The sequence below is a fragment of the Acinetobacter sp. DSM 11652 genome (genome assembly GCF_900109815.1).
GTDB lineage: Bacteria > Pseudomonadota > Gammaproteobacteria > Pseudomonadales > Moraxellaceae > Acinetobacter.
This window is the reverse complement of sequence record NZ_FOBK01000008.1, coordinates 57,672-168,809: the sequence shown is the minus strand read 5'-3', so window position 1 is coordinate 168,809 and position 111,138 is coordinate 57,672. Positions and strand designations below refer to the sequence as shown.

General features: G+C 39.4%; 95 protein-coding genes, 1 tRNA gene, 1 rRNA gene, 4 pseudogenes and 1 riboswitch (1 of these 102 cut by a window edge). Of the genes and pseudogenes, 55 read left to right on the top strand and 46 right to left on the bottom strand.

What is annotated here, in order from left to right:
* Positions 1 to 169 precede the first annotated feature (169 nt).
* The 5 genes from rrf (at position 170) to BMW42_RS09575 (ending at position 4,529) form a co-directional block, all read left to right on the top strand.
* A 5S ribosomal RNA gene (gene rrf / locus BMW42_RS09600) occupies positions 170 to 284 on the top strand.
* 232 nt (positions 285 to 516) lie between these two features.
* On the top strand, positions 517 to 1,767 hold the full coding sequence (locus BMW42_RS09595; RefSeq protein WP_092767407.1) for an esterase-like activity of phytase family protein: 1,251 nt from the start codon (positions 517 to 519) through the stop codon (positions 1,765 to 1,767).
* 372 nt (positions 1,768 to 2,139) lie between these two features.
* The gene (locus BMW42_RS09585) at positions 2,140 to 3,489 is read left to right on the top strand and encodes an aromatic acid/H+ symport family MFS transporter (protein ID WP_092767403.1); all 1,350 of its coding nucleotides are present in this window, start codon (positions 2,140 to 2,142) and stop codon (positions 3,487 to 3,489) included.
* A 65-nt stretch (positions 3,490 to 3,554) separates the two neighbouring features.
* On the top strand, positions 3,555 to 4,187 hold the full coding sequence (locus BMW42_RS09580; protein WP_213032612.1) for a hypothetical protein: 633 nt from the start codon (positions 3,555 to 3,557) through the stop codon (positions 4,185 to 4,187).
* Between the two features lie 30 nt (positions 4,188 to 4,217).
* Positions 4,218 to 4,529 (top strand): ankyrin repeat domain-containing protein, encoded by a 312-nt coding sequence (locus BMW42_RS09575; protein WP_092767432.1) that lies wholly within the window; start codon positions 4,218 to 4,220, stop codon positions 4,527 to 4,529.
* A 41-nt stretch (positions 4,530 to 4,570) separates the two neighbouring features.
* On the opposite strand, the gene BMW42_RS09570 is transcribed toward BMW42_RS09575, so the two are convergent.
* The 3 genes from BMW42_RS09570 to BMW42_RS09565 all read right to left on the bottom strand — a co-directional run bounded on the left by BMW42_RS09570 (position 4,571) and on the right by BMW42_RS09565 (position 6,628).
* Positions 4,571 to 5,113, bottom strand: coding sequence for a type 1 glutamine amidotransferase domain-containing protein (locus BMW42_RS09570; protein ID WP_092767401.1), 543 nt, complete (start codon positions 5,111 to 5,113; stop codon positions 4,571 to 4,573).
* 334 nt (positions 5,114 to 5,447) lie between these two features.
* The gene (locus tag BMW42_RS14935) at positions 5,448 to 5,582 is read right to left on the bottom strand and encodes a hypothetical protein (RefSeq protein ID WP_265734072.1); all 135 of its coding nucleotides are present in this window, start codon (positions 5,580 to 5,582) and stop codon (positions 5,448 to 5,450) included.
* A 20-nt stretch (positions 5,583 to 5,602) separates the two neighbouring features.
* Positions 5,603 to 6,628, bottom strand: coding sequence for an alpha/beta hydrolase (locus tag BMW42_RS09565; RefSeq protein ID WP_228143114.1), 1,026 nt, complete (start codon positions 6,626 to 6,628; stop codon positions 5,603 to 5,605).
* 326 nt (positions 6,629 to 6,954) lie between these two features.
* On the opposite strand from BMW42_RS09565, the gene BMW42_RS09560 reads away from it, so the two are divergent.
* Both BMW42_RS09560 and BMW42_RS09555 read left to right on the top strand, forming a co-directional pair.
* Positions 6,955 to 9,351 carry a YgiQ family radical SAM protein gene (locus BMW42_RS09560; RefSeq protein ID WP_035268131.1) on the top strand — a complete coding sequence of 799 codons (2,397 nt, stop codon included), beginning with the start codon at positions 6,955 to 6,957 and terminating at the stop codon, positions 9,349 to 9,351.
* 428 nt (positions 9,352 to 9,779) lie between these two features.
* Positions 9,780 to 10,325, top strand: coding sequence for a DUF2726 domain-containing protein (locus BMW42_RS09555; RefSeq protein WP_092767397.1), 546 nt, complete (start codon positions 9,780 to 9,782; stop codon positions 10,323 to 10,325).
* Positions 10,326 to 10,368: 43 nt separating this feature from the next.
* On the opposite strand, the gene BMW42_RS09550 is transcribed toward BMW42_RS09555, so the two are convergent.
* The 5 genes from BMW42_RS09550 to mdtD all read right to left on the bottom strand — a co-directional run bounded on the left by BMW42_RS09550 (position 10,369) and on the right by mdtD (position 15,545).
* Positions 10,369 to 10,722, bottom strand: coding sequence for a RidA family protein (locus BMW42_RS09550; RefSeq protein ID WP_092767395.1), 354 nt, complete (start codon positions 10,720 to 10,722; stop codon positions 10,369 to 10,371).
* A 364-nt stretch (positions 10,723 to 11,086) separates the two neighbouring features.
* Positions 11,087 to 12,148: a DNA polymerase IV gene (gene dinB / locus BMW42_RS09545; protein ID WP_092767393.1), complete on the bottom strand. Its 1,062-nt coding sequence runs from the start codon at positions 12,146 to 12,148 to the stop codon at positions 11,087 to 11,089.
* A 42-nt stretch (positions 12,149 to 12,190) separates the two neighbouring features.
* Positions 12,191 to 13,201, bottom strand: a complete 1,011-nt coding sequence (locus tag BMW42_RS09540; protein WP_092767391.1) for an MBL fold metallo-hydrolase — start codon at positions 13,199 to 13,201, stop codon at positions 12,191 to 12,193.
* Between the two features lie 99 nt (positions 13,202 to 13,300).
* Positions 13,301 to 14,065 carry a glycoside hydrolase family 25 protein gene (locus tag BMW42_RS09535; protein ID WP_092767389.1) on the bottom strand — a complete coding sequence of 255 codons (765 nt, stop codon included), beginning with the start codon at positions 14,063 to 14,065 and terminating at the stop codon, positions 13,301 to 13,303.
* An 88-nt stretch (positions 14,066 to 14,153) separates the two neighbouring features.
* Positions 14,154 to 15,545 carry a multidrug transporter subunit MdtD gene (gene mdtD / locus BMW42_RS09530; RefSeq protein ID WP_092767387.1) on the bottom strand — a complete coding sequence of 464 codons (1,392 nt, stop codon included), beginning with the start codon at positions 15,543 to 15,545 and terminating at the stop codon, positions 14,154 to 14,156.
* Positions 15,546 to 15,710: 165 nt separating this feature from the next.
* Here mdtD and BMW42_RS09525 point away from each other — a divergent pair, with 165 nt between their 5' ends.
* A complete protein-coding gene (locus tag BMW42_RS09525) occupies positions 15,711 to 17,552 on the top strand; it encodes a choice-of-anchor I family protein (protein ID WP_092767384.1) in 1,842 nt (613 codons plus the stop codon).
* An 89-nt stretch (positions 17,553 to 17,641) separates the two neighbouring features.
* On the opposite strand, the gene BMW42_RS09520 is transcribed toward BMW42_RS09525, so the two are convergent.
* Positions 17,642 to 18,268: an LOG family protein gene (locus tag BMW42_RS09520; RefSeq protein WP_092767382.1), complete on the bottom strand. Its 627-nt coding sequence runs from the start codon at positions 18,266 to 18,268 to the stop codon at positions 17,642 to 17,644.
* Positions 18,269 to 18,617: 349 nt separating this feature from the next.
* On the opposite strand from BMW42_RS09520, the gene BMW42_RS09515 reads away from it, so the two are divergent.
* The 4 genes from BMW42_RS09515 to BMW42_RS09500 all read left to right on the top strand — a co-directional run bounded on the left by BMW42_RS09515 (position 18,618) and on the right by BMW42_RS09500 (position 22,895).
* Positions 18,618 to 20,204: a TerC family protein gene (locus BMW42_RS09515; protein WP_092767379.1), complete on the top strand. Its 1,587-nt coding sequence runs from the start codon at positions 18,618 to 18,620 to the stop codon at positions 20,202 to 20,204.
* Positions 20,205 to 20,258: 54 nt separating this feature from the next.
* Positions 20,259 to 20,726 (top strand): YchJ family protein, encoded by a 468-nt coding sequence (locus tag BMW42_RS09510; RefSeq protein ID WP_092767377.1) that lies wholly within the window; start codon positions 20,259 to 20,261, stop codon positions 20,724 to 20,726.
* A 61-nt stretch (positions 20,727 to 20,787) separates the two neighbouring features.
* Positions 20,788 to 21,432: a trimeric intracellular cation channel family protein gene (locus tag BMW42_RS09505; protein WP_035268119.1), complete on the top strand. Its 645-nt coding sequence runs from the start codon at positions 20,788 to 20,790 to the stop codon at positions 21,430 to 21,432.
* A gap of 143 nt (positions 21,433 to 21,575) precedes the next feature.
* A complete protein-coding gene (locus BMW42_RS09500) occupies positions 21,576 to 22,895 on the top strand; it encodes a niacin transporter NiaP (protein WP_092767375.1) in 1,320 nt (439 codons plus the stop codon).
* A gap of 34 nt (positions 22,896 to 22,929) precedes the next feature.
* Here BMW42_RS09500 and BMW42_RS09495 read toward each other — a convergent pair whose 3' ends face one another.
* The gene (locus BMW42_RS09495; protein ID WP_092767373.1) at positions 22,930 to 24,660 is read right to left on the bottom strand and encodes a hypothetical protein; all 1,731 of its coding nucleotides are present in this window, start codon (positions 24,658 to 24,660) and stop codon (positions 22,930 to 22,932) included.
* 244 nt (positions 24,661 to 24,904) lie between these two features.
* On the opposite strand from BMW42_RS09495, the gene parC reads away from it, so the two are divergent.
* Complete coding sequence (gene parC, locus BMW42_RS09490) at positions 24,905 to 27,121, top strand: DNA topoisomerase IV subunit A (RefSeq protein WP_092767371.1); 2,217 nt, start codon at positions 24,905 to 24,907, stop codon at positions 27,119 to 27,121.
* Positions 27,122 to 27,271: 150 nt separating this feature from the next.
* Positions 27,272 to 28,945: a long-chain-fatty-acid--CoA ligase gene (locus BMW42_RS09485; protein ID WP_092767369.1), complete on the top strand. Its 1,674-nt coding sequence runs from the start codon at positions 27,272 to 27,274 to the stop codon at positions 28,943 to 28,945.
* 39 nt (positions 28,946 to 28,984) lie between these two features.
* On the opposite strand, the gene BMW42_RS09480 is transcribed toward BMW42_RS09485, so the two are convergent.
* Entirely contained in the window at positions 28,985 to 29,368 is a 384-nt protein-coding gene (locus tag BMW42_RS09480) for a hypothetical protein (protein WP_035268065.1), read from the bottom strand.
* Between the two features lie 100 nt (positions 29,369 to 29,468).
* Between BMW42_RS09480 and BMW42_RS09475 the strand changes: the two genes are divergently transcribed.
* Positions 29,469 to 29,867, top strand: coding sequence for an MAPEG family protein (locus tag BMW42_RS09475; protein WP_035268067.1), 399 nt, complete (start codon positions 29,469 to 29,471; stop codon positions 29,865 to 29,867).
* Positions 29,868 to 29,988: 121 nt separating this feature from the next.
* The gene (ppa, locus tag BMW42_RS09470) at positions 29,989 to 30,525 is read left to right on the top strand and encodes an inorganic diphosphatase (protein WP_005233448.1); all 537 of its coding nucleotides are present in this window, start codon (positions 29,989 to 29,991) and stop codon (positions 30,523 to 30,525) included.
* A gap of 101 nt (positions 30,526 to 30,626) precedes the next feature.
* On the opposite strand, the gene BMW42_RS09465 is transcribed toward ppa, so the two are convergent.
* Positions 30,627 to 31,949 (bottom strand): OprD family outer membrane porin, encoded by a 1,323-nt coding sequence (locus tag BMW42_RS09465; protein ID WP_092767367.1) that lies wholly within the window; start codon positions 31,947 to 31,949, stop codon positions 30,627 to 30,629.
* A 688-nt stretch (positions 31,950 to 32,637) separates the two neighbouring features.
* Between BMW42_RS09465 and BMW42_RS09460 the strand changes: the two genes are divergently transcribed.
* A complete protein-coding gene (locus BMW42_RS09460; RefSeq protein WP_092767365.1) occupies positions 32,638 to 33,378 on the top strand; it encodes a TorF family putative porin in 741 nt (246 codons plus the stop codon).
* Between the two features lie 43 nt (positions 33,379 to 33,421).
* On the opposite strand, the gene BMW42_RS09455 is transcribed toward BMW42_RS09460, so the two are convergent.
* Positions 33,422 to 34,906, bottom strand: a complete 1,485-nt coding sequence (locus BMW42_RS09455; protein WP_092767363.1) for a YifB family Mg chelatase-like AAA ATPase — start codon at positions 34,904 to 34,906, stop codon at positions 33,422 to 33,424.
* A gap of 89 nt (positions 34,907 to 34,995) precedes the next feature.
* Entirely contained in the window at positions 34,996 to 35,223 is a 228-nt protein-coding gene (locus BMW42_RS09450; RefSeq protein WP_092767430.1) for an accessory factor UbiK family protein, read from the bottom strand.
* A 272-nt stretch (positions 35,224 to 35,495) separates the two neighbouring features.
* On the opposite strand from BMW42_RS09450, the gene glnK reads away from it, so the two are divergent.
* The 7 genes from glnK to BMW42_RS09415 all read left to right on the top strand — a co-directional run bounded on the left by glnK (position 35,496) and on the right by BMW42_RS09415 (position 41,657).
* Positions 35,496 to 35,834 (top strand): P-II family nitrogen regulator, encoded by a 339-nt coding sequence (gene glnK / locus BMW42_RS09445; protein WP_004650081.1) that lies wholly within the window; start codon positions 35,496 to 35,498, stop codon positions 35,832 to 35,834.
* 59 nt (positions 35,835 to 35,893) lie between these two features.
* A complete protein-coding gene (locus tag BMW42_RS09440; protein ID WP_092767361.1) occupies positions 35,894 to 37,288 on the top strand; it encodes an ammonium transporter in 1,395 nt (464 codons plus the stop codon).
* A gap of 138 nt (positions 37,289 to 37,426) precedes the next feature.
* On the top strand, positions 37,427 to 37,891 hold the full coding sequence (nrdR, locus tag BMW42_RS09435) for a transcriptional regulator NrdR (protein ID WP_092767359.1): 465 nt from the start codon (positions 37,427 to 37,429) through the stop codon (positions 37,889 to 37,891).
* 31 nt (positions 37,892 to 37,922) lie between these two features.
* Entirely contained in the window at positions 37,923 to 39,020 is a 1,098-nt protein-coding gene (ribD, locus tag BMW42_RS09430) for a bifunctional diaminohydroxyphosphoribosylaminopyrimidine deaminase/5-amino-6-(5-phosphoribosylamino)uracil reductase RibD (protein WP_092767357.1), read from the top strand.
* Positions 39,017 to 40,309 carry a DNA adenine methylase gene (locus BMW42_RS09425; protein ID WP_092767355.1) on the top strand — a complete coding sequence of 431 codons (1,293 nt, stop codon included), beginning with the start codon at positions 39,017 to 39,019 and terminating at the stop codon, positions 40,307 to 40,309. Before ribD ends, BMW42_RS09425 begins: the two co-directional genes overlap by 4 nt.
* A 28-nt stretch (positions 40,310 to 40,337) precedes the next feature.
* Positions 40,338 to 40,997, top strand: a complete 660-nt coding sequence (locus tag BMW42_RS09420; RefSeq protein ID WP_092767353.1) for a riboflavin synthase — start codon at positions 40,338 to 40,340, stop codon at positions 40,995 to 40,997.
* A 111-nt stretch (positions 40,998 to 41,108) separates the two neighbouring features.
* Positions 41,109 to 41,657 carry a VTT domain-containing protein gene (locus BMW42_RS09415; RefSeq protein WP_092767351.1) on the top strand — a complete coding sequence of 183 codons (549 nt, stop codon included), beginning with the start codon at positions 41,109 to 41,111 and terminating at the stop codon, positions 41,655 to 41,657.
* A gap of 43 nt (positions 41,658 to 41,700) precedes the next feature.
* On the opposite strand, the gene BMW42_RS09410 is transcribed toward BMW42_RS09415, so the two are convergent.
* From BMW42_RS09410 to BMW42_RS09395, 4 genes are all read right to left on the bottom strand, one after another.
* Positions 41,701 to 41,919, bottom strand: a complete 219-nt coding sequence (locus tag BMW42_RS09410) for a hypothetical protein (protein ID WP_035263886.1) — start codon at positions 41,917 to 41,919, stop codon at positions 41,701 to 41,703.
* A 109-nt stretch (positions 41,920 to 42,028) separates the two neighbouring features.
* The gene (locus tag BMW42_RS09405; RefSeq protein WP_092767349.1) at positions 42,029 to 42,637 is read right to left on the bottom strand and encodes a cell division protein BlhA; all 609 of its coding nucleotides are present in this window, start codon (positions 42,635 to 42,637) and stop codon (positions 42,029 to 42,031) included.
* Between the two features lie 30 nt (positions 42,638 to 42,667).
* Positions 42,668 to 43,075: a DNA polymerase III subunit chi gene (locus BMW42_RS09400; RefSeq protein ID WP_092767347.1), complete on the bottom strand. Its 408-nt coding sequence runs from the start codon at positions 43,073 to 43,075 to the stop codon at positions 42,668 to 42,670.
* The gene (locus BMW42_RS09395) at positions 43,075 to 44,514 is read right to left on the bottom strand and encodes a leucyl aminopeptidase (protein WP_092767344.1); all 1,440 of its coding nucleotides are present in this window, start codon (positions 44,512 to 44,514) and stop codon (positions 43,075 to 43,077) included. The genes BMW42_RS09400 and BMW42_RS09395 overlap by 1 nt, the downstream gene beginning before the upstream one ends.
* Before the next feature lie 143 nt (positions 44,515 to 44,657).
* Between BMW42_RS09395 and lptF the strand changes: the two genes are divergently transcribed.
* The 4 genes from lptF (at position 44,658) to BMW42_RS09375 (ending at position 49,691) form a co-directional block, all read left to right on the top strand.
* Positions 44,658 to 45,758, top strand: a complete 1,101-nt coding sequence (gene lptF / locus BMW42_RS09390; protein WP_092767342.1) for an LPS export ABC transporter permease LptF — start codon at positions 44,658 to 44,660, stop codon at positions 45,756 to 45,758.
* A complete protein-coding gene (gene lptG / locus BMW42_RS09385; protein ID WP_035263894.1) occupies positions 45,758 to 46,828 on the top strand; it encodes an LPS export ABC transporter permease LptG in 1,071 nt (356 codons plus the stop codon). The genes lptF and lptG overlap by 1 nt, the downstream gene beginning before the upstream one ends.
* A gap of 123 nt (positions 46,829 to 46,951) precedes the next feature.
* A complete protein-coding gene (gene gpmI, locus BMW42_RS09380; protein ID WP_092767340.1) occupies positions 46,952 to 48,496 on the top strand; it encodes a 2,3-bisphosphoglycerate-independent phosphoglycerate mutase in 1,545 nt (514 codons plus the stop codon).
* 19 nt (positions 48,497 to 48,515) lie between these two features.
* Entirely contained in the window at positions 48,516 to 49,691 is a 1,176-nt protein-coding gene (locus BMW42_RS09375; RefSeq protein ID WP_228143113.1) for a S41 family peptidase, read from the top strand.
* A gap of 28 nt (positions 49,692 to 49,719) precedes the next feature.
* Here the strand turns inward: BMW42_RS09375 and BMW42_RS14970 are convergent.
* From BMW42_RS14970 to BMW42_RS09360, 4 genes and pseudogenes are all read right to left on the bottom strand, one after another.
* A pseudogene (locus BMW42_RS14970) lies at positions 49,720 to 49,899 on the bottom strand (helix-turn-helix domain-containing protein); the annotation flags it as partial.
* A 107-nt stretch (positions 49,900 to 50,006) separates the two neighbouring features.
* Positions 50,007 to 51,135, bottom strand: a pseudogene (locus BMW42_RS09370) (sigma-54-dependent transcriptional regulator); the annotation flags it as partial.
* A gap of 17 nt (positions 51,136 to 51,152) precedes the next feature.
* Positions 51,153 to 52,724 (bottom strand): sensor histidine kinase, encoded by a 1,572-nt coding sequence (locus tag BMW42_RS09365; protein ID WP_092767336.1) that lies wholly within the window; start codon positions 52,722 to 52,724, stop codon positions 51,153 to 51,155.
* A gap of 18 nt (positions 52,725 to 52,742) precedes the next feature.
* Positions 52,743 to 53,378 carry a response regulator transcription factor GacA gene (locus BMW42_RS09360; RefSeq protein ID WP_092767334.1) on the bottom strand — a complete coding sequence of 212 codons (636 nt, stop codon included), beginning with the start codon at positions 53,376 to 53,378 and terminating at the stop codon, positions 52,743 to 52,745.
* Between the two features lie 217 nt (positions 53,379 to 53,595).
* On the opposite strand from BMW42_RS09360, the gene BMW42_RS09355 reads away from it, so the two are divergent.
* Complete coding sequence (locus BMW42_RS09355) at positions 53,596 to 54,657, top strand: serine hydrolase (protein ID WP_143047408.1); 1,062 nt, start codon at positions 53,596 to 53,598, stop codon at positions 54,655 to 54,657.
* A 48-nt stretch (positions 54,658 to 54,705) separates the two neighbouring features.
* On the opposite strand, the gene thrC is transcribed toward BMW42_RS09355, so the two are convergent.
* The 4 genes from thrC to xerD form a co-directional block, all read right to left on the bottom strand.
* Positions 54,706 to 55,845 (bottom strand): threonine synthase, encoded by a 1,140-nt coding sequence (thrC, locus tag BMW42_RS09350; RefSeq protein ID WP_092767330.1) that lies wholly within the window; start codon positions 55,843 to 55,845, stop codon positions 54,706 to 54,708.
* A gap of 60 nt (positions 55,846 to 55,905) precedes the next feature.
* Complete coding sequence (locus tag BMW42_RS09345; protein WP_092767329.1) at positions 55,906 to 57,210, bottom strand: homoserine dehydrogenase; 1,305 nt, start codon at positions 57,208 to 57,210, stop codon at positions 55,906 to 55,908.
* 124 nt (positions 57,211 to 57,334) lie between these two features.
* Positions 57,335 to 58,150 carry a DsbC family protein gene (locus BMW42_RS09340; RefSeq protein WP_092767426.1) on the bottom strand — a complete coding sequence of 272 codons (816 nt, stop codon included), beginning with the start codon at positions 58,148 to 58,150 and terminating at the stop codon, positions 57,335 to 57,337.
* A 109-nt stretch (positions 58,151 to 58,259) separates the two neighbouring features.
* Entirely contained in the window at positions 58,260 to 59,177 is a 918-nt protein-coding gene (gene xerD / locus BMW42_RS09335) for a site-specific tyrosine recombinase XerD (RefSeq protein WP_092767326.1), read from the bottom strand.
* Positions 59,178 to 59,347: 170 nt separating this feature from the next.
* Between xerD and BMW42_RS09330 the strand changes: the two genes are divergently transcribed.
* From BMW42_RS09330 to ftsW, 5 genes are all read left to right on the top strand, one after another.
* The gene (locus BMW42_RS09330) at positions 59,348 to 59,599 is read left to right on the top strand and encodes a FeoA family protein (RefSeq protein ID WP_092767423.1); all 252 of its coding nucleotides are present in this window, start codon (positions 59,348 to 59,350) and stop codon (positions 59,597 to 59,599) included.
* Positions 59,596 to 61,452: a ferrous iron transport protein B gene (gene feoB, locus BMW42_RS09325; protein ID WP_092767324.1), complete on the top strand. Its 1,857-nt coding sequence runs from the start codon at positions 59,596 to 59,598 to the stop codon at positions 61,450 to 61,452. The genes BMW42_RS09330 and feoB overlap by 4 nt, the downstream gene beginning before the upstream one ends.
* A 24-nt stretch (positions 61,453 to 61,476) precedes the next feature.
* Positions 61,477 to 61,725, top strand: a complete 249-nt coding sequence (locus BMW42_RS09320; protein ID WP_035263913.1) for a DUF6587 family protein — start codon at positions 61,477 to 61,479, stop codon at positions 61,723 to 61,725.
* A gap of 150 nt (positions 61,726 to 61,875) precedes the next feature.
* Complete coding sequence (murD, locus tag BMW42_RS09315; RefSeq protein WP_092767322.1) at positions 61,876 to 63,231, top strand: UDP-N-acetylmuramoyl-L-alanine--D-glutamate ligase; 1,356 nt, start codon at positions 61,876 to 61,878, stop codon at positions 63,229 to 63,231.
* 10 nt (positions 63,232 to 63,241) lie between these two features.
* Positions 63,242 to 64,438, top strand: a complete 1,197-nt coding sequence (gene ftsW, locus BMW42_RS09310; protein WP_035263915.1) for a putative lipid II flippase FtsW — start codon at positions 63,242 to 63,244, stop codon at positions 64,436 to 64,438.
* A 16-nt stretch (positions 64,439 to 64,454) separates the two neighbouring features.
* On the opposite strand, the gene BMW42_RS09305 is transcribed toward ftsW, so the two are convergent.
* From BMW42_RS09305 to BMW42_RS09275, 7 genes are all read right to left on the bottom strand, one after another.
* Positions 64,455 to 64,709, bottom strand: coding sequence for a zinc-ribbon domain-containing protein (locus tag BMW42_RS09305; RefSeq protein WP_092767320.1), 255 nt, complete (start codon positions 64,707 to 64,709; stop codon positions 64,455 to 64,457).
* Positions 64,710 to 64,788: 79 nt separating this feature from the next.
* Complete coding sequence (gene gluQRS, locus BMW42_RS09300) at positions 64,789 to 65,652, bottom strand: tRNA glutamyl-Q(34) synthetase GluQRS (RefSeq protein WP_265734071.1); 864 nt, start codon at positions 65,650 to 65,652, stop codon at positions 64,789 to 64,791.
* Positions 65,653 to 65,711: 59 nt separating this feature from the next.
* Positions 65,712 to 66,233, bottom strand: coding sequence for an RNA polymerase-binding protein DksA (gene dksA, locus BMW42_RS09295; protein ID WP_035263919.1), 522 nt, complete (start codon positions 66,231 to 66,233; stop codon positions 65,712 to 65,714).
* Positions 66,234 to 66,439: 206 nt separating this feature from the next.
* Positions 66,440 to 67,246 carry a 3',5'-cyclic-AMP phosphodiesterase gene (gene cpdA / locus BMW42_RS09290; protein ID WP_092767316.1) on the bottom strand — a complete coding sequence of 269 codons (807 nt, stop codon included), beginning with the start codon at positions 67,244 to 67,246 and terminating at the stop codon, positions 66,440 to 66,442.
* Between the two features lie 3 nt (positions 67,247 to 67,249).
* Positions 67,250 to 67,876: an NUDIX domain-containing protein gene (locus BMW42_RS09285; RefSeq protein ID WP_035263922.1), complete on the bottom strand. Its 627-nt coding sequence runs from the start codon at positions 67,874 to 67,876 to the stop codon at positions 67,250 to 67,252.
* 73 nt (positions 67,877 to 67,949) lie between these two features.
* A complete protein-coding gene (gene thiC, locus BMW42_RS09280) occupies positions 67,950 to 69,845 on the bottom strand; it encodes a phosphomethylpyrimidine synthase ThiC (RefSeq protein ID WP_092767314.1) in 1,896 nt (631 codons plus the stop codon).
* 87 nt (positions 69,846 to 69,932) lie between these two features.
* A riboswitch (TPP riboswitch) is annotated at positions 69,933 to 70,052 on the bottom strand.
* Positions 70,053 to 70,092: 40 nt separating this feature from the next.
* Positions 70,093 to 71,145, bottom strand: a complete 1,053-nt coding sequence (locus BMW42_RS09275; protein ID WP_213032611.1) for a hypothetical protein — start codon at positions 71,143 to 71,145, stop codon at positions 70,093 to 70,095.
* Between the two features lie 279 nt (positions 71,146 to 71,424).
* Here BMW42_RS09275 and BMW42_RS09270 point away from each other — a divergent pair, with 279 nt between their 5' ends.
* Together BMW42_RS09270 and phoU are read left to right on the top strand one after the other, a co-directional pair.
* A complete protein-coding gene (locus BMW42_RS09270; RefSeq protein WP_092767312.1) occupies positions 71,425 to 72,765 on the top strand; it encodes a multidrug efflux outer membrane protein AbuO in 1,341 nt (446 codons plus the stop codon).
* Between the two features lie 96 nt (positions 72,766 to 72,861).
* Positions 72,862 to 73,587, top strand: a complete 726-nt coding sequence (gene phoU / locus BMW42_RS09265; protein WP_035263928.1) for a phosphate signaling complex protein PhoU — start codon at positions 72,862 to 72,864, stop codon at positions 73,585 to 73,587.
* A gap of 396 nt (positions 73,588 to 73,983) precedes the next feature.
* Here phoU and BMW42_RS09260 read toward each other — a convergent pair whose 3' ends face one another.
* The 3 genes from BMW42_RS09260 to ompR form a co-directional block, all read right to left on the bottom strand.
* Positions 73,984 to 75,501: an acetyl-CoA hydrolase/transferase family protein gene (locus tag BMW42_RS09260; RefSeq protein WP_092767310.1), complete on the bottom strand. Its 1,518-nt coding sequence runs from the start codon at positions 75,499 to 75,501 to the stop codon at positions 73,984 to 73,986.
* Positions 75,502 to 75,709: 208 nt separating this feature from the next.
* Complete coding sequence (locus tag BMW42_RS09255) at positions 75,710 to 77,170, bottom strand: ATP-binding protein (RefSeq protein ID WP_092767308.1); 1,461 nt, start codon at positions 77,168 to 77,170, stop codon at positions 75,710 to 75,712.
* Positions 77,171 to 77,277: 107 nt separating this feature from the next.
* A complete protein-coding gene (gene ompR, locus BMW42_RS09250; RefSeq protein ID WP_092767306.1) occupies positions 77,278 to 78,042 on the bottom strand; it encodes an osmolarity response regulator transcription factor OmpR in 765 nt (254 codons plus the stop codon).
* A 482-nt stretch (positions 78,043 to 78,524) separates the two neighbouring features.
* Between ompR and BMW42_RS09245 the strand changes: the two genes are divergently transcribed.
* Together BMW42_RS09245 and BMW42_RS09240 are read left to right on the top strand one after the other, a co-directional pair.
* Positions 78,525 to 80,891, top strand: a complete 2,367-nt coding sequence (locus BMW42_RS09245) for a Tex family protein (protein ID WP_092767304.1) — start codon at positions 78,525 to 78,527, stop codon at positions 80,889 to 80,891.
* 198 nt (positions 80,892 to 81,089) lie between these two features.
* Positions 81,090 to 83,285 carry a bifunctional SulP family inorganic anion transporter/carbonic anhydrase gene (locus BMW42_RS09240; RefSeq protein ID WP_092767302.1) on the top strand — a complete coding sequence of 732 codons (2,196 nt, stop codon included), beginning with the start codon at positions 81,090 to 81,092 and terminating at the stop codon, positions 83,283 to 83,285.
* Between the two features lie 58 nt (positions 83,286 to 83,343).
* Here the strand turns inward: BMW42_RS09240 and BMW42_RS09235 are convergent, their stop codons facing one another.
* The 4 genes from BMW42_RS09235 to BMW42_RS09220 form a co-directional block, all read right to left on the bottom strand.
* The gene (locus BMW42_RS09235; RefSeq protein ID WP_092767300.1) at positions 83,344 to 83,661 is read right to left on the bottom strand and encodes a hypothetical protein; all 318 of its coding nucleotides are present in this window, start codon (positions 83,659 to 83,661) and stop codon (positions 83,344 to 83,346) included.
* A 113-nt stretch (positions 83,662 to 83,774) separates the two neighbouring features.
* A complete protein-coding gene (locus BMW42_RS09230) occupies positions 83,775 to 84,074 on the bottom strand; it encodes a hypothetical protein (protein WP_035263939.1) in 300 nt (99 codons plus the stop codon).
* A 116-nt stretch (positions 84,075 to 84,190) separates the two neighbouring features.
* The gene (locus BMW42_RS09225; RefSeq protein WP_092767298.1) at positions 84,191 to 85,078 is read right to left on the bottom strand and encodes an SDR family NAD(P)-dependent oxidoreductase; all 888 of its coding nucleotides are present in this window, start codon (positions 85,076 to 85,078) and stop codon (positions 84,191 to 84,193) included.
* Between the two features lie 241 nt (positions 85,079 to 85,319).
* Positions 85,320 to 86,597 carry an O-acetylhomoserine aminocarboxypropyltransferase/cysteine synthase family protein gene (locus tag BMW42_RS09220; RefSeq protein WP_092767295.1) on the bottom strand — a complete coding sequence of 426 codons (1,278 nt, stop codon included), beginning with the start codon at positions 86,595 to 86,597 and terminating at the stop codon, positions 85,320 to 85,322.
* 298 nt (positions 86,598 to 86,895) lie between these two features.
* Here BMW42_RS09220 and ettA point away from each other — a divergent pair, with 298 nt between their 5' ends.
* The gene (ettA, locus tag BMW42_RS09215; RefSeq protein WP_035263944.1) at positions 86,896 to 88,557 is read left to right on the top strand and encodes an energy-dependent translational throttle protein EttA; all 1,662 of its coding nucleotides are present in this window, start codon (positions 86,896 to 86,898) and stop codon (positions 88,555 to 88,557) included.
* Positions 88,558 to 88,608: 51 nt separating this feature from the next.
* Here the strand turns inward: ettA and BMW42_RS09210 are convergent, their stop codons facing one another.
* The 5 genes from BMW42_RS09210 to BMW42_RS09190 all read right to left on the bottom strand — a co-directional run bounded on the left by BMW42_RS09210 (position 88,609) and on the right by BMW42_RS09190 (position 91,662).
* Positions 88,609 to 88,914 carry an SEL1-like repeat protein gene (locus BMW42_RS09210; protein WP_051586493.1) on the bottom strand — a complete coding sequence of 102 codons (306 nt, stop codon included), beginning with the start codon at positions 88,912 to 88,914 and terminating at the stop codon, positions 88,609 to 88,611.
* 160 nt (positions 88,915 to 89,074) lie between these two features.
* A complete protein-coding gene (locus BMW42_RS09205; protein ID WP_035263946.1) occupies positions 89,075 to 89,416 on the bottom strand; it encodes a membrane protein in 342 nt (113 codons plus the stop codon).
* 105 nt (positions 89,417 to 89,521) lie between these two features.
* Positions 89,522 to 89,597, bottom strand: a tRNA-Glu gene (locus BMW42_RS09200).
* 114 nt (positions 89,598 to 89,711) lie between these two features.
* The gene (gene gltX / locus BMW42_RS09195) at positions 89,712 to 91,220 is read right to left on the bottom strand and encodes a glutamate--tRNA ligase (protein WP_092767293.1); all 1,509 of its coding nucleotides are present in this window, start codon (positions 91,218 to 91,220) and stop codon (positions 89,712 to 89,714) included.
* A 127-nt stretch (positions 91,221 to 91,347) separates the two neighbouring features.
* The gene (locus tag BMW42_RS09190; protein WP_092767291.1) at positions 91,348 to 91,662 is read right to left on the bottom strand and encodes a hypothetical protein; all 315 of its coding nucleotides are present in this window, start codon (positions 91,660 to 91,662) and stop codon (positions 91,348 to 91,350) included.
* A gap of 405 nt (positions 91,663 to 92,067) precedes the next feature.
* On the opposite strand from BMW42_RS09190, the gene BMW42_RS09185 reads away from it, so the two are divergent.
* The 9 genes from BMW42_RS09185 (at position 92,068) to BMW42_RS09145 (ending at position 102,503) form a co-directional block, all read left to right on the top strand.
* Positions 92,068 to 93,042 (top strand): sulfate ABC transporter substrate-binding protein, encoded by a 975-nt coding sequence (locus BMW42_RS09185; RefSeq protein ID WP_092767419.1) that lies wholly within the window; start codon positions 92,068 to 92,070, stop codon positions 93,040 to 93,042.
* A gap of 239 nt (positions 93,043 to 93,281) precedes the next feature.
* Positions 93,282 to 94,298, top strand: coding sequence for a sulfate ABC transporter substrate-binding protein (locus BMW42_RS09180; protein WP_092767289.1), 1,017 nt, complete (start codon positions 93,282 to 93,284; stop codon positions 94,296 to 94,298).
* A 184-nt stretch (positions 94,299 to 94,482) separates the two neighbouring features.
* A complete protein-coding gene (rsmH, locus tag BMW42_RS09175; RefSeq protein WP_092767287.1) occupies positions 94,483 to 95,406 on the top strand; it encodes a 16S rRNA (cytosine(1402)-N(4))-methyltransferase RsmH in 924 nt (307 codons plus the stop codon).
* Entirely contained in the window at positions 95,406 to 95,750 is a 345-nt protein-coding gene (gene ftsL / locus BMW42_RS09170; protein ID WP_092767285.1) for a cell division protein FtsL, read from the top strand. The genes rsmH and ftsL overlap by 1 nt, the downstream gene beginning before the upstream one ends.
* Positions 95,751 to 95,759: 9 nt before the next feature.
* Complete coding sequence (gene ftsI, locus BMW42_RS09165; protein WP_035263956.1) at positions 95,760 to 97,589, top strand: penicillin-binding protein PBP3; 1,830 nt, start codon at positions 95,760 to 95,762, stop codon at positions 97,587 to 97,589.
* A gap of 7 nt (positions 97,590 to 97,596) precedes the next feature.
* Entirely contained in the window at positions 97,597 to 99,093 is a 1,497-nt protein-coding gene (locus tag BMW42_RS09160; RefSeq protein WP_092767283.1) for a UDP-N-acetylmuramoyl-L-alanyl-D-glutamate--2,6-diaminopimelate ligase, read from the top strand.
* A 9-nt stretch (positions 99,094 to 99,102) separates the two neighbouring features.
* Entirely contained in the window at positions 99,103 to 100,506 is a 1,404-nt protein-coding gene (locus BMW42_RS09155; protein WP_092767281.1) for a UDP-N-acetylmuramoyl-tripeptide--D-alanyl-D-alanine ligase, read from the top strand.
* Positions 100,507 to 101,625 carry a phospho-N-acetylmuramoyl-pentapeptide-transferase gene (gene mraY, locus BMW42_RS09150; protein ID WP_092767279.1) on the top strand — a complete coding sequence of 373 codons (1,119 nt, stop codon included), beginning with the start codon at positions 100,507 to 100,509 and terminating at the stop codon, positions 101,623 to 101,625.
* A 71-nt stretch (positions 101,626 to 101,696) separates the two neighbouring features.
* On the top strand, positions 101,697 to 102,503 hold the full coding sequence (locus BMW42_RS09145) for a putative RNA methyltransferase (protein ID WP_092767417.1): 807 nt from the start codon (positions 101,697 to 101,699) through the stop codon (positions 102,501 to 102,503).
* 33 nt (positions 102,504 to 102,536) lie between these two features.
* Here the strand turns inward: BMW42_RS09145 and ponA are convergent, their stop codons facing one another.
* A complete protein-coding gene (ponA, locus tag BMW42_RS09140) occupies positions 102,537 to 105,062 on the bottom strand; it encodes a penicillin-binding protein PBP1a (RefSeq protein WP_092767277.1) in 2,526 nt (841 codons plus the stop codon).
* Between the two features lie 168 nt (positions 105,063 to 105,230).
* On the opposite strand from ponA, the gene BMW42_RS09135 reads away from it, so the two are divergent.
* From BMW42_RS09135 to aroK, 7 genes and pseudogenes are all read left to right on the top strand, one after another.
* Positions 105,231 to 106,289: a pilus assembly protein PilM gene (locus BMW42_RS09135; protein WP_035263966.1), complete on the top strand. Its 1,059-nt coding sequence runs from the start codon at positions 105,231 to 105,233 to the stop codon at positions 106,287 to 106,289.
* Positions 106,289 to 106,915 carry a PilN domain-containing protein gene (locus BMW42_RS09130; RefSeq protein ID WP_092767275.1) on the top strand — a complete coding sequence of 209 codons (627 nt, stop codon included), beginning with the start codon at positions 106,289 to 106,291 and terminating at the stop codon, positions 106,913 to 106,915. Before BMW42_RS09135 ends, BMW42_RS09130 begins: the two co-directional genes overlap by 1 nt.
* The gene (locus BMW42_RS09125; RefSeq protein ID WP_092767273.1) at positions 106,912 to 107,640 is read left to right on the top strand and encodes a type 4a pilus biogenesis protein PilO; all 729 of its coding nucleotides are present in this window, start codon (positions 106,912 to 106,914) and stop codon (positions 107,638 to 107,640) included. Before BMW42_RS09130 ends, BMW42_RS09125 begins: the two co-directional genes overlap by 4 nt.
* Entirely contained in the window at positions 107,640 to 108,167 is a 528-nt protein-coding gene (locus BMW42_RS09120) for a pilus assembly protein PilP (protein ID WP_092767272.1), read from the top strand. Before BMW42_RS09125 ends, BMW42_RS09120 begins: the two co-directional genes overlap by 1 nt.
* A 19-nt stretch (positions 108,168 to 108,186) precedes the next feature.
* Positions 108,187 to 108,585, top strand: a pseudogene (locus BMW42_RS14965) (AMIN domain-containing protein); the annotation flags it as partial.
* A 375-nt stretch (positions 108,586 to 108,960) separates the two neighbouring features.
* Positions 108,961 to 110,691, top strand: a pseudogene (locus tag BMW42_RS09115) (type IV pilus secretin PilQ); the annotation flags it as partial.
* Between the two features lie 36 nt (positions 110,692 to 110,727).
* Positions 110,728 to 111,138, top strand: the 5' portion of a protein-coding gene (gene aroK, locus BMW42_RS09110; RefSeq protein ID WP_035263975.1) for a shikimate kinase AroK. 132 nt of this gene lie beyond the right edge of the window; the window shows 411 of its 543 coding nt (coding positions 1-411); it begins with the start codon at positions 110,728 to 110,730; its stop codon lies beyond the right edge, outside the window.

Sequence of the window (111,138 nt, the reverse complement as noted above, 5' to 3'; positions counted from 1 at the left end):
ACAGTTGGTGTTGTGGTTCAAATCATGACAAATAACTTGATTTAGTTAGATAAAACGCTAAACTGCACAAACTAAAGCAACTCAAATAGCTGTTAATAACTTCTTTGACCAAGCAAAGGCACGCAAACAATACATGCGAATAAGACCCAAGCAAAGTCACAACAGTTGTGCTGGCGACAATAGCAAGAGTGAACCACCTGATCCCTTCCCGAACTCAGAAGTGAAACCTCTTAGCGCTGATGGTAGTGTGGGGTTACCCATGTGAGAGTAAGTCATCGCCAGCTCATTATTCTAAACACCCCCTTCAATACAAGGGGGTGTTTTTTTATATAGTAAAGAATGAAATAAAGATATAAAAATAAAGGGAAATGTATTTTAGAACTCACTGATAAAGATTTTTATATAGTGAGGAACTAATAATAAAAGCCTTCATCAAATCTTCATTGATCTGTCAGAGGAATGACACCATCATGCCGTTTAATCATGAGTCCTTAATTAAGTGATACATATGGATTTATGAACAAGACACTTTTAAGCACAGTACTATTGTCATTTTTAGCCCTTAGCGGTTGTAATGATTCTGATGATAAGATCACCTCAGATCAACAAAATCAGATAAAGGAACCCACACTTGCTTCATTTGCAAAGCTTGATGTGGCTACCTATGCCGATGGACCAGATTCAGGACTTTATGTGAAAGGTGCAAACGGTATTTATCCGCCATTTAAAGGTCAGCCAGTTCAAGGATTTTCTGGGGCATTAAAAAATGCTGATGAAACGTATCTTGTAATGTCTGATAATGGATTTGGGGCACAAGATAACTCAGCAGACTATCTATTGCGCCTTTATAATATTTCAGTAGATTTTAGAACTGCTAAGACCAACTCAAATAACGTTAAAGTACTGTCTCATATACAGCTTCGTGATCCGAATAAGTTAGTACCATTCAAAATTGTCAATGAGAGTACGCCAGAACGACTTTTAACAGGTGCTGATTTTGATCCGGAATCTATACAGCGTGATAAAAATGGCGATATTTGGATCGGAGATGAATTCGGTCCATTTTTACTGCATTTTAGTGCTGATGGTGTTTTAAAGAGTGCTCCGATTGCATTGCCTCATCCTGAAAAAGAAGGAGAAGAGCTTCGATCTCCACAAAATCAACTTCATCAAAGTGCGGCTGAAATAGAAAATGCGCTCGTGCAAAGAAGTGGTGGATTTGAAGGCATGGCTATTTCTCCAGATGGTCAATATTTATATCCAATGCTGGAAAAACCATTAAGCAAGAATGCGCAAAGACATTTATTAATTTCAAAATTTGATATTGCTAAAAAAGCATATACAAATGACCATTACTATTTTGAGCTCGACCCTAAAGCAACAGCAATTGGTGATTTCCAGTTATTTAGTCAAAATGAAGGTGTTGTGATTGAGCGTGATGATACTGAAAATAATATTGGTGGTTTTAAGAAATTAGTTCGAATACAACTGAATGAACCGAAGCAGTTGGTTAATAAGACGGACTTGGTCAATTTAATGGATATTGCGAATCCAAATTTATTATATGGTACGCCACGTGAGGGTGATATTATGACGGGTGAGCGTTTCGGTTTTCCATTCTTTACCATTGAAGATATTGTGATTGAAGGACCTGATTTAATCACAGTGTTGAATGACAATAATTTTCCAGGTTCAAGTGGGCGTAATGCAAAACTTGCTGATGATAATGAAATTATTCAGATTAAATTAGACAAAAAGTTATATTAATTGTTCGAGACCTCATGGATTTTGATCTATGAGGTTTTTTATTAAATTAAGTGAAAAATATCATAATGAAATAAGTAATTTAATAAATTCGTATTTGAGCGAGATATCATCATTACTTACCAATAAAATGATGAAAACACTGATTTTCGTAAGTCAAACAAACTTTGGTCTAATGCGATATTTAGATAAAAAGCCTAATTTTGATTGGATTTTAGACTAACGTTCAATTTTTATTAACACAGAATTATGTGAAATTTACCTCACAGACTTTAAGCACACAATTTTGATGCGTGGCTCACAACAATTAAATTCAAAGTTGGTTGGATCGTGCTTAAAGATTATTGAAATACGATCTCTCACAGGAGGTGAGGAATGTCACAGCAAGCAATGAACGTCAATAAAATTATTGACCATGCTAAATTCACACCATTTCACTTCAATGTTGTCGCTTGGTGTTTACTCATTATCCTGTTTGATGGTTATGACTTAGCAATTAATGGCGTAGTTTTACCATTATTGATGGATGAATGGGGTTTAAGTGCTGTTCAAGCAGGCATGCTCGCAAGTACTGCACTTGCAGGGATGATGTTTGGCGCAATGATTTTTGGTTCTTTAGCAGATAAGATTGGCCGTAAAAAAGTCATTATGATCTGTATTATTTTATTCAGTGGATTAACCTTTGCGGGTGGTTTTGCATCCAATCCAACTGAGTTCGGTATTTTGCGTTTCTTGGCAGGTTTAGGGATTGGTGGTGTTATGCCAAACCTTGTGGCTTTGACCTCAGAATATGCACCTCAAAAAATGCGTAGCACCTTGGTAACTACTATGTTTAGTGGTTATGCGGTAGGTGGTGTGATGGCTGCATTATTAGGTTCATGGTTTACACCAAGTTTTGGTTGGGAAATCATGTTCTTTATCGCAGGTATTCCATTACTTTTACTTCCAATTATTTGGAAATTCTTACCTGAGTCTTTAACTTTCATCGTAAAAGAAAATCGTCAGGAAGAAGCTCGTCAAATTGTGGCGAAGATTGAACCTAAAGTAAAAGTTGAGAAAGATACAACTTTCGAGCTTGATCAAGTAGATGAGCCTGAATCGGCAACTGTTGTCAGCTTGTTCCGTCGCGGTCGCGCTGTAAATACATTGTTGTTCTGGGTTGCATTCTTTACATGCTTATTAACCATGTACGCACTCAGCAGCTGGTTACCGAAATTGATGATGGCTGCGGGCTACTCAATGGATAATAGCTTAATGTTCATGATGGTCATGAATGTTGGTGCGGTAGTGGGGATCGTTGGCGGTGGTATCTTGGCAGACCGTTACCATTTAAAACCTGTATTGATGTTCTTGGGTTTAATGGGTGCGATTGTGATGAGCTTAATGGGCTTCCAGTCGAATATGCTGTTACTTTACATCTTGGTGTTCTTGGCAGGTGCTGCATCGATTGGTTCACAGATGTTGTTATACAGCTACGTAGCTCAGTACTATCCATTGGCAGTTCGTTCAACAGGGATTGGCTGGTCATCTGCGATTGGTCGTATGGGAGCAATTGTTGGTCCAATCTTGATTGGTGGCTTATTAGGGATGAACTTACCAGCGCATTTTAACTTTATGGCAGTAGGTTTACCTGTGTTGATTACCGCAATTGCAGTGGCTCTGATTATGAATGAAAGTGAATCTGAAAAGATTGGTTCAAGTCAGCCAAGTATTGCCAAAGCTTAAATAATTGAATGATTTAAAAGCCTCCGTAAGGGGGCTTTTTTATTAAAGTAGCAGGAGCTAATATAATGATAATATTTAAAATTATTATCATTGATATGGAAAAAGATTGGATAGATTATGTTGTGGCTTTAAGTAATACATTAACACCTTTGCTAGTTTTAGCATTAACTGGCGTTGGATGGCATATAAAAAATAATGTCGAAAAAAATACAGATTTAGAATTAAAAAATTTAGAACGCATTAAAGAGTTAGAAGATAAATTACATGTAGATAGAATTGAAACATATAATTTATTATTAGAGCCGTTCATCATTATGTTCACAAGTGATGCTATCTTTAATTCAGATCCAAAATATAAGGGAAAGACTAAGGATCAATTAAGTATCGGAAGAATGCTGAGTGTAGACTATCGTAAAATTGCTTTTAAGCTTTCATTAGTTGCTGATGATTCGGTAATTCGTGCTTACAATGCCTTGATGCAGCATGCTTATTCTTATAACAAGATGAAAGATAATTCCCCTGAGCATGTGTTAGTCCAAACATCAGTCTGGATTTCTTTGTTATCTGAAATGTTATTGGCAATTAGAAAAAGCATGGGTAATGCTTCGACTGAATTAGATAATTGGGAAATGATAGAATGGTTTATGTCTGATTCAGCAGAAATGAAAGACTTATATTTATCTACTCAAACTAAATGAAAAAACGAATTTTTCATTATGGAACAAGACATGAAACTTAACTCATTCTCCCCAATCCCTGACGATGATAGCGAACTTCATCTTCCTGAACTCATCTATTGGGCTTCATTAGGCGAAATCACAGAAGTTGAAACAGCTTTAAATAACGGAGCTGATGTAAACCAAATTGATGATGAAGGTTATAGCGCACTTCAAGCAGCTGCAGAGAACGGGTACTTAGATGTAGTACAACTGCTAGTCGCAAAAGGTGCAAATGTAGCTTACAAAGGTCAATTTACAGCTTTAGAACTTGCTGAAATGGCAGGCGAGCAAGAAATTGTAGATTACTTAAAAAGTCTGTAAAACATGCAAAATAAAACCCCAAAAAAAGGGGTTTTAATCGTTTAAGACTGCGTCAATTCTTTATAAATGGCTTCATTAAATGCAGGAATATCATCAGGACAACGAGATGTAATGAGCGGCCAGCCGCCAGTATTACAACGATGCACCTCTTCATCGACCCATTTACCGCCTGCATTTTCTAAATCAATTTTTACTGACTTATAAGACGTCAGATTTTTATCTTTGATACGTTGCGCATCAATTAATGTCCAAGGCGCATGACAAATAGCTGCGATTGGTTTTTGATAGTCAGCAAAACTTTGAATCAATTTTTGAACCTGTGGATGAATTCGCAAGTTATCCGCATTGACCGTTCCCCCAGGAATAATCAGGATGTCATAGTCGTTTGCATTGACTTCATCAAAGCTTATGTCAGGTTGAACTTGATCTGAAGGCTCTTGATCCCCAACCACAGTCTGAACAGATTTCTTTTCTTCAGCAGCATGATAGGTTTCAATCCCTTTTGATTTTAAAAATGCTAAGGGTTTGATTAATTCATCTTTTTCAACACCAAAATTTGCAGTAATAAATAAAGCTTTTGCCATGTTCACATCCTCAATCTTTAAAATTTTGTATGCAAGCCGTTTGCACTAGGCTATTCCGTGTTGTAGGAACAGCATAAGTTGCTTGCACTTTGGAAATTACAGTCAGAGTTGTTGCGTGACACACTTTAAAACTAACAAATGGAATGCATGAAAGTGTTGTGAAAGCGAAAAAGCATGATGCATAATTGTTTTACAAGCGTGACAACGTGTAGTGTGCTTAAAAAATTCTATGTGTAAGAAAAAGAAAAGCCCATCTTCCTGATGGGCTTTTCTTCGTATCGGCTGCTTGTAGGTATAACTCCTGTCGTACCTCACGTCCTGATGCTCAAACTTATTATTGTTGTTTTTTGTTTGGGAAACTTCCTGTTTCCTGAGGGTTTAAGAATAGTGCAGTGACGTTGATATGCATAGCAGACAATAGAAGAGATGATTGTAGGAAAATGCTTACAAAACTGTCTAAGTGATTCATTTATCGCTCAATAGATCAATTTAGCGTTTTATATTTTCACGAATGAATTGATCACTGTATTTTACCAGCTGATCTAATGCAGGTTGCTCAACAGGGTAGTGCCCACCATTTTGTAAACTCATCACACGATAAGGTACTTTCAACTGTTTCAAAACAGGTTGGCTCAATTTTAAAGGAGTCCATTGATCCTGTTCAGGTTGAGTCAGTAACACAGGTGCTTGATTAAACTGAGTCAAAGGATATGGTTTTTGGTAATGCATATAGCTGTTTAAAAACTCCACGCTCATGCTATTACCTGCGGATGTCTTGTCAGCCAGCATGATGCGTAAGGCTTCAGGGTCATTGGTGAGTTTTGACATCTTTGAGACCAAGGACATGGGTAAGGTGATTTGCTTCAAAGGGGTATGTGCTACTGCTTTCATACTTGGCAAAAGAACAGGGCTTAGAGCACTAAAACGCATGGTTCCTTTTTGAATGTCTTTAAACTCTTGATCGAGAAAGGTCATTCCGATGATGCCATCGACATGTTGATTCTGCATGGCCACATGTAGGGTGAGCATTCCACCTGCTGAGAGTCCATAAAGGAAAATAGGACGATCATCTTTTTGAGCTTGTTTGTTCACAAAATCATTGACCAATTTCACCCAATGATCATAACGAATTTCTTTTTTTGAAGGGTATTGCGTCAGACCATAACCGGGTAAATCCAATGCGAAGGTTTCATACCCTTTTTGGGCAAGTGGACGCCCAAGGATTAAACTCATCTGACGACCATTTGTACCTACGCCATGTAATAAAATGACTTTGGCTGGCGCTTTAGTATTGGGATAAGCATCGACATGTACACGGTAATCATTCCAACTCCAGTAGTACTCATGTGGTTTGTTTTGGTCGTTGATACGAAACTTCAAAGGGAGTCTTTGTTGTAATTGTTGCCAAGCTGCTTGTTGCTGGTAAGACTGTGGAATTTTAGATTGAGTCCAAGCCAAATTAGAAAGTAATAAAGCCATCATAGTGGCAACAGTTGTGAGTATTATTTTGAGCACGATTAAACGCCTTTCGTTTTTTTCAAACACTATAAAAATGAAAAGCAACTTTATTTATTACCCAAATCATCAGTCGTAAAAGAATTGAGTCAATTGCTAAGCTTAAGTTGCTGAAATTAAATGCATATTATTTTTTGTTTAGATTTGGTTGTATGTTAAATGTACAAAAATAGGTCTTAGGTCATCAGTGATGAATAGAAAATTTAAGCAATTGTATTTGATCGTTTTTTAATCAAGCAAGTTGAGTTGAATTCATGGTAAAATGATCGGCTTTCATCTTTGATCTAATTTTTGATCTTCCATCTGCCAGCCGAGAATTGCTAGCCATGTCTACTGCTTATACCGCTCAGACTGCGCCAAAAGCGTTGTTTGATTACGACAAATATTGGGCGTCTTGTTTTGAACCCGCGCCTTTTTTGCCGATGTCACGCGAGGAAATGGACCAACTCGGTTGGGATAGTTGTGACTTTATTTTTGTTTGTGGTGATGCTTATATCGATCATCCATCATTTGTAACCGGTATCATTGGCCGTGTGCTTGAAGCGCAAGGTTTCCGTGTTGGTATTATTGCCCAACCAGACTGGACGAATGTTGAAGCATTCCGTGTACTTGGTAAACCAAATATTGCTTGGGGCGTATCGGCAGGTAACATGGACTCTATGATCAACCGTTATACGGCTGACCGTAAGATCCGTTCAGATGATGCTTATTCTCCAGATAACCAACCGAATAAACGTCCTGACCGTGCAGCAACAGTCTATTGTCAACGTTGTCGTGAAGCGTTCCCTGATGTTCCTGTTCTGCTAGGCGGTATCGAAGGCTCATTACGTCGTATTGCGCATTATGACTATTGGTCTGACAAAGTTCGTCGTTCTATTTTAATGGATTCAAAAGCCGATCTATTGATGTATGGTAATGGTGAACGCTCAATCATTGAAGTGATGCACCGTCTAGCCAAAGGCGAAAAAATTACAGACATTACTGATGTTCGTGGTACTGCATTTATTATTAATAAGCATAACCGTGCAGCGAAAGCCAAGTTTGTTGAGATCGCATCAAATGATGTCGATACCATAGGCCGTGTTGATCCAATCATCAATCCCTATGTGATGACCGAAGATATTGATGGCTGTGAAATTGAGAAAGACAAAGGCAACAGCTTAACGCAGTATCAGAATTTCCAAAAAGAAGTGGTCAGCAATCCGATTGTTCGTGAAGGCGACAATTTGGATGCAGATACGCAAATCGTGCAGTTACAGCCATCATCTAAGGCGATTAAACATAAATTGCCACCACGTGAATTGGCTGTGATTCGTCTACCTTCTTTTGAAGAAGTTGCCAATGATCCAGTGCTTTATGCCCATGCAAACCGTATTTTGCATCTAGAAACCAATCCAGGGAATGCGCGCGCACTCGTGCAGAAGCATGGTGAGCGTGATGTCTGGATTAATCCACCGCCAATCCCACTAACCACAGAAGAAATGGATTATGTGTTCGACTTGCCTTATGCACGTCTACCACATCCATCTTATGGCGATGCGCGTTTCCCAGCGTTTGACATGATCAAGTTCTCTGTGAACATCATGCGTGGTTGTTTCGGTGGTTGTACCTTCTGTTCGATTACGGAGCATGAAGGTCGAATTATTCAAAACCGTTCTGAAGAGTCGATCTTACGTGAAGTTGAAAAGATTCGTGATACGGCGCCGGGCTTTACAGGCATTATTTCGGACTTAGGTGGTCCGACAGCCAATATGTATCGTTTGGCATGTAAAGATCCAGAAATTGAAAAGAACTGTCGTAAGCCATCGTGCGTGTTCCCAGGTGTTTGTCAAAACTTGCATACTGATCACGCACCTCTTACGCAGTTATATCGTAAAGCTCGTGCTTTACCGGGTATTAAAAAGATTTTGATTGGTTCGGGTCTACGTTATGACCTTGCAGTTTTGAACCCTGAATATGTGAAAGAATTAGTCACGCATCATGTCGGTGGCTACTTAAAAATTGCACCTGAACATACCGAAAAAGGCCCGCTCAATAAAATGATGAAGCCGGGTATCGGGACGTATGATCGCTTTAAGCAGATGTTTGATCGTTTCAGTAAAGAAGCAGGTAAGGAACAATATCTTATTCCTTACTTTATTGCGGCGCATCCGGGTACAACCGATTACGACATGATGAACCTTGCAATTTGGTTGAAAAAGAATGGTTTCCGTGCTGACCAAGTACAAACCTTCTATCCATCACCCATGGCAACTGCGACCACCATGTACTACACCGGTAAAAATCCGCTTGCGAAAGTGGCACGTTATACTGAAGATGTCGACATTGTAAAAGGTGAAAAACGCCGCCGTTTACATAAAGCTTTCTTACGTTACCATGATCCAAATAACTGGCCTTTACTGCGTGAAGCTTTGAAAGAAATGGGTCGTCAGGACTTAATTGGTAATTCTAAGCAACATTTGATTCCGACGTATCAGCCTCAGGGCACGGATGGTCAATATCAATCTGCACGTAAGAAAAATTCAACTGTTGCAGGTGATTCACAAAAACGTACGGGTCAAACCGCTAATCGTGGTCAATCACAAGGACAAAATAATCGTCCGAAGAAAGGCCAAATCTTGACACAGCACACTGGTTTGCCACCACGTGAGACTGGAGATCGCAAAAAACCTTTTGGCGAGGGGAAACCTAAGGGTAAATCCAAACCCAAGTCTCGTGCATAAATGATAATTTCTTTTAAAAGGACGCTGCGGCGTCCTTTTTTGAACATTTTCTATACAATATTTTCGATGATGCTCATTTTATCGGAATATTGGGCTTGATTTGGGTAAGTCTCTTTTTTATTTTAAAATAATCATTTAAATTAGTAGTTTAGTGAGGTTTTGAGTTTTTCATTTCAGGTGATATTGTATTATCTTCAAATGAAATTTTCATCATTGTCCAACAATTATGTAATAGTGTGATGTGGTTCATGTTTTAAACTATAGCCAATAAGTGCAGAACATGTTTAATATAAGCTTGGTCTGAAGCGCTTTTCACTTGGACTATGCGATGTTTAACATCAGCATAATGAAACAATAATAAAAGTTGTGTTTTTTGAAGTAGTTTAAAAAAGAAATTAACGATAAGAATTCAAATAAGGATACTAGTCATGGATATCATGATCATCGCGAGTGTGATCATACTCGCTGTAGTGTTGTTCATTGCTTATAAAGGATTAAAGCATCAACAACCCTCTGATAGCATGCTCCGTCAAAGAGCAGTGTTTAGCCCCTATCAGCAAGTAACTTTCAATCGTCTTAAAGAAATCATGCCAAATGCGCATATTTTGGCACATGTCTCTTTTGACGCCTTACTGACCACAAAGTTACCGCGTACACGCCGTAAATATGAGTCAATGTTTGCTGATTTTGTGGTGATGAATAAGGATTGTAAAGTTCTTGCCATTGTCAGTTTAGAAGATAAATTTTCATTCAAACGTGGACATACTTTACAGTTTCAAAATGCATTACTTGAAACCGCGGGATACAAAGTGATCTCTTACCATGCTGTCCCAGAATATGTGCAGTTAAGACGTGATTTTTTGGATGAATACACTGAGGATATGCCAATTGAATGGGGAGATGAATCCGTGATTGAGCATAAATTAGAAAAGTATAGTGCTGGGCGATTGGCAGATATTCGCGCATTTAGCTAATCATCTTTGAAATAAAAAAGCATGCTCAGGCATGCTTTTTTTATCAAGGTTTCGCGGCAATTACCGTTAGCTCAACAAGAACATCGGGATGATACAGTTTAGCCTCTACGCATGTACGCGGTAGAGCTTGAATATCAGAAACCCATGCATCCCAAACTTCATTGAATGCTGCATAATCTTTTTCAATATCTTGTAGATAAATTGTCACAGACATGATATGGCTTTTATCTGTACCTGCTTCAGCCAATAAACGGTCAATAATGTCAAAGGTTTGTTGTGACTGTCCACGAATGTCGAGCGACGTGTCTTCTGCTAACTGACCTGCCAGATGAACGAAGTGACCAAAAATAGCGACCTCAGAAAAACGTTTTTGAACGTGTAAACGTTGAACAGACATAAAACTCATCCCTTATAGATATAAATATAGATTATGAAACGCAGTATAGGATTTAGAAAGTATAGGGGAATTGGAACTATGAATTCGGTTTAATTGCTGTATCTCTGAAAGTTTATTTTTATGGGAGGAGATCAGAAATATTTGGAGGAACAAGACATTGTACCCATTCAGATTAGAGTGCCCTGTAATATTCGGATGGATTGTCACGCCAATCACAGGACAAATGTGTTAGATATAGGTCTTCTAACAACATCTCAGCAGACACATGGGTAAATGTATTGCGCGATTAGATTACTCTAAAAAGGAAAAAAAGGCGAAAAAAATTGACTTAATTTTGTTCTTTTGCATGAAAACTAGACGAAATTTACAATCCGAATAAATTGAGTTGAGTGTCTTGTTGTTTTTCTGAAAGTTGATACACCCCAACACCAATGAGTCTAAACTGATATTCATCAGGAATATTCATTTCCATTAACAATAATTTGAGTGCCAGTTGCAAATCCTGTATGTGATTGAAAGGTTGTTTAAAGCTTTTAGAGTGTTGTAAAACTTGAAAATTTTTAAGTTTGAGTTTGACGCTGATACCTCTAGCGATCATTTCCTTGTTTTGAAGATTTTGCCAAACACGAGAAAGCAGTGAAGTCCAAAATTGATCACATTGGTTTAAAAAAAGATCTTCATCAAACGTGGTTTCTTTGGAAATTTGCTGTCTTTGGCGTTCGCTTTGAACAGGTCGCTCATCGATCCCTTGAGCATAGAGAAATAATTGTTTGCCATATTTTCCGAAATGATGAGTGAGAAAGTTTTCTTCGACCTGCTGTAAATCCCCAAGTGTTTCGAGTTGCAAAGCTTTTAATTTTTCCTGTGTGACCTTACCTACACCGGGGATTTTTTTGAGTGGAAGATCATAGATGAACTGTTGCACCTGATTGGGTTTGATCACACAAATGCCATTCGGTTTATTCCAATCAGATGCAATTTTGGCTAAAAACTTATTTGGTGCAACGCCTGCTGAGGCGGTCAATCCAGTAAGCTGAAATATTTCATCACGAATATGCATCGCAACTTCAGTAGCGCTTGGGATGTGCTGTAAATTTTCAGTGACATCCAGATATGCTTCATCCAGCGATAAGGGTTCGATGATGCTGGTATGTTTTTGAAATATCTCATGAATTTGGGCTGACACATGTTGGTATTTAGAAAAATTTGGCTCAATGACGATCACTTGTGGGCAAAGTTTTTTGGCTTGTGTCATCGACATGGCCGAACGTAAGCCATACTCACGAGCTGGGTATGATGCTGCTGCAACGACGGCTCGTGGGTGATGAGATGCAATGACCACAGGTAAGTGTTGTAATTCTGGACGCTCTCTAAGCTCCACAGAAGCGTAAAAAGCATCCATATCGATATGAATTATCTTTCGCAAAATGTTCAATCAATCATGAGATGCCTTAATTTTAACCCATAATTAAGGCATCGTTGAGCTGATTATTGGGTATGCGTAAGGCTCCGTCAGTAAAGTCACCTTTCGACCTTGATGCTGTGCATGATCAATCACGAGTTGTAGGCTTTTCGGAGAATGATCTGCTATTCGTGGTAGAAACTCTAAAGGCTGTGAAAGTGGTTTAAAGAAATTGTCCCAATGAATTGGAATGACTTCTTTCGGTTGTAACTGATCAATGGTTTCAGCGAGATACTGTTGTTGAAACTCGGGTGATTGTTTTGAAAGCTGAGCAATTCCTAAAAACAAGACATCTACATTTAACTTTTGAAATTGATTAGGAAGCGCACCTGTGCTGGCTTTAACTAAAATTTTGTGATTATTGTGCTCAATCAAGTAGTCAAAGCTACCGCCTTCTTTAAACTCATAAAAACGTGCTGGCTGAGGCAGTGGATGCAGAATCTCTTCACCTAAATCATTGTTCACTGCTGTAGGTGGCGTATGTTGTGAGGGAATAGGCGTAATACGAAATGCACCCAATTGTAGTGCTTGAAAAGGCACTGCCAGTTTCAATTGATGCTCAGGCACTTTGCCGCCTCGTGCTATATTTATTGTACTCAACGAACCAATGATGTGAGTTTTTGGGAGTGAACTTCCGAGCACTGAGATATCCAAAGCATGATCATAGTGACTGTGGGTCACCAATATGGCTTTGAGGCGTTTAAGCTCATGGTCCTGAATCATATTGTGAAGCAGTGCTTGATCACTGGAGAGGCGTTGTAAAGCAATGTTCATGAGAGATGGTCGACTAAAAAAACCATCAATTAGAATTTGTGAATTACCATCATCAAATAGCAATGTGGAAACGCCAAAAAAGCGAACATTTAATTTTTGTTCACTGACGGGTTGGTCTATTTTAGCCTTCCATTGATTAAATTCGGAGAGCTTTCCTGATGGTTGCCATAAATAAAAAAACGCAGCCATGAGCGTGACAGCCAAAAGACCAATCACCGTTAAAATCCCTTTTTTAAGCGACATCATGTCATCCTTATAAAACGTAACTCGCTTGCTTGAGCCCAGTTGCACTCTATTTTTTAGTTAGATCTCTTTAGTTGTAACGTACTGACTACTTAAGATTTATGGCTCAATTTGATTTAATTTTAGAAATTTTATCCAGTCGTTTTGATCGCCATTAAATACATTCAAATCCACTGGTGTAGAAATACCCTTAATTTTGCCTTTATTGGTGTATTGCCAAAAGATCCAATCTGGATTGTCTTTTAATTCAGGTTGTGAGGTGTATTCACGTACCCAGAGTGGGGTATCCGTAAAAGCACCCGCAAGTACGATGTTATAGAAGGCTTTAGAAACATAAAAGATAGGTTGTTTGCCATAATGTTGATGCAGCAAATCGTGCATAACATCGATTTCATATAACAGTTGTTCTTTGCTATAGGTATTGATGCAATTGCTGTCGTATTCCAAATCAATGACTGGAGGAAGGGCATCTTCTTTACGTGGCACAGAATCAATGAAATTTAATGCCTGAACTTTACCATCACGGCAAAGTCGATAGAAATGATACGCTCCGACTTTAAAACCATGCTCGCGTGCTTTCAGCCAATGATCCTGAAATTTTCGATCTTTAAAGTCGCCACCTTCTGTCGCTTTGAGGTAGACAAATTGATATTCCTTTTTGGAAATTTGTGACCAGCGAATTTCTTTTTGATGATGTGAGACATCAAATCCTTTGATTGGATATTCTTGAGCTGTTGCTGGTTGAAACGGCAAAAAGAAAAAGCTCAATAATCCGACCATGAGTGCGATCAGGGCTGCACCTAAAAGGGAAGTCCACAAGATAATCTTCTGCGAATAGATATGCTGCTTATTTTTTGAATTCATGAGCACTTAAAGTTTGGTGCAAAATATAATTAATATCATAACGCGAATAAACGTAAATGGTAGTGACAGTATCTAGAATCCATATCCATTAGTCATCATCCATTTCTTTCGGAATTTTCCAAAAAATAAACATGGTAATAATGTTAATTGAGCCCATTAAAATTAAGGTCCATTGGAAGGCCTGTTGCATTTGTGCAGTACCAAGATAAGCGGTGAATACATTGACCAGTGTACCTGCAAGCGCTACACCAATACTCATAGATACCATCATAATCATCGAGAGAAAACTGTTACCACTACTAGCATTTTGTTGAGGCAAATCCTTTAAGGTTAGCGTATTCATAGAAACAAATTGCAGTGAGTTCAACATACCAAAAATGAAGAAATGTAATGTTCTTAGCCATAAAGGTGTTTCGGCTGAGGTGAGGGCAAAACTTGCAATACATAAGCCAATAAGGCAGGTATTGACTAATAACACCCGACGATACCCAAATCGTTGAATAATTTGGCGAATGATCGGTTTTGATGCCAGTGAACCCAATACCGTTGGAATCATAAGTAAACCGGTAATAAATGGTTCAAAACCAAAAGCAACTTGTAGCATTAAGGGGATAAGAAAAGGCATCGCATTGCCGCCTAAGCGGGCAAAAAAGTTGCCTACAATACCAATCGCGAAAATTTGATTTTTGAATAGTTTCCCACGAAATAGAGCATTTTGGTGGGTATGGGCATGCACCATGTACCAAGCACTTGCAGATAAACCAAACACAATAAGAACAATACTCCACCATAGTGGAAGATAGGGGCTAGCAAAATTTTCAATCCCTAAACTTAAGCCAACCATCGCGATGATTAATAACAAGAAGCCAAAAAAATCAAACTTAGCAACATGGGTCTCAGTCACATTTGGCATGGCTTTAAATGTGAGAAAAACTCCAATGAGTCCAATAGGAATATTAATTAAGAAAATCCACTCCCAAGTCACGTACTCCACTAACCATCCGCCAAGAGTAGGACCGATTAAGGGACCAATCAGACCAGCAAGACTCATCAGAGACATGGCTGCAAGGAATTGGGTTCTAGGAATGATTTTCAACATTGCAAGACGCCCAACTGGAAGCAGTAAAGCACCTCCAATCCCTTGAATCACTCGGAAAAATAAAAGCTCATTTAAATTAGAAGAAAATGCACATCCGAGCGATGCCAAAGTGAAAATGATAATTGCAGAAAAATAAACATTTCGGACACCAAATCGGTCAGCCAGCCAACCACTGAGTGGAATACAGGCTGCGACTGACAATACATAAGCCACCACGACACTATGCATGTGTAGAGGATCTTCATTGAGGTGATGAGCGATTGCAGGAATCGCAGTATTGATGATAGTTGTGTCTAGACCTTGCATAAAAAAGCCGATCGAAACCAAAAACACCAATAATCTAAACTCAGGCTGTAAGGGTTGGTGTGCTGTGCTGCTCATCTTGTAGGATCATATTAGTAAGTTAATATTTTAAAACAGTTTCTCAGTATCACTTGTGGTTTATTTACGAAGGATTTGCAACAAAATTGCAATCTAATGGTCACAGCATTGTCATCGCATGGTCATAGAGTTGTTGCCAACAACATCATAGGAAGATTAAAAAAAATGAAGCTAAAGTCTAACGCACTTGTGATCGCAATGTGTGCATTGGGGCTAGGGGCATGTAATGATGACACTAACAATATCACATCAGTACCAAATATTACGCCTGAATCGATTGAACTCAACTATCTCAGTCGTACAGAAAGTCGTGGTTTTGCGGTCAGCGCAGCAGAGATACCTGCCTATGATGCACAAAGCCAAAGATTGTTTGTTGTAAACGCAAAAGAAGGCGTGGTTGATATTTTTGATTATCGCCAACCTCAGCAACCTAAATGGATTGGCTCTTTAGATGCTAAATTTTATTTAACAGACTCAGAAGTAAATAGTGTTGCTGTAAAAAATGGAATTGTTGCCTTGGCTGTACAAGCCAAAGATAAAACAGATCCAGGAATCGTGGCACTTTTTAATGCCAATGATTCGAGCTTTATTGCCCAAGTTCCAGTGGGTTCTCTACCCGATATGCTGACCTTTAGTGCAGATGGTAAAACCTTATTGGTGGCGAATGAAGGAGAGCCATCTCATGATTATGCGATTGATCCCGAAGGTTCGATTTCAATCATTGATCTCTCAAATTTGAACAAACCAGTTGCAAAAACAGCTGACTTCAAAGCCTTTAATAGTCAAGCTCAACTATTACGTGATCAAGGTGTGCGAATTTATGGTCCAAATGCAACAGTAGCGCAAGATTTTGAACCTGAATACATCACTCTCAGCACAGATGGCAAAATTGCATGGGTCGCATTACAGGAAAATAATGCCGTAGCTAAAGTGGATGTTTTGAATGCCAAAGTCATGGCAGTCTATCCGCTTGGTTTTAAAGATCATGGCTTACAAGGTCATGGTTTAGATGTCAGTGATGCCGATGGTGAAAATGGTCCTGCGAAGATCAATATTCAAACTTGGCAGCATGTTCGTGGCTTATATATGCCAGATGCGATCTCAAGTTACGAAGTCAATGGTAAAACGTATATTGTCACTGCCAATGAAGGGGATGCTCGTGCTTGGGGTGAAGATGATCCTGAATATTGGGGAGAAAAATTAAAGGATAATCCGAGTGCTCAAGGTAATATTAAAAAGGGTTTTGTTGAAGAATGGCGTGTGAAGCATCTAGTCCATAAAGATGGTTTCGATAGACGACAAGGGGAAGATCTGCCACCACAGTTACGAGCACTGGCGAAAGGTGCTGAATTGAATCCTCTGCATTTTGCATATTGTGGAGCGATCGATGGAGATGCTAAAGGATGCCGTGAAGACAAGATGCTTGGTCGTTTGAATATCACTTGGACTGAAGGTTATCAAAAGAATACTGATGGCACACCTAAACTCAATGCTCGAGGCAATTTGGTTTATGATCATTTATATAGCTTCGGGGCACGATCTGTCAGTATTTGGACAGAAAATGATGCTCAAACAGGATTAGAGCTGGTTTGGGATTCGGGTGATGATTTTGAACAATATATTGCTCAGCACCATCCTGAGATCTTTAATGCAAACCATGAAGAAGCAGGGATCGATAATCGTAGTGACAATAAAGGCCCAGAGCCAGAAGGCGTGGTGATAGGTCAAATCGGTCAGAAAACTTATGCATTTATTGGTTTAGAACGAGTTGGAGGCGTGATGGTATATGACATCTCCAATCCTGCCCAACCCCAATTTGTGCAATATATTCATTCACGAAAACTTGATGCAACCACTGCCGATATCGAGGCAGGTCAGGCAGGAGACTTAGGTCCTGAAGGATTAACCTTTGTTTCAGCAAAAGAATCTCCAACGGGTATGCCTTTACTGATTGTAGGGAATGAAGTCAGTGGTACTACAGCAACGTATCAGATCACGTTGAAATAGAGCCTGATCGTGTAGATGTATGATAAAAGAGCCATATGGCTCTTTTATTTTTTACTCGTCATGCGTAATGCTTTAAAGTCTTGTTGAATTTAGACCACGAATTGTTCAGGGCATTTCAAGTTTGCGATGGCATTGATGATTTGATGTGAATGCTCGCATACGATGATTTTTGCACGATGTTGAGCAGGTAGAAAACCTTCTTCTACTGCGTGATCGAGTTGTGCAATCAAGGCATTATAGAATCCATTGACGTTATAAATAATCATTGGTTTTTGGTGTTGATTTAACTGTCCCCAAGTTGCGATTTCTAAGATTTCTTCAAATGTGCCTAAACCTCCCGGGAGCGCAACAAAAGCACTAGCACGTTCAGCCATCATGGCTTTGCGTTCATGCATTGTTCTCACCACGTGAAGTTCTGTTAACTGATTATGGGCAACTTCGTAATCAAGCATAAATTCAGGAATAACACCAACAACTTCACCATGGTTTTCAATGACTGTATCTGCGACTTGTCCCATTAATCCGATACTTGCACCGCCATATACGATGCCAAATCCTTGCCTTGCAATTTTTTCAGCCAAAGCAATGGCTTTTTGTTGGTAAATAGGGTTATTGCCAAAACGAGAACCACAATAAAGTGCAATAAGGCATTGAGTTGCTTTTGATTTAACTGATGTATCGGTCTCTAAGGTGTTATTAAGAACGCTTGTATTCATATTTATTTACTCACCTTTTTTAAATGAACTTCATCATGCAGTTTAATCTAAGCAAGAAAGGTGACAACTGTATAGATAAATAAGATTTTTTTGAAATATTTTGTAGTTTCATTCCAAAATGATTGATAAAGTCAATCTTGATTCAACGAAAAAATAGTGAATTGCACTAAAATCTTTTCTATACTGAAAATCTGTTCGGCAACCAATACATCAATATGAGTAGTGATCGACATCGCTCAATAGAACAAAATATTATTTATTTTCTAAATTTAAATACTGCATTTATAACTTTGCCTCATCACTTTGGTTTAAATGAATCCCATCTTCCTGAAACGTGGGAGTGTAACTCATGATTTTTGAATGGATGTCTGATCCTTCCGCATGGGTGGGACTCTTAACCTTAATTATTTTAGAAATTGTTCTCGGGATTGATAATCTCGTCTTTATCGCGATTTTGGCGGAAAAACTGCCGCCTGAGCAACGCAATAAAGCCAGAATTTTAGGCTTAACGCTCGCGCTTGGCATGCGCCTAATACTTTTGGCGTCAATCGCTTGGATTATCACGTTAACGAATCCATTATTCCATATCATTGATCATCCGTTTTCAGCCCGAGATCTTATTTTGATTTTTGGCGGTATTTTCTTGTTAATGAAGGGAACTTTAGAACTACATGAACGTCTAGAAAGTAAAGTTCATGTTAAAGAAGAAAATCCTGTTCATGCTGCATTTTGGATGGTCATTGTACAGATCGTGGTATTGGATGCAGTGTTCTCACTCGACAGTGTGATTACAGCAGTCGGTATGGTCAAAGATCTTTCGGTCATGATGATCGCCGTAATTATTGCGATAGGAATCATGCTATGGGCCTCTAAAGCCCTCATGGACTTTGTGAATAAGCATCCAACTGTGGTGATTCTGTGTCTATGTTTCTTGATGATGATCGGTTTCTCATTGGTTGTCGAAGGCCTAGGCTTCCACATTCCGAAGGGTTATCTATACGCTGCAATTGGTTTCTCTGTCCTGATTGAGTTTTTAAATCAATTGATGCGCCGTAACCAAGAAAAAACGGTAACAACGACTGATTTACGTTTTAAAACAGCTTCTGCCGTCATTCGTATGCTGGGTGGTAAGTCAAAAACGGCAGATGCTCAATCGGCAAATACAGATGATGTCTTGGCTACCCAAGCGTTGGTAGAGGAAATGTTCTCGGATGAGAATGCGGTATACCAGAGCGTGATGTTGCAAGGAGTATTAGGTTTATCTGAGCGACCAGTCAAATCATTAATGACCCCACGTCCAGAACTCGAATGGATCGATTTAAATGACGATCCTGAAAGTATTAAACATCAAGTGCTTTCTATGAAACATTCACGTTTGATCGTTGCACATGGCGAGCTGGACAATATTGCTGGGGTGGTGCTCACGCATAACGTTTTGAATGACTATATTGAATCAGGCGATTTTAATTTCGAAAAACACATTCGAGAGCCTGTCATTGTCCATGAAAGCGCTCAAGTCTTAATGGTAATGGATCAATTGCGTCAGGCACCCTTACAAATGGCGATTGTGCTCAATGAATATGGTTCCATTGAGGGTATTGCAACACCGATTGATATTTTAGAAGCGATTGCGGGTGAATTCCCGAACGAAAATGAAATAGAAACTGCAGTTGAAAGCTTAGAGGATGGTTCACTCATGCTCGAGGGTTCAACTGATATTCGTCATATTTCATTATTGCTTGATCGTGATTTAGTTGATGAGTCAGAACAGTATTCTACGCTGTCTGGTTATATCTTATTCCATTTAGGACATTTACCTGAAAATGGAGAAACCTTTGAAGCAGAAGGGTATCTATTTGAGGTGGTTACAATGGATGGTCATAAAATCGAAAAAGTACATATTGTACCCATCGTAAAACAAGACCCATCAGAATGATTTAAACTCAGTTAAAATAGCATCTCATTAGGTGCTATTTTTTTTGGAATATTGATGTCCGAACTCAATTGTCCTTGCGGGCATGGAATTTATACACACTGTTGTGAACCTTTACATCGTGGTCAGCGTGTTGCAGAAAGTGCTGAACAGCTCATGCGTTCTCGCTATAGTGCATTCGCTAAACATGAAATCGACTATATTGTGAGTACCACAGCATCAGGTCAGCAAAGTCATTTAGACATTGCTGCCATTCGGGATTGGGCGATGAGCAATCAGTGGTTAAAATTAGAGGTTATTCAGCATTTACCTCGTCTGGATAAAAACCATGCTCAAGTTGAATTCAAAGCACATTACCAACATGTCGATCAGGTACATGTCCATCATGAAACCTCAAATTTCGTATTCACCAATAGACAGTGGTATTTTTTAGACCCAACGACAGATCAAACTGTGACGATGAAGCAGACTTGTATTTGTGGATCAGGAAAAAAATTTAAGCAATGTTGTGCGCGATTTCTCTAGAATTAATTTTTAATTAACTTAGAATATTGCGCATTAAAAACCCTCATTTGGAAGTAGGGCAATGTTACTCACCGTTATTTATATTATTGCGATTACTGCGGAAGCGATGACAGGCGCCTTGTCTGCAGGTCGACGAAGTATGGATTGGTTTGGTGTCATTATTATTGCCTGTGTGACTGCTTTGGGCGGAGGATCAGTTCGTGATGTTTTGCTAGGGCACTATCCTTTAACTTGGGTGAAACATCCTGAATATCTAGTACTTACATGTTGTGCAGCATTATTTACGATTTTTATCGCAAAATGGATGCGACATCTACGTTCGGTATTCTTACTTCTAGATGCCTTAGGTCTGATAGGTTTTACCATTATTGGTTGTCAAATTGCGATTCAAATGGAACAGGGTTTCGTGGTTTGTGCAGTGGCAGGGGTATTGACAGGCGTTTCAGGGGGTATTTTACGAGATATCTTATGTAACGATGTGCCTTTAGTCTTCCGTCGCGAACTTTATGCCAGTATTTCTTTTGTTGCGGTCATTTTCTATTGGGGCTGTATCGAAGTCGGTTTTTCACAAGATATCACCATTATTTCTACTCTTGTTTTTGGTTTCACATTGCGTTGTATCGCAATTTACTTTGGCCTTGAAATGCCAAAATTTATTTATAAAGATGATGATGAACAGTCGGCGTCATCAAAAGATGTAAATTAAACTTTTTACACTCATCTTTGAAAATGGCCGATAATGTGATCGGTCATTTTTATATGGTTCTTTAGAAAATAAAAATAAGCAGTGTTGAGAAAACAGCGATTGTCATTGGTTGTATTTAAATCACTCCTCACAGAGAGCATGCTATGGATTTAATCTCACGAATACAGCGTTTACCTATTGGTAAATTTCACTACACCTTGTTGTGGGTGATTGGATTAGGCTGGATGTTTGATGCAATGGATACTGGACTAATTTCCTTTATCTTGGCGAAGATGGCTGAAGACTGGCAAATGACGCCTGCTGAAAAAGGTTGGGTTGTATCCATAGGCTTTGTGGGGATGGCGATAGGTGCAGTGTTCTCTGGTGGACTGGCAGATCGAATCGGGCGTAAAGCAGTATTTGCTACAACTTTGGTCATCTATAGTATAGCAACAGCTCTTTGTGCTTTCGCACTAAATTTAACATGGTTATTAATCTTTAGATTTATTGTAGGTTTAGGCTTAGGTGGACAGTTACCAGTTGCCGTGACTTTAGTGAGTGAATACATTCCAGCCCATGTTCGTGGTCGCTTTATTGTGTTACTTGAAAGCTTCTGGGGGCTAGGATGGTTATGTGCTGCACTGGTTTCTTATTTTGTCATCCCTAAATTTGACTGGCATGTTGCATTTTTATTGGGTGGTTTGCCTGCACTTTATGTCTTCGTCATTCTAAAAAAAGTTCCGGAATCTGTTCCTTACTTGATCAATCGAGGTCGTATTAATGAAGCGCACGCGATTGTGCAAAAAATCGAGCGACAGTGTGGTGTCGAAGTCATCGAAAAAATTGAAGTGAAACCAGTTTCAACACATTCAAATGTCAGTTTTGGTCAGTTATGGTCAAGCGGTTTCGCTAAGCGCAGTTTAATGCTGTGGTTAATTTGGTTTGGGATTGTTTATTCGTATTACGGTATTTTTACGTGGTTACCAAGTCTTTTAGTCAAAGAGGGATATACCATTGTGCAGTCTTTTGAATATGTTCTCGGGATGATTTTAGCACAATTGCCAGGTTATATTGTCGCGGCATGGCTCGTTGAAAAGTTAGGGCGTAAAGCGACGCTTTCAGGCTTTATTGCAATGTGTGCAGTATCAGCATATTTCTTTGGGCAGGCTGATACCGTAGCGATGATCATGTTCTGGGGATGCTTGATGTCATTCTTTAATCTTGGTGCATGGGGCGTTTTATATACCTACACGCCTGAACAATATCCTGCAAATATTCGTGCTTTCGGATCAGGATGGGCAGCAGCAATTGGGCGTATTGGTGGGATTGTTGCACCTTTAGTGGTTACCCATATGATGGTGGCTTCAAATGGATTTAGCCAAGTATTTATGATGTTTACCGCTGTATTATTGGCAGTTGCAGCCGTGATCTTGGTGCTCGGTGAGGAAACCAAAGGTAAGACACTTGAGTCTATGGGGATGTAAATCTGTGAAAAAAGAGGAGCTAAGCTCCTCTTTTTTAGACCCATTTTTGACGCGCTTTAGTTAAGTCAAAATGTAATGTGTTCGACACTTGCTGGAGATTGAATTTTTCTTTATCTTCAGGGAGTTGAATTAAAATAGGCAAAGCTGATACCCCATTGTCGCCATTGACAAAAGCATAGTGACGCTCAGTCTGATTAATTGAAATCAAACTTTCAAACTCAAGGTACACCGTCGTTTCATCATGTTTTTTGGGCACTTTCACGAGATCTAAATATGCAATTCGTCGATTATTAATTCCAGCCAATTTAAGCGCTTCAAGATCCGATTTTAACTTTTCAGTTTTATCAAACATTTTTTGAAAGAATCCTTTGTTTGATTGGCTTTCGAGTTCTCTTTTTTTCTGATTGAAAGCAATTTGATTGACTTTATGTTGGTCTAGAGCATCGGCAATAATTGTTTTAACTTGCTCAATCGCTGCTTGAGATTTGCTATGACTTGCCGCATAAGACTCTGCATCTAAACTCACAAAAATAGTATGTCGTCTTTTTTCCATCAATTTTAAATAGGATAAAATTTTATATTCGAAAATTTGAGCTTGAGTATTGAAGGCGATAATGGGTTCACTTGAAAAGTCTTTATAAAAACTCGCAATATCAGAGAACAGACGATGCATACTGATAAAACAATAATCAAACTCATCAGGGTGACGAATTGAATGACGCAGTGCATATTGAAAAGGTTGCAAGATCTCAAGAGTTAAAGCTTTTTCGAAATCTAAAAGGCGCTCATTAATGACTTGTTCGACTGAAAATCCAGAGGCATCGAGCGGTTTTTTGAGTAACGGTAATAACAGATCAAAATTGACGTTATGAAATTTTTCCATCAGATCCAAAATAGGAGTCGTGATCTGTCGTTGAATAGTAATAATTCGACTGACTTGCCATTTAAATTGTTCTAAATAACTTGGATCATTTAAACGTTTCTTATCCAACACCACGCCATTTAGGTAAACTCGATCTTCAAGACCTAGCTTTTCTTCCATTAAAAAGCGGCGGATAGAATATGGGTTCTGTCTAAAGTCATGAATGGTCGCGACCAGATATAAATACTGACTGCTTTCAATGACATCAAAATCACGAATTTTTTGTTCTTGAATAATAAAGTCTTGGAATAATGGATGGCTAATTTGCTTCAGTTGTCTCGGGAGGATGGTTTTGAACCAATAGCCTAAAATTTGATGTTTAATATGAACTTCAAGAATAAAAGTACGAATTTCTTCAGCTGTTAAATGTCGGCAATTATCAGGAACATTTAAGTCGAGTGTTTTGATGATATTTGCAGCATCATATAAAAAAGTTTTTCGTAGGAGTTGTTTGTCTCTAAGAAAACTTTGATCTTCTTCTGTTTCAATACGATCAATTTGATTTTGTACAGTTTCTAAGTAATCGGCGATTTTAATTACGTCTTGATATGATTTAAGCGTTTCTAAAGTGGCTGCGATCTTTTCAGCCAAAGTTCGCATTTTCGGTGAGATTAAATGACTGCTTAAATCCTGAAGACCAACAATGCCCTTAAAAGTGAATGATTGTCGATGTTGATCCCAGTAAATATTCTTCGCAGTCAGGAATTGTTCCTGGATCAGACCTTGTATTGGTGCGGGAACACTATTAAAAATATTTTTTAAACGCGTTTGCCAATGAACATCTAGATTAGGGTCAATTTGAAATAATTTTGAGCGAAGATCATAAGGAATGTAATTATGCATGTCTGTTCCGTTCATACGATGAGCGTATGTAAAAGCATTCGTTATAAAGTTGTGTTTTGATTATTGTATATTCAATAAAATTAATTGGATACAAGAAAAAAGTCCAATTTAAAATGAAATAAAACCAACTGGCCTTTTTTTTGTTATTTTATCTTTACAAAGTGTCCAACCTTGCTTGTTCTTCGCAGTTTGGGAGACTAGCATACACCCTTAAACTATTCATTCATTAGGATTTCACGATTCAATGACAAGCCTTGCGCACCAAGCGACAGAGAATCGTTCTGTAGCAGAATTTACAGAACAAGCTTACCTAAACTATGCGATGTACGTGATTATGGATCGTGCATTGCCTCATATTAGTGACGGATTAAAACCTGTACAACGCCGTATCGTATATGCGATGAGCGAGCTTGGTCTAAAGCATAGTGGTAAACCCAAAAAATCAGCACGTACAGTTGGTGATGTTTTAGGTAAATATCATCCGCATGGTGATTCTGCTTGTTATGAAGCAATGGTCTTAATGGCACAGCCATTTAGTTATCGTTATCCATTTATTGAAGGGCAGGGCAACTGGGGATCACCAGATGATCCAAAGTCGTTTGCTGCAATGCGATATACCGAGGCCAAACTATCACAATATAGTGAAGTCCTGCTCTCTGAGTTAGGTCAAGGAACTGTCGACTGGCAAGATAACTTTGATGGTTCATTAAAAGAGCCTGTAAATTTACCAGCACGCGTACCGAATATTCTTTTAAATGGTACGACGGGAATTGCGGTGGGAATGGCAACAGATATTCCACCACACAATTTACGGGAAGTTGTTAAGGGTACCATTGCACTGATTCGTAACCCGAATTTGTCTGATGAAAAAGTTGCTGAATATATTCCTGGTCCAGACTTACCGACTCAAGCAGAAATTATTACACCTGCTGATGAATTACTGAAATTACAAAGCACTGGGCGCGGCAGTTATCGCATGCGTGCGGTATATTCGGTTGAAAAAAATGAAATTGTCATCAGTGAATTACCATATCAGGTTTCTGGCTCTAAAATTATCAGCCAAATTGCTGATCAAATGCAGGCAAAAAAATTACCGTTGGTAAGTGATGTACGAGATGAATCAGATCATCAATGTCCAACACGTTTGGTAATTGTCTTGCGTTCAAATCGTATCGATGCAGATGCGGTCATGAGCCATTTATTTGCCACGACCGATCTTGAGTCGAGCTACCGCGTCAATATGAACATGATTGGTGCTGATGGTCGCCCACAAGTAAAATCAATCCGTCGTATTTTATTGGAATGGATTGAAATTCGTAAAACGACTGTGACGAGACGTTTGCAATACCATTTGAATAAAATTGAAAAACGTCTACATATTCTGGCGGGACTTTTAATTGCGTATTTAGATATTGATACGGTAATTCGCATTATTCGTGAGGAAGATCATCCGAAAGAAGTGTTAATGTCACATTTCGGTATTGATGAAATTCAAGCCGAAGCCATTCTAGAGCTTAAATTACGTCATTTGGCGCGTCTCGAAGAAATGGAAATTCGCCGTGAACAAGAAGAGCTTGAAGGTCGAGCAGCCGTGATTCGAGAGCAATTGGCGAATCCTGAATCTTTAAAAAATCTGATCATTTCAGAATTAAAAGAAGATGCGAAAAAGTTTGGTGATGATCGCCGATCTCCAATTGTTCAGCGTGAAGAAGCGACCGCGATTAGTGAACAAGATTTGATGCCAGCTGATCCTGTCACTGTCATTTTATCGGAAGCGGGTTGGATTCGTTGTGCGAAAGGACATGAGATCGATCTAGATAAAGTCAATTTCCGTGCAGGAGATCAATATTTAAGTCATGCACAAGGTAAATCTAATCAAAAAGTGTATGTATTAGATCAATCTGGCCGAAGTTACGCATTACCAATTACAGGATTACCTTCAGCGCGCGGCTTAGGTGAACCATTAAGCTCGAAATTATCGCCAGCAAATGGAGTAAATTTCCAACAAATTCTGATTGCTGAAGATGAGGTGGAAATATTAGCGATCAGCTCCAAAGGATATGGTTTTAAAACACAAGCGAAACAATTGGACACCAATGCTAAAGCGGGTAAAGCGTTTTTAACGCTTGCAGATGATGCAAGCGCAATGCCATTGCAACAAATTGATGGTACACATATCGCTGTACTCAGCAGTTCTGGACGATTATTACTGACAGAGCTGACAGAATTACCAATGCTCAATAAAGGAAAAGGTAATAAATTGATGCAGTTGGATGCAAAGGAACGCATTGTGTCTATGACAACACTTAACTTGGATGATGTGCTTCAGGTCGTTGCTGGACAACAACAATTGAAATTAAAAGGTGATGATCTGCTGAAATACATCGGTAAACGTGCTTCAAAAGGGCAGGTATTACCACGAGGTTATCAAAAAGCAAATAAACTCTTCATTCAAAGATAAAGCTAGCATCTAGTCGACAAAATACGTTATATATGAAATGTATTTATGGCTATGGATGCTTTATTGAGCAATAAATTAAATAAGATGCTCATTACATTATCGAAAATAAGAGTTTAAAACCAAGTATTACTAATTGGAGAATATGGCATTATGGAAAAGATTTGGTTCGCTGAATACCAAAAAACTGGAATTCCACAAACAGTAGAATTACCACCAGAAAATACCTCTCTTGTTGATATTTTTGAGAGAAACTTCCAGAAATTTGGTTCGCGTGATGCTTTTATCTTTATGGATAAAACATTAACGTTCAATGAACTTGATACGGCGAGCCGTCAATTTGCAGCCTATCTTCAAAGCCTTGGTCTAGCAAAAGGTTCTCGCGTAGCGGTCATGATGCCAAACGTACTGCAATATCCAGTGGTGGCACTTGGTGTATTCCGTGCGGGCTTAGTTCTTGTCAACGTGAACCCACTTTACACAGCTCGTGAACTTGAGCATCAACTGAATGACTCAGGCACTGAAGCGCTTGTGATTATTGAAAACTTCGCTTCTGTTTATCAATCAATTCTTGGTAAAACGCCAGTTAAGCATGTGATCGTGGCGACAGTAGGTGATATGTTAGGTACCTTAAAAGGTACACTCGTGAATTTTGTTTTACGTAAAGTGCGTAAGCAAATTCCAGCTTGGAGTATCCCAGGACATGTGAAATTCACGACTGCGATGTCTAAAGGCAGTTCTGCAAATTATAAGCGCCCAGCAACAACGTTGAGCGACACTGCTGTATTGCAATATACAGGTGGTACAACAGGCGTATCAAAAGGTGCGGAATTAACACATCGCAACCTTGTTGCAAACTTAATGCAAGCAGATGGTATTTTCCAATCTAAATTTGGTGCTCAAGATGGTGCGAGCGACGATCGCATTTTCTGTGCATTACCGCTATATCATATCTTTGCATTCATGGTTTGTGCACTTTATGGTATGTACAAGGGTCAAGCAAACGTATTGATTCCTAACCCTCGTGATCTCCCTGCAGTCATTAAAGAGCTACGCAAATATCAGCCTGGTTTCTTCCCAGCAGTGAATACTTTATTCAACGCACTCGTTCATAATGAAGAATTCAAACAACTTGACCATAGCAAATTAAAAATGGCGATGGGTGGTGGTATGGCTGTATTGCCTTCAACTGCTGCAGCTTGGAAAAAAATCACAGGTACAAATATTATTGAAGGCTATGGTCTTTCTGAAACTTCACCTATTGCAACGGCAAACCCACCGGCATCTGAAGAGTTTAGCGGTACGATTGGTATCCCATTACCTTTAACGGAGGTCGCTGTCTTGGATGACGATGGCAATGAAGTTCCACAAGGTGAGCAAGGTGAGATTTCAATCCGTGGTCCTCAAGTCATGAAAGGCTATTGGAACCGACCAGATGAAACAGCTAAGGTGATGACCGCAGATGGTTTCTTCCGTACTGGTGATATCGGTATCATGGATGCTCGTGGTTACTTCAAGATTGTTGATCGTAAGAAAGATATGATCTTGGTATCAGGCTTTAACGTATACCCATCTGAAATCGAGGAAGTGATTGCAACACATCCTAAAGTACTCGAGGTTGCAGCGATTGGTGTAGCTGATGAAAAATCAGGTGAAGTGCCTAAGCTGTTTGTTGTGAAGAAAGATCCATCATTAACAACAGAAGAAGTATTAGCTTTTGCGAAAGAAAACTTAACAGGATATAAGCGTCCTCGTTATGTTGAATTCATGGATGAATTGCCAAAATCGAATGTCGGTAAAATCCTTCGTAAAGATTTACGCAAATAATTCAAATTCAGAAAAGCGCCGTAAGGCGCTTTTTTTAATTTATTCTTTCATTAGCCAACGGTCGATATAAGGTCGCGCTGTTGCAATAATAAATGTGAATGTCAGCATTGTACCTAAATGACGTCCTACAGCAGAACTCGGTAACTGTCCTGAATAACTGAAGTAAATATCAACTAAGCTATATACTGAAATAATGCTCAGCCAGATCCATTTATTTGCTCGTTTAATCCCTACCGCGATAAAGGCGATGATGAGAACCAGTAATGTGCCGAGAGTCGATTGCCAATTCATATTGGCACAAATTACGCTGATCAAGAAAGCCATAATCGGAAGAACGATATAAAGCACACGATCGACACGTTTTTGATGTTGCTTTTGTAACTCGAGAACATCAAATAACTTTTTTTGGTCAGAATTGGTCATGCCATTACTCAGAATTTTAATAAACAAAATAATTTAACTAAAATTATCGCACAAACATCATGCTAAGATAAAACCAGCTTAAATCATTGGACTGAAATCCATGCACGGTATTGAAGGTGTTATTTACCTTATTTTAATTGCTTGTTTACTCCCTTATTTATTTACAGTCATTGCTAAAATTGCAGGTGGTTTCAAAGGGCAGGATAATCAAAATCCGCGTGAATTCATGTCTAAAACCACAGGCTTAGCGGCTCGAGCAAATGCAGCTCAGCAAAATAGCTTTGAAAGTTTGCCATTATTTATTGCAGCAGTTTTGATGGCTGAGTATATGGTTGTTCAACAACAATTGGTGATTCTATTAGGTTCGGCGTATATCGTCTTACGAATCATCTATGGGATTTGTTATTTATGTAATTGGGCGACCCTTAGATCAATTGTTTGGTTCTTATCAATGCTTTGTCCGATCTTATTGCTTTTATTAATTATTCGATTGCTCTAAGAAAAACAGACTAACACCATACCTAAAATACATCTTCAGCTTGTATAATCGAATGATGATTGCTGAATAAAGCGTTATAATCAACCCCATTTTAATGAACACTGACAGTAAAGAGTTTGCTATGAGCTACAGTAATATCCCTGCAGGTAAAGATGCACCAAACGATATCTATGTAATTATCGAGATCCCTGCAAATGCAGCACCAATTAAATATGAAATTGATAAAGATTCAGATGCACTTTTCGTAGATCGTTTCATGGGTACTGCAATGTTCTACCCAGCAAACTACGGTTATGTACCAAATACATTATCTCTTGATGGCGATCCATTAGACGTATTAGTTGTTACTCCACATCCTGTAGAACCAGGTTCGGTTATCCGTTGCCGTCCAGTGGGTAAATTAAATATGGAAGATGATGGTGGTGTTGATGCGAAACTTGTCGCTGTACCACACGATAAATTAACGCCAATCTATAAAGATGTTCAAGAATATACTGACCTTCCTCCTTTATTGATTAGTCAAATTGAACATTTCTTCCAACACTACAAAGACTTAGAGCCAGGTAAGTGGGTCAAGTTAAGTGGTTGGGAAGGTGCAGATGTTGCTAAACAAGAAGTGTTAAGCTCAATTGCTGCTTATGCAGAAGCAAACAAATAATTTGCCTGATGTATAAATAAAGCTACAAACTTTGATCTTGTAGCTTTTATAAAAAACCTGCACAAAGTGCAGGTTTTTTTATTGATCTTTTTAGTTGAAAATTAGAATAATTTCACTGGGATGTCTAACCAAATACGCCATTCGTTGGTGTCCCCAATTCCTTCACTTGTGAAATTAGGGTTATTAAATGAGTCACTGCCACGCAAGTATGAATGACGCAAACGTAAACTAGCATCTTTCAAAGCACCTGTTTGGATGGTATATTTAATTTGATTGAAGAATTCATGTTCCTCAGCTTGATCGATAATTTGAGTACGGTTATCTCGATCGGCTAAATCAATGTCCCAACCATACACAAAAGCAGTCGTCCAATTCAGACCAGCTAAACCATGATTTTTGAAATTGTAGTTATATTGAAGACCTATAGATTTCTCATCATTACTATTAAAGTCAGATAAATACGAGTTAGGAACCCAAATACTTTGTAAGCCATCTTTGTTATAAGCATAGTCATAGCCTGTGTTTCCAGCATTGTCTTGATAAGCTATCATGACATTGTGAACATCTTTACTGTAAGTAGCTGAGACACCCCAAATTGTATTTTGACGATCTTTTAGATCATTGGTTAAATGTGATCCAGTAGCTGCTTGAGCAGCCCATTTAGTATGATATCCCATAGCATCGAAAACTAGTGATGAATCATTTTTTAAAGGTTGGGTATAGCTTATATTCGCATAATGGCGGTCTAATTTATTTTTAACATCAACGCCATAATACGAAGTATTTAGTTGATCATTAAACTTATATTTAGCGCCCCAATAGACTGCACGATCTAATTCTTGTTCATCAGAACTAATCTCGTTAGACCACTGATTTTTTGTAAATTTTCCAGCATATAAACTTAAGTTTTCAATTTCGTTACTAACGATGGAGAGACCGGTGTAATATTCAGGAGTTAAACGTGCTGTATTACTTGCGATTACAGGAATTTCAGAAACTTGAGTGCCGTAAGTTGCAGTAGTGTTTGATACTCTAGCTTTTATAAATGCACCACCTCTAGCCCAGTGATCATATGCATCTTTAGTGCCATCTGAATTTAACTGATCTTTAACAGGAATCATTTGATTGCCTGTGTGACCATTTTTTCCTATTTTGAAAGAAGCATCACCAATAACACCAACACCGAAACCAACGATACCTTTCGTGAAACCAGACTCAATTTTAACCATGGCTGTTTGAGCTGCTGAGCTGGTATCTTCGACACCGTTCTTTTTATCACGATGCAAGAAACCTGTACGGAATAATACTGATCCTTCAGCATCTTCTACGAATCCCTTTGATTCACTTTGCTCACTCGCAAATGCAGTAGAAATTAAAGCAGTTTGAATAAGAACTGCTAAGCTTAGTTTTTGGAATTTTTGCATTGGGAGAGAGCCTCATACAAAATGATTATGGTTAATGTTTAGTATTTGTATACGTAATGTATAACAAAATTGGCTCTATTATTCACAATTTCGCACCTAAAGTCATAAGCAAAAAGTATATAAATTAAACTAAGTTGTGAATTATTAAAGATTAAAATTATTATAAAATTAAATTTAACTATTAATAACATATATTTATTTTTAACCTGATATTCTTTTTTTTATTTAATTTAGTCAATCTGGCACGTTTTTTTTTGTAACTCTAGAAGCAGACAAGGATGAATAAAGGATTTTAAATAAGAATGATAGTTATTCAGTTCATTTTTATTTAATTTTAATGTGCTTCAGAGATCACTTGCTTTTTGTGACGCACTAAATTGATACTCCAACTGTAAGGTTGATTAAAAAATAGCCTTAAAATGAGGCAAGTTGTAAATGAATGTGTGATCTAAAAAGATATGTCTTTAACTCAGGTAAATCGTCAAAAAAAATTGCTTTGAATATTTTTAAAAATAAGAAATTTAAACAAATATAATAATAAAATCATTAATTTAAATTATTTTATCTCGTTATTTTAATTCCTTTGTATCTAAACACCTTTAACTTTGGCATAGCTATTGCTAATTCACATATGAGTTCAACAAATAAACCGAAAAAGCATCTAATCATGATGTGGGGGAACATAAATATGAAATTAGCAATTCAAGCATTGGGTCTAGCAGTTGTAGCATCTGCATCAACATTTAGTTTTGCTGAGGTACCAACTTCACCGCATTCTGTATCGGGTAATATCAGTGTTTTATCAAGTTATATATTGCGTGGTAATACGGCAGCTCCTGAAAATACTGAAGCTACATTACAAGGTGGATTAGACTATAGCCATAGTTCTGGATTGTACGCAGGGTGGTGGACATCTACGTTAGGTACAGATGCTTACGGTACTACCAATCCAATGGAAAATAATTTTTATGTGGGTTACAACGGTTCAATCAATGAAAACACTGGTTTTACTGTAGGTACAACTTATTACTATTATTATGACGTTGAAACGTCAGTTTATGATGGCTTTGAATTATTACTTGGTCTGAATTACAAAGATGTTGGAGTAACTGCTCAAACTTTGTTGGAAGATACAGGTTGGGGGAACGCTGGAGACACATATTTAAAAGCTACATATAGTTATCCTCTACCAAACGATTTTAGCTTGGACACAGCTTTGGGTTTATATGTTCATGAAAAAGACGGTAAGTATGTTGCAGAAACACCAGAGTCAGAAAGTTTTAATTTCCGACACTTTGATATTGGTCTAAGTAAAGCTTTAGGGGAAACAGGTGTCACAGCAAGCATGAATTATATTATTGGTGGTGATGATCGTTATGGAAACAATTTAAAGAATAAAATGGTATTAGCATTGGGTTATAGCTTCTAAACTCAACTCAAATAAAAAAAGCGACTCAACTGAGTCGCTTTTTTTATTCCTGTTTACGATAAGAGAGTGCTTCGGTTAAGTGAGCTGTTTGTATATGTTCAGAACTCGCTAAGTCAGCAATTGTACGAGCGACACGTAAGATTCGGTGGTAAGAACGTGCTGATAAATTCAAACGTTGCTGAGCCATAGCGATAATCTTTTTTGCAGAATCATCTAGTTGAGCCACTTGATCAAGCTGTTGAGAACTTAGATTTTGATTTGTCACACCTTGTCGTTGAATTTGCAACTCATAGGCCTGAATCACCCGTTTTCTGACGGTTTCAGAATTCTCCATCGGTGTAGTGCTTTGCATGTCTTGGGGAGGTAAAGGTGGCACATCAATATGTAAGTCAATCCGATCTAGTAAAGGGCCAGAAATTCGATTTTGATAGCGCTTAATTGATTCAGGTGAACATTGACAACGACTGTCTTGATTGAAGGCATATCCACATGGACATGGATTCATTGCAGCGACAAATTGAAAATTAGCTGGGAAAGTAATTTGTCTTGATGCTCTGGAAATGACGATTTCTTTCGACTCAAGAGGCTGCCTCAATACTTCTAAGACTTTTCGGTCAAACTCAGGTAATTCATCGAGAAAAAGTACACCTAAATGGGCTAAGGTGATCTCACCTGGTCGAGGGTGTGATCCACCACCAACCAAGGCCACAGCGGATGCCGTATGATGTGGCGCTCTAAAGGGGCGATGACCAAATTGATAAGGTGTATTTGCAATGGAGTAAATACTTGCGACCTCTAAGTGTTCTTGATTGGTTAATGGGGGCAAGATGCCAGACAATCTTGAGGCAAGCAGTGTTTTACCAGTGCCTGGCGGGCCTTTAAATAAAATAGAATGTCCACCAGCTGCTGCAATTTCTAAGGCGCGTCTTGGACGTAATTGACCTTTGACATCAGCGAGATCAAATCGATTTATTTGAGGTTGGATCGTTTTATTCGCTAATATGGGTTGAATTGGACTCGATTGATCAAAGTGTTGGCAAACATCTTTTAATGACTTGGCTGTATACACCTCAAAATTGGGAAGAAGGGCTGCATCATCCAAATTACTCACAGGAATCATTAACTCATGACCTGCGGTTTGACATGCCATTGCGATAGTCAAAGTTCCAGTTACAGGTCTTAACAGACCATCGAGTGCCAATTCACCTATAAATTCAAAACGGTCAATATTTTGATCATGTAGTTGCCCTGAAGCGATTAAAATCCCCAAAGCAATAGGTAAATCAAGCCTTGAACTATCTTTGGGTAAATCAGCTGGGGCTAGATTGATCGTCAGCCGTTTGGTTGGAAATTGAAAACCGCTATTAATGATTGCAGAACGGACACGATCCTTACTTTCTCGAACAGCAGCTTCTGGAAGACCTACAATGGTGAGTGAAGGTAATCCTTGGCTGACATGAACCTCGACTTCAATCAGTGGTGCATGTAAACCAAGAAGACCTCGGGTATAAATTTTGGCAAATGACATAAAACTGAACCATTATTATATTATTTTTAGAATTGCTTTATTTTTAATCACTAACTTTGTGTTTAAGCACTGTATTGGTGCAATGTTGCTTATTTTTGATCGGAAATTAAGCTTTCTAATGATTTTAATTGCGTTTGAAGTTCTGTTAAACGCAAATTGGCATTGTTTAGTGCAGTTTTCTGACGCTCAATTTCTTCTTTAGAAACCAAATCCATTTTACTAATCGCTTCGTTTAACAACGCTCTCACATTTTTTTCTAAATCTTTCTTGGGTTGGTCAACCTGTTCTAAGATTGCCTGTAATAAAGTTTCAATCATAGTTCTTCCGAATAATAAGTCATCAACATTGAAGTTTAACATCCGTTTTAGATTGACCCTAGTGTTAACTACATTTCATAGGTTAAATCAATAAGAACATAAAAAAAATCCATCAAAATTCCCAATATTTTTAGAACATAAGACCGTGTAGGCGTATAAAATAGGTTATAAATAAGTTCATGCTGGCTGATTAATATCCCCAACCATTATGAAGTTTGGCATGAAATTTGAACATAAAACCTTACTGGTGAAAAAAGCCGAAGGAAAACAACATGAAACTCGTAACAGCAATTGTAAAACCATTCAAATTAGATGATGTGCGTGAAGCACTCTCTGAAATTGGCGTTCAAGGGATCACCGTAACTGAAGTAAAAGGTTTTGGTCGTCAAAAAGGTCATACTGAACTTTATCGTGGTGCTGAATATGTGGTTGATTTTTTACCTAAAGTAAAAATTGAAATCGCAATCAGTGACGAAATGGTTGATTCAGTGATTGAATCAATTACACGTGTAGCTAGTACTGGCAAAATTGGTGACGGAAAAATTTTCGTGACGAATCTAGAACAAGTTATCCGTATCCGTACTGGTGAGACTGGTGCTGACGCAGTTTAATTTGGCATGAAGTTTGCTGAGTAGCGAATAACTCACAAAAACTAGGTTGGGGGATACGAATGAAAAAAATGCTAATGGCGCTGAGCTTGTCTGGCGCACTCTTAGGTGGTTCTGTCGCATGGGCTGAAGAAGCAGTGTCAGAACCAACTTCTACTGAAGTTGCAGTTGTTGAAACTGAGGCTTCATCTACAGATTCTAATTTGGTTGAAACATTACCAGCAGCTCCAGAAGAAGCTCCTGCTGAAGAAGGGGCAGTTCTTGATACGGGTGACACTGCCTGGATTTTAGTTTCAACTGCACTCGTTTTACTCATGACCATTCCTGGTTTAGCGCTGTTTTACGGCGGTATGGTACGTAAAAAAAATGTCTTAAGTACCATGGCACACAGCTTTGTCGCTGCTGCGGTGGTCAGTATCGCTTGGGTAGTGGTTGGCTACACACTTGCTTTTGGTGAAGGTAATGCCTTTATTGGAAGTCTAGATAAATTTATGTTGTCTGGTATCACTACAGAAGCATTGAGTGGAACAATTCCAGAAATTTTATTTGTCATCTTCCAGATGACATTTGCAATCATTACCGTTGCCATTATTAGTGGTTCTATTGCTGAGCGTATGAAATTCAGTGCTTTTGTTGCGTTTATCGCAATTTGGGTGGTGGTTGTCTATGCTCCTATTACACATTGGGTATGGGGTGGTGGTTGGTTAGGTAACGATGGTGCACTTGATTTTGCAGGTGGTACTGTTGTTCATATTAACTCAGGTGTTGCTGGTTTAGTTGCGGCGTATATGCTTGGTAAGCGTATGGGGCTAGGCAAAGAATCAATGGCACCACATAACCTTACATTGACTGTCATTGGTGCGAGTTTAATTTGGGTCGGCTGGTTTGGCTTCAATGGTGGTTCTGCATTAGGTGCAAATGGTTCAGCAGGTTATGCATTGGTGGTAACTCAAGTTGCTGCTGCCGCTGCTGCCATTTCATGGTTAATCACTGAAAAAGTGGTTCGTGGCAAAGCTTCTGTGTTGGGTGCCGCATCAGGTGCGGTAGCTGGCCTGGTTGTGATTACGCCAGCTGCTGGATTCGTGACAGTAGGTGGTGCTTTAGCGATGGGCTTAATTGGTGGTGTCGTATGCTTCTGGGGTATTACAGCATTAAAACGTGCATTGAAAGCGGATGACTCATTAGATGCCTTTGGACTTCACGGTGTTGGTGGTATCGTTGGCGCAATTCTAACCGCATTCTTTGCAAGTGAGTTCATCATGGGCGATGCAGCACCTACAAACGTATTAAGCCAATTATGGGTACAAGTTGAAGGTGTTCTTGCAACAATCGCTTATTCAGCAATCCTGACATTCATCATCTTAAAAGTCATTGATTTAATCATCGGTATTCGTGTTGAGTCAGACGATGAGCGTATGGGTCTGGATTTAAGTCAACATGGTGAGCGCGTTGAATAACGATTAAACACAACAATCAATATATAGTGTGAAACAGCCCTTTGGGGCTGTTTTTTTTCTATATATTGATGAAAGCTCAACATGAGCAGAATTTTTTGATACACTTGGTGCAAATAGAATTTGTTCAATTAAACTGCTATGCATTGTCCATTTTGCAACGCCGCTGATAGTAAGGTGATTGATTCACGTTTAGCTGCTGAAGGCTGCCAAATTCGCCGTCGTCGTGAATGTATTAGTTGTAATGAGCGTTTTACTACTTTTGAAAGTTTTGAAGTGGTGATGCCTCGTGTCACCAAGTCCGATGGTAAAAACGAACCTTATGATGAAGCGAAACTTCGTCGTTCACTCATGCATGCTTTACAAAAACGTCCTGTGACACAAGAACAAATTGAAGCGGTGGTCAGTGATATTCAACTTCAAATTCGTCGACTAGGTGAACGTGATGTGCGTTCGCGTACTATAGGCGAAATTGTAATGAAGGCTTTATTTGCCCTTGATCATGTCGCATACGTACGTTTTGCCTCTGTATATCAAGATTTCCAAGATGTAGAAGCGTTCCGCCGTCAAATCGAACAAATGCAACACCGAGATCAAGAACATTAATCTCGCCCCAAATTCAACTTCAAGGTTATGAATGTCTGAGTTCTCGCAACAAAAGATCGATCAAGATCAAATGTGGATGCGTCGTGCAATAGTATTGGCGAAGCAAGGTCAATATTCGACAAAACCAAATCCTAATGTAGGTTGTGTCATTGTCAAAGACGGACAGATTATTGGTGAAGGCTTTCACCCCCAAGCTGGGCAACCACATGCCGAAGTATTTGCACTTCGTCAAGCAGGGGAGCAAGCACAGGGTGCAACCGCGTATGTCACATTAGAACCTTGTGCGCATTATGGTCGTACTCCTCCTTGTGCTAAAGGTTTGGTCGAAGCGGGCATTGCAAAAGTGATAGTGGCTTGTTCAGACCCTAATCCATTGGTTGCTGGTAAAGGTGTGGCTATCCTACAACAAGCAGGTATAGACGTTGAAGTCGGGATCTGTGAGTTGGAAGCGCGTCCTTTGAACTTAGGCTTCTTTAAAGCTATGTCTAAGGGATTACCTTATGTACGTTTAAAGGTCGCATCGAGTCTCGATGGTCGTACAGCAATGGCTTCAGGGGAGTCGAAGTGGATTACAGGTGAATTGGCACGTCAGGATGTTCAACATTGGCGTGCAATTTCTGGTGCAGTGATCACGGGTATTGAAACAGTGTTGGCTGATGATTGTCAGTTGAATGTCCGAACTTTACCGAATATTCAATTAGAACGAGTTGTGCAGCCTAAACGCGTGATTTTAGATCGTCAAGGTCGCTTACCTTTAGATGCTAAAGTGTTAGAGAATCCTGATACTGTCATGGTCATGGGGCCATTTCGAGCAGAGCTTGCACAACTTGGCGTGATTCAACTCGAAGTTCAGTCCTTAGCTGAATTGCTAAAAGTCTTAAAAGATTTTCAAATCTATGATGTGATGGTGGAAGCTGGTGCAACCCTATCTACTGCATTTTTGCAGGAAAATTTGGTAGACGAATTGATTAGTTATATTGCGCCTACACTATTAGGTCAATCAGCTCGTCCAATGTTTAATGCTGAATTTAATCTAATGACAGAACAACTCCGTTTTAAACTTCAAGATGTAACTCAGTTAGGTGATGACATCCGTTTAAAATTAATCCCTGATCAAGAGTCGCTATGAGTACAGAGTCAACGGTTTATCATAAACGTCGCCATGCAGCACGTACGACAGATGAGTATTTGTTTAATCAACTTGTGCCTTATTTAGGCAACAAGCGTCGTTTATTACATTTGATTCTTGAGGCATTAGAAAGCACTGGAACTTTGAATATGAGTTCAGGTCGAGCGCCTATCTTTGCGGACTTCTTTGCTGGGAGCGGTGTGGTTTCTCGTTTGGCTCGTCAAAATGGCTACCGAGTGATAGCGAACGATTGGGAGCCTTACAGCCACGCACTTAATCATGCCATATTGTCATGTACTGAAGCTCCTGTTTTTAAAGAATTAGGCGGATATCAGAAAGCAATTGATTATCTTAATCGCTTGCCTGAGGTCAAAGGATGGGTAACACACAATCTCTGTCCTCGTAATGATGAGATCTATGATCCTTCACGAGACCGTTTATTCTTCAAACGTCGAAATGGCATGCGCATTGATGCAATTCGTCAACAAATTGCAACCTGGCAAGCTCAAGGTGCAATTGATGATGTGGAAATGAGCGCTTTACTTGCACCTTTATTGTATTCAGCAAGTTTTGTGAGTAATACGTCAGGCGTATTTAAGAGTTTCCATCACGGCTGGGGCGGTAAAACTCAGACGGCTTTAGAGCGAATTGAATCATTACTATGGCTGACCCCCAGTCGTTTTTGTGAAAATTCAAATCTGACAGGCCCAGCAGCTGAAATGTGGTGTGTGGATGCTCAACACTTAGCAAACCAAATGAGTGGTTTCGAAGTCGATGTGGCATATTTGGATCCACCCTATAATCAGCATGCGTATAGTAGCAACTATCATGTATTGAATGCTTTGACTTTATGGGATCAGGTAGATTTACCAAGTCCAGATACTAAGGGTTTCAAGAGTGGAATCGACCGTGCTTGGCGTAAAGAACGACCAAGCCCATACAATTCTTCTAAACATGCCAAAGAAGCGTATGAAAAGCTTTTGCAAACCATTAATGCACGCTATATTTTGACCAGTTATTCAACGGATGGAAATATTGAGGCTGGCGATTTACTTAAAGCGAATTTAGAGCGTGGACGAGTCACCATTTTGACTCAAGATGTTCCAAGATATCGTGTGAGTAAGCAGCGTCAGTCTGAGCGTGCGCGCGTTCTTGAGTTTATCGTCATTACCGACACGCACGCAAAATCAGGACCGCCAATTCGACAGTTACTTGGTCAGTTACACCACTATGCTGAATTGGGTGGAGTTGATACTACAGGCGTCGCTGAACAATTGGATTTATGGTAAAAATAGAACAAATTTAAGAGTACCCATTATGTTTACAGGCATTGTAGAAAGTTTAGGAAAAGTCGAAAGTTTACAAAATGTAGGTGGTGATATCCGCTTGCGTATACAGACTGATCTTGATATGTCTGATGTTCACTTGGGTGATTCTATTGCGACTAATGGCATCTGCTTAACTGTTATTGCATGGGGCAATCAATGGTACGAAGCAGATGTGTCACTTGAAAGTATTCATCGTACAACTTTATCGAGTTGGAAGGTTGGGCAAACCGTCAATGTAGAAAAAGCGATGTTACCAACAACTCGCTTTGGTGGTCATATTGTTAGTGGACATGTAGATGTAGTTGGTGAAATTACGGTGCAACGTCAAGATGCACGTTCACTCTATTTTGAGGTAACGGCCCCGCCTGAAATTGCAAAATATTTAGCGGAGAAAGGTTCCATCACAGTTGATGGAATTAGTCTTACAATCAATCATCTACGTGGCAATGTGTTGAGTTTAAATCTTATTCCTCATACTGCAGAGCGGACCAATATTAGTACGTGGAAAGTCGGGACTAAAGTAAACTTAGAAGTCGATGTACTTGCACGATATATTGAACGTTTATTGCTTGGGGATAAGGCTGCTGAACATAAACCTGAGTCTAAATTAAGCATGGAATTTTTAGCACAGAATGGCTTTTTACGTTAAAAAATGATTAAAATAGAAAACAGCCTAAATTTTTAGGCTGTTTTTTTGTTTAAATAAATTAGGTATACAATCTATCTAAAGGAGAAAGCAACATGCTCAGAGAACTTCAGAATGATTGATTTTTTACTGCATTTAGAGCAGCTTTTACCTAGTTTATTAGAGCAATATGGCGTATGGATTTACGCAATTTTATTTTTAGTGATATTTGCGGAAAATGGTTCCGTTTTCATGTTTTTTTTACCCGGGGACAGTTTGCTCATCGCCATCGGTGCTTTATGCTCGACCACTGAGTTGATTCATTTGCACTATATGGGATTGTTATTATTTATCGCCTCAGTCCTTGGTTATATTCTCAATTTCTATACAGGGCGATGGCTTGGTATTAAATATTTTAGCGAGCACTCACGTTGGTTAAAACCTGAGTATATTGCCAAAACCAATGCTTATTTCGAAAAACATGGTGGTAAGACCATTTTAATTGCGCGCTTTATCCCTTTTGTACGTTCTTTTGCTCCATTCGCTGCTGGCTCTGGATATATGAGCTATAGCAGTTTCATGTTTTACAATATTATTGGTGCTTGGATTTGGATCGCACTTTTACTGGGTATGGGGTATGGCATGGGAAATATATTCTCAGCCGTTTTAGATTTTTTTGCTTAAATTGATACTTCAAACCTGTTAAAAAAGCCCTCAGTGGGCTCTTTTAAATTTTATTAATGGTGAGTGATGTGCGATCAAACCAATTCTCTACCAAAGCTTCATCTTGAATTAAAAAGTCACCTTTTTTAGACTCATGTTTTAGATACACTAAAACCGATTGAAAATCTGCTCGACTAATCAATAGTTCTTGAGCACTTATCGTGACATGCTCGCCAGATTTCAAATGAGTGATTCGTTCAGAGATGTTGTTTAAAAGATCCATGGTGATACTTTCCTCATGTCCGTCAAATCGCAGAGTGCATTTAAATCACATTCATGGTGTGACAAATATGTTTCATTTTGATGACACTAAGCATCCACCGTTTGAGCCTCTAAGAGGGTAGAGATATATTTTTTAAAATAAGTTCGATCTCTTCTTTTGCTGCTGCTTGGAGTTTTGATTTAAAAATTTGTACGGCATCTTCAATCATGGTTTCAGCTTCAAGCTCGAGACGTAAACGAATCGTATCTAAATCTTGATGAATTGATAAATGCGCAGAAGAGTTTCCTGAAAAGTCCCGATGGGGTGTAGTCACTTTTTGGTATTTTTCAGTATATTCACCGATCTCTGCATCAATCACTTGTCGTAACTGTACGAGCGAATCGGTTTGTTGTTGAAATTTTAGATATTCGTCTTGTAGAAGCTTTTGATTATAAGCCTCTTGCAGTGCACGTTTTTCTGCTAATGATTTTTCTAAAGCCAATTGCTTACGAATACGAGCTTCTTCAATTAATCGTGCTTTTTCATCCGCATAAGCCTGTTCAACCTTTAACTGAGCCACTTGCTGGGCACGATTATCATGGTCTAACCATTGCTCTGGTTGAGTTTGAGGTTCGAGTAAATCACTGATGCGATTAAGGTCGTCGATAAAAGCTTGGCGAACCGCTTCTGGCGCTTTCAACCAACGTTTTTTAAAATCTTGACCGACATTAATGGCCACCGTGATTCTCCTTTTTCCAATGACAACGCGCTAAAGTTTATGTGTTTGAGGTGAGATACCTAATTTTCGATAGGTTTTATATTTCTCTCGTCCAATTTCTTTGGCAGCTTCGTTGTTTTCAATAATTTCGATAATGTGACTGAAACGTGAAGGATCTTCAAGTGCATGAATGTGAAAATTAAACACGATCCATTCCTGAGTTTCAGGGAGCTTAGACGAAATACAAATAGCTGCTGATTGATCATCAATGCCATGTGTCAAAAAACTCTGTGGATCGAAACTCCAAAGTAAATCATCGAGTTCGTTTTGAATGCTCAATTCTGGACAATGAATCCATATTTTTGCAGGGTGACGCAGAATTTTTCGACATAAACGACAGGCACTTTGGACCTGTCGTTCTGGACTCTTTTCAAATAAGTAGAAGCTGATTTTAGACATTAATTTACGCGATTTGCGAGAAATTGAACCAATAATGGAACTGGGCGACCAGTTGCACCTTTTGCTGCGCCAGATGTCCAAGCTGTACCAGCAACATCTAAATGTGCCCAACGATATTCACGTGTGAAGCGTTGCAAGAAACAAGCAGCTGTAACAGCACCAGCTTTTGGACCACCAATATTGGCAATATCAGCAAATGGAGAGTCAAGCTGTTCTTGGTAGTCATCATAGACAGGCATACGCCATACACGGTCAAAGGATTGTTCACCAGCTTGAGAAAGTTCATGTGCCAGTTCATCATCTGGTGTGAACATACCTGTTAAAACAGAGCCTAAAGCAACAACACAAGCGCCTGTTAATGTTGCGATATCAATCACAAGTTCTGGGTTAAAGCGATTGACATAGGTCAGCGTGTCACAGAGGACTAAGCGACCTTCGGCATCTGTATTTAGAATTTCAACAGTTTGACCACTCATCGTGGTGACGATATCACCTGGACGAGTTGCATGACCTGATGGCATGTTCTCAGCGGCCGCAATTGCACCTACAACATGAATCGGAAGGCGAGCTTCACAGAGTGAGCGCATGGTTCCTAAAACTGAAGCTGCACCACCCATATCGTATTTCATTTCATCCATGCCTAAACCTGGTTTTAATGAAATACCACCCGTATCGAAAGTGATCCCTTTACCCACGAGGACGATAGGAGCTTGTTCAAGTTGACCTTGATATTCAAGAGTAATGATACGTCCAGGACGATCTGAACCTTTGCTGACTGCAAGAAATGCATTCATGCCAAGATCAGCAATTTGCTGTTCATCTAGCACGGTTACTTTCAATAAATCTGGGAATTCTGCTGCCAATGCAATTGCATGATCCGCTAAATATTCAGGAAAACAAATATTTCCTGGACGATTTGCTAAATCACGTGCAACGTTTTGACCGCTTTCAATTGCTTGAATTAAGTTGAGTTGATTTGATGTTAGCGTAGAGTTTGATGCAATTAGATGAACTTGTTCGAGTATAAAGTCATTTTTTTTTGACTTAAACTCGTCAAAAGCATAGGCAGATTGAGTGAGTTTAAGTGCAAATAAGTAGTGTAACTCATTCGGCAAAGCTGAAATATCAACACTGATTTGTTTGAATTTTTTTTGTGAAGCTTTGATAATAGTTTGTGCAATTTTTGCTAATTTTGCAGCTTTAACTTCTTGTGCATTACCTAAGCCAAGTAGAATGCTATTCGGTTGATTTTCAATTTGACCCAATAACGATAAAGACTCATTGAAACCTGCTTTGAATTGAGCTGCTTCAGTTAGGCTGTCTAAATTGTTGATTTGATAGTTGCTTTTAACTGCATGGGTGTTTTCAGAGTCGACTAAAATAACCAAATGTTGGCTTTCTGAAATTTGTGCCAATGATGTATTAATTGAAAGTTTCATATGCTTGTTGTGTGCCTATTGAGACCGTTTAAATCATTAAACCATTGAAACACTACCAATGATAGAATTTCAATGAGGTTTTATATTTTTAACATTCGGGTAAACTAGCGCTAGCCGATTTAACCTAATTTTGGAAGATTACTTTGATTATAAGACGTTACCTCGTCAAACAAGTGGTATCTACCTCTGTGGTTGTGATTTCATTGCTTACACTCATCATGTTGGGTGGGCGTTTGATCAAGTATTTTGGCGTGGCAGCTCAGGGTCGAATGGATGCAAGTATTTTATTTAGCATCATTGGCTACCGTCTTCCAGAATTTTTGACATTGATCTTACCTTTAGGTTTTTTCATTGGTCTCATGTTGGTGTTTGGCCGACTGTATGTAGATCATGAAATGGCGGTTCTCAATGGCAGTGGTGTTAGTCGTAATCAATTGGCTCGTTTATTGTTACCTCTCACAGCCATTTATTTGGCCATTCAAACGGTATTAATGGTATGGATGTCTCCATGGGGTATACGTGAATTTGAAAAGCTTACGACGACCCAAGCGGTTCGATCAGGCTTTGATTTGGTACGTCCAAAAGAGTTTATTTCCTCAGGTCCTTATACCATTTATGCTGGTGCACTTTCAGAAGATCGTAAAAACTTAAAAGAAATTTTCTTCTATCAGCGAGCAGATAAGCCTGAAAAACCTGACATCATGATTTTAGCGAAAGAAGCGACACGTGTTGAAATGGTCGGTGAAACAGCGAGTGTTGTTGATTTAACCCAAGGTCGCCGTTACGAAATTTATCAAGATAGTCCGAAATATAGTCATACTGAATTTGCTTCATATCGTTTGCGTCTTGAAAGTGATAAAGAGGCGAAATTTGAAAGTGGTGATGTAGAAGCGTTACCAATTTCGAAGTTGATTGAAACTCGTGAAGATGCTGTAGTAGCCAGTGAATTGGGCTGGAGAATATTTGTGCCATTTACATTGATTGTGGCATTGATGTTAGCAACGGCATTGTCTGAGGTTACTCCACGCCAAGGACGATATTTAAAATTATTTCCTGCACTCTTAATTTTTGCTAGTTTGATTGTGGCATTAATGGCGATTAAAACCAGAATTAGTAAAGATGAGATTGGTATTTGGGCTTATCCCGCTATCTTGATTGTTTATGCAGTGGGTGCAGCGATTTTCTCGCGTAAACAAAAACTAGCACCTAAGTTAAAAAAACGAATTGAGCAGGTGAAATCATAATGTTGGCACGTCGAATTGTCGCAAAACATGTGACGAAAACCACAGCGCTGGCGATGTTGGGTGCTACAGCGATTTTATCAGCCCTTCAAATTCTTTTTACCTATATGGGTGAATTAGGCAGCCTGAAAGAAGGATATGGAGCTTGGCAAGCGCTTATTCATGTTCTATGGGCTTCACCGCAATATTTATATGAAATTTTACCTATTTCAGCATTGATTGGTGCAGTGCTCGGTTTGGGTTCAATGGCTTCAAATAGTGAGCTGATTGTCATGCGCGCTTCAGGGATTAGCCTGTGGCGTATTGTGGGTTGGGTCATGCGCTCAGCAATGCTCTTGGTATTGCTTTCATTTTTACTCAGTGAATATGTTATTCCTTACACCAATGAGCGGGCGGAAAGTATTAAAGACCGTCGTTCTGTTGCTGAGCTTGGCGAAGTCAAAGGGTATTGGACTAGAGAAGGTCAACGATTTATTTATATTGACTATGCAAATGCGCAAGGGCAGTTACGTCAAGTTGAGATGATGGACTTTGATCAAGATTATCGTCTGAAGTCAGTCTTGACTGCGAATCAAGGTCAATTTGTACAAAATGGACAATGGTCTTTAATTGAAGCCAGTCAGATGGATATTTTTCCTGAAGGCTATTCGAGACTGATTCAAACTCCTCAGCAGGATGTTGCTTTAGCGCTTCAACCTAAATATGTTCATATGGTGACGATTGATCCTGAAGATTTAGCTCCAAGTCAATTGATCAGTTTTATGCGCTATATGGATGAATATAGTCAAGTTCCTAAAACGTATTTACTTGCATTCTGGCAAAAAGTGGCTTCGCCATTTGCATTGTTGGCACTTGTACTGATTGCTTGCTCATTTATTTTTGGCCCTTTACGTCAACAATCCATGGGATTTCGTTTAGTAATTGCGTTATTTGTAGGGCTTGGTTTTTACTACCTACAAGACTTCTTAGGGTACGCGAGTTTGGTGTATTCACCATCTCCCGCTTGGTTTGTTTTTCTGCCAATTGTGCTTATCTTTGCGGTAGGTAGCTATTTGCTATATCGAGCGCGCTAGAGAATTTTTAAATTGAAAAATAGATGGTCTAGATCAATCAAAGCCATCGTGTTCAGATAGAGTCTTAATGAAAAATTCGTTAAGATACGTTGATTAATTTGTAAACAGAAAAGAGTGTATATCATGACGGATGCAACTGCTGGCAAAATCCCTCACGTTTTAGTCATTATGGATGGTGTGGGTCATCGTGAAGCGGTCGAAGATAATGCTTTTCTTGCAGCGAAAACACCTAATTTAACTGCAATGAAACAGAATCATCCACATGGTCTGATTTCAGGTTCAGGTGAAGATGTTGGTCTTCCAGATGGCCAAATGGGGAATTCAGAAGTTGGTCATATGAATCTTGGTGCTGGACGCGTGTTGTATCAAGATTTCACTCGTATTACCAAAGATATCCGTACTGGTGATTTCTACAAACATGAAGTATTGGTTGATGCTGTAGAAAAAGCAAAAGAAAATCAAAAAGCAGTACATATTTTTGGATTGTTGTCTGAAGGTGGTGTTCACTCTCATGAAGACCACATTGTTGCTATGGCAGAGTTGGCACTAAAAAAAGGTGCTCAAGTCTATTTACATGCTTTCTTAGATGGTCGTGATACTCCGCCAAAAAGTGCACAGCCGTCTTTAGAGAAATTAGATGCACTATTTGCCCAATATCCAGGTCAGGGTCGAATCGCAACGATGATCGGTCGCTATTTCGCAATGGATCGTGACAATCGTTGGGATCGTGTCGAACAAGCATATCGTTTATTAACAGAAGGTGAGGCTGTTCGCGTAGTTGAGTCTGCTGTGGAAGGTCTCGAACAAGCGTATGCTGCTGAAGAGTCAGATGAGTTTGTGAAAGCAACACGTATTGGGGATGTAGCCGCAGTACAAGATGGTGATGCTGTTGTTTTTATGAATTTCCGTGCAGATCGTGCTCGCGAATTGACAAAAGCATTTGTTGAACAAGGCTTCGATGGTTTCGAGCGTAAAGTTGTGCCTCAGCTTGCGAAATTTGTCATGTTAACGCGCTATCAAGCGACAATTAATGCGCCGGTGGCATATATGCCAGAACCGTTGGTCAATTCAATTGGTGAATACCTGTCTAATTTAGGTAAAACTCAATTACGTATCGCGGAAACTGAGAAATATGCCCATGTGACTTTCTTCTTCAGTGGTGGTCGTGAAGATGAGTATCCAGGTGAAAAACGTATTTTGATTCCATCACCAAATGTTGCAACCTATGATTTAAAACCAGAAATGAGTGCTTATGAAGTCACTGATGAGTTAGTGAATGCAATTAATTCAGGTGAATTTGACTTACTCGTTGTGAACTATGCAAATGGCGATATGGTTGGACATACAGGGGTATTCGATGCTGCCGTTAAAGCAGTAGAAGCAGTAGATGTCAGCTTAGGTCGTGTCTATGATGCAGTGATGGCGAAGAAAGGTCATATGTTGATCACTGCGGATCACGGTAATGTTGAACAAATGCAGGACTATGAAAGTGGTCAAGTCCATACTCAACATACAACTGAGCATGTGCCATTTATTTATGTAGGTCCAACTCAAGCAAAAATTGCAGAGGGTGGGGTGCTTGCAGACGTTGCACCGACATTATTGAATTTAATGCAGTTGCCTGTTCCTGCTGAAATGAAAGGTCGCAATTTAGTGACTTTAGTTTAAAAATAAGAAGGAATTCAGTATGAATCCATTGTTATTCAAACTCATGTTAGGTCTAGCTTTAAGTTTGAATGGGGTTCATGCTTTCGCTGCTGGATCTAAGGGTCCAGCAGTTGATCCTTTAGAAGAAGACTGGTCATCAAACAGTTCAGAAGTTCCGATTGAATCTATACAGCAGTTTGTTCAGATTTACGGTACAGTAAAAGAAAACTATGTCACTGAAGTCACTGACGATCAGTTATTTTTACAAGCGATCCAAGGTTTGGTGAGTGGGCTAGATCGTTACTCTCGCTATTTATCTCCAGAAGATTATCGCCAACTCCTCAAATATACCGAGGAGGATTTAGCGAGTATCGATTTTGATCTTAGCTTTGATACCTCACGAGGTTTATGGCAGATCGAAAATTTAGATCCCGATAGTGACTCGGCAAAATTAGGATTGGCCAACGGCGTTACACTTTACAAAATTGATGGACAAGAGCTTAGATTGTTAAACCAAGATCAAGTCAAAGACTTGCTCAGCGGCTCGATTGGATCAACCATCAGTTTACAAAGATCACCGAACTCATCTCCAATTATTTTAGTGAGAAATCAAAAACTAGATGTTGCCGATATACAAGCACATATGCTGAGTAATCAAGTTTTACTATTAAAGGTGAAAGTTTTTCAGCAAGATACTGCGAATGAAATAAAACGTTATATCGATGAGCATCATAGCCAACAACTCAAAGCTGTTTTAATAGATCTAAGAAATAATCCGGGTGGATTATTATCTTCTGCTGTGGAAACGGCAGATTTATTTTTAAATCAGGGTTTGATTGTATCTACACGTAGCCGTTCAGAAGGTGATCAACAATTCCAAGCTTTACCTGGACATGAATTTACAGGGCTTAAAGTCGGAGTATTGATTAATCAACGTTCGGCTTCTGCAGCAGAAGTATTTACGGCAGCAATGAAAGATCATCAACGCGCCGTAATCATTGGTGAAAAGAGTTATGGTAAAGGTGTTGTGCAAAAACTCTTTCCACTTGAAAATGGTGCGGCACTACAAATGACAGTATCTCATTACTTAACACCCAATGGTGTCGAGATTGATGGGCAAGGCATAGCCCCTAATATCGAATATCCTTGGCCGCAGGATATGAAAGAAGAGGTTTACCTCCAACACGCAGCCGATTTGTTGTTAAGAAGCCGTTAAATATCATCAATATCGGGGTGATGCTAAGTTATTCATCTTCAGTATCTAAACCAAATTTTTTTAAACGATATCGTAATGACCGGAATGTCATTCCTAATTTTTTGGCGGCTAGGGTTCTGTTCCAATGCGTTGAGTTTAACGCATTAATTAAAACTTCTTTTTCTACTTTCTCAAGGTATTGTTCTAATCCCTCTTCGGGCAAACCTTTGGGTATTTGAGACGTTAAATCAGTAGTTGCTTCAATTTGACTATTTGGTTGTTGTGCTAAAGGTTGGGATGTTAAGCCTAATGAAGGGCTTTTAACATGCTCGACGGCTATGAGCTTATCATCGCAAAGTGTAAGTGCACGCTCGATGATATTTTTAAGTTCGCGTACATTCCCTGTAAATGGTTGTTGTTTAAGGAATTGTATCGCCTCTTGAGACAGTTGAGGGGCTTCAATACGCCATTCACTACTGATTTTATCAATAAAATGTTGAGCTAGAACAGGAATATCGTTGGGTCTATCGCGGAGTGGGGTAAGACGTAAATCCATCACATGAATTCTAAAAAATAGATCTTGTCTAAATTTGCCTTGCTGAACCAATTGCTCAAGATTTTGATGGCTTGCACTGACAATCCTAAAATCAACATCAAGCTCTTTATCACTGCCAATCGGACGGATTTTCTTTTCTTGAACTGCTCTCAGTAATTTAGCTTGCATGGCGAGTGAAAGCTCTGCAATTTCGTCTAAAAATAATGTTCCACCGTCAGCTGTTTGAATTAACCCTTGTTTGTCTTGGTCAGCACCCACAAAACTGCCTTTGATATGACCAAATAATTCACTTTCCATCAGGTCTTCATTCATCGCACCACAATTGATCGCGACAAAGGCATGATCATGACGATTACTGAGTTGATGAATAAGATTCGCAACGATTTCTTTACCAGTCCCTGATTCACCTGTAATAAAGACGGGTGCTTGTGATCGTGCTATTTTTTTGATTGCTGTACGAAGCTGTTGAGTTTGTTCTGAGACACCAATCAGCAGTTGTTCCTCAAGTGGAAGCTGATTGAGATCATCATCCACTGCAGGGGTATGTAATGCTTTCTTAAGCAATTGATGCAAATGTTGTTGATTAATGGGCTTACTGACGAAATCGAAAGCGCCTGCTTTTAAAGCGGAGATTGCCAACTCCATATTGGCATAGGCGGTCAGTACCGCGATGGGTGTCTTCGGATAGTGCTGGGTGACGTATTTAACTAAATCGATGCCATTGCCATCTGGTAAATTGAAATCGGTGATACACGCATCGTATTTATATTCGCTTAGAAAATGTAGCGCTTGTTTCAAATGATGTGCCATATGCGTTTTAATGCCCATCCGAGAAAGGGTCATTTGCATCAACATACATAAATCAGGTTCATCATCGACTAAAAGTACTAAAGGTTGTTGCTTTACCATAACCTGATCTTATCCATCTAAACGTCTGTCTTATGGCATGTAATACGAAAACATGCACCTTGCTGTTCTTGCTCGATATAACTCAATTTTGCTTGGTTAGCTTCACAAATACTTTGTGATAAATATAATCCTAAACCAGTTCCATTGGTTTCAGTACTAAAAAATGGTTGAAATAATTGAGATAAATCATGTTGTTGGATGCCTTTGCCAAAATCGATAACATCAATAAAAATTTGATTTTCTGAACAACTGCTTCTGACAAAAATGTACTCTGCGGTCGGATCATTATGACGAATAGCATTGCGAATTAAATTAATCAGAACTTGTCGCAGTTGGATTTCATCAAAATAAACTTCAATATTGGCTTCAAGCTGTAATTGGATATGAGAACTGATATCTGCTAAATCTTGTTGAATAAGATCATGCATAAACTGCTCAAAATGAATCAGTACACTGGCAGTTTTTTTATTCTTTGCCATATCCAATGTGTCTTTGATGATTTTATCAATACGTTTTGCTTGCTTAGCAATCATTTGATTGAGCATACGTTTTTGTTCTTCATCCGAATCATCATTAAGTTCATTGGCTTGTACGATTGCTGCTAAAGGATTACGTATTTCATGTGCAATGCTGGCTGATAATTGACCAAGAGAAGCTAATTTCATTTGTTGAACTTTCTGATTAAGCTTTTGCGCATCTTCCAAAATTAATAGCGTGAGTGCTTGTTGAGGTGTAACCAGTTTTTGAATACGAATATCAACCGTATAGGATGATTGATGTGATTCAAATTGAAAGCGCTCTCCATGAGCAACTAATGTGTTTTTGAGAATTTCATAGAGATCTGGTTGAAAATTTGCAAGATTATATTGTTCATGAGCATAGAGTGGCGAAATACCGAGTAGTGAACATGCAGCAGGATTGCAGACGATAATTTTACAGTGATCATCTAAGACCAGATAACCAACTTCGATTTGCTCAAGAATATAACGATTAATATTTTGTAATTTAAAGAGTTCGTTAGCTTGATGTGTATTGACCGATTCGAGTACTTGAAACCGTTGTATTGATACTTGACCAATACCATGAACCACAAAAAATAAAAAGGCAAGAAAGGCACTGTCACCAATATTATTTAGACTTTCAATGGAGAACAAACTACCAAAAAACTGTTGATATACGACCCCAATCACCGCGACCAATGTGATGAATAAGGCTTGGTTTTTACTGAGTAAAAAATTTGCTGCAAAGACGGAAATGACAAACAATAACCCAATTGCGATATTGGGACCACCGAGTGCAAAAGTAAGCGTATTTAGAAAGAGCAGATCAACTGCAAATAAGGTGATAATTTGTTTAGAAATAGCTTGTGGTAAGTATTTTAAAACGATCGTTTGTACGATGCTGCTTGCAACATAAAGGAGTAAAGCGTAAAAATAGATTGATTCGTATTGATAAAAATAACGTTCAGAATCAATCGTCAGTAGGAATATGAGCGTTAAGCTTAGGGCGATAATGATACGATAACTTGAATATAGTGTTCCAAGACGGTAGATCGTTTGGTAAATAGAAATTGAAGCAGCAGACGTCATTGGAATACTCAGATCAAATTAAGGCTTAATCAAACCATAACGAATTGCCAAATGCGTCAGTTTGACATCACTATCGATTCCTAATTTTTCAAATATACGATAGCGGTAGGTATTCACTGTTTTTACGCTAACAAAGAGTTTGTCTGAAATTTCTTGGGCACTAATACAATTCACAACCATCATCGCGACTTGCATTTCACGTTCAGAAAGTGCGTCAAAAGGAGAGGTTTGTGTATCAGATAAATAAGAACTCGCAAGCTGTTCAGCAATATCTGCACTGAAGTATTTACCACCTTGCATGACTTTATTAATTGCACGCACCATTTCTGTGATCGGAGCTCCCTTCGTGATATAACCACGAGCCCCCGCTTTTAACAGTAGTGATGGATAGGGTTCTTCCGCTAGGCCACTGACGGCGAGAACTTTAGTGTCAGGTGCTGTTTGTAATAAACGGCGAGTGGTTTCTACGCCACCGATACCAGGCATATTCACATCGAGCAAGACGACATTAGGGTGGTGTTGACGAACAAGACTAATTGCTTCTTCACCGGACTCTGCTTGACCAATGACTTGAATATCTGCTTGATCTTCAAGCATACGACAAATACCTGTACGAACTAACTCATGGTCATCTACCACTAATACCGTGATCACAAACACCTCCTCTGAAATCTATTCTTACTTTTTTGTTACATGATGCAAAAATTGCTTGCATTGGACTAACAAAAATAGCAATGCTATTCCTAATCTTTACTAAAATACTGTGCATAATCACGTGGTTTAATATTAATCACGTTTGTACCTAAATGTAAGTCATATTTGAGGTGATTAGCAATGATGCAAAATGCCTCCGTAAGATGAGTAAGTTATCGTGAAAAAACAGAAATTAACGCTAATGCATGTGCTGACTACATCAGTACTACTCTCTATGAGCTCATTGAGCTTTGCAGAATTAATTAATCATGCTAATTCTGCACCGGGGCAGGCGAGCATCAGTTGGTCATCTGAAGATGCAAGCCAATTCTTAAATAATGATAGTCTCAAAGCTTCTACTTCCTCTTCAGAAGAGTATACACCTCAAGCAACAACCACGATTACAACAACAATTCGTAAATCTACAGGCCCTGCGACCTCAACATCACCAACCTCTCAGATTCTTGATAACAGTCGCTATAGTAATCAACCTTCTGTGAACGCGCGTGCAGCATTGGTCATGGATGCAAATACGGGTGAGGTCTTATTTAGTAAGAACACGAATACTGCTCTACCGATTGCGTCTGTTACAAAATTAATGACAGCTGTTGTGATCGCAGATGCACAATTAAATATGTCTGAAAATATTACGCTGCAAAGCATTGATTTTGCAGGTGCGGGTGGTAAAAACTCAAGCTCGACATTGCGTGTAGGTGACACAATGAATCGTGCTGAAGCCTTATTATTCGCTTTAATGAAATCTGAAAACCCTGCAGCTGCGGCTTTGGCTCGTACATATCCAGGAGGTCGTGCGGCTTTCGTCTCTGCTATGAATAATAAAGCACGTGCCTTAGGGATGCATTCATCTAAATTTACTGAGTCTACAGGTCTAGATCCTCGCAATGTTGCTTCTGCGCGGGACTTGGGCATCTTGGTGAGTACCGCATCACAGTACGGTCTTATTCGTCAATTTTCTACGACGCCAACCTATGATTTTAACCTCGGTTATCGTGTGTTGAAATCGAACAATACGAACTCTCTCGTTCGTAACGGTGGCTGGAATATTAACATTTCAAAGACGGGATTTATTAATGAGGCTGGGCGTTGTGTGGTGATGCATACGACTTTGAATAATCGCCCAGCTGTAGTTGTGCTTTTAGGAGCAAGCAATACTCAAGCTCGTAATGATGATGCTGTTCGCTTAATGCGTTGGACCAGTCAGTTACCACGTGCGATCTAGACCATAAATAAAAAACCCTGCAGATGCAGGGTTTTTTATGATGCAATCTTACATATTAGACAAAATTGAATCGCGTACTTGATCCATCGTTGCATCAATTGAAAGCATGACTGCATCAGAACACTGTTTGATAGCAGTATCAGGATCTTTAAGACCATTACCTGTTACAGTACAAACAATGACTGAACCTTCAGCAATTTTGCCCGCTTTAATATCGCGGATTGCACCACCAATCGAAGCTGCAGAAGCTGGCTCAACAAATACACCTTCATACATAGAAAGCAAACGTTGAGCTTCTAAGATTTCAGCATCTGTTAATTCATCAAACCAACCTTGAGAGTCACGTACTACCGCTTTCGCATGGTTCCAGCTTTGTGGGTTACCAATACGGATTGCTGTTGCAACAGTTTCAGGGTTTTGAACAGGTGCACCACGTAAGAATGGTGCTGCGCCAGAAGCTTGATAGCCAACCATCGTCGGTAAACCTTCAGGTTTAGGACCAGTGAATTGATCAGTTTCAGCATCGTAAATTACTTGCTCAAATTGATCCGCAGGTTGGTTTGCAACAGCTTCTGTATAACCCATCCAGTGTGCAGTGATGTTACCTGCGTTGCCTACTGGTAAGCAGTGATAGTCAGGTGCACGACCTAATTCATCAACGATTTCGTATGCAATCGTTTTTTGGCCTTGCAAACGGTAAGGGTTGATTGAGTTTACGATAGTTACAGGGGCTTGGTCAGCAACTTCTTTAACAAGGCGCATACCGTCATCGAAATTACCACGAATTTGCATTGTGATCGCACCATACATCATTGCTTGAGCCATTTTACCCATTGCAATTTTGCCTTCTGGAATTAAAACGAATGCTTTAATACCAGCGCGAGCAGCATAAGCGGCAGCGGCAGCAGAGGTATTACCTGTAGATGCACAGATAATCGCTTTAGAGCCTTCTTCAACCGCTTTAGTGACTGCCATGGTCATACCACGGTCTTTAAATGAACCAGTCGGGTTTAAGCCTTCGTACTTCACATAAATTTCAACATTTTTGCCAATTAAACGTGGAATATTCGCAAGCTTAATCAGTGGTGTATTACCTTCGCCTAGGGAGATTGCACGAGTAGTTGCAGACACTGGTAAACGGTCGCGATAACGGTCAACTAAACCAGTGTAACGATTGGCATTAGACATGATGATGTTCCAATTGTGTGTAGAGCTGGAGAGGGCAGCAGTACCCTCTACCCGAGATGATTAATTATCAAGCGATTCTAAACGAATTCGTACAATTTCGCCATGGATGACGGGTAATGCTTGAATTTGTGAAAGCGCTTCATCCATTTTTGATTCAACAATAGGATCTGTCAGAATCACGATAGGAATAAGGTCTTTTAAGCGAGGTTGCTGCATAATGGCATCAATACTGATTCCTGCACGACTCAAGATCGTAGTAACTTCAGCAAGTACGCCTGTTTGATCTTCAGCATTAATACGGATGTAGTAACCCGTTGTCATTTCTTCACGACTTAGAATTGGTAAGTCTGTGAGTGCTTCAAATGCTAATTGTGGAATAGTTCCAGCACCGTCTTCAGTATAAGAAATGTCACGAACGATATCGACAACGTCAGCGACTACGGCAGAAGCAGTTGGACCAGCACCAGCACCAGCACCATAATATAGAGTTGGGCCGACTGCGTTCGCTTGTACGAGAACAGCATTTTTAACGCCGTTTACATTTGCGATCAACTGATCATCTGGAATGAGCGTTGGGTGAACACGTAGTTCAATGCCTTTTTCTGCACGACGTGCAATACCTAAATGCTTAATACGGAAGCCAAGATCTTCAGCATACTTCACATCTTGAGCAGTAACTTTACCAATTCCTTCAGTAAAAACTTTATCAAATTGAAGTGGAATACCAAATGCACAAGATGCAAGAATGGTTAACTTGTGAGCAGCATCAATCCCTTCTACATCAAAGGTTGGATCTGCTTCAGCATAGCCAAGTTCTTGCGCTTCTTTCAAAACGTCCGCAAAAGCACGTCCTTTTTCACGCATTTCACTTAGGATAAAGTTGCCTGTACCATTAATGATGCCTGCAAGCCAATCGATTTTATTGGCAGCTAAGCCTTCACGAATTACTTTGATAATTGGAATACCGCCGGCAACAGCTGCTTCATAGGCAATCTGCACAGCATTGTCTTCAGCAAGTTTAAATAATTCGTTACCATGTTCAGCTAAAAGCGCCTTATTGGCAGTGACAACTTGTTTGCCATGAACAATTGCTTCTTTGATGACTTCATAAGCAGGGTGAATACCACCCATGACTTCAACAACAACATCAACATCAGGTTGACGAACGATATCAAGAAGGTCGGCACTTTGTTTAACTGAGTCTGGAAGATTTAAATCTGGGCGAGGGCGACGAGTACCCACATAAGTAATTTGAATTTCACGACCGGTGCGACGTCTAATTTCAGCAGCGTTTTCTTGTAATAGTTTAAGGGCACCACCACCTACGGTTCCTAGACCGAGTATTGCCAGACGAACTGGTTTCACGTCACACTCCAAAAAATATGTAAAATTTTATTGAACCTAGATCATAGCTAAAAAAAGAGGCAGACTCTAGGGTCAATCGAGTTAAATATTGATGTATAAAAAGCAGTAATTTATCTCATAAATATTAGTTATTTAAGCTACGTAGTATTTCATCTGCTGTCATGTATCCACCAAGATAAACACCTTCTGAGCTGTAAATTGCAGGCGTTCCATTTACACCCATTTTTAAACCCATTTGGTACTGATCTTTAACAGGATTTTCACAGTTGGTATTGTTTAATTGTTGACCTGAAATAGCTTGATCAAATGCAGTTTTACGATCTTTACTACACCAGACACTTTCCATTGCTGGGAAATACTGTTCTCCACGTGGCCACGCGATATAACGAACTTCAATTCCTTTAGAATTGATTTCATCCATATGTTCATGCAATTTATGGCAGTAAGGGCAGCTGATATCTGTAAAAACGTAAACGATATGTTTGGTTTTAGATTTAGCTGGATAAATAATGAGATCTTCAGCTTTTAACTGGCTTAGTAATCCTTTACTCAATGCCGACTGGAAGGATTGTCCAATATCTTCAACTTTTTTATTACCTAAACGTAGTAAATCACCTTGGAAAATATATTGACCATCTGCAGTAGTGTATACCGCAGTCATACCCTCTAAATTGACCCAGTAAAGATTTGGTACTTCGGTTGGTTTAATGTCTATAATTTTGGCATTGATATTGGCAGTTTTAAAATTTTTCTCTAACTTTTGAATCAAGCGTTGTTGCGCATTTCGCTCAGTTAAATTTGATGCTTGGCCCGTTGCTGGTGCAGTTGCCGTTAAAGTCCCATCAGATTTTTGCGTGTCTTCAGATTTGGAGCATGCACTGATAAAAAGCGTCGTTGCAAGGGTAGAAGCGAATAAAATTTTCGAACGGGTAAATAACATAAACAACCCTTTTAAAGTTTTCAGCATTATTTTTACTGTGCTAAGCATAACAAAAAATATTCTCAAATCGTAAATTATAGCTTAGTGCTACAAAATTCAGATCGATGACTTAGCCACGGGGATGATGCTGAGCATGAAGTTGTTGCATGCGAATTTGTGCAACATGCGTATAAATTTGTGTTGTTGATAAATCACTATGCCCGAGGAGCATTTGTACCACTCGGAGATCTGCACCGTGATTGAGCAGGTGAGTTGCAAAAGCATGTCTTAATGTATGGGGGGATAGCTCTGTCGCTATACCTGCTTGGAGGGCATAACGTTTGATGGCATACCAAAAGTTTTGACGGCTCATAATCCCGCCATGTTGGGTCAGAAATAAGTAATCTGTAGCACTTTTATAGAGTTGTGGACGAGCTTCTGCTAAATATTTTTCAATCCATTCCACAGCAATTTGCCCCAAAGGAACTAAACGTTCTTTATTTCCCTTGCCCAAGATTCGCAAAAAACCCTGATTGAGATTGATGTGATCTATTCTTAAATTAATCAGTTCGCTCACGCGTAAACCACAAGCATAAAGGACTTCAAACATCGTGCGATCACGCAAGCCTAACGCTGTGTTTGTATCTGGTGCTTGAATGAGTGATTCAACATCTTGCTCAGATAAATCTTTAGGTAACGCTCGTCCTAACTTGGGTGTTTTATGTGCGGCTATAGGATTATCTGTTCTTAAATTTTGCTCTCTTAAAAATTTATAGAAAGACCGAAGTGCCGATAAAGTGCGAGCAATTGATCGAGGACTTTTCCCTTGTTTGGTGAGCTCAATCAGTACATCTGAAATATCATCATGTGACCATAAGGTCATGGGGCTGGTTAACAGAGTACTGCATTGGACTAAATCTGTGAGATAGGCATTTCGGGTGTGTGGGCTAACAGACTGAGCGATTAAATAATCTCGAAATCCGTGTAAGAACGAAAGTTGTTCTGGAATTTGAATGGGTGCAGGAACTCGAGGTTTCTTATTAATCATAGGGATATTCGATTGGGAAATTCGATTGATTTAATTGAGATTATCTAATGTAGTGTAATTTTCTATGCATGTCGATGTGTTATAAGAAGATGCGAATCATTCTTGATGAGAGTGCGGTAATAATTCTCATTTGTATGTATACTGTTCAAAATTTTTTAGGGTTAGGTACGGTGCGTTTATCTGATTTGAAAGTCAAACAATCTGCCATCATTACGCAAGTGCATCGCACTGTAGATGGTACTTCTACAGATATGGTGGCAAGTCGTTTAGAAACGCTAGGATTTGTTTCCGGAACTAAAGTACAAGTCATTACGAAAGGACTGTTTGGCGGTGATCCAATTCTCATTCAAGTGGGTTTTACTCGCTTTGCCTTAAGAAAAAATGAAGCACAAAAAATTGAAATAGAAGGAGTGTCGGCATGAGCGATGCGTTGCGTGTTGCCCTTGTTGGTAATCCTAACTGTGGTAAAACTTCATTATTCAATCATTTGACTGGAACACGCCAAAAAGTAGGTAACTATGCAGGTGTAACCGTTGAGCGAAAAATTGGTCACTTCACGCTAAACTCAGGTAAAGCGGTTCGTGTTTTAGACTTGCCAGGAACGTATAGTTTAGACGCAACTAGTCCAGATGAAGAAATCACCCGTGATGTTGTTTATGGGAAAATTGCGGAAGAAGGTCATCAAGATGCATTTTTATGCGTTGTTGATGCAACCAATCTGAAGTTGCACCTTGGTTTAGTTTTGGAGTTGATCCAATTGGGTCGTCCAATGCTACTCGTACTTAACATGATGGATGAAGCTCGTCGTCGTGGAATGCAAATAAACACCCAAAAGCTTTCTGAGCGCTTAGGCATTCCAGTTGTAGAAACGGTTGCTGTGCGTCGCTCAGGTATTGAAAACCTGATGAATGCGCTAGATCATGGCAAATATGCTGTTCCTCAAACTGAGCTGACAGGTTTGAAAGGATCTGATCACGACAAAGTTGAAGCGATTGTCAAAGATGCCGTTCAATTTGTTGAATTTGATGATAAACGTTCAGTTTTTCTCGATAAAATCTTTCTGCACCCAGTACTTGGTCTATTCAGTTTAGCGGTGATGATGTTCATCATTTTCCAAGCAGTTTTTGCTTGGGCGGCACCCTTCATGGATGGTATTGAGACGTTCTTTGGCTGGTTGGGTGAAGTCGTTGGTGAGAATATTGCACATCCATTACTCAATAGTTTAGTGGTTGATGGAATTATCGCGGGTGCAGGTGGTGTAGTTGTCTTTTTGCCTCAGATTCTCATCTTATTCTTCTTTATCTTGGTGCTTGAAGAATCAGGTTATTTACCCCGAGCGGCATTCTTACTTGATAAGTTGATGTATAAAGCAGGTCTTTCGGGACGTGCATTTATTCCATTACTGTCGAGTTTTGCGTGTGCAATTCCTGGAATCATGGCATCACGGACTATTAGTGATCCAAGAGACCGTTTGACCACGATCTTTGTTGCGCCATTGATGACTTGTTCAGCTCGTTTACCCGTCTATGCGTTGTTGATTGCAGCTTTTGTGCCTTCTCAAACGGTTTGGGGACTATTTAACCTTCAAGGTTTAGTGCTGTTCGGTCTATATATGGCAGGGATTGTGAGTGCACTGATCGTATCGTTTGTGTTGAAGTTTTTCCAAAAAGATAAATCTCAACATATGTTATTGATGGAACTTCCAAGCTATCGTTTTCCAGATTTGAAAAACGTGTGGATTGGCTTGCTTGATCGAGCAAAAATCTTTTTGAAGCGAGTCGGTGGAATCATCTTTGCGCTTTCTATTTTATTATGGTTCTTGTGCACATTCCCACAACCACCAGAGGGTGCAACATTACCTGCGATTGATTATTCATTTGCGGGGATGTTAGGTCATTTGATGCAACCAATCTTTGCGCCATTAGGCTTTAATTGGCAGATTTGTATTGCTTTAATTCCAGCCATGGCTGCGCGTGAAGTTGTCGTTGCTGCTTTAGGCACCGTGTATGCTTTGTCTGCTGTTGATGAGGATGCGATGTCGGAAGGCTTGGCATCACTGATTAGTAGTGGTGGGGATTTGGGCTGGTCTTTAGCAACAGGATTATCACTTTTGGTCTGGTTCATTTATGCACCACATTGTTTGGCGACATTAGCGACAGTGAAACGCGAAACAGGTTCTTGGAAGACAGTTGGCTTTATGACCGTCTATTTATTTGGTTTAGCGTATTTTATGTCGTTTTTAACCTATCAAGTCGCGACCAGCGTGTTAGCTTAAATCTGAAGAGTTGAGGAGACTGAGATGATTGAAATTCTAATTATTACGGCATTGGTCCTTTGGAGTGCATTGGTCGTATTCAAAAAGGTTTTTCCACAGACGTCAAATTCAGTCTTTATGAAACTGTCAGATGCCACGGAAAGAAAAGGGTGGAAGGCACTATCAAAGTGGCTTAAACCCAAAATGACTGCTGGTTGTGGCGGAAATTGCGCTTGTCCTGTTTCAGACAAGGAAACACCCAAGTTAAACCCTCAAGCTGTGAAATGGAAGTAGTTTACTTCAATAAAAGAACCGCCTAAATTGGCGGTTTTTTTACGCATGGACACAAAATAATGTCAAGATTATGAAATCAAAAAAAGCATTCAAAGCAGCAAAGTGCTAACATTTCGGCAGTTTCTAATTAGACTAAAATATGGGGCAGAAATGTTAATACAGCGTGGTGGATTAAAAGTTGTCGCAGGACTCGGAATTTCGGGTGTTGCTGCGGTAAATTTTCTACATGAAAAAGGCTATCACGTTGCAGTAACAGATTCGAGGACCTCTCCACCTGGACATGATCAAATTCCACCTGAAGTCCAAACTAGCTTTGGGAAATTTGACGAAGAAATGTTGTTGTCTGCTGAGGAAATTATTATCAGTCCAGGGCTTGATCCTAAACTGCCAGTGATTCAAACAGCACTTGCACAAGGCATTCCTGTTGTCAGTGAAATTCAAATTTTACGACGTGCGACTGAAAAGCCTATTGTTGCAATAACAGGTTCTAATGCAAAAAGCACAGTGACCACCTTGATCGGCTTAATGGCGAAAGATGCAGGCAAAAAAGTCGCTGTAGGGGGGAATTTAGGACGTCCAGCCTTAGATTTAACCAAAGATGATCCAGAGCTATATATCTTAGAACTATCCAGTTTCCAATTAGAAACTACATCGAACTTAAATGCTGAAGTTGCTGTCGTCTTAAATATGAGCGAAGACCATCTCGATCGTCATGGCGATATGATGGGATATCACACGGCCAAACATCGTATTTTTCAAGGTGTCAAGAAAGTGGTCTTCAATCGGGATGACTCTTTGACACGTCCTTTAGTACCTGATGCAACACCAATGCAGAGTTTTGGGCTCAATGCACCAGATATGAATCAGTATGGTGTACTCAGAGATACTGATGGTACGATGTGGCTAGCAAGGGGGCGTGAACGTTTATTGAAAAGTTCTGAGATGTATATTCAAGGGACACACAATGTCGCAAATGCACTTGCGTGTTTAGCTTTAGGTGAAGCGATAGGTCTACCATTAGAGGTTATGCTGGAAACTTTGAAAACCTTCAAGGGGTTGGAACATCGCTGCGAATTTGTTAAAGAAGTGCAAGGTGTTCGTTATTATAACGACTCAAAAGGTACAAATATTGGGGCAACCTTAGCAGCATTAGACGGCTTAGGTGCGGCGATCGCAGTACAGAAAGCTAAAGTTGCCATCATTTTAGGTGGTCAAGGTAAAGGGCAAGATTTTACTGCTTTAAGAAAATCATTAACGGAATTTGCAAAACTCGCGGTACTGATTGGTGAAGATGCACCAGTGATTGAACAAGCAATTCAAGGCACAACCACAATTCTTCACGCTACGTCATTGGAAGAAGCAGTAAAATTATGCCAAGCAAATACACAGCAACATGATGTGGTATTGCTTTCGCCAGCATGTGCAAGTTTTGATATGTTTACAGGCTATCCACAACGCGGACATCAATTTGTTGCTTGTGTGAATGCGCTGCACGAAGAACAATAAGGACGAAGATATGGCTGAGTCAGCTCAGACAACGATTGATAAAGTGAATAAAATTTACCAACGTTGGTTACCACGTATTCCAAGTGAAATTACATCAAGGAATGTTCTAATTTTTTGTGTGATTGCACTGCTCTGTATTGGAACGGTGATGGTTGGTTCAGCTTCTATGCCTTACGCAGAAAGATTGCATGAAAATCCATTCCACTATGTCATCCGCCATGCCATATCCATCGTGGTTGCGTTTGTCGCAGCAATTTTGGTTTATCGTGTTTCATTAAATACCTGGTTCAATAACACATTTCCGTTATGGATGATGACTATGGCATTGCTTGTCGCGGTGTTATTAGTCGGTTCGGAAGTGAACGGTTCGACGCGTTGGATTCGAATCGCAGGATTTACCTTCCAGCCAACTGAAGCTGCGAAAGTGATGATGGCTATTTTTACTGCAGATTATGTTGTCCGTCGGGCAGAAGAAGTGCGGAATAATGTGAAAGGGCTAGCTCGATTAGCAACAGTAATGCTATGTACAGTTGGTTTGATTATTGCTGAACCTGACTTAGGTGCAACGGTAGTGGTTGCTTTAACGATGTTAGGGGTGTTCTTTCTTGCAGGTGCGCCACTAATCCAGTTTGGTATTGCATTGGGTGCCATTATCATGGCATTTGTAGTGCTAGTTGTGTTCGAGCCTTATCGTTTCGAGCGTTTAATGTCTTTTACCAATCCATGGGCAGATCCTTTAGGTTCTGGTTATCAGCTTTCAAATGCGCTTATGGCCTTTGGACGTGGTGAATGGTTAGGGGTAGGCTTAGGCCATAGTATTCAAAAAATGTCTTATCTCCCTGAGGCGCATACGGACTTTATGTTGGCTATTTTGGCAGAAGAGTTCGGTTTCATGGGTATTACGGTTGTTCTCGCACTGTCATTTCTTATGGTGGGTGCGTGTATTCGAATTGGGCATCGTGCCATTCAGCATCAATTTTTGAGAGCGGGTTATTTGGCTTACGGGATTAGCATTATTTTTGTTCTGCAAATTATGGTAAATGCTGGCATGAATATGGGGCTGCTCCCAACAAAAGGTTTAACTTTACCATTTATTAGTTATGGTGGTTCATCTCTGATTATGTGTGCTGTCATGGTCAGTTTAATGCTGAAAATTGAAGCAACAACCCAAGAAAAGAATCAGGCTAAGGAAGTATCTAGCTTTTAAAATACACGATTGTATCTTAAGCATTCAAATCTGATGATTGTGGAGTACTATTTTGCTGCAACACCATTGTTGGCATATGTGTGCCACAGTTTAAACAGGTGACTTGACCAGATTTGGGTTTTGATAGTGGAATCAATGGAATAAAAAATAAAGAAAAATAATTGCGTTGTTGTTTAATTTCATAATTGCTATGTGTACGACAGACTGGGCATAGAAATTGCCCCTTTTCCGTTTTGATGGTTTTAGGTCCTACCCCAAAAATAAAAAACATAATGAACTCCTGATTAATCTATCTAAATGGAATTCAAAAACATTTTCAGCTGAATAACAAGCATGATTCTGTATGGACACTATTCAAAAACACCTTGTATTGTGGTGCCAACTGGAATTTTCTTACGATCCCATTGTTGAATTGCCTGTAGAAGCATGCGATTTGGTTGATCTAGATCAACTGGATCTTGTCCTAATGCATGAATAGCTTTGTTCAAGAGTTGGGGGGCTTGGGTGAGATCAAGTGCTACAGCTAAATTTTGCTTAGAAAGCTTTGTACCATCTTTATTCATTGCTAGGGGCAAATGCATATACTGAAGTTCAGGGTAGCCCAATAATCGCCCTAACCAAATTTGTCGTTCAGTGTTATCCAGCAAATCAGCACCACGCACAACATGAGTCATTCCTTGTAGATAATCATCCACAACCACGGCGAGCTGATAATTAATAATACCGTCGCGACGTTTAAGAACAAAATCTCCTAATTCATTGGTCAAATTAGAGCAATGCTGACCTTGTAAAAGATCCTCAAAACAAATCAACTCGTTTGATGTTTTAACCCGAATGGCTTGTTGATCGTGTGGTAGTTTTAAATCGCGGCAAGTACCGCTATAGATATGATTAGAGCCTAAGATTTTTCGTGTACATTGGCAGGCATAGGTGAGGTCACGTTGCTGAAGATCATTTAAGACAGATTCATAGATGTTTAAACGGTCTTTTTGAAAGATAATTTCGTCATCAAACTCGAAACCGAAAGCTTCAATACATGACAAGATATGTTCTTCACTACCAGGATATATGCGAGGGATGTCTGTATCTTCAATTCGTACAACCCATTTGCCTGCATGAGATCTTGCTTCACAATAGCTTGCAACAGCTGTAATGAGTGATCCAAAATGAAGAGGGCCGGTTGGCGATGGCGCAAACCGACCCACATAAGCCATCCTGTTGTCCCCCTCCTTTATCAAAGGAGGGGTTAGGGAAGGATTATTAAATAACATGATTAACCGTTATTTTGTTTCTCTTTAATTTCAGCTAAAGTTTTGCAATCAATGCAAAGCGTCGCTGTTGGACGGGCCTCTAAACGACGTAAGCCAATTTCGATCCCACAGGTTTCACAGAAACCATAGTCATCATTTTTGATTGCTTCGATAGATTGTTCAATTTTGCGAATTAACTTGCGTTCACGGTCACGAGTACGAAGCTCAATCGCAAACTCTTCTTCTTGCGTTGCACGGTCATTTACATCAGGCAATGCAGTATTTTCATCTTGCATTGTATTTAATGTTCGATCCACTTCTGACATTAACTCGTCTTTCCATGCCAATAAAATTTGACGGAAATGCTCAAGTTGACCTTCAGACATGTATTCTTCATTTTTTTTCGGCTGATAAGGCTCGATGCCAAATAGACTCGCTGTAGTACCGCCTTCGGAAGTCTTTGGCTTGGTCTTACGCACGCGTTTTACTTTTTCAGCAACTACGTTGTTTTCTTCCAAGACTTGATTTTGGTTGTCATTCGCCATAAAGGGCATTCCTCATCATATGCGTGTTTGCGTACGCAAAAAATATGGTGATATGCAAGTGTTTTTATCGCTTCCGATAGATTGTTGCTATCGGGGGCGTCATCATATAGATTTTTTATCAAAGATGAAAGCTATGAATATCTGTTTTGGACTGTTCAGATTCCATTCGGACAGATAACTTAATCCAAAACACTTTAAAAGAAAAGCTAATAACCTGAAATTTCTTTATTAATATTTTGCGCGAAATTTTGTAGGCGATGAACACGTGTTTCAAAGCTACCGTCAGTTTTCAGTAGTAGGCTGCGATAGCCTGGTGCAAGGTCATCAAAGGCAAAATCTTCAGTCTTTGGTTTAAACTGAACGGAGGTGGAGGGCGTTGATAAAAATTGAATATTTTTCCAAACATTCAACGAATCTTGGTGCACATGTCCAAAGATCACTGCTTGAATGTGTTGATACTCTGCCATGATCTGGGTCAATTGATCTGAATTTTTTAAGATGTGTCGATCAATCCACTTGGACTTCATTTCAAGTGGGTGATGATGACACGCCAAAATGACAGGGTGATGCTGTGTTTCCTGAAGAATCATTGATAAATGATTCAATTGTTCTGCTTTAATCCAACCATCTACTTTGTGGGGCACAGCACTATTTAATAGGACGATTTTCCACGTTCCGAAAGTTAACACGGCCGGTATAGGATCAGGCGCTGCAAAAGGAAAATATTCGGCATCATCATGATTGCCTGGAATTTGATAAAACGGAATATTCAAATTTTTCATGAAACTCAAATATCGCTGATAAGTTGCCTCATGTGGTACCTGTGCCAAGTCACCTGTATGAATAATCGCATCAATGTCTTGATAGCGATTTAAAATATCATTGATCACTGCATGAAAACTTTGTTCAGGATTTATCTGAACAAACGGCGTGTCAGGATGATCCATGAGATGAGTATCGGTAATTTGGATAATGAGCTGATCATTTTTATTCTGTTTGATTAAAGGCGTCATAAATTACCTCAGCGCTATAGAGGTAGTGGCAATGTGCTGTTTGAGCCATTGCAGAGCCATGATGACAGGTGCATTACACAATCGTTTGGATGCCAATAATGGTTCAAGATCTGAATAAGCTAAGATATGCAGTTGGATATTCTCACCTTCATCTGGCATACCATGAATACCACCTTGCTCAGGAAGATCTGCTTCTGCAACATACAAATGAAAAACTTCATCGCACGCACCAGCAGAAGGGTAGAAGGTAAATAAATGTTCCAGATTACGAATTTCACAACCAGATTCTTCTAAACTCTCACGCTGAATACATGTTTCAGGTGATTCATCGCCATCTAATACGCCTGCAATGATTTCTAGTTGCCATGGGGAGATAGGATCATCGATTGCACCAATTCGGAATTGTTCAATCAGTGCAAAACGCTTGAGTGCATCATTGTAGATGAGTACACCAGCAGCTTCTTTTCGATGCACTAATTCACGATGAATTGTTGGGGTATAAGTATTCTCACCAAATAAACGATGTGTGATGCTCACTTTCTCTATACGAATGAATCCTTGATAAAGGGATTCGCGAGAATGGACCTTAAAATCTTTATTATTGTAAGTAGCTTTTTCAAGAATTTTCATTCGTATACGTTAGGACAAAAATTTATTTCATCCTAACTGAGATTGCATTAAAGAAAAACAGATTTTTTAATTTTTACAGCTTCTGATACAACTTTTGTCCTTGCTTATGATACTCATTTTTCATGGCGTTGAGACCTGATTCAATCTCTTGATTTAACTTGAGATCTAGGTTATCAGACTGCTGATTTTGAGCGTATTCACGCACATTTTGGGTAATCTTCATTGAGCAAAATTTAGGTCCACACATCGAACAGAAATGCGCTGATTTATGTGCCTCTTTCGGCATGGTTTCATCATGCATACTACGTGCCGTATCAGGATCTAAACTTAAGTTAAATTGATCTTCCCAACGAAACTCAAAACGTGCTTTTGAAAGCGCATTATCACGGACTTGAGCACCTGGGTGTCCTTTGGCGAGGTCTGCAGCATGTGCTGCAATTTTATAGGTGATAATGCCATCTTTGACGTCCTTTTTATTGGGTAGACCTAAATGCTCTTTAGGTGTTACGTAACAAAGCATCGCTGTTCCATACCAACCGATCATGGCTGCACCAATTGCTGAAGTAATATGATCATAACCAGGTGCAATATCTGTTGTTAATGGTCCTAATGTATAAAAAGGTGCTTCTTTGCAAACCTCAAGTTGTAAATCCATATTTTCTTTAATCATATGCATAGGAACATGACCAGGACCTTCAATCATGACTTGCACATCGTGTTCCCAAGCTCGATGGGTTAATTCTCCTAATGTACGTAGTTCGGAAAATTGGGCTTCGTCATTGGCATCTTGAATGCACCCAGGGCGTAAACCATCACCTAAGCTGAATGAGACATCATAGGCTTTCATGATCTCGCAGATTTCATCAAAATGGGTGTATAAGAAATTTTCTTTATGATGTGCAAGACACCACTGTGCCATGATTGAACCACCGCGTGAAACGATGCCCGTTAAGCGATTGGCTGTGAGAGGAACATAGCGCAATAAAACACCAGCATGAATCGTGAAGTAATCAACCCCTTGCTCAGCTTGTTCGATTAAAGTGTCTTTAAAAATTTCCCATGTAAGATCTTCTGCTATTCCATCCACCTTTTCTAATGCTTGATAAATCGGAACAGTTCCAATAGGTACAGGGGAGTTACGAATAATCCACTCGCGTGTTTCATGAATATTTTTACCCGTAGATAAATCCATGATGGTGTCAGCACCCCAACGTGTTGCCCATGTCATTTTTGCCACTTCTTCATCAATGGATGAACCCAGTGCTGAGTTGCCAATATTGGCATTAATTTTCACTAGGAAATTGCGTCCGATAATCATCGGTTCGAGTTCAGGGTGATTGATATTGGCAGGAATAATGGCACGACCTGCTGCGACTTCTTGACGTACAAATTCTGGTGTAATTTCTAATAAGTTTTTTGCACCAAAGTTTTGCCCAACATGTTGGCGAGTATCCACACCTTCACGTTGTTTTTGATTCTCTCGAATCGCAATGTATTCCATTTCAGGCGTGATAATACCCTGCTTAGCATAATGCATTTGCGTAACGTTATGTCCTGGTTTAGCTCGACGAGGTTTCTGGATATGTGCGAAACGAATGCCAGCTGTACGAATATCTTGAAGACGTTCTCGCCCAAATTTTGAGCTTAATGTCGCGAGTTGTTCTGTATCTGCGCGCTCTTCAATCCATGTATCTCTGAGGTTTGGTAGGCCTCGATTTAAATCAATTTGAATCTCAGGGTCGGTATAAACACCTGAAGTGTCATACACCAAAATGGCAGCATTATACTCACCGCCTAAGCCCGTTGGTGTATCGGAGAGTGCAATTTCACGCATGGGTACGCGAATATCTGGACGAGAACCTTGAACATAGACTTTTTTTGACGCTGGTAAAATGCGGGTGAGATCTTGAGCATCTTGCTCATGTTGAGCAGAGAGATCTGTATTTGAAAGATTCGTTAATTGGTTCATTGCAATGATCCTTATGAATGACATCAACGAATCAAGCACGATCAAAAACGGTGGCGGAATTATCCTGAATGAATAACCTAGAACAAAGTTTTTAGATGGCTTGATTCCTACGCAGGTATTAACCTGATCAGGTTCAACGGTACTCACCATCAAAACAATGTTTTAGGTGATCTCAGCGAGTTATTACTCGCGCTCCGTCAAGCGATGCCAAAATATTAACATATAAAGTCAGATTAAAGTCATCAGACTATAATGCATAACAAATTGCGTCTTTAAAGCAATTACGACGATTTTCAAGATCAACAGTTTTTAAGTTTAAATAGTGACTTAGCTGTATAAGAACTTGCGGATTTTGATCAGTCTGATTTGAAGTTAATTTACTTTTTTGTTGTGAATCCAGTTCGATAAATTTTAAGAAAAGTCTCGCTTGATCTGCTAAACGACTATTTTTCATATTTGCGAGTTGTTCGATTTCAGCTAAAGCATCGGGTGCAATTTCAACACGTCCTTCAAAATCATGAGAAACAGGATCATGTTTGAGACCTTTAAATAATAGATTTGAATAAAAATGATAAAGGTACTCTGCATCTAAATGGAAACTGCTTTGAGGGTATTTTTTTAGATAATTTTCCCAATACTGGGCACGTCTAGAAATCTCTTGTGCTTCAAGATGAAAATGAGGATCTTCAAATTGTGCTTGCTGATTTTGTTCAGCAAGTTCTTGCATAAATGCTTGTTCTGCCTCAGGGAAATAGGGGGCAAATACTCGTGCTAAATAATATGGGTTTCTTTGATAGGTTGCTTGGTGGTTAATATCGACGAGATCAATATACGCTTGACCCTTATGCCGAAGTAAATATTGATCTCGTGGATGTAATTTTTCAATTTGTGATTGTTGAATCGTCGGAAATTGCGACTGGTCATGAGCATATAAATCAAAAGCTTTCTGCTGATCAGCTGATCGATCTATACTTAAGAAATTTCTATACATGATGTCTGCCAAACCGATCAATTCTTTCTGTTCCTGAAATGGCATTAAGGGAAGACAAAGTCGAATATCTTGATTGATTTGCTCAATGGCGAATGTAGTCCGTTGAGCAGTTATCCCGAGCATTTCTTTTTTGAGTTTTTGACAAATGAGGTTGAGATCAGGTGTGGTGTTCTGGTTTTGAGTTGGGTTTGGAGATTCAGTAGGTATTTCTTCGGAAATCGGTTTTTGACACGCAGTTAAGCCAAGACTTACGACCATAAGAGTCAATAATTGACGAATAGGCTTAAACGTGTGCAAAAATGACTTCATTGAGATATCAAAATACAGTTAAAGTGTGAAATGAGGCGCAAATAGATTTTCACTTATTTTAAAACCATACAGTGAAATTTATTGTAGTTGCTTCGCAATCAAGCGTTAAAATAATGTATGAAAAACATACATCAATGTGCATAATTCAAAATAATTCTCCGGATTAAATGAAAAAATAATAAAATTGATACGTAAAAAGTTCGATTAAAGATTATATTTGCAACATCCTATTCTAATTACTTGTTATTCAAATGCTTAAGGTACTGTGAAGTCATTATCATGAAAAAAACTCTACTTGCAGTCAGTTTAATTGCGCTTAGCCCGATGAGCTTTGCATTGAACCTCGTTGAAGCCTATGAGCGAGCAAAGCAAACCGATCCAAATTGGCAAGCCAACGTTTTGCAGTATGAGGCTGATCAGTTAAATATAGGTTTAGCAAAAGGTAATTTGCTGCCGACAGTAACTGTTTCAGGAAATGTGACGCGTAAAAACCAAGATGTAAATCGTTCAAGTACAGAATCGAATCCTTTTTTTAATAGTTCTGACCTGTTGGCATCGACATCGACCACTCGTCAAATTGCGATTACTGCACGACAACCCATTTTCAGAATGGATGCTTGGCAGGGATATAAACAGGTAAAAACCTCAGTTCAACTGAGTGAAGTCACTTTAAAACAGCAACAGCAACAACATATATTAAATGTCTCTGAAGCTTATTTTAATGTACTACGTCAACAGGCTTTAACGCTCACTAACGCTCAAGAAGAAAAAGCATTATTCGAGCAGCTCAATATGATGAATGCCAAACTCAAAGAAGGTTTAGTTGCTGAAAGCGATGTCAGCGAAGCGAATGCACAATATCAAAATGCGCGAGCAAATCGAATTGCGACAGGTGTTCAATTAATCTTGGCACAAGAGCAACTTGCTCAGTTGATTGGACCTTACCAAGAAAAGCTCGCTGTTTTAAGTGATGATTTCGAGTATCAAAAGCCTGTACCGAATATCATGAGTGAATGGACCAAATTGGCTCAAGAACAGAATCTTGAAATTCTACAAGCGCGTTTGCAACGTCAATATGCCAATGATCAGCGACGTGTAGAGCAAGCGGCGCTTTATCCTCAAGTTGAAGCAGTAGCCACTTATGGTTATAGTGAACAGTCACCACAAACAGCTATATCAAGTGATGGGAAATTTGATCAGGTGGGTGTAGAAATGAACTGGAATGCCTATACCGGTGGACGAACTAAAATTAATATTGATAAAGCGACAAAAAATGTTGAAAAGTCGGAACGCCAATTAGAAGCTGCGATACGTAAAGCAACCACAGATGCTAAAAAATCTTACCTACAAATTGATATGGATAGTGCTACATTGCAAGCGCGCAAAGCTGCCATGGATTCTTCCGCATTAGTCGCGAAAGCATCCCAAGCTCAGTATGATGAAGGGCTTAAAAGTATGGTTGATGTGTTGCTTGCACAAAGAAATGCTTTTGCAACGCGATTAGATTTTGTGAATGCTCAATATGATTATGTGTTGAATGTGTTGAGGTTGAAGGCTTCTGTGGGTCAATTGAATGAAAATGAGCTTCGTCAAATGAATGCATGGTTAGTTGAAAAATAGAATAAATTGATTGTTTTGTCATCAAATATTCACAATTGATATGCTTTAATATGGCAAAAATTTCAATCAATTCACGCTGTGTGGAGTAATAAGACTTTGAGCTCTAATAATCCTGTACTTAGCCACCATATTTCTTCTCAATTTAACGAAGATTTGCAAGATGTCCATACCAAATTTATGGCAATGGGTGGTTTGGTTGAGCAACAAGTTGCTAATGCCATTCATGCTCTTTTAGACACCAATGTGAATTTGGCTGTAGATGTCCAATTTCAAGATAATACGGTAAACCGCTACGAGCGTGAAATTGATGAAGGCTTGACTTTGATTTTAGTACGCCGTCATCCTGCTGCGAGTGATCTCCGTATGGTAATTGCAATGAGCAAGGCCAATACCGATTTAGAACGTATAGGTGATGAAGCAGCTAAAATTGCACGTATAGCCCAAAATCTATGTGAAGAAGGTGAGTCACCTCGTGGTTATATGGAAACACGTCATATCGGTAACCAAGTGCGAGTAATGATTCATGATGCATTGGATGCATTTGCACGTGTTGATGCAGAGCAAGCACTTAAAGTATTGTTGGCTGACGCAGATATCGATCGTGAATATCAATCTGCTACACGTACATTAATGACCTACATGATTGAGGATCCTCGTCATATTTCTCGTGTTCTGAATGTCATGTGGGTGCTGCGTTCTTTGGAGCGTATTGGTGACCATGCGCGAAATATTTCTGAACAAGTGATTTATATGGCTAAAGGCTATGACGTACGACACACCAGTGTGGAAGAGATTGAAGAAAAAGTTCAAGGTAATCATTAAAATAGAATTCATATAATACACAAGAACCTCGAATATCGAGGTTTTTTTATGTGATAATAAACTTGATTTTTGTAAAAGATATAGACAAAAAAATTCCTAGATTTTGGGGGAAATCTAGGAAGGAAAACTGATGAAACAGTACGCTGTTATTATTATTTGTTCACTCATAATCTTGCTATGAAATAATAATATTTAAATTATGTGTAAAGTTCAGCTATAAAAGTGTGGTTTTGTGTAATTTAATATTAATAAAATGTAAACTAGTTCACATTTAAGTATCTTATTCAATCCTGCCTATTTTATTGGTTTATGTCAATTATCATGATGATTTAAAAGTATTTTAGAATCATTGAAATAAAAAAAGCCCTGATATTCAGGGCTTTTTTAAAGTCGTACTTATGCAGATTTTGCTTCAGCAGGTGCAGATAACATATGACCTGTTTCTTCAAAATTAGAATGCCAAGAAAGCGCTTCTGTAAGTAGGTGAGGGGTTTGTCCACCTTTAGCACATGCGCGATCGAAATAGTCGTTTAATGCATCTTTATACAGTGGGTGAACACAGTTATCGATGATTGCACGTGCACGTTCACGCGGTGCAAGACCACGTAAATCAGCAAGACCTTGTTCAGTAACAAGAACGTCTACGTCATGACCTGTGTGATCTACGTGAGATGCCATCGGCACTACAGATGAAATGTCACCGCCTTTAGCGATTGATTTAGTCACGAAAATTGCGATATGCGCATTACGTGCGAAGTCACCTGAACCACCAATACCATTCATCATTTTTGAACCACATACGTGCGTAGAGTTCACATTGCCATAGATGTCAAATTCAAGCGCAGTATTGATCCCGATAATCCCTAAACGGCGTACCAATTCTGGGTGGTTTGAAATTTCTTGAGGGCGTAATACAAGTTTGTCTTTGTATTGCTCAAGATTATTGAATACTTTTTCACCATAACGTGCAGAAAGTGTAATTGATGAGCCAGAAGCGAATTTCATTTTACCAGCATCAATTAATTCAAAAGTACAGTCTTGAAGTACTTCTGAGTACATGATGAGATCTTCAAAATTCGATTCTTTAAGACCCGTTAATACCGCATTGGCAATTGAACCAATACCTGCTTGTAATGGACCTAAATTTTTAGGAAGACGTTCTTCAGCGACTTCTTTTTCAAAGAATTCGATTAAGTGGTTTGCAATTGCTTGGGTCTCATCATCTGGTGCAGTCACTGTTGATGGAGAATCATGGAATTCGCTGTTAAATACGATGCCAACAATTTTAGCAGGATCGATATTAATTGCGTGTGTACCAATACGCTCATCGACTTGAGTGAGTGGAATCGGCTGACGTGTCGGACGATAAGATGGGATATAAATATCGTGCAAGCCTTCGAATGCTGGGCTTAAATTTGTGTTAATTTCAACAATTACTTTTTCTGCAAAGATTGCAAAGCTTGCTGAGTTACCTACTGAAGTCGTTGGAATGATGCCACCATCTTCAGTAATTGCTACAGCTTCGATTACAGCAATATCAGGCTTTTTCAATTGTTTATTACGCATTTGTTCAACAGTTTCTGACAAATGCTGATCAATAAACATTACTTCGCCTTTATTGATCGCCTTACGCAAAGTATTATCGACTTGGAAAGGTAGACGACGAGCCAATACGCCAGCTTCAGTTAACTGTTTATCTAAGTCATTACCCAAAGACGCACCAGTGATTAAAGTGATCTTTAAAGGGTTTGTATGAGCGCGTTTTACCAATGCCAATGGAACTGCTTTAGCTTCACCAGCACGCGTGAAACCACTCATACCTACGGTCATGCCATCTTCAATAAACGTTGAAGCTTGTTCAGCTGAAATGACTTTTTCATGAAGTGACTCTAAACGAATGCGATCTAAAGACATGGTTTACTCTTCTCTTGATATTCTGGATCTGGCACCGATTGTACCGATCAAGCGAGCCATTTTGCATACCTGTTAGGCTAAGGTCTAATTTTTTCAAAAAATGCGGATATAAAGATATATTATGGTTTGTAAGATATTGTTTTTTATTTTTAATTTTCATTGTGGTGAATAATTAAACCAATTCAACTGTTCAACTATTCACCATTCATCAAAATCGTTCGGTGATGGTTTGCCTGATTTTATCTAAGGTGCTATTGGTTGAAATATCAGCAACTTGAGGTGTTGAAAGGGGCAGTAGAATGATAGCTTCAAGACCTCCTTCAGGACGATTATGAATTTTTAATTCACCTTCATGAATATCGACAATTCGTTTTACAATGGCTAAACCAAGACCACTCCCTTGGATGGTACGTGCTTCATTGCCACGTACAAAAGGTTGCATAAGGTCTGCAATTTGATCTTCTGGGATTCCATCACCGTGATCAGCAACACAAATTTTTAGATGATCTCCCTCGACTTTCGCACTTAGCTCAATGGGTTCAGCACCATAACGCTTAGAATTATTAATTAAGTTACCAATTAAGCGCTTGAGGGAAAGCGAACGAGCAGTAATCAGTGGGAGTTCTTCTGGTTCAAAGCGAATATCCAGGGGTTTAAACTGAATAACCAATTCTTGCAAAAGGGTATTGATATTGGTTTCTTTTAGGTCTTCATCTGAACCATCACGCATGTAAGAAATAAACTGATTAAGAATGGCATCCATATCATCCACATCAAAGATTAAGCCTTCTTTCAAGAAGTCATCATCTGACATCATTTCAGCACTCAGTCGAATTCGAGTGAGCGGGGTTCTTAAATCATGTGAAATACCAGCCAACATAATTTGACGATCACGTTCAGTGAGCTCCAATGTATAAATCATATGATTAAAGGCTTGGTTGACTTGGCGGATTTCCAAAGGTCCGTGGTTCGTCTCAAGATAGGGGGCTTTTCCAGTTTTACTATAGCTATTTGCTGCATTTTGAAGTCGGCGTAGTGGGCGATTGAGCTGTCTCACTAAAGTTAAGATAATCATGGCTGAAATCAGCGGTACGCCAAGAAACCATGCCAAAATCAATTCGGGGCTATAATTTGCATAAGTTTTTAACGGTTCTTGAACCCAATTCCCGTTCATTTCTGGGGTTTGAATCCAAATACGTGGGCTAGGTTTAAATTGGAAATAGACGGTGACCTCAGGCACGTCGAGCTCTTTGGCCAAACGTTTTTCAACTTGGTTCGTAAAGAATTCAGCAATGACTTTATCGCGCTGGTTGGGGAACGCAGCAGGGTCTGTAACGTATTCAATTCCAACACGCTGTTTTAACCATGTGTCAACATCAAGTTCAGTGTCACCATGAAAAATTCGAAGGTCGGGGTTGTTGATAATTTCGAGTTCAACCGCAAGGTAGCGTGCATGCTGTTGAATCTCTGGTAAATAGAGGGTTTTCCAAAAAAACCAAAGTGACATAAACAGACTAAAGAACACCACAAAAACAACCAAAACTGTTGTTCGCATTGCAGCGGAGCGCGGCTTGATTTTGTCAAGAAAGCGTTCCCATTTCGTTCGTTTTCGCTCTGAATACGCAACAAATTCATTAAATTTTTGTGGGTCAATAGGATCAAGTTTCACGGTCTAACCTGAGAGTTTGGGCTTAAAAAGAATAAGTGCATGTAATTGTTTAATACATAAAATAAAGACCCCGACATCATTGATGGCGGAGTCCATTGTTTAAAAAATTATTCTGCACCATCTGGTACGAATACGTATCCCACACCCCACACCGTTTGAATATAGCGTGCACGAGCCGGATTTTCCTCGATTAAACGACGTAAACGAGAGACTTGAACATCAATAGAGCGTTCCATTGCTCCCCATTCACGACCACGTGCCAAATTCATTAATTTATCACGTGTCAACGGTTCACGAGGATGTTGCACCAATGCTTTGAGTACTGCGAATTCACCAGTAGTTAAGGTCACCACTTGACCCTCACGAGTCAGTGTTCGAGTCGATAGATCGAGTGACCAAGGACCAAATGAAACCACTTCAACATTCTGGCTTGGTGCCCCAGGAACCTCACGCACTTGTCGACGTAGTACAGCTCGGATACGAGCTAACAATTCATTTGGGTTGAATGGTTTTGGTAGATAGTCATCAGCACCTGCTTCAAGCCCTGCAATACGATCAGAGTCGCTACCACGTGCAGTGAGCATAATAATAGGCGTGTCAATGTTAGACTGCCTTAAACGACGACAAATGCTCAAACCATCTTCTACAGGAAGCATAAAATCTAAAACGATGAGCGAGAAAAGTTCACGTTGTAATAACCGATCCATTTGCGTGGCATCATGTGCGGTTTTAACCACAAAACCTTTATCTTCTAAAAACCGTTGTAAAAGGGTACGAAGACGCACATCATCGTCGACGACCAGAATGCGTTCAACTCTGTCAGTGTCATTGTATACTACATCAGTATTTTCAGCAGGTACAACTAAACTCATGATGCACTCCCTTAAAAGTTGTATTTATAAATAGTCATTTGTCTCAGTATAATGCCTAAGTTCTTGTTAAGACTATGTATCAAATTGCTCAAAATTACAATTTTAAGTGTGTTCTGAAACCAAATCACAACATGTATTGACCTGTTTTTAAGCAAATAATTTAAAATAAAATCGCTATTCAATATGAAGCTAATTTGAAGTGGTATTGAAAGCAAAAAATTTACATCAAAATCAGAAAAATAAAGTGATTATAAAGAGTTAAATGTTTTAGTTCATTGTCAAAGTGATGACACAATGACGCATTACACTCAAATAATTGATCAGAGATCTCACTAGAAGCTTTTTCTCTGGGAGATAAAACTAGAAAAATTGAGACTTTTATTTAAAATTTCATTGCAAATATTCAAAACAATTGTGGATTTTATAGTCTCGGTCTTTATAATCACTAACTTTTAGTCCTTATCCTTGTGGAATTTAACACGATGACTGACTTAGTTCAGCAGTTGGCAAGTGAACTTGCCGTACGTCCAAACCAAGTAGAAGCTGCCATTAAGCTGATTGATGAAGGTTCTAGTGTTCCATTTATTGCACGTTACCGTAAAGAAGTAACTCAAGGCTTAGACGATACGCAGTTACGTCAACTGGATACCCGATTAACTTACCTTCGTGATTTATTTGAACGCCGTGAAAAGGTCATTGAATCACTGAAAGAACAAAATAAACTCACGGATGATTTGTTAGCTCGCGTCAATGCCGTTGAAACAAAAAATGCATTAGAAGAAATTTACGCACCGTATCGCCCAAAACGTACGAGTAAATCATTTAAAGCAAAAGAGGCTGGTTTAGGCCCAATCGCTGAAAAAATCTATAATGAAAATGTTGAACCTGCAGAAGCTTTAGAAGGATTTAATCATGAAGATTATCCTGATTTAGAGAGTCAATTAGACGCTGTTCAGCATATTCTCATTGATGACTGGGCACAAAATATTGCACTCACGACAGAGCTTAAAGCGATGTTTGCAAAAACAGCAGTGTTAAAAAGCTTAGTTGCTAGTGAAGAGAAAAAAGAAGTTGGTAAAAAATTCCGTGACTACTTCGATTTTTCTGAAAATTTAAACAAAGTTCCATCACATCGCTTATTGGCAATGTTACGTGGACGTCAAGAGAATGTACTCGGTCTAAAAGTTGATGGTGAAAATGATGCTCCTTTGGCGCGCATTGAAACTGAATACAATCTTGATCAAGTTCAACCTCAAGCCCGTCAAGATTTTCTGAAGCAAACTGCAAAATTATTCTGGCTCGGCAAAGTCCGGCCTACAATTGAGCATTCACTTCTGACAGAAAAGCGTTTGGCTGCTGAAGCAGAAGCAATGCAAGTATTTGCAGAAAATTTACGTCATTTACTTTTATCTGCACCAGCAGGTTCACGTACTACTTTAGGTGTGGATCCTGGTATCCGTACAGGTGTGAAATTGGCTGTCGTGAATGCATCTGGAGATGTATTGGCACACAGCACGATTTATCCATTCGCACCTAAAGAAGATAAAGAAGGGTCGATCAATGAATTGGCACGTTTATGCCGTGAATTCAATGTTGAGCTAATTGCTATTGGTAACGGTACCGCGAGTCGTGAAACAGAAGCTGTTGTTGCGGAAATGATGGCTGCTCATGCTGATCTTAAATTAACGCGCGTGTCTGTATCTGAAGCAGGTGCTTCAGTATATTCAGCATCTGAATTGGCTTCACAAGAATTACCAGATTTAGACGTATCGATTCGTGGTGCAGTATCTATTGCGCGTCGTTTACAAGATCCATTGGCTGAACTTGTGAAGATTGATCCTAAATCAATTGGTGTAGGTCAATATCAACATGATGTGAATCAAACAGGCTTGGCAAAAACGCTCGAAGCTGTAGTGGAAGACTGTGTGAACTCAGTCGGTGTAGATGTAAATACAGCATCTTCAGCGATTTTGGGTTACATCGCAGGATTAAACAAATCTATAGCACAGCAAATTGTAGACTACCGTAAAGAGAATGGTCGTTTTGATAATCGTCAAGATTTGAAAAAAGTACCACGCTTAGGTGAGCGTACTTTTGAGCAAGCTGCAGGTTTCTTACGTATTCAAGATGGTTCAGAACCATTGGATGCATCAGCAGTTCATCCTGAGTCTTATGGTTTAGTCAACAAGATTGTTGAAGCGAAAGCGACCACTGTAAAAGATATTATTGGCAATACTGAAATCATTCGTCAGGTTAAACCTGAAGAGTTTGTTGATGACAAATTTGGTTTACCAACGATCCAAGATGTTTTGGCGGAGCTTGAAAAACCAGGTCGTGATCCACGTCCGGAGTTCCGTACAGCGAAGTTCCGTGATGACATTACTGAGGTTTCACAACTGACTGAAGGCTTAGAGCTTGAAGGTGTAGTGACCAATGTAACGAACTTTGGTGCATTTGTTGATGTTGGTGTTCATCAAGATGGTTTAGTTCATATTTCAGAACTAGCGAATGAATTTATTTCTGATCCACATAAGTTTGTGAAACCAGGGCAAATTGTTCAAGTGCGTGTGTTACAAGTTGATGTGGAACGTAATCGTGTTAATTTATCGATGCGTCCTGCAGGATCTGAAGCACCTGCGAAGGCACCGCGCCAGCCACGCCGTGAAACTCAAGGCCAGCAAGAGCAACGTGGTGAGCGTAAACCACACGCGAAGCGTTCTCAGCAAGCACGTCCACACGGTGATCGCCCACAACATGCGAAAAAACCTCAGCAGCAGAAACCACAAGAACAGAAGATTGGTGGTTTAGGTGCATTATTATTACAAGCAGGGGTTAAAGGTTCGAAGTAATCTTTAATCAGGTAAAAAACCTCCCATATGGGAGGTTTTTTTATGCTTATGTTTTTAAATAAATGAAGAACATCAAGGTGATTTATTTTAAATGTAAACTTTAAGATGGTATAAAACAACAAGAAAAACTTAATAATCAATTAATCACTTCAAAATTATTTTTAACTTTATAAGTCATATAATTAAGAGAAATTAAACATGAGTATATCTCAAAATAAAGGGCTGAAACCTCGATTTTATAGTCGTGATTTGCTCTCAGGTCTGGTTGTTTTCCTTGTTGCACTTCCGCTTTGTTTGGGCATAGCTCATGCATCAGGTGCACCACTCATTTCAGGCATTATTGCTGGCGTGATTGGTGGAATCGTTGTTGGTTTTTTTAGTGGCTCACATATCAGTGTATCTGGTCCCGCTGCAGGCTTAGTGGCGATTGTATTGACCCAAATTGAATTACTACAAGGTAATTATCAAGCCTTTTTGTTCACATTGTTTTTAGCTGGAATTTTACAAATATTATTTGGTATTTTTAGGTTAGGTGTTTTCTCAAATTTCGTACCCACCAATGTGATTTTGGGATTGCTTGCCGCGATTGGTCTGTTACTGATTATCAGTCAATTACCTAAATTGATTGGTTTGGACGTCAAAGGATTTGCTTTGATTGATCAATGGTCAATTCAATCTGTACTGAGTCATATTGATATTGGCTCAGGATTAATTGGTCTAAGTTGTATTGCGTTAATCCTACTGTGGGATAGTAGTAAATTAAAAAAGCTGCCGCTGCCTTCAGCCTTGATTGCGGTTATATTTGCTGGACTTCTTAACTTTATCATGTTGAAAATCGGCTCTCCATATGCAGTAAACCCTCAACAATTGATTAATCTTCCGAATATCTTTTCTGGTTCAGAAACGATTTTCCAGTTTCCAGATTTTTCGTATTGGAATAATAGTTTAATTTATACGGGTGCAATTACATTAGCGGTGGTAGCTTCTCTTGAAACACTATTGAATTTAGAAGCTGCCGATAAGATGGATCCACAAAAGCGCTCATCACCACCGAATCGTGAATTATTTGCACAGGGTGTTGGAAACTCTATGTCAGGATTGATCGGTGGTATGCCGATTACCTCAGTCATTGTTCGTAGTTCAGTGAATGCAACCAGTGGAGCTAAAACCAAATTTTCTGCAATCTTTCATGGTTTTTTACTGATTGTTGCAGTGGTGGCGCTCACCCCATTAATCAATGCGATACCGCTATCTTCATTGGCAGCAATCTTAATCTTGACTGGATTTAAATTGGCAACACCAAGCCTATTTAAACGGATTTATGCGCAAGGTTGGAAACAATTTTTACCTTTTATTGTCACGGTAGTTGCAATCATTGCAACTGATTTACTGAAAGGCATCATGATTGGTCTAGTGATCAGTTTATTGATTATCTTACAGAGTCATTTACACCGTGGTGTACGTGTGATCCATGAAAAACACTTGCATGGTTCACTTACCCGTATTGAATTAGCACCAAATTTAAGTTTTTTAAATCGTGCCGCACTCGTCACCGCTTTAGAAAAAGTTAAACCGCATGAAAATGTGCTAATCGATGCATCCAATACCTATTATATTGATCCAGATATCTATCAAATTATTAAGGACTTTCAAAGTGAAGTGGCGGTAAAGCAGGGGATAAAAGTTAATTTACAAGGTTTTAAAGCACATTATCCTGAGATAAAAGAGGACGAGCTTGATCTTGATGTGAGTACGCAAGAACTCCAAAAACAGCTCAGTCCTGATCAAGTTTTACAGATGCTAAAAGACGGGAACTTGCGTTTTATTAATCATCAGCGTTTACACCATAATATTGCTCGCCAAATTCAAGTTACGTCAAATGCAGGGCAACATCCTATTGCTGCAGTGTTGGGTTGTATGGATTCTAGAGCACCGACAGAGCGCATTTTTGATGTAGGAATCGGTGATTTATTCAGTTTGCGTATTGCTGGAAATATTGCTGGTCAAAAAATCGTGGGCTCTTTAGAGTTTGCATGTAAAACCAAAGGTTCAAAACTGATCGTGGTATTGGGGCATACGGACTGTGGTGCGGTAGGATCTGCTTGTCATTTATTTGAGCAAAAAGTGGATTTGAGTCAACTAAAAGATACACCGAACGTTCAGCATTTTTTGAAGCCGATTATGCAGGCGGCGGAAACAGTCAAAAATGATATGAGTAATTATCAACTTACAACCAATTTTATTGATGCCGTAACTGTGTTAAATGTGCGAAATAATATTAATTATATTATTAAAAATAGTGACACGTTAAGAGACATGATTGAGCGTAAAGAGATTGGGATTGTTGGCGCAATCTATGATGTGAAATCTGGTCAAGTCAACTTTTTATCTTAAATGATCTCATTTCATCAGTAAGTGATATTAAAAACCTCCCAAATGGGAGGTTTTTAATTTATCCATTAATCATGGGGACAATCCAGCTGGTTAAGATCAATAAAATCCCGAGATGACCTAATTTTCGTGAAATTTTTACGAATTTTGGAACTGATTGTTCGATCTTTTGTGCATAGTCTTGTAGGTTGGCAGCTTTAGTTTGGCGGCTATGCCACAAGAATACGGCAAGATCGATACAGATGAGAATAGTTCCTACATCTGCGACTACGTCTAAAACTTTAAATTCTTGAGTATAAAAACCGAGAGTAACTTGATAAATGAGGAATATCGCAAATGCGATGGCTGCACATTGCAGCACTAAAGCTAAACCACGCATAAGTACAAAGCATAAAATCAATAAGATGCAAGGTTTATAACATAACTCTGCCGCCTAACGAATGATCTCAAAATTTTTTTTACGCCTAGATTTGAACCCAATCATGATTAGCACTAAATAAGATTCGGTAAGATCAAGCTGAATGCAATAGTGCCTAAACCTATTTTTGACAAATGATATGCATAAGACTTTGGTGCTTTGGCATGATTCATCTGCTGTTGATCCAATTCAGTTTTATTTTGAGCATCGGCTGGTTTTATGTTGAATCCCAGCTCAAGCAAAATTAAAAATAAACCTAGCTGTAATAAGGTGTCGAATGAGTAATGTTGCTGAATAATCATGCTCATGATTTGAGTAAAAATCAAAACAGCAACTGCTAGAAAAAATAATCTAAAAAAATAAATTTGAGCCATGACAAACTCCTATTTTATGTTTTGATCATGGCATTTAATTCTTAAAGAATAATTAAAATCACACAGTGAAAATGTAACAAGATCATCTCACAAAGTATTTAAATTAACTTGTTCGATCACCAATGTTCGCCAGGAAATAGTCGGGCATATGCACGCTGTACAATGTTTAATTTCTCTTGGCGACCGACAGAAGCAGTAGAGCTTGGAAATAAATTAAATCCAATCGACATCAATTTATTATTAATATCAGGTGCAATTGCATAAGTAATTGATGCAAGTTTTCCAAGACCAGTCGCTACCTTTTTTGGACGGTTCACAATAGCACCAGCGATTAAATCTGCAGCTTGATTCGGTGAAAGTGCTGGCACGTATTTATATATTTTAGTTGGAGCGATCATCGGCGTTCTGACCAAAGGCATGTAGACCGAGGTGATAGCGATATTATGCGCATGGACTTCAGCTGATAGGCAACGGCTAAATGCATCCAATGCAGCTTTTGAAGCGACATATGCAGAGAAGCGTGTAGCATTGGCTAATACACCAATTGAACTAATATTAATAATATGTCCACGTTCACGGTCTATCATATGTGGAAGGATATTTAAAATGAGGCGAACAGCACCAAAATAGTTGAGTTGCATCGTGCGTTCAAAATCGTGAAAACGGTCGATGGACTCATGGACTGCACGGCGAATCGAACGACCTGCATTATTAATTAAAATATCAATATGTGTGACGCTATTGAAGATTTGTTGCGTTACAGCATCGATTGAACTCATATCATTCAAATCACAAGGAAAAATGTCAGCTTTTCCCCCTTTTTGCTCAATCTCATATTTTACTTGTTGTAAAGTTTCCTCAGTTCGTGCCACCAATAATACATGCGCACCTGCCGCAGCCAATTGATGTGCAACAGTTAAACCGATACCACTGGACGCGCCTGTAATCAGAATATTTTTTCCATGGACACGTTTTTTAAAACGCTGTTCTAATTTTTTATTCACTTCATTCTCCTTGTAAATGCAATGAATTGTGGAACACGTATTTTTAAACGTGTCATACAAATCAGCATAGTGGAAAAATGAAAATAAACCATGGCATAAGTTTATGAATTTATTGTAAAAATTAGAGTAAATACTCTAATTTTTTATTGTGGTAATACGAATAAAATAATTGAAAAAGACGATATGGTAAATGAGGATAAAGCCCCAGTCATGAGGCTTTATTTCTAATGTATTACCAAGATTAAACTTGAGCGAGCGCTTGTTCTAGGTCGGCGATTAAATCGTCAGCATGTTCGATTCCAATAGATAAGCGAACCATATCCGTAGAAACGCCAGCAGCTTTTAACTCTTCTTCATTCAGTTGGCGATGCGTTGTAGTTGCTGGGTGACATGCTAAGCTTTTTGCATCACCGATATTCACCAATCGTGTGAATAATTGTAGGGCATCTATAAAGCGAGTTCCGCCTGCTAAGCCATCCTGTACACCAAATGAAAGAATTGCTGAAGGTTTGCCCTTAACGTATTTCTGAGCTAAAGCATGTTGCGGGTGATCAGGTAGTCCTGCGTAATTTACCCATTTTACTTTTGGATGAGCTTGTAAATATTGAGCAACTTTTAAAGCATTTTCAGTATGACGTTCCATACGTAAACTTAATGTTTCTAAACCTTGCAGGATTAAGAAAACATTTTGTGGGCTAATCGCTGCACCTGTGTTGCGTAATGGCACGACACGAGCACGTGCAATATAAGCTGCTTCACCAAGCGCTTCGACATAGTTCACGCCGTGATAGCTTGGATCGGGCGTATTTAACGCTTTAAAACGATCTGGATATTTACCCCAAGGGAATTTACCGCTGTCAACAATGATACCGCCGATCGAATTACCATGTCCGCCGATGTACTTGGTTAGAGAGTGAACAACAATATCTGCACCAAATTTAAAAGATTTTTGAAGCACTGGTGTAGCAACTGTATTGTCCACAATTACAGGAATGCCAAGTTCATGTGCAAGCTTAGAAATCGCTTCTAAATCAATAATATTGCCGAGTGGATTACCAATAGACTCAACGAAGACTAATTTAGTTTTTTCATCAACAAGTGCTCGCAAACTTTCTGGATTTTGATAATCGAAGAAGCGCACTTCGATCCCTTGTTTTGGTAGCGTATGTGCAAATAAATTATATGTACCACCATAAAGTGTAGATACAGAAGCGATATTGTCCCCAGCTTCAGCAATGGTTTGAATGGCATAGGTAATGGCTGCCATACCTGATGCAAGTGCTAATGCGCCGATCCCACCTTCGAGTGCTGCAATACGTTGTTCAAGCACAGCAGTCGTTGGGTTCATAATCCGTGTATAAATATTCCCAGAGACCTTTAAATCGAATAGGTCTGCGCCATGTTGCGTATTATCAAATGAGTAAGACGTCGTTTGATAAATGGGTACCGCAACTGCTTTAGTCGTTGGTTCAGGTGAGTATCCAGCATGGATGGCGAGGGTTTCGTCCTTATATGTCATTTTGAGATCTTCTTGTGGTTTAAAAATTGTTCAATGAGAATATAGCACCCTAATCATATTATAAAATTTATAAAATATTGAAAAAGTTATCTAAAATTCTCATATGTTGCTCATTTAAAAGCCATATTCTTGTGCACTTTGAATGGTAAGTTTGATGAAAAAATAAACTTGTAACATTCCTTGCAAGTTCGGGCGTATGGCTTATGTTTTTATCGTATTCATCGTATAATGCTCCCTAATTATTTGTCCGCGATTTGTATTTACAGCGGATTTTGTTTTTTTTATAGAGGAGTCCTACGTGGCCCAATATATTTACACGATGAACCGTGTGTCTAAGATGGTTCCGCCTAAGCGCGAAATCCTTAAAGACATCTCTTTATCATTTTTCCCGGGCGCTAAAATTGGTGTTCTTGGTTTAAACGGTGCAGGTAAATCTACCTTGCTTCGTATTATGGCTGGCGTAGATAAAGATTTCTCTGGTGAAGCTCGTGCACAACCAGGTATCAAGATCGGCTACCTTGAGCAAGAGCCGCCATTAGATGAAACAAAAGACGTTCGTGGCAACGTTGAAGATGGCGTTCGTGAAGCACTTGATGCATTAGCTCGTCTTGATGAAGTTTTCGCTGAATATGCAGCTGAAGATGCCGACTTTGATGCACTTGCAAAAGAGCAAGAAAAGCTTGAAGCAATTATTCAAACTTGGGATGCGCATAACTTAAATAACCAGCTTGAACAAGCAGCGGCAGCGTTAAACTTGCCAGCTTGGGATGCTGATGTCACTAAATTGTCAGGTGGTGAGCGCCGTCGTGTGGCACTTTGCCGTTTGCTCTTGTCTAAACCAGACATGTTGCTTCTTGACGAACCGACGAACCATTTGGATGCATCATCTGTTTCATGGTTGGAACGTTTCTTAAAAGATTTCCCTGGTACAATCGTTGCGATTACGCATGACCGTTATTTCTTGGATAACGTTGCTGAGTGGATTCTTGAGCTTGACCGTGGTATGGGTATCCCTTATCAAGGTAATTATTCTTCTTGGTTAGAGCAGAAAAATGCCCGCTTAGAGCAAGAACAGAAGCAAGAAGAATCTTTTGCTAAAGCATTGAAAAAAGAACTTGAATGGGTTCGTTCTAATGCAAAAGGTCAGCAAAAGAAAAATAAAGCACGTATGGAACGCTTTGAAGAGCTTAACTCTCGTGAATTCCAACAACGTAACGAAACGTCTGAAATCTACATTCCACCTGGTCCACGTCTAGGGAACAAGGTTGTGGAAGTTGAAGGTATCAGCAAATCGTTTGGTGATCGTACGCTTTACAAAGATTTATCTTTTGTTGTTCCACCTTGTGCGATCGTGGGTATCGTGGGTGAGAACGGTGCGGGTAAAACCACACTATTCCGTATGATGACAGGTGAATTACAACCTGATACAGGTACGGTAACGCTAGGTGAGTCAGTTAAAGTGGCTTACGTGGGTCAGATTCGTGACACCTTAGATAACAATAAAACGGTTTGGGAAGAAGTTTCTGGCGGTTTAGATATCTTACGTATTGGTGAATATGAAATCGCATCACGTGCATATATTGGTCGTTTTAACTTTAAAGGCCAAGATCAGCAGAAGCGTGTAGGTCAATTGTCAGGTGGTGAGCGTAACCGTTTACAACTTGCGAAAATTCTACAAATGGGCGCAAACGTTATCCTTCTCGATGAACCATCGAACGACTTGGATATCGAAACTTTACGTGCGCTTGAGGATGCAATTTTAGTATTCCCAGGTACTGTAATGGTCATCTCGCATGACCGTTGGTTCCTAGACCGTATTGCAACGCACATCTTGTCATTCGAAGGTGAAACACCAGAATTCTTCACAGGAAACTATGCTGAGTTCGAAGAATACCGTCGTAAACGCGATGGCGATGATCTAGTGGCTAAGCGCCAAAAATATCGCAAAATTGGTGGTTAATTCCATCTAATAAAAAAACCAGCCTTCAGGCTGGTTTTTTATGAATTAATTTTATGAAAATGCTAAAAGACTATAAGCTTGAAGTAGAGTTCTTTTTGCATTTTCATTTCCAGCATTCGCTGATTGGTTCAGCCATTTTTCAGCAATTTGATAATTTCGATCCAAACCTAGTTCACCATTTAAGTAACTCAGACCTAATTGGTATTGTGCTTCAGCATTCCCACGTAATGCATCACGTAGGTATAACCACATTTGATTTCGAGGGTTTAAGGATGTGGATGGCTCGAGATTGGATAAATTAGCTGTTCGAGTACGTTTTAGATCAAAGAATAGTGATTGAAATAGTTTTATTATCATTATATGGTTCTCCTTGCTTATCCATGCAAAAATGAGATCTATTTCATTAAATTATGCTCTTTTGAAGGTTTTGTCTACTACTCATATATAAAATTTAAATTTATTTAATTATAAGTCCTTAAAGCTCAAATGAGCTTTAAGGAGAGATGAAAATAAACAATTAATTTTCCCATTCGTGATTACATTCACGGCATTTCCATTTCTTTTGAGATTGCATGAAGGCTTGCATCGAAATTTTGAAATCTGGTAAATCTTTCCAGAACATCACACCCGCTATCACTGCAATTAAAAATACGATCACAGTTGCAATTTGAAGTGTCTCACCAGCACCATTACTAAAAATCATTAATACAACGCTAATAATGACCAATAATAGGAGTAAAAATAGAGTGGGTACGAGGATGATTAAGCTTTTAGGAACATTTGGTCGTACAGCAGGTGCATTGGCACTTGCTAAAGGAAGAATTTTACGACTTTGACATTTAGGGCATTGGTACTGCATGAGCGCTCCGTATTTCTTTTGCTTAATTCTATAACATCGAAACTAAAATCAAAAATGTATAGATGAAAAAAAACCACTGATCTAGGTCAGTGGTTTTTTAGAATTTGGCGTCCCTACGGGGATTCGAACCCCGGTTACCGCCGTGAAAGGGCGATGTCCTAGGCCTCTAGACGATAGGGACTTATGAGGCAACACAGTCAATGCTATAAAAGCAATCTAGGTATCAAGCTAAGTGCTCAATCTGTGTGAGCGCTATATTAGGGATATAACACTCATGCGTCAATAAAAAAATTAATTAAGCTTCATCAACTGCATCATTTTTCGGCAATTTTAAGCTTTCATTCAATTTTTCCCACACTTTAAGCTCTTTTTTACTTGGACCGCCAACGATTTCGAGTGCATGACGCAAGCGAGCAAAAGTCAAGTCAGGACCAATGGTCACCATGGTTTGCATCACTGGCGTTGAAGCAGTAGAACCCGCAATGGCAATAAAGAACGCAGGCATAAAGTCACGTAATTTAATTTCCATTTGTGCAGCTAAATCCATTAGCGTTTGGCTAACAGTGTCATTATTCCAAGTAAATAAGCTTTCTAAGCGCCAAATTGCAAATTGTAGGCTTTGACGAACTTGCTCTTCAGATAACTTTTTACTTTCGAATTGTGCTTTAGACAGTGTAGGGAAGTGATTAAAATAATGTGCTGACCAATTCACTGCTTCAGACAATAGGTTAATACGTGGTTGGATTGCGGCAGCAATCTCTTCTAACTTGGCACGATCTGCCTTCCACGCCAATAAAGTATCTAAAAGCTCAGCAGGGCTAAGTGCTTTGATCCATTGACCGTTTAACCAATTGAGTTTTTCTACATCGAAAATTGGACCCCCAAGCGATACACGTTGGATGTCAAAATTCTCGATCATCTCAGCCAAATTGAACTTTTCGCGTTCATCTGGCATTGACCAACCCATACGACCCAAATAGTTTAATAATGCTTCTGGTAATACACCGATATCTTTGTAGTAATTAATTGAAGTTGGGTTTTTACGTTTAGATAGTTTTGACTTATCAGGGTTGCGTAATAATGGCATGTGGCAAAGCACAGGCATTTCCCAACCAAAATATTGGTAAAGCAATTGGTGTTTTGGTGCAGATGGAATCCATTCTTCACCACGAATCACGTGAGTGATTTCCATTAAATGGTCATCAACAACGTTTGCTAAGTGGTAAGTTGGTAGGCCATCAGTTTTCAGCAGAATTTGCATGTCGACTTGTGCCCATGGAATTTCTACTTCACCACGGAGTAAGTCGTTAAATTTACAAACTCCTTCTTCAGGTACTTTCATGCGAATAACATGTGGTTCGCCAGCCGCTAAACGTCTTTCAACTTCTTCTGGCGTATGTTTTAGACCACGGCCATCATAACGAGGAGACTCACCACGTGCTTGTTGTTCTGCACGCATTTGATCTAATTCTTCAGCAGTGGCAAAACAATAGAATGCATGACCTTTTTCAACCAGTTCTAACGCATATTTTTTATAAATATCCATACGTTCAGATTGACGATATGGCGCATGAGGGCCACCCACATCTGGACCTTCTGACCAATTTAAACCTAACCAGCGCAATGAATCGAGAATCATTTTTTCTGATTCAGGTGTTGAACGGATTTGGTCTGTATCTTCAATACGTAAGATAAATTCACCGCCATGCTGTTGAGCAAAGCATAGGTTAAATAATGCGATATAAGCAGTACCTACATGGGGGAAACCTGTAGGAGATGGTGCAATACGAGTACGAACTGTCATAGCCAGAAAAAGTTATCAAATAAAAATTGGTTTTATTATAGCAAAAAGCCCAGTGGCTTAATGATTAATTCATTAAATCGGACTGGGCTAAATTTGACTCAATTGGGGAGATTGAGAAAAATGGTGCTTAAGATGTGTGCTGAGGAAATAAACTTTGTAAAAAACGCGAAAACTGTTGGTGTTGCGATGCTAGGAAGTTTTGCGTTGGAGCATTCTTAATAGAGGTGATCACTTTAATCTGATCCATCTCTGAAGAAGGTTTGTTCTCAGCACGTTCACGTTTTTGTTGAGTCAATGCGCGTTCGATAGGTGTTAATGACTTTTCAGCAACACTAGAGTTTTGTAGTGATTTAGCAGGATTTTGTAACGCTGCTGCATGTGTCTGGCTCATACCAAAAACACATAAAGTTAAGCTTAACGCTTGTAAATAGCACAAATTCATTTCAATTTTCCCCTATTTTGAATTTATTGTAAGAGTAATTAGGTTTACATTTTAAACATAAAATTCACAAAAGTACAAATGCATCACACTTTCTTACAATTTGTTATTCAACAATCCTTAAGTTACTCAACCTGTAGCTGAAATAAATTTTGCCTCTTTTTATCAATAAAATATGGAGATTTGGTGAAGATATGATGTTATGAGGTAAATTTTAAAGAGAATATAAGTGATAAAAATGCAATTCATATGAAGAAAATGTATATAAAATTTAGATATTTACAATGATTTAATTCGTCTATTGAATACATTGTGACTGAAGTAAATAAAAAATATAGTGCAATTCATAAATGTAATAAAAAAGAGATTTTAATGAATAAGCACTTTTTCAATAAATTATTGGGCACAATGAGTATTGGGGCATTGTTGTTCAGTATGACTGCACAGGCGAATACATCATTTTTAAATGTTTCTTATGATCCCACTCGCGAATTTTATCAAGAATATAACCAAAGTTTCGGTGAGTTTTGGAAAAAACGTACTGGTCAAGACGTGCAATTTAAGCAATCTCATGGTGGATCTGGGAAACAAGCACGTGCTGTAGCAACAGGATTACAAGCAGATATTGTGACCTTGGCACTTGCAAATGATATTGAAGAAATTGTAAAAGCAGGTTATATCAATAAAAATTGGCAAAAAGAATTTCCCAATAATTCAGCACCCTATACATCTACCATCGTTTTTTTAGTAAAAAAGGGCAATCCAAAAAATATCAAAGACTGGAATGATTTAGTCAAACCAGGTGTTGAGATCATTACCCCGAACCCAAAAACAGGTGGTGCGCCACGTTGGATTTATTTATCTGCATGGGGTTATGCACTTAAACAGCCTGCCGGAAATGATGCCAAAGCTCGTGAGTTAGTCAAACGATTATACAAAAATGTCAAAGTGTTAGATTCAGGAGCCCGTGGATCACTCACGACTTTTGCTGAACGTGGAATTGGTGATGTTTTACTGTCTTGGGAAAATGAAGCGCTCTTAGCGACGCAAGGTTTGGGGCAAGATAAATTTGAAATTATTTATCCATCCATTTCAATTCTAGCTGAGCCTTCTGTTGCCATCGTAGATAAAACCGTAGATAGAAATGGGAATCGTAATCTCGCAAAAGGATATCTTAACTATCTGTATTCACCTTTGGGGCAGGAATTAGCTGCTAAACATAATTTTCGACCACGTAATGAAAAAATCGCAGCTAAATACAGTACTAAATTTCCAAAGGTACAATTATTTACCATCGATAAAGTATTTGGTGGTTGGGCGAAAGCGCAGCAAACGCACTTTGTAAATGGCGCGATTTACGACCAAATTTCAGCAGAAAAATAATCTATTTTTAGAACTTATGTGAATGGATCGCGATATGCTATCCATTTTTAATTATAAGAAATGCATAAAATACTATATATTTGAATATAGACTGTATTTAAGATGATTTATGAATTAATTCATAATCTTGAAAGAAAAATGGTAGCAATATAACTTAAATCACATGTCCAAATTAAATTGATGAATATGATTTTATTTCATATATTTAGACTAATTATGTATATCTAGATTTTTTGACTATGAAAACTCAATTTAAAGCCTTGCTTTCAGCGGGCTTACTCGCAACAGGATTATCGTTCAGCGTATCTTCTCAAGCAGCACAACGTGATTTCCTGAATGTATCTTATGATGCGACTCGTGAATTTTATGATGAGTTTAATCATTCATTTGGTCAATATTGGCAGTCAAGAACTGGAGTGAAAGTCAACTTTAAACAATCTCATGGTGGCTCAGGTAAACAAGCACGCTCTGTGGTTGATGGCTTGAAAGGTGACGTTGTCACTTTGGCTTTGGCAAATGATATTGAAGAGATCGTGAAATCGGGTCAAATCAATAAAGGATGGCAAAAAGAGTTCCCTTATAACTCTGCACCTTATACATCAACCATTGTTTTTATGGTGCGTAAAGGTAACCCTAAAAAAATTCATGATTGGCAAGATCTTGTTAAGCCGGGTGTAGAAATCATCACACCAAACCCTAAAACAGGTGGACTACCACGCTGGGTATATTTATCAGCTTGGGGTTATGCACTCAAACAACCAGGTGGTAATGAAGCGAAAGCAAAAGACTTTGTTGGCAAGATGTACCATAACGTCAAAGTGATGGACTCTGCGGCGCGCGCTTCTATGACGACATTTGCTGAGCGTAAAATTGGCGATGTGTTGCTCACTTGGGAAAATGAAGCACTGGTCACTCAAAAAGCCTTGGGCAAAGATCAGTTTGATATTGTTTATCCATCTATTTCTATTTTGACAGAGCCTTCTGTTGCCATCGTTGATCGTACTGTAGATAAAAATGGCAATAAATGGTTGGCAACTGGCTATATCAACTATTTATATTCACCATTAGGTCAGGAGATGGCTGCTAAGCATTTCTATCGTCCGCGTAATGCTGAAGTGTTAGCAAAATACTCAAAACAATTTCCTAAGTTAAAAACATTCACCATTGATGAGGTTTTCGGTGGTTGGGCAAAAGCACAACAAGCACATTTTGTGAATGGTGCGATTTTTGATCAGATTTATAACAGTCGTCGTTAATATACTGAAGTAATTGAAAATTAATAAAAAAGCCTCCAAGTGAGGCTTTTTTATTTGAACATTCCAGTGAATGAAACGGTTTTGCCTATAGAAAGTAAAATTTACCTACAAAAAGTCGTTTGGAGCTTTATTAAAACAAGGTAATAATGTGCAGTTAAATTTTTAGATGTTCTGAAACGTTATTATGTCGCATATTTCTGTATTACTTCATGAAACTGTAGATGCCCTATTGGGTGGGCGTAATACAGGGATTTATGTAGATGGCACCTTTGGTCGAGGAGGTCATACTCGACTTCTCTTGTCCAAATTAGATGAACATTCTCGTGTCTATGCCTTTGATAAAGATCCGCAGGCTTTGGCTGTGGCTGCTCAGTTAGAACAAGAAGATCCAAGATTTACCATTATTCATGCAAGTTTTGCAGATATTAAAACAGCCTTAAATCAACGTGGTGTTGAAACTGTGGATGGTGTTATGGCAGATTTGGGTGTGTCATCGCCACAACTTGATCAGGCCGAACGTGGTTTCAGCTTTATGAAAGACGGTCCATTGGATATGCGAATGGACAACTCTCAAGGCCTAACTGCAGCGCAATGGTTGGTTGAAGTTGATGAAGAGCATTTAGCGAATATTATTTTTCAATATGGTGAAGAAAGATATAGCCGCCGCATTGCGAAAGCGATTAAAGCAGCAGGTTATATTGAGAGTACAAGTCAATTGGCTGAAATTGTAAAAGTTGCCCATCCGAAATGGGAAAAGAATAAGCATGCTGCGACACGTACATTCCAAGCAATTCGAATTGAAATCAATAAAGAATTAGAAGATGTGCATGCTTTTTTACCTGAAGCACTGGATATGCTTCATAATGGAGGTCGATTAGCGGTCATCAGTTTCCATTCCTTAGAAGATCGAATTATTAAACAATTTATTCAAAAAGAGTCGACTTTAGCTGAGGATGATGGTTGGGGCTTACCTCAGAAACCTAAAGAAACTCGTCGTTTGAAAAAAATTGATCGCGTACGTGCGAGTGAAGAAGAAGTGAAACAAAATCCGCGTTCTAGAAGTGCTTGGTTGCGAGTTGCAGAGCGAATAAATTTTAAAGGCGAATAATGAAAAAGGAAAAAGACGTAGAACAACAGGAACTGGTAGCAACGACCTTGGTGCGTAAAAAAATACTGATCTATAGCGTTTTAACCGCTATGGTCATGGTGAGCGCATTTATGGTGGTCTATCAGGTCTATTCTTATCGTCAAGATTTTCGTGAATTCAATACGCATATGCGTGAGCTTGAAGACATCAATGCTGAATGGGGTCGTCTACTTATTGAGCAACAGACATTTGGAGCGACTGCACAAATTGGGACACGTGCAGTGACACAATTACGTATGTATTCACCACCAACATCACAGACTGTGGTGATTTCACTTCCTGCTGAAACCGCGAAAAATCAATAGGCACGCTGAATGGTTGATAAAAGCAAAACAAAACAAACACGTAAAAAACAGCAGCCCATTACACAGAAAAGAACCGTTGCTGTAGATATGTGGCGTTTCTATTTAATGTGGGGCTTAGTCCTGACATTTTTTGTAGTATTGGTTGCACGTGCCTTTTATGTTCAAATTGTGAACAAAGACTTTTTGCAAAATAAAGCCAATGCCAAAATTTTACGTACTGAAAAATTAAGCGCGATGCGAGGGGTTATTAGCGACCGTAATGGCGTTCCCTTGGCTATTAGTACACCAATTATGAAGGTGGTGATTGATCCTCAACATTATTTTGAAACTAAAGCAACTTTTGATGAAATCACTGAAGAGTTAAAAAAGAATCCAACCAGCCGTAAATTAAAAAATCAGTTACCACAGGAAAACCTGAATTTAGATGAGCTAGCAGATGCAGTTGGGTTGGATCGAGCTGACCTCAAAAAGCGTGTTCAAGATCGAGCTCGTTCACGTTATTTAGTATTGAAAAAAGAAGTACCACCTGCTCAAGCGGCTCTGTTAGCACAACGTAATTTTGCTGGCGTATATTCTGAAAAATCATATAAACGTTATTACCCACAACCACAACCCAACTCTCAAATCATTGGTTTAACCAATACCGAGGGAACGGGGATTGAAGGTTTGGAGATGCAGCTGAATAAGCGGCTTGCAGGGGTCAATGGCGAACAGAAAATTGTACGTGATAAGCATGGTAACCGTGTTCAAGTTCCAGAAGTTATTAAAGAAGTTGAAGCTGGGGAAAATATTACACTGAGTATTGATTCTCGATTGCAATACATTATGTATCGAGAGCTTACCGCGGTAGGCGTGGCAAATAATGCACGTTCTGCTACAGCAATTGCGGTCGATGTCAAAACCGGTGAAATTCTAGCGATGACCAGTTGGCCGTCGTATAACCCGAATGATAAAAAAAGTTTATCCAATAAAGATGCAATGCGAAATCGCGGTGCAGTTGACTCGTTTGAACCAGGTTCGACGATGAAACCATTAACGGTGGCGATGGCGCTTGAAAGTGGTAAGTACACTGCAAACTCAGTCGTTAATACCACGCCAGGGTCGATGCGTGTCGGTAATCATACAATTCGTGATACGCATAATTATGGAGCGCTTACTTTAGGTGGCATTATTCAAAAATCCTCCAACGTAGGTGTAGCGAAAATTGCCTTATCTTTGCCTTATCCGACTTTACCAACGTTCTATAAGCGTCTTGGTTTTGGACAGCGTTCGGCTGTTAAATTCCCTGGTGAAAGCCCAGGTCTGATCTTACCGCCAAGTAAATGGAATATTTCAGAAGTTGCAACCATGTCCTATGGATATGGTCTTAATGCCACGGTACTACAATTGGCAGATGCTTATGCCATGCTGGCAAACAAAGGGAAGAAAGTTCCTTTAAGTTTGTACAAGCTGGATGAAGCTCCTCAAGGTGAACAAATGATTGATCCTAAAATTGCGGATCAAGTCTTGTTAATGATGGAGACAGCAACATTACCAGGCGGTACAGCGACTCGTGCTCAAATACCAGGTTATCGCGTTGCAGGTAAAACGGGTACAGCACACAAATTACGTGCTGACCGTAAAGGTTATTCGACCAATGAATATCGAGCTTTATTTGCAGGTGTTGCACCTGTAAGTGATCCACGTTTGGCGATGGTCGTCGTGGTCGAAAATCCAAAAGGCACATATTACGGTGGTACTGTCTCAGCACCTGTTTTCGCAAAAGTAATGCAGGAGTCGCTGAGACTGTTAAACGTACCATTGGATAAACCCTTAGATACTCCAAAATCCATTCCATAGGTGATGAATGTCGATTACATTTCAACAAATCTACGCTGTAGATCATCCAGCAGAATGGATGCAACAAGCATTTAATGGCTTCCAATTAGATAGTCGTAAAGTTGAAGCGGGACAAGTGTTTATTGCTTTGACCAGTCTTTCTCAACCTGAAAAAACTGCAGAATATGCACAGAAGGCACTGGATCTTGGTGCTTTGGCTATTATTTCAGAACAAGATTTAGGTTTAACGCCAAGTTTGATCGTTCCGAATGTGCGTATGCTCATGGGACAATGGCAGAAAGATTATTTGCAACAGACACAGCCAGTAAATCCACTTCGAGTATTGGCTGTCACGGGAACCAATGGTAAAACGACCATTTCAAGGCTTGTTGCAGAGCTATTGGTGTTAAGCAAACACCCATGCGCGGTGATGGGGACGACAGGGAATGGGATTTTACCTCACCTTGAAGCATCTACACATACCACGTTAGATGCGTTGCATATGCAAAATCAATTGCATGCTTATGCTCAGCAGGGGGCTAAGTTTGCTGCTATTGAAGCCAGCTCCCATGGTATTGAACAGGGGCGTCTCAATGGAACGCCAATTGAAGTTGCAGCTTACAGTAATTTAAGTCGCGATCATTTGGATTATCACAAGACTTTAGAGGCCTATGCTGAGGCAAAATCACGCTTATTTCAGTTTGAGAGTCTTAAAGTTGCAATTATCAATATCGATGATGCTTACGCAAATATCATGCTCAAAGCGGCGGAGCAAAATCCAGCAAAACCTAAAATTTTAACTTATTCCACCACTCAACCCGCGGATTACCGTGTTGAAGAGATTCAATATAGTTTAGATGGTGTTCATTTTAAATTGGTGACCAAGTCCCAAAGCTATTTAGTGCATAGTCCGTTATTGGGTCATTTTAATATTGAAAATGTGGTTGCGAGCTTAATCTCTGTTGAACAGGCGGGTTTAGATTTATCTCAGTTAGTCGCTTTAGTTCCTCAGTTAAAAGGCGCGCCAGGGCGTATGCAAGTGTTGCGTGATCGAGATCGTTTGTTTGTCGTGGATTATGCCCACACTCCTGATGCATTAATTCAGGTTCTTCAAACATTAAAACGTCATGTTTCACAGCAATTATGGGCTGTGTTTGGGTGTGGTGGTGATCGTGATCGCGGTAAACGACCATTAATGACACAGGCTGCTTTAGATTATGCAGATGTTGTATTGCTCACCTCAGATAATCCACGTACTGAAAACCCAGAACAAATTTTTGCTGACATGAAGGCTGGAATTGAATTTTTGAACAGAGAGGTTCATGAAATTCATGATCGTCGTGAAGCGATTAAGTTTGTAGTGAAAACAGCAAAAGCAGGTGACATTGTTGTGATTGCAGGCAAAGGCCACGAAAATTATCAAGAGATTGATGGTGTCCGTCATTGGTTTGATGATGTGGTAGAAGTCCAAGCAGCCATTAAGGGTCAGCATGCGATTGAGCCAGCATCTTATCCAGCAGACTAAGGAATCATTATGCACACATCTACTACAAGTACTGCGACACTTGTCCCATGGACTTTGTCTGATCTAGTTGCTGCTACTCAAGGGTATTGGTTGAATGATAAAAAACCGACTGGAGAAGTAAAGCGTATTTTGACAGACTCACGTCATGCGGAGTCGGGGGATGCTTTTTTAGCGCTGAAAGGTGAGCGTTTTGATGCGCATGACTTTGTTCAACAAGTGGCTGAAAAAGGCTGTAAGATTGCGATTGTTGAGCGACCTTTAGATATCGATATTTGTCAGTTGGTGGTAACAGATACGAGATTAGCTTTAGGTATGCTTGGTGCATTTCGTCGCGCTCAACATGCGCAATTAAAAGTTATTGCACTAACTGGTAGTAGCGGCAAAACCACCACTAAAGAAATGCTTGGAAGTATTCTTGCTCGCAAAGCACCGACATTGATCACGCGAGGTAATCTCAATAATGATCTGGGTGTGCCTATGATGCTATTAGAGCTTCGACCAGATCATGAATATGCAGTGATGGAGCTTGGAGCAAGTCATCAAGGAGAAATTGACTATACCTCGAAGCTCGTTCAACCTCATGTTGCGGGTATTATTAATATTGGTACGGCTCATCTTGGTGAGTTCGGTGGGCGTGACGGAATTTGTAAAGCTAAATCTGAAATCTATGGTCATGTTTCAGAAACTTCGATCGTGCCAGCAGCTGATGATTATATAGACCAGATCCGTCAAAGTGTAAAAACAACAAAAATCTTAAGTTTTGGAGAAGGTGGCGATGTCTATGCTTCAGATATTCAGCTGAATCCACAGAGTGCTCAATTTAAATTACATACGCCTGTAGGTGTCCAACCCGTGGATTTACCTTTTGCTGGTGAGCATAATGTTCAAAATGCTTTGGCTGCTGCTGCTTTTGCATTGTCATTAAATATCAGCTTGGATGATATTGTCACGGGTTTAGAACAAGCTGTGGGTGCAAAGGGACGTTTGAATTTTATTCAAAAAAACGATTTTTTATTTATCGATGATACATACAATGCCAATCCGACGTCGATGCGTGCAGCGGGTGAAGTGCTTGCACAGCAAGAAGGTATTCGTGTCATGGTGATTGGGGATATTGGTGAGTTAGGTCCGACTGCTGCTCAACAACATTATTTACTCGGGCGAGATTTGGTTTCGATTCGCGGACTCAACTTTGTTGTTGCTGTTGGTGAGTTTGCACCAGCAACACAGGAAGGCGCACGTAGTACTCAGTACGGGAAAAAGTTACAAGCTTTCCTCAATCAAGAGCAAGCTCTACCATTTTTAATTAGTCTAATCGAAACACATCAACCGCAAAAAATGAGTTTCTTATTCAAAGGTTCTCGTTATACCCATATGGAAACGTTGATGGCAGATTTGATGGAGAAACTCTAAATGCTGTTATGGTTATTTGAACAACTTTCCGGCTATCACAGCTCGTTCCAAGTGGTTCGTTATTTAACATTACGTGCGCTGCTCAGTGTCTTGACAGCACTCACGATAGGCCTAGTTCTTGGTCCTGTTATGATCCGTAAGTTACAAGCTTTAAAATATGGCCAAGCGGTAAGTTCTTTCGCTCCGGAAAACCATGCCAAAAAAATGGGAACACCAACCATGGGTGGTCTCCTTATTTTGCTTTCTATTGGGATTTCAACTTTACTTTGGGCAGATCTTTCAAACCCTTATGTTTGGATTGTGCTTGGCGTGATGGTGATATTTGGCGCCGTAGGTTGGGCGGATGACTGGATTAAAATCCGTTATAAAGACAATGCAGGTTTGCCAGCGCGTAAGAAGTTTTTTTGGACATCTGTCGCTTCTTTGGGTGCAGGGATATCACTCTACGTAATTGCGACTCAGCAAACTAATCCTGTACACACTGCGAATATGTTGGATTTGCTGATCCCTTTCTTTAAAGATCTTACAATTCCTTTATCGGTAATCCCTTTAGGGATCGGTTTTATCATATTCACTTATTTAGTGATTAACGGTGCGTCGAATGCTGTTAACCTGACTGACGGTTTAGATGGTCTTGCAATTATGCCAATTGTATTGGTTGCGGCGGGCCTAGGGGTGTTTGCTTATCTGGCGGGTGATGTTCGTTTTGCAAATTATCTACATATTCCCTATGTGAAATATTCATCTGAACTCGTTGTTATCTGTGCTGCAATGATAGGTGCAGGTTTAGCATTCCTTTGGTATAACGCGCATCCTGCACAAGTATTTATGGGAGATGTTGGTGCCTTGTCGCTTGGAGCGATGCTGGGAACTATTGCGGTGATGGTACGTCAGGAAATTGTATTTGCAATTATGGCGGGTGTATTTGTAGTCGAAGCAGTCTCTGTATTCTTACAAATCGGTTCGCTTCGTATGCGAAATAAACGTGTTTTCCTTATGGCGCCGTTACATCATCACTATGAAAAGAAAGGATGGCGTGAAACACAGGTGGTCATCCGTTTCTGGATTATCACAATTATGCTGGTAGTTTTAGGTCTAATGACCTTAAAATTGCGCTAAGCAAGAATCAAATGAGATCAAGTCGGCTTATGCCGGCTTTTTTCATCGCTAAAATTTTTTTGGAGAAAATGATGAATCTGTTGATGTGTCCTGTTTGTCGCGAGGCATTGGCGCTTGAGGGGAAAACATGGCGCTGCAAGAGTAATCATAGTTACGATATTGCAAAGCAAGGTTATGTGAATTTGCATGTCGTACAGCATAAACACAGTAAAAATCCAGGGGATACCCCCGAGTCTGTTCGAGCTAGACGGTCATTTTTATCAGCGGGATTCTATGCGCCATTACAGCAAGCTGTCGTTGCTAAAATACGAGAATTACGTATTGAAAATCTTCTAGATATTGGTTGCGGTGAAGGATATTACACCAATGCAATGGAATCTGAAGCGATACAAGTTGTAGGGGTAGATATTGCTAAAACTGCAGTTCAGGTAGCAGCAAAATTTAATCAAAATGTCACTTGGGTTGTGGGTACGGGGGCTGTGTTGCCTGTTTTAAGCGAGACCATAGATTTGTGTACCAGTTTATTTAGTCCTATTCCCGAGGCGGAAATATTACGTGTATTAAAACCATCGGGGTATTTAATGGTTGTTACCCCAGGTCCACAACATTTATATAAAATGCGAGAAGCACTATTTGAAGAAGTTAAGGCACATGAACCACATAAATTTGTAGCGCAGTTGAGCGAGCACTTTGAATTAATTGATGAAAGCTTAATCCAAGCACCATTGGTGTTAAACCAAAATGATTTAAAGTGTCTTATCGCAATGACGCCATATGCTTATAAGGCGAAGCCTGAACGACGTGAGCAATTAGAACAAGTTGAAAAATTTGAACTGAGTGCAGAGTTTCAAATCTATATTTTAAAAAAGAAAAGTTAAAAAAAGCCCTCTTTTTGAGGGCTCTTTTTGGGGTTATTGAACTTGATCAATCAAATTTTCGATTGAATCCCGTTTAACTTGTGGTGTTGAATTCATATCCGGTGGTATCGACGACGTCGGCGTTAACGGTTGATCGGTATCTGGTAGATCATCAAAATCGCGATCATTCGTTGGTGCTACCACTGGAGCAGGGCGATAAATCGGACGAGCTAAAGGTGGAGTTTTATCTTTTTGCTCATGGTTTAATGTATGTACACGACCACGTTGTTCTCGAGTTAAAGGAGCTTTTGCATTTTTATCTAAACTTACCCAAGCATATGGTGTATTGGCAAGAGACTTCTCCATAAAGTCACTCCAAATTGGAAGAGCAGCGATACCCCCATATTCACGACGACCTAGTGTAGTCGGTTGGTCGAAACCTACCCATGAAACTGCGACTAGATTGCCGTTAAAGCCAGCGAACCAAGCATCTTTTGCATCATTGGTTGTTCCTGTTTTACCTCCTAAATCACCACGACCAATTTTCAATGCTGCGCGACCAGTACCATGCTGAATTACGTCTCGTAAAATATTCGCCATATCAAATGCTGAGCTGGATTTTAAAATTCGATGTGCTTGACGATATTGGCTACGCTCTTCATCAGTTAAAGTGGGTTGCTTATCCTCTAAAGACTGATTGGTAACTTCAATAATTTCGTCGTCTGGTGTTGTTGCTTCAGCAGTGGTTGTACCTTGCTTTTGAGATTTAATACATGAAATACATGCGTATTCTGGATTGGCTTGATAAATCACTTTGCCGTAAGCATCCTCAATACGGCTAATGAAGTGAGGTTGCACGCGGAAACCGCCATTGGCAATTGCGGCATAGCCTGTTGCCATTTGCACAGGGAGTACTTGAGGTGTTCCTAATGCAATCGTGTAGTTACGTGGAATCTGATCATCCTGCAAACCAAAATCCATAAACAATTGGCGAGTACGTTCTAGACCGACTGTTTGTAAAAGGCGAACAGATACAGTATTACGTGACAAATATAAAGCGCGACGTAATGGAATCATCCCCAGATAGCGCCCATCAGAATTGCGTGGTGACCATTTACCAATGGTAATGGGGTTATCACTAACCATGGTATGTGGCGTCATACCTCGTTCAAGTGCAAGCGAGTAGACAAATGGTTTGATAATAGAGCCAGGTTGACGCCAACCTTGCAGTGCACGGTTAAATTTCGATTGATAAAAATTATATCCACCAACGATCGCGACAATGGAACCATCATTTGGGTTAAGTGCAATTAACTGACCTTGTACACGAGGCACCTGTACCAAGGACCACATACTACGATTTTGATTTGGACGCAGACGAACAATATCTTTAACTTTCACAATTTGCGAGGCATTGCTCGGTGCACCACCCACACTATTGGCATTGCGATAGCGTCTCGCCCAAGACATTCCAGACCAAGGAACAGTGACTGATGAACCATCTTGTAAAGTTGCTTCAAAAGAATTACTTAAAACTTTAGTGACTTCAGCAGGGTAGGTGTTTGCAAATGGCACAAAATCTTTTAAGGGTTTGTCATGAGCTTCTGGGCCACGCCATCCATGACGACGGTCATAATTTTCTAAACCAACACGAACTGCTTCTTCGGCAAAGGCTTGACGATTGTAATCAATAGTGGTGTAAACCTTATATCCAGAATCGATCGCGAGATCGCCAAATTTTTTGACGAGTTCCGAACGAACCATTTCACCGACATAAGGGAATTTATTGTTAATACCGCGATCAGGCATGTCCAAGGCGATAGGTTCTGATACAGCATCTTCATATTCAATTTGGCTGATATAACCCAACTGTAGCATACGACCTAAAATCCAATTGCGACGTTCTAACGCACGCTCAGGATTGGCCACAGGATTATACTTAGAGGGTGCTTTAGGCAATCCTGCAATCATTGCCATTTGGGCAATTGAAAGATCGTCTAAATTCTTGTTGTAATAAATTTTTGCTGCTGCTGCAATACCATAGGCATTTTTACCGAGGAAAATTTTATTGACGTAGAGAGTTAGAATTTCTTCTTTTGATAATTTTTGTTCGATTTTACGTGCTAAGAAAATTTCGGTGAGTTTTCGCTTGAGTGTTCGTTCTGGTGTTAAATAATAGTTTTTAGCCACCTGCATGGTGATCGTAGAACCACCAGTTTGAATGTCAGAACCCGTGATCGATTCACTGACTGCACGCCCTAAACTTTTAAAACTAATACCGCTATGCTCAAAAAAAGAAGAGTCTTCAGCAGCTAAAAAAGCATGAATAAAATCTTGTGGAATTTGCTCATATTCAACTGGAACAGAAAGTTTGCCACCATATTCTGCGATTAATTGGTTATCTGCTGTATAAACTTGCAGCGGTTTTAATAATGGCGCCTTCTTAAAAGCAGACATCTCTGGCAAAGATGGTGCGATATAGAGATACATTCCATAGAAACCCATTGGAATTGTGACTAAAGTAATGATAATCAGCAAAAAAAAAGGGTGAATCTGTCCACAACAAGATAGCTTTTTCATAACAAGTAAGTTTTAATAGGTGCTAAAGGCAAACTAATAGAAGGTCAGTATAGCTTCTCATTTAACGGAATGTTAGTTGAGTTATTATATCCGCAAAAAAATTAGACCAAGTGTAGTTAGTTTGTATTGTGCTGTTGTTGGGGACAAAAAAATAATAGGAATTGCATTGTGCTTAGACTATATCGTAAGCCAAATAAGGGGTTAGTGGGGGTAGATGTTAGCTCGACCTCTGTTAAGCTACTAGAGCTATCTGTTAAAAACGGTCGCTATTGGGTTGAAAGTTACGGATTAAGTCCATTGGTTGATGGGAGTGTTGTTGAAAAAAACATCCTCAATCAGGATAACGTGGCTGATGCCTTAGAGCGCGCGATTAATATTGCAAATCCGCAATCGACGAATGCTGCTTTTGCGGTACCTACATCTATGGTGATTCACAAGGTCATCGAGATGGATGCCGACATGAGCGATGATGAACGTGAAGTTCAGATTCGTATGGATGCTGAGCAATATATCCCATTCCCACTTGACGAAGTCAGTTTAGACTTTGAAGTGCTTCCTGAGCGATTAAACAATCCAAACAGAGTGAACGTTTTACTCGTTGCGACACGTACTGAAAACGTGGATTCTCGTATTGAAGTATTGGATTTGGTCGGCCTTACCCCAAAAGTTGCCGATGTTGAAAGCTATGCACTGGAACGTAGTTTTGAAGTCTTTGCAGATACATTGCCGATTGGTGCAAATCTTGTTGGTGTTCTTGATATTGGTCATACCATGACGACTTTATCAGTTATGCAAAATGGCAAAATTATTTACACGCGCGAACAAGTGTTTGGCGGTAAGCAATTGACTCAAGATGTACAAAATCGTTATGGCTTATCTTATGATGAAGCTGGGCGTGCTAAAAAAGACAACACCTTACCAGATGACTTTGAAACAGAAGTTTTAATGCCATTCCTTGATGCAGTGATTCAACAAGCAGCGCGTTCATTACAGTTCTTTTTCTCTTCTTCTCAATTTAACGAGATTGATCATATTTTATTGGCGGGTGGTAATGCCAATATCCCAGGTCTTGCAAAAATGATGCAACAAAAATTGGGATATCGCGTCACTATTGCTAATCCATTTTTACAAATGGGCTTTTCTCCTCAAATCGACCTGAAAAAAATAGAAAATGATGCACCGTCATTATTGGTGGCGTGTGGCTTGGCATTGAGGAGTTTTGATTAATGGCTAAAATTAATTTACTCCCTTGGCGCGAAGAGCTAAGAGAACAGCGAAAAAAGCAATTTGTTTATATCTGTATCGCAGTGGTATTACTTGCGATTTTATCGGTTTTAGCAGCTTGGTTCTTCTTGAATCATAAATTGCAAGACCAAGAACAAGCAAACCAACTTATTGTAAGCACCAATCAAAGTTTAGACGTTCAATTAAAATCCTTGGAAGGATTGCAAGAACGTCGAAATGCAGTGATTGAGCGGATGAAACTGATTCAAGGTCTTGAAGGTCAACGACCTGTTACTGTGCGTTTAGTAGACGAATTGGTACGTGTTGTTCCTGAAACAGTGTATCTGACGAAATTTACCCGTACTGGTAATAAATTTACCATCGAAGGTAAAGCTGAAAGTCCGAATGCGGTAGCAGAGTTATTACGTGGTTTAGAAGCTTCCCAGTGGTACCGAAATGCATTTATGAATTCATTCTTGGCTGCGCCAGAAGTGAAGGAAAAAGCACCAAGTTCGGTAATCCCTCGAGTTGAAGAGTCTTACGGTACATTTATCGTGACTGTCGACTTGGGTGCAATTGCTCAACCGATAGCAGATATGGACGCGAATAATGTGGGAGGTGCACCATGAGTCGTAATGATTTAAATGACTTTGATTCAGATGTCACTGCACCAAAAAAGAAGTCCATGACTGTTGAAAAGTTCTTTCAGCAATTTAATACTTTGGACTCCAATAACTACGGTAGTTGGCCACTGTCTGTAAAAATTACCTGTTGGATTTTTATTTTCCTATTTGTTTGTGCTATTGGTTACTTTTTGGTGATTAAACCAAAACTTGAATCAATTGATCTTGCTAAAGCACAAGAGGCAAATTTACTGACAGAGTTTAAAGAAAAGGATTCTAAGCTCCGTAATTTGCAGCAATACCAAGCACAGTTGCAACAAATGGAAATGAATTTCAATGAGCAATTACAACAATTGCCAAAAGAAACAGAAATTCCAAGTTTAGTTGAGGACATCAACTTAACAGGTGTAAATTCAGGGCTCAAATTTAAAAATATCCGTCTCGAAAATGAAGTGGCTCAAGAATTCTTCATTGAGCAGCCAATTTCGATAGAAACGACAGGTGATTATCATTCATTTGGGCGTTTTGTGAGTGGAATTGCGTCTTTACCGCGTATCGTGACTTTGCATGATTTTGTGATTACAGCAACGCCGAGTACAGATAAAAAATCAGATATTCCACTGATCGATTATTCATTAAAAGCCAAAACATATCGTTATGTTGCATCGACTGAAGATACGGTAGGTTCAGCGGTTGTTCCACCAGCTGATATGCCAGCAGGAGGACAATAATGAAATCATTTAAGCTTTTGTTCGGATTAGTTATTGCAACGGCTATGGTGGGATGTGATTCGCGTATTGATGCGGTCAATCAAGAAATGGCGAATATTCGTAGCCAACCACCTTTACCGATAGAACCGGCACCTGTATTTAATCCAGTTCCAAATTTTCTTTACTCGGCGCATCAACTTCGAAGTCCATTCTTGCCAAACTCATTGGCAACAGAGCTAAGAATCATGTCGGGTAAACGTGTTTATCCTAATTTTAATCGTCAACCACAGCCTTTAGAAAGCTATGCATTGGAAACGTTAAACTTTAAAGGAAGTTTAAAACGTAACAATGGACAGATTCTTGCTTTGATTCAAACCCCTGATGGTGAGATTGAGCGTGTGCAACGTGGTAATTACATGGGGATGAACCAAGGGCGCATCGTGAAGATAACGCCGACTCAAATCGATCTGATTGAAATTGTTTCAGATGGTCGAGATGGTTATATCGAAAGACCAAGAAGCTTAGTGTTGCTTGGGCCTGTTGGTTAAGACGAGTTAAGGAATAACAATGAAAAAGAGTATGCAAAATTTTTGGGGTGGGGATCGACAGTATATGAACCGTTTTCTTCGTCAATTCGCTATGACCACTGTTTCTATAGCTGTTATGCAGGCAGCGGCGGCTAAAACTACGATGACCAATATTGTGCCTTTGCAGGTGCCAGGTCAAGGAACAGAAATCCGTGTCATGTTTAACGGATTACCTCCACAGCCACAGTCATATCAATTGGAAAATCCATCTCGACTGGTTTTGGATTTTATGCAGGCAGGTCAAACACTGGCGAATACTAAAATACCTGTGTCGACCACTGAAGCAAACTCAGTTGAAGTCATTTCTAATGATCAGCGTTCACGGTTAACTGTCAATTTAACGCAGAAAGGTAGCTACACGACACGTGTTGAAGGCAATACCTTTATTTTAAAAATAAATAATCCGAACTCTGCGAAAGTGGCAACATCAGCGGCGCCAGTGGTTACACAAGCCAAAGCAGCAGAACCAACGACTAAACCAAGTGTTTTAAAGCCAGTCATACGTCCTAATCTGACGAATAACGTTACACCTGTTGCGACTACACCTGTTGCGACTACAGCTGTGGCAACGACACCTGTAACGCCAACACCTGTGATTCCTGTTGCAGCACAGCAGGTATTGAAACCAACTGCACCAACGCCTACTGTGTTAAGACCTGCCGCTCCACCTACATCAGTGGTTAGTCAGCAAGTTGCAGCACCTGTACCACCTCCAGTAGCTCCTGTTTATCAGCAGCCTGTTGCGTATACACCGCCAGCACCTGTCGCTTATCAAGCAGTAGAACAAGGACTACAAGATATTGGTTTTGAGCGCGGTAGTGCAGGTGAGGGACAAGTTGTACTGAATTTAAAAACAGCAGATACACCAGTGGATGTACAACAGCAAGGTAGCAAAGTTGTGGTGCGTTTCCTCGGTAACAAAATTCCATCGCATTTGGTGCGCCGTTTAAACGTTAATGATTTTGCGACGCCTGTCTCTACAGTAGATGCTTATAATGATAAGTCAAATGGTGTAATTTCCATTCAGTCGAGCGGTAGCTTCGAATATATGGCTTATCAAACAGATGGTAAGTTAACCATCAGTCTAAAACGCCCAGAAGAGAAAAAAGGCTTAAGCAGCCAAAATCGCACACCGAAATATACAGGTAATAAGATTTCTCTCGACTTCCAAGACATTGAAGTGCGCCGCGTATTACAATTGTTGGCTGATTTTACCGGTATTAATATGGTGACTTCGGATTCAGTTCAAGGGAATATTACATTACGCTTAAAAGATGTGCCTTGGGATCAAGCGCTTGATATTGTAATGAAAACCAAGAACTTGGATAAGCGTCGCAACGGAAACGTGATTTGGATTGCACCTGTTCCAGAATTGATTAAAGCCGAAGAAGAAGAGGCGAAAGCCATTGCACAAAGTGTGAAATTGGCACCATTGCAAACCGAATATATTCAATTGAGCTATGCCAAAGTTGAAGATATTGAAAAGTTGATTACTGAAGGTCGTAACAGTCGTTCTTCTAATGGTAATAATACAAACTCAACAACTGACCCATTGGGGGACAGTGTCGGGTCATTATTAAGTCCACGTGGTACAGTTTCAATTGATCCACGTACCAATACATTGATCATTAACGATACAGTTCAAAAAATTGATCAAATTCGCAAGATGATTGATTTATTGGATGTTTCTGTAAAACAAGTCATGATCGAAGCTCGTATTGTACGCGCGACAACAGATTTCACTAAAGAAATGGGTGTGAAATGGGGGGTAGTATCGAAAGGTGTTGCAACCAATAATGATCTTTTGGTTGGTGGTAGTGATCAAACGCTGTGGGATTTAAAATCACCAAGTGAGGATGGTCGTTATAATATTCAACGTCCTGATAACTTAAATGTGGATTTAGGTGTGGCTGGGGCTGCAGGTAAAATTGCATTTGGTTTAATCAATATGTCTGATTTTATGCTGGACCTTGAGTTGTCGGCACTACAAGCTGATGGCTACGGTGAAGTTATTTCTACTCCAAAAGTTCTCACTGCTGATAAGCAACAAGCGAAAGTTGCTTCAGGTCAGGAAATCCCTTACCAAACCACTGAAACTGCAGGTGGTGCTGCAACGGCGACGACTTCCTTTAAAGAAGCGTTGTTAAGCTTAGAGGTAACACCAAGTATTACGCCTGATGGTAAAATTCAAATGAAATTGAACATTACCAGTGATTCACCAGCAGGTTATGCACAGAATGGGGAAATCATTTTGAATAAAAATCAAATTGATACCAATGTGCTTGTGAACAACGGTGAAACTGTGGTGCTAGGTGGTATTTTCGAGCAAGAAACGATTTTTAACCAAACCAAGGTGCCTTTCTTTGGTGATATTCCAGCTGTTGGTCGTCTATTCCGTAAAGACAGTAAAACAGAGAATAAGCGTGAGTTATTAATCTTTGTGACACCAAGAATTGTTAATGACAGGCAAACTAGAAACAATTAATATAGTTTCAATGAAAGCAATTCAATAGGTGACTCCTTGCCAAGCAAAGAGTTTGAAACCCTACCGAATATTTATTTGGTAGGGCCCATGGGAGCTGGTAAAACAACCGTTGGTCGACATCTTGCAGATTTACTTCATCGAGAGTTTCTTGATAGTGATCATGAGATAGAAAGAAAAACTGGGGCGACCATCCCATGGATTTTTGAGAAAGAGGGTGAACAGGGATTCAGACATCGTGAATCACTGGTAATTGATGATTTAACATCAAAACAAAATTTAGTTGTTGCGACGGGTGGCGGTGCAGTTACTCAGTCGATTAATCGATCTTATCTAAAAGATCGAGGTATTGTGATTTATCTTTATACTCCCGTAGAAATACAACTTCAAAGAACCTACCGTGATAAAAATCGACCTTTATTACAAGTCGAAAATCCTGAACAGAAATTA

What these genes read in the sequence shown, in the direction of transcription:
- ponA (WP_092767277.1), bottom strand. Translation starts at nt 105,062, where the DNA reads ATGAAAAAGCTATCTTGTTGTGGACAGATTCACCCTTTTTTTTTGCTG.
- BMW42_RS09275 (WP_213032611.1), bottom strand. Translation starts at nt 71,145, where the DNA reads ATGAAGTCATTTTTGCACACGTTTAAGCCTATTCGTCAATTATTGACT.
- BMW42_RS09440 (WP_092767361.1), top strand. Translation starts at nt 35,894, where the DNA reads ATGAAAAAAATGCTAATGGCGCTGAGCTTGTCTGGCGCACTCTTAGGT.
- BMW42_RS09420 (WP_092767353.1), top strand. Translation starts at nt 40,338, where the DNA reads ATGTTTACAGGCATTGTAGAAAGTTTAGGAAAAGTCGAAAGTTTACAA.
- ftsI (WP_035263956.1), top strand. Translation starts at nt 95,760, where the DNA reads ATGGTTGATAAAAGCAAAACAAAACAAACACGTAAAAAACAGCAGCCC.
- BMW42_RS09235 (WP_092767300.1), bottom strand. Translation starts at nt 83,661, where the DNA reads ATGCGTGGTTTAGCTTTAGTGCTGCAATGTGCAGCCATCGCATTTGCG.
- thiC (WP_092767314.1), bottom strand. Translation starts at nt 69,845, where the DNA reads ATGAACCAATTAACGAATCTTTCAAATACAGATCTCTCTGCTCAACAT.
- BMW42_RS09505 (WP_035268119.1), top strand. Translation starts at nt 20,788, where the DNA reads ATGTTACTCACCGTTATTTATATTATTGCGATTACTGCGGAAGCGATG.
- BMW42_RS09495 (WP_092767373.1), bottom strand. Translation starts at nt 24,660, where the DNA reads ATGCATAATTACATTCCTTATGATCTTCGCTCAAAATTATTTCAAATT.
- BMW42_RS09580 (WP_213032612.1), top strand. Translation starts at nt 3,555, where the DNA reads ATGATAATATTTAAAATTATTATCATTGATATGGAAAAAGATTGGATA.
- BMW42_RS09120 (WP_092767272.1), top strand. Translation starts at nt 107,640, where the DNA reads ATGAAATCATTTAAGCTTTTGTTCGGATTAGTTATTGCAACGGCTATG.
- BMW42_RS09585 (WP_092767403.1), top strand. Translation starts at nt 2,140, where the DNA reads ATGTCACAGCAAGCAATGAACGTCAATAAAATTATTGACCATGCTAAA.
- gpmI (WP_092767340.1), top strand. Translation starts at nt 46,952, where the DNA reads ATGACGGATGCAACTGCTGGCAAAATCCCTCACGTTTTAGTCATTATG.
- BMW42_RS09375 (WP_228143113.1), top strand. Translation starts at nt 48,516, where the DNA reads ATGAATCCATTGTTATTCAAACTCATGTTAGGTCTAGCTTTAAGTTTG.
- BMW42_RS09270 (WP_092767312.1), top strand. Translation starts at nt 71,425, where the DNA reads ATGAAAAAAACTCTACTTGCAGTCAGTTTAATTGCGCTTAGCCCGATG.
- BMW42_RS09570 (WP_092767401.1), bottom strand. Translation starts at nt 5,113, where the DNA reads ATGGCAAAAGCTTTATTTATTACTGCAAATTTTGGTGTTGAAAAAGAT.
- BMW42_RS09305 (WP_092767320.1), bottom strand. Translation starts at nt 64,709, where the DNA reads ATGTTTTTTATTTTTGGGGTAGGACCTAAAACCATCAAAACGGAAAAG.
- BMW42_RS09145 (WP_092767417.1), top strand. Translation starts at nt 101,697, where the DNA reads ATGAATCTGTTGATGTGTCCTGTTTGTCGCGAGGCATTGGCGCTTGAG.
- BMW42_RS09260 (WP_092767310.1), bottom strand. Translation starts at nt 75,501, where the DNA reads ATGTCTTTAGATCGCATTCGTTTAGAGTCACTTCATGAAAAAGTCATT.
- parC (WP_092767371.1), top strand. Translation starts at nt 24,905, where the DNA reads ATGACAAGCCTTGCGCACCAAGCGACAGAGAATCGTTCTGTAGCAGAA.
- BMW42_RS09455 (WP_092767363.1), bottom strand. Translation starts at nt 34,906, where the DNA reads ATGTCATTTGCCAAAATTTATACCCGAGGTCTTCTTGGTTTACATGCA.
- BMW42_RS09450 (WP_092767430.1), bottom strand. Translation starts at nt 35,223, where the DNA reads ATGATTGAAACTTTATTACAGGCAATCTTAGAACAGGTTGACCAACCC.
- ftsW (WP_035263915.1), top strand. Translation starts at nt 63,242, where the DNA reads ATGGCTGAGTCAGCTCAGACAACGATTGATAAAGTGAATAAAATTTAC.
- BMW42_RS09415 (WP_092767351.1), top strand. Translation starts at nt 41,109, where the DNA reads ATGATTGATTTTTTACTGCATTTAGAGCAGCTTTTACCTAGTTTATTA.
- BMW42_RS09240 (WP_092767302.1), top strand. Translation starts at nt 81,090, where the DNA reads ATGAGTATATCTCAAAATAAAGGGCTGAAACCTCGATTTTATAGTCGT.
- BMW42_RS09190 (WP_092767291.1), bottom strand. Translation starts at nt 91,662, where the DNA reads ATGAATTTGTGCTATTTACAAGCGTTAAGCTTAACTTTATGTGTTTTT.
- ompR (WP_092767306.1), bottom strand. Translation starts at nt 78,042, where the DNA reads ATGAGTTTAGTTGTACCTGCTGAAAATACTGATGTAGTATACAATGAC.
- BMW42_RS09125 (WP_092767273.1), top strand. Translation starts at nt 106,912, where the DNA reads ATGAGTCGTAATGATTTAAATGACTTTGATTCAGATGTCACTGCACCA.
- glnK (WP_004650081.1), top strand. Translation starts at nt 35,496, where the DNA reads ATGAAACTCGTAACAGCAATTGTAAAACCATTCAAATTAGATGATGTG.
- ftsL (WP_092767285.1), top strand. Translation starts at nt 95,406, where the DNA reads ATGAAAAAGGAAAAAGACGTAGAACAACAGGAACTGGTAGCAACGACC.
- feoB (WP_092767324.1), top strand. Translation starts at nt 59,596, where the DNA reads ATGAGCGATGCGTTGCGTGTTGCCCTTGTTGGTAATCCTAACTGTGGT.
- rsmH (WP_092767287.1), top strand. Translation starts at nt 94,483, where the DNA reads ATGTCGCATATTTCTGTATTACTTCATGAAACTGTAGATGCCCTATTG.
- dksA (WP_035263919.1), bottom strand. Translation starts at nt 66,233, where the DNA reads ATGGCGAATGACAACCAAAATCAAGTCTTGGAAGAAAACAACGTAGTT.
- BMW42_RS09480 (WP_035268065.1), bottom strand. Translation starts at nt 29,368, where the DNA reads ATGACCAATTCTGACCAAAAAAAGTTATTTGATGTTCTCGAGTTACAA.
- BMW42_RS09475 (WP_035268067.1), top strand. Translation starts at nt 29,469, where the DNA reads ATGCACGGTATTGAAGGTGTTATTTACCTTATTTTAATTGCTTGTTTA.
- gltX (WP_092767293.1), bottom strand. Translation starts at nt 91,220, where the DNA reads ATGACAGTTCGTACTCGTATTGCACCATCTCCTACAGGTTTCCCCCAT.
- BMW42_RS09485 (WP_092767369.1), top strand. Translation starts at nt 27,272, where the DNA reads ATGGAAAAGATTTGGTTCGCTGAATACCAAAAAACTGGAATTCCACAA.
- BMW42_RS09595 (WP_092767407.1), top strand. Translation starts at nt 517, where the DNA reads ATGAACAAGACACTTTTAAGCACAGTACTATTGTCATTTTTAGCCCTT.
- BMW42_RS09510 (WP_092767377.1), top strand. Translation starts at nt 20,259, where the DNA reads ATGTCCGAACTCAATTGTCCTTGCGGGCATGGAATTTATACACACTGT.
- gluQRS (WP_265734071.1), bottom strand. Translation starts at nt 65,652, where the DNA reads ATGGCTTATGTGGGTCGGTTTGCGCCATCGCCAACCGGCCCTCTTCAT.
- cpdA (WP_092767316.1), bottom strand. Translation starts at nt 67,246, where the DNA reads ATGACGCCTTTAATCAAACAGAATAAAAATGATCAGCTCATTATCCAA.
- BMW42_RS09130 (WP_092767275.1), top strand. Translation starts at nt 106,289, where the DNA reads ATGGCTAAAATTAATTTACTCCCTTGGCGCGAAGAGCTAAGAGAACAG.
- BMW42_RS09560 (WP_035268131.1), top strand. Translation starts at nt 6,955, where the DNA reads ATGTCTACTGCTTATACCGCTCAGACTGCGCCAAAAGCGTTGTTTGAT.
- BMW42_RS09320 (WP_035263913.1), top strand. Translation starts at nt 61,477, where the DNA reads ATGATTGAAATTCTAATTATTACGGCATTGGTCCTTTGGAGTGCATTG.
- BMW42_RS09220 (WP_092767295.1), bottom strand. Translation starts at nt 86,597, where the DNA reads ATGACATATAAGGACGAAACCCTCGCCATCCATGCTGGATACTCACCT.
- BMW42_RS14935 (WP_265734072.1), bottom strand. Translation starts at nt 5,582, where the DNA reads ATGAATCACTTAGACAGTTTTGTAAGCATTTTCCTACAATCATCTCTT.
- BMW42_RS09575 (WP_092767432.1), top strand. Translation starts at nt 4,218, where the DNA reads ATGAAACTTAACTCATTCTCCCCAATCCCTGACGATGATAGCGAACTT.
- BMW42_RS09365 (WP_092767336.1), bottom strand. Translation starts at nt 52,724, where the DNA reads ATGACGTCTGCTGCTTCAATTTCTATTTACCAAACGATCTACCGTCTT.
- BMW42_RS09185 (WP_092767419.1), top strand. Translation starts at nt 92,068, where the DNA reads ATGAGTATTGGGGCATTGTTGTTCAGTATGACTGCACAGGCGAATACA.
- lptG (WP_035263894.1), top strand. Translation starts at nt 45,758, where the DNA reads ATGTTGGCACGTCGAATTGTCGCAAAACATGTGACGAAAACCACAGCG.
- BMW42_RS09425 (WP_092767355.1), top strand. Translation starts at nt 39,017, where the DNA reads ATGAGTACAGAGTCAACGGTTTATCATAAACGTCGCCATGCAGCACGT.
- mraY (WP_092767279.1), top strand. Translation starts at nt 100,507, where the DNA reads ATGCTGTTATGGTTATTTGAACAACTTTCCGGCTATCACAGCTCGTTC.
- BMW42_RS09500 (WP_092767375.1), top strand. Translation starts at nt 21,576, where the DNA reads ATGGATTTAATCTCACGAATACAGCGTTTACCTATTGGTAAATTTCAC.
- BMW42_RS09285 (WP_035263922.1), bottom strand. Translation starts at nt 67,876, where the DNA reads ATGAAAATTCTTGAAAAAGCTACTTACAATAATAAAGATTTTAAGGTC.
- BMW42_RS09395 (WP_092767344.1), bottom strand. Translation starts at nt 44,514, where the DNA reads ATGAAACTTTCAATTAATACATCATTGGCACAAATTTCAGAAAGCCAA.
- murD (WP_092767322.1), top strand. Translation starts at nt 61,876, where the DNA reads ATGTTAATACAGCGTGGTGGATTAAAAGTTGTCGCAGGACTCGGAATT.
- nrdR (WP_092767359.1), top strand. Translation starts at nt 37,427, where the DNA reads ATGCATTGTCCATTTTGCAACGCCGCTGATAGTAAGGTGATTGATTCA.
- BMW42_RS09180 (WP_092767289.1), top strand. Translation starts at nt 93,282, where the DNA reads ATGAAAACTCAATTTAAAGCCTTGCTTTCAGCGGGCTTACTCGCAACA.
- BMW42_RS09515 (WP_092767379.1), top strand. Translation starts at nt 18,618, where the DNA reads ATGATTTTTGAATGGATGTCTGATCCTTCCGCATGGGTGGGACTCTTA.
- BMW42_RS09525 (WP_092767384.1), top strand. Translation starts at nt 15,711, where the DNA reads ATGAAGCTAAAGTCTAACGCACTTGTGATCGCAATGTGTGCATTGGGG.
- xerD (WP_092767326.1), bottom strand. Translation starts at nt 59,177, where the DNA reads ATGATTAATAAGAAACCTCGAGTTCCTGCACCCATTCAAATTCCAGAA.
- ribD (WP_092767357.1), top strand. Translation starts at nt 37,923, where the DNA reads ATGTCTGAGTTCTCGCAACAAAAGATCGATCAAGATCAAATGTGGATG.
- BMW42_RS09155 (WP_092767281.1), top strand. Translation starts at nt 99,103, where the DNA reads ATGCACACATCTACTACAAGTACTGCGACACTTGTCCCATGGACTTTG.
- BMW42_RS09340 (WP_092767426.1), bottom strand. Translation starts at nt 58,150, where the DNA reads ATGTTATTTACCCGTTCGAAAATTTTATTCGCTTCTACCCTTGCAACG.
- BMW42_RS09205 (WP_035263946.1), bottom strand. Translation starts at nt 89,416, where the DNA reads ATGCAGTACCAATGCCCTAAATGTCAAAGTCGTAAAATTCTTCCTTTA.
- BMW42_RS09230 (WP_035263939.1), bottom strand. Translation starts at nt 84,074, where the DNA reads ATGGCTCAAATTTATTTTTTTAGATTATTTTTTCTAGCAGTTGCTGTT.
- BMW42_RS09555 (WP_092767397.1), top strand. Translation starts at nt 9,780, where the DNA reads ATGGATATCATGATCATCGCGAGTGTGATCATACTCGCTGTAGTGTTG.
- mdtD (WP_092767387.1), bottom strand. Translation starts at nt 15,545, where the DNA reads ATGAGCAGCACAGCACACCAACCCTTACAGCCTGAGTTTAGATTATTG.
- thrC (WP_092767330.1), bottom strand. Translation starts at nt 55,845, where the DNA reads ATGTCTAATGCCAATCGTTACACTGGTTTAGTTGACCGTTATCGCGAC.
- BMW42_RS09210 (WP_051586493.1), bottom strand. Translation starts at nt 88,914, where the DNA reads ATGATAATAAAACTATTTCAATCACTATTCTTTGATCTAAAACGTACT.
- BMW42_RS09160 (WP_092767283.1), top strand. Translation starts at nt 97,597, where the DNA reads ATGTCGATTACATTTCAACAAATCTACGCTGTAGATCATCCAGCAGAA.
- BMW42_RS09535 (WP_092767389.1), bottom strand. Translation starts at nt 14,065, where the DNA reads ATGAATTCAAAAAATAAGCAGCATATCTATTCGCAGAAGATTATCTTG.
- BMW42_RS09540 (WP_092767391.1), bottom strand. Translation starts at nt 13,201, where the DNA reads ATGTCGCTTAAAAAAGGGATTTTAACGGTGATTGGTCTTTTGGCTGTC.
- BMW42_RS09465 (WP_092767367.1), bottom strand. Translation starts at nt 31,949, where the DNA reads ATGCAAAAATTCCAAAAACTAAGCTTAGCAGTTCTTATTCAAACTGCT.
- BMW42_RS09460 (WP_092767365.1), top strand. Translation starts at nt 32,638, where the DNA reads ATGAAATTAGCAATTCAAGCATTGGGTCTAGCAGTTGTAGCATCTGCA.
- BMW42_RS09400 (WP_092767347.1), bottom strand. Translation starts at nt 43,075, where the DNA reads ATGTCTAAAATCAGCTTCTACTTATTTGAAAAGAGTCCAGAACGACAG.
- BMW42_RS09550 (WP_092767395.1), bottom strand. Translation starts at nt 10,722, where the DNA reads ATGTCTGTTCAACGTTTACACGTTCAAAAACGTTTTTCTGAGGTCGCT.
- BMW42_RS09520 (WP_092767382.1), bottom strand. Translation starts at nt 18,268, where the DNA reads ATGAATACAAGCGTTCTTAATAACACCTTAGAGACCGATACATCAGTT.
- BMW42_RS09245 (WP_092767304.1), top strand. Translation starts at nt 78,525, where the DNA reads ATGACTGACTTAGTTCAGCAGTTGGCAAGTGAACTTGCCGTACGTCCA.
- ppa (WP_005233448.1), top strand. Translation starts at nt 29,989, where the DNA reads ATGAGCTACAGTAATATCCCTGCAGGTAAAGATGCACCAAACGATATC.
- BMW42_RS09410 (WP_035263886.1), bottom strand. Translation starts at nt 41,919, where the DNA reads ATGGATCTTTTAAACAACATCTCTGAACGAATCACTCATTTGAAATCT.